This window comes from Embleya sp. NPDC050493, from assembly GCF_044458105.1.
Classification (GTDB): Bacteria; Actinomycetota; Actinomycetes; order Streptomycetales; family Streptomycetaceae; genus Embleya.
Map to the genome: position 1 here is coordinate 106,029 of NZ_JBITHP010000003.1, position 115,343 is coordinate 221,371.

93 protein-coding genes (1 of these 93 only partly in view) are annotated in these 115,343 nt (G+C 71.2%); 37 read left to right on the forward strand and 56 right to left on the reverse strand.

The window, feature by feature from the left end; translation table 11 throughout:
- Positions 1–717 precede the first annotated feature (717 nt).
- The 3 genes from ACIBM5_RS07285 to ACIBM5_RS07295 all read right to left on the reverse strand — a co-directional run bounded on the left by ACIBM5_RS07285 (position 718) and on the right by ACIBM5_RS07295 (position 3,756).
- Entirely contained in the window at positions 718–2,745 is a 2,028-nt protein-coding gene (locus ACIBM5_RS07285; protein ID WP_396005853.1) for a hypothetical protein, read from the reverse strand.
- A 387-nt stretch (positions 2,746–3,132) separates the two neighbouring features.
- Positions 3,133–3,600, reverse strand: a complete 468-nt coding sequence (locus tag ACIBM5_RS07290; protein ID WP_020554288.1) for a hypothetical protein — start codon at positions 3,598–3,600, stop codon at positions 3,133–3,135.
- A gap of 15 nt (positions 3,601–3,615) precedes the next feature.
- Positions 3,616–3,756 carry a hypothetical protein gene (locus ACIBM5_RS07295; RefSeq protein ID WP_391584304.1) on the reverse strand — a complete coding sequence of 47 codons (141 nt, stop codon included), beginning with the start codon at positions 3,754–3,756 and terminating at the stop codon, positions 3,616–3,618.
- Positions 3,757–4,679: 923 nt separating this feature from the next.
- Between ACIBM5_RS07295 and ACIBM5_RS07300 the strand changes: the two genes are divergently transcribed.
- Positions 4,680–5,396: an HAD family hydrolase gene (locus tag ACIBM5_RS07300; protein WP_396005854.1), complete on the forward strand. Its 717-nt coding sequence runs from the start codon at positions 4,680–4,682 to the stop codon at positions 5,394–5,396.
- A gap of 76 nt (positions 5,397–5,472) precedes the next feature.
- Here ACIBM5_RS07300 and dnaN read toward each other — a convergent pair whose 3' ends face one another.
- Both dnaN and ACIBM5_RS07310 read right to left on the reverse strand, forming a co-directional pair.
- Entirely contained in the window at positions 5,473–6,642 is a 1,170-nt protein-coding gene (gene dnaN / locus ACIBM5_RS07305) for a DNA polymerase III subunit beta (protein ID WP_396005855.1), read from the reverse strand.
- 2,535 nt (positions 6,643–9,177) lie between these two features.
- On the reverse strand, positions 9,178–10,500 hold the full coding sequence (locus tag ACIBM5_RS07310) for an amidohydrolase family protein (protein WP_396005856.1): 1,323 nt from the start codon (positions 10,498–10,500) through the stop codon (positions 9,178–9,180).
- A 244-nt stretch (positions 10,501–10,744) separates the two neighbouring features.
- Here ACIBM5_RS07310 and ACIBM5_RS07315 point away from each other — a divergent pair, with 244 nt between their 5' ends.
- On the forward strand, positions 10,745–11,278 hold the full coding sequence (locus tag ACIBM5_RS07315; RefSeq protein WP_396005857.1) for a MarR family winged helix-turn-helix transcriptional regulator: 534 nt from the start codon (positions 10,745–10,747) through the stop codon (positions 11,276–11,278).
- A 15-nt stretch (positions 11,279–11,293) separates the two neighbouring features.
- Here ACIBM5_RS07315 and ACIBM5_RS07320 read toward each other — a convergent pair whose 3' ends face one another.
- From ACIBM5_RS07320 to ACIBM5_RS07340, 5 genes are all read right to left on the reverse strand, one after another.
- Positions 11,294–12,445 carry a DUF4328 domain-containing protein gene (locus tag ACIBM5_RS07320; protein WP_396005858.1) on the reverse strand — a complete coding sequence of 384 codons (1,152 nt, stop codon included), beginning with the start codon at positions 12,443–12,445 and terminating at the stop codon, positions 11,294–11,296.
- 288 nt (positions 12,446–12,733) lie between these two features.
- Entirely contained in the window at positions 12,734–13,651 is a 918-nt protein-coding gene (locus ACIBM5_RS07325; RefSeq protein ID WP_396005859.1) for an SMI1/KNR4 family protein, read from the reverse strand.
- Between the two features lie 89 nt (positions 13,652–13,740).
- The gene (locus tag ACIBM5_RS07330) at positions 13,741–14,475 is read right to left on the reverse strand and encodes a formylglycine-generating enzyme family protein (protein ID WP_396005860.1); all 735 of its coding nucleotides are present in this window, start codon (positions 14,473–14,475) and stop codon (positions 13,741–13,743) included.
- Between the two features lie 140 nt (positions 14,476–14,615).
- A complete protein-coding gene (locus ACIBM5_RS07335; protein ID WP_396005861.1) occupies positions 14,616–15,140 on the reverse strand; it encodes a hypothetical protein in 525 nt (174 codons plus the stop codon).
- A 160-nt stretch (positions 15,141–15,300) separates the two neighbouring features.
- The gene (locus ACIBM5_RS07340; RefSeq protein ID WP_396005862.1) at positions 15,301–16,074 is read right to left on the reverse strand and encodes an MBL fold metallo-hydrolase; all 774 of its coding nucleotides are present in this window, start codon (positions 16,072–16,074) and stop codon (positions 15,301–15,303) included.
- A gap of 104 nt (positions 16,075–16,178) precedes the next feature.
- Between ACIBM5_RS07340 and ACIBM5_RS07345 the strand changes: the two genes are divergently transcribed.
- Positions 16,179–16,805, forward strand: a complete 627-nt coding sequence (locus tag ACIBM5_RS07345; protein WP_396005863.1) for a CGNR zinc finger domain-containing protein — start codon at positions 16,179–16,181, stop codon at positions 16,803–16,805.
- Positions 16,806–16,989: 184 nt separating this feature from the next.
- Here ACIBM5_RS07345 and ACIBM5_RS07350 read toward each other — a convergent pair whose 3' ends face one another.
- The 4 genes from ACIBM5_RS07350 to ACIBM5_RS07365 form a co-directional block, all read right to left on the reverse strand.
- Positions 16,990–17,988, reverse strand: a complete 999-nt coding sequence (locus ACIBM5_RS07350) for an ADP-ribosylglycohydrolase family protein (protein WP_396005864.1) — start codon at positions 17,986–17,988, stop codon at positions 16,990–16,992.
- A gap of 236 nt (positions 17,989–18,224) precedes the next feature.
- Positions 18,225–18,899, reverse strand: coding sequence for a haloacid dehalogenase-like hydrolase (locus tag ACIBM5_RS07355; protein WP_396005865.1), 675 nt, complete (start codon positions 18,897–18,899; stop codon positions 18,225–18,227).
- 142 nt (positions 18,900–19,041) lie between these two features.
- Positions 19,042–20,205: an acyl-CoA dehydrogenase family protein gene (locus ACIBM5_RS07360; protein WP_396005866.1), complete on the reverse strand. Its 1,164-nt coding sequence runs from the start codon at positions 20,203–20,205 to the stop codon at positions 19,042–19,044.
- A gap of 214 nt (positions 20,206–20,419) precedes the next feature.
- Positions 20,420–21,271 carry an alpha/beta fold hydrolase gene (locus tag ACIBM5_RS07365; RefSeq protein ID WP_396005867.1) on the reverse strand — a complete coding sequence of 284 codons (852 nt, stop codon included), beginning with the start codon at positions 21,269–21,271 and terminating at the stop codon, positions 20,420–20,422.
- 307 nt (positions 21,272–21,578) lie between these two features.
- On the opposite strand from ACIBM5_RS07365, the gene ACIBM5_RS07370 reads away from it, so the two are divergent.
- A complete protein-coding gene (locus ACIBM5_RS07370) occupies positions 21,579–22,493 on the forward strand; it encodes a MerR family transcriptional regulator (RefSeq protein WP_396005868.1) in 915 nt (304 codons plus the stop codon).
- A 132-nt stretch (positions 22,494–22,625) separates the two neighbouring features.
- Here ACIBM5_RS07370 and ACIBM5_RS07375 read toward each other — a convergent pair whose 3' ends face one another.
- On the reverse strand, positions 22,626–23,267 hold the full coding sequence (locus ACIBM5_RS07375) for an NAD(P)-dependent oxidoreductase (RefSeq protein ID WP_396005869.1): 642 nt from the start codon (positions 23,265–23,267) through the stop codon (positions 22,626–22,628).
- Positions 23,268–23,526: 259 nt separating this feature from the next.
- Here ACIBM5_RS07375 and ACIBM5_RS07380 point away from each other — a divergent pair, with 259 nt between their 5' ends.
- From ACIBM5_RS07380 to ACIBM5_RS07415, 8 genes are all read left to right on the forward strand, one after another.
- Entirely contained in the window at positions 23,527–24,024 is a 498-nt protein-coding gene (locus ACIBM5_RS07380) for a MarR family winged helix-turn-helix transcriptional regulator (protein WP_396005870.1), read from the forward strand.
- A 104-nt stretch (positions 24,025–24,128) separates the two neighbouring features.
- Positions 24,129–24,653: an SRPBCC family protein gene (locus ACIBM5_RS07385; protein WP_396005871.1), complete on the forward strand. Its 525-nt coding sequence runs from the start codon at positions 24,129–24,131 to the stop codon at positions 24,651–24,653.
- Between the two features lie 119 nt (positions 24,654–24,772).
- Positions 24,773–25,273: a GNAT family N-acetyltransferase gene (locus ACIBM5_RS07390; protein ID WP_396005872.1), complete on the forward strand. Its 501-nt coding sequence runs from the start codon at positions 24,773–24,775 to the stop codon at positions 25,271–25,273.
- A gap of 770 nt (positions 25,274–26,043) precedes the next feature.
- Positions 26,044–27,231, forward strand: coding sequence for an ROK family transcriptional regulator (locus ACIBM5_RS07395; RefSeq protein WP_396005873.1), 1,188 nt, complete (start codon positions 26,044–26,046; stop codon positions 27,229–27,231).
- A gap of 329 nt (positions 27,232–27,560) precedes the next feature.
- Entirely contained in the window at positions 27,561–29,042 is a 1,482-nt protein-coding gene (locus tag ACIBM5_RS07400; RefSeq protein ID WP_396005874.1) for an APC family permease, read from the forward strand.
- Between the two features lie 126 nt (positions 29,043–29,168).
- Positions 29,169–30,380 (forward strand): alanine racemase, encoded by a 1,212-nt coding sequence (locus ACIBM5_RS07405; protein WP_396005875.1) that lies wholly within the window; start codon positions 29,169–29,171, stop codon positions 30,378–30,380.
- A gap of 75 nt (positions 30,381–30,455) precedes the next feature.
- Positions 30,456–31,439, forward strand: coding sequence for an ROK family protein (locus tag ACIBM5_RS07410; protein WP_396005876.1), 984 nt, complete (start codon positions 30,456–30,458; stop codon positions 31,437–31,439).
- 93 nt (positions 31,440–31,532) lie between these two features.
- Positions 31,533–32,576 (forward strand): SIS domain-containing protein, encoded by a 1,044-nt coding sequence (locus ACIBM5_RS07415; protein ID WP_396005877.1) that lies wholly within the window; start codon positions 31,533–31,535, stop codon positions 32,574–32,576.
- A 314-nt stretch (positions 32,577–32,890) separates the two neighbouring features.
- Here ACIBM5_RS07415 and ACIBM5_RS07420 read toward each other — a convergent pair whose 3' ends face one another.
- Positions 32,891–33,289 (reverse strand): hypothetical protein, encoded by a 399-nt coding sequence (locus tag ACIBM5_RS07420; RefSeq protein ID WP_396005878.1) that lies wholly within the window; start codon positions 33,287–33,289, stop codon positions 32,891–32,893.
- 447 nt (positions 33,290–33,736) lie between these two features.
- Here ACIBM5_RS07420 and ACIBM5_RS07425 point away from each other — a divergent pair, with 447 nt between their 5' ends.
- The 3 genes from ACIBM5_RS07425 (at position 33,737) to ACIBM5_RS07435 (ending at position 36,363) form a co-directional block, all read left to right on the forward strand.
- A complete protein-coding gene (locus ACIBM5_RS07425; RefSeq protein ID WP_396005879.1) occupies positions 33,737–34,231 on the forward strand; it encodes a metallophosphoesterase family protein in 495 nt (164 codons plus the stop codon).
- 73 nt (positions 34,232–34,304) lie between these two features.
- Positions 34,305–35,543, forward strand: a complete 1,239-nt coding sequence (locus ACIBM5_RS07430; protein WP_396005880.1) for a helix-turn-helix domain-containing protein — start codon at positions 34,305–34,307, stop codon at positions 35,541–35,543.
- Positions 35,544–35,673: 130 nt separating this feature from the next.
- Positions 35,674–36,363 carry an ATP-binding protein gene (locus tag ACIBM5_RS07435; RefSeq protein WP_396005881.1) on the forward strand — a complete coding sequence of 230 codons (690 nt, stop codon included), beginning with the start codon at positions 35,674–35,676 and terminating at the stop codon, positions 36,361–36,363.
- A 22-nt stretch (positions 36,364–36,385) separates the two neighbouring features.
- Here ACIBM5_RS07435 and ACIBM5_RS07440 read toward each other — a convergent pair whose 3' ends face one another.
- The gene (locus ACIBM5_RS07440) at positions 36,386–36,754 is read right to left on the reverse strand and encodes a winged helix-turn-helix transcriptional regulator (protein ID WP_396005882.1); all 369 of its coding nucleotides are present in this window, start codon (positions 36,752–36,754) and stop codon (positions 36,386–36,388) included.
- A 142-nt stretch (positions 36,755–36,896) separates the two neighbouring features.
- Between ACIBM5_RS07440 and ACIBM5_RS07445 the strand changes: the two genes are divergently transcribed.
- Positions 36,897–37,448: a carboxymuconolactone decarboxylase family protein gene (locus ACIBM5_RS07445; RefSeq protein ID WP_396005883.1), complete on the forward strand. Its 552-nt coding sequence runs from the start codon at positions 36,897–36,899 to the stop codon at positions 37,446–37,448.
- A 97-nt stretch (positions 37,449–37,545) separates the two neighbouring features.
- On the opposite strand, the gene ACIBM5_RS07450 is transcribed toward ACIBM5_RS07445, so the two are convergent.
- The gene (locus tag ACIBM5_RS07450) at positions 37,546–38,346 is read right to left on the reverse strand and encodes an alpha/beta fold hydrolase (protein ID WP_396005884.1); all 801 of its coding nucleotides are present in this window, start codon (positions 38,344–38,346) and stop codon (positions 37,546–37,548) included.
- 102 nt (positions 38,347–38,448) lie between these two features.
- Between ACIBM5_RS07450 and ACIBM5_RS07455 the strand changes: the two genes are divergently transcribed.
- Positions 38,449–39,060, forward strand: coding sequence for a TetR/AcrR family transcriptional regulator (locus ACIBM5_RS07455; RefSeq protein ID WP_396005885.1), 612 nt, complete (start codon positions 38,449–38,451; stop codon positions 39,058–39,060).
- 102 nt (positions 39,061–39,162) lie between these two features.
- Here ACIBM5_RS07455 and ACIBM5_RS07460 read toward each other — a convergent pair whose 3' ends face one another.
- Complete coding sequence (locus ACIBM5_RS07460) at positions 39,163–39,591, reverse strand: DUF3291 domain-containing protein (RefSeq protein WP_396005886.1); 429 nt, start codon at positions 39,589–39,591, stop codon at positions 39,163–39,165.
- Between the two features lie 78 nt (positions 39,592–39,669).
- Positions 39,670–40,641 (reverse strand): DUF5937 family protein, encoded by a 972-nt coding sequence (locus ACIBM5_RS07465; RefSeq protein ID WP_396005887.1) that lies wholly within the window; start codon positions 40,639–40,641, stop codon positions 39,670–39,672.
- Between the two features lie 154 nt (positions 40,642–40,795).
- Between ACIBM5_RS07465 and ACIBM5_RS07470 the strand changes: the two genes are divergently transcribed.
- A complete protein-coding gene (locus tag ACIBM5_RS07470) occupies positions 40,796–42,085 on the forward strand; it encodes an MFS transporter (RefSeq protein ID WP_396005888.1) in 1,290 nt (429 codons plus the stop codon).
- 69 nt (positions 42,086–42,154) lie between these two features.
- On the opposite strand, the gene ACIBM5_RS07475 is transcribed toward ACIBM5_RS07470, so the two are convergent.
- Genes ACIBM5_RS07475 through ACIBM5_RS07485 form a run of 3 tightly spaced genes read right to left on the reverse strand, consistent with a single transcriptional unit; the run spans position 42,155 to position 48,091 of the window.
- The gene (locus tag ACIBM5_RS07475; protein WP_396005889.1) at positions 42,155–44,209 is read right to left on the reverse strand and encodes a hypothetical protein; all 2,055 of its coding nucleotides are present in this window, start codon (positions 44,207–44,209) and stop codon (positions 42,155–42,157) included.
- Positions 44,206–45,579 (reverse strand): hypothetical protein, encoded by a 1,374-nt coding sequence (locus tag ACIBM5_RS07480; RefSeq protein WP_396005890.1) that lies wholly within the window; start codon positions 45,577–45,579, stop codon positions 44,206–44,208. The genes ACIBM5_RS07475 and ACIBM5_RS07480 overlap by 4 nt, the downstream gene beginning before the upstream one ends.
- Positions 45,580–45,607: 28 nt before the next feature.
- Entirely contained in the window at positions 45,608–48,091 is a 2,484-nt protein-coding gene (locus ACIBM5_RS07485) for a WD40 repeat domain-containing protein (protein ID WP_396005891.1), read from the reverse strand.
- 331 nt (positions 48,092–48,422) lie between these two features.
- Here ACIBM5_RS07485 and ACIBM5_RS07490 point away from each other — a divergent pair, with 331 nt between their 5' ends.
- Complete coding sequence (locus tag ACIBM5_RS07490; RefSeq protein WP_396006364.1) at positions 48,423–48,902, forward strand: methylglyoxal synthase; 480 nt, start codon at positions 48,423–48,425, stop codon at positions 48,900–48,902.
- A 185-nt stretch (positions 48,903–49,087) separates the two neighbouring features.
- On the opposite strand, the gene ACIBM5_RS07495 is transcribed toward ACIBM5_RS07490, so the two are convergent.
- Both ACIBM5_RS07495 and ACIBM5_RS07500 read right to left on the reverse strand, forming a co-directional pair.
- Positions 49,088–49,348, reverse strand: a complete 261-nt coding sequence (locus tag ACIBM5_RS07495; protein WP_396005892.1) for a response regulator transcription factor — start codon at positions 49,346–49,348, stop codon at positions 49,088–49,090.
- A 205-nt stretch (positions 49,349–49,553) separates the two neighbouring features.
- The gene (locus tag ACIBM5_RS07500; protein ID WP_396005893.1) at positions 49,554–50,639 is read right to left on the reverse strand and encodes a polyprenyl synthetase family protein; all 1,086 of its coding nucleotides are present in this window, start codon (positions 50,637–50,639) and stop codon (positions 49,554–49,556) included.
- Between the two features lie 703 nt (positions 50,640–51,342).
- On the opposite strand from ACIBM5_RS07500, the gene ACIBM5_RS07505 reads away from it, so the two are divergent.
- Together ACIBM5_RS07505 and ACIBM5_RS07510 are read left to right on the forward strand one after the other, a co-directional pair.
- Positions 51,343–52,326 carry a hypothetical protein gene (locus tag ACIBM5_RS07505; protein ID WP_396005894.1) on the forward strand — a complete coding sequence of 328 codons (984 nt, stop codon included), beginning with the start codon at positions 51,343–51,345 and terminating at the stop codon, positions 52,324–52,326.
- Between the two features lie 189 nt (positions 52,327–52,515).
- Entirely contained in the window at positions 52,516–54,099 is a 1,584-nt protein-coding gene (locus tag ACIBM5_RS07510; RefSeq protein ID WP_396005895.1) for a hypothetical protein, read from the forward strand.
- A 105-nt stretch (positions 54,100–54,204) separates the two neighbouring features.
- Here the strand turns inward: ACIBM5_RS07510 and ACIBM5_RS07515 are convergent, their stop codons facing one another.
- Positions 54,205–55,533 carry a hypothetical protein gene (locus ACIBM5_RS07515; protein ID WP_396005896.1) on the reverse strand — a complete coding sequence of 443 codons (1,329 nt, stop codon included), beginning with the start codon at positions 55,531–55,533 and terminating at the stop codon, positions 54,205–54,207.
- 98 nt (positions 55,534–55,631) lie between these two features.
- Between ACIBM5_RS07515 and ACIBM5_RS07520 the strand changes: the two genes are divergently transcribed.
- Together ACIBM5_RS07520 and ACIBM5_RS07525 are read left to right on the forward strand one after the other, a co-directional pair.
- Complete coding sequence (locus ACIBM5_RS07520; RefSeq protein ID WP_396005897.1) at positions 55,632–57,227, forward strand: protein kinase; 1,596 nt, start codon at positions 55,632–55,634, stop codon at positions 57,225–57,227.
- A 101-nt stretch (positions 57,228–57,328) separates the two neighbouring features.
- Positions 57,329–57,892: a helix-turn-helix domain-containing protein gene (locus ACIBM5_RS07525; protein WP_391584262.1), complete on the forward strand. Its 564-nt coding sequence runs from the start codon at positions 57,329–57,331 to the stop codon at positions 57,890–57,892.
- Positions 57,893–57,943: 51 nt separating this feature from the next.
- On the opposite strand, the gene ACIBM5_RS07530 is transcribed toward ACIBM5_RS07525, so the two are convergent.
- Complete coding sequence (locus ACIBM5_RS07530) at positions 57,944–59,020, reverse strand: AraC family transcriptional regulator (protein ID WP_396005898.1); 1,077 nt, start codon at positions 59,018–59,020, stop codon at positions 57,944–57,946.
- A 283-nt stretch (positions 59,021–59,303) separates the two neighbouring features.
- On the opposite strand from ACIBM5_RS07530, the gene ACIBM5_RS07535 reads away from it, so the two are divergent.
- Positions 59,304–60,272, forward strand: a complete 969-nt coding sequence (locus tag ACIBM5_RS07535; RefSeq protein ID WP_391584260.1) for a helix-turn-helix domain-containing protein — start codon at positions 59,304–59,306, stop codon at positions 60,270–60,272.
- On the forward strand, positions 60,259–61,452 hold the full coding sequence (locus ACIBM5_RS07540; protein ID WP_396005899.1) for a hypothetical protein: 1,194 nt from the start codon (positions 60,259–60,261) through the stop codon (positions 61,450–61,452). Before ACIBM5_RS07535 ends, ACIBM5_RS07540 begins: the two co-directional genes overlap by 14 nt.
- Before the next feature lie 59 nt (positions 61,453–61,511).
- Here the strand turns inward: ACIBM5_RS07540 and ACIBM5_RS07545 are convergent, their stop codons facing one another.
- The gene (locus ACIBM5_RS07545) at positions 61,512–62,411 is read right to left on the reverse strand and encodes a hypothetical protein (protein ID WP_396005900.1); all 900 of its coding nucleotides are present in this window, start codon (positions 62,409–62,411) and stop codon (positions 61,512–61,514) included.
- 385 nt (positions 62,412–62,796) lie between these two features.
- Between ACIBM5_RS07545 and ACIBM5_RS07550 the strand changes: the two genes are divergently transcribed.
- A complete protein-coding gene (locus ACIBM5_RS07550; RefSeq protein WP_396005901.1) occupies positions 62,797–63,792 on the forward strand; it encodes a hypothetical protein in 996 nt (331 codons plus the stop codon).
- A gap of 100 nt (positions 63,793–63,892) precedes the next feature.
- Here the strand turns inward: ACIBM5_RS07550 and ACIBM5_RS07555 are convergent, their stop codons facing one another.
- Positions 63,893–65,038 (reverse strand): Glu/Leu/Phe/Val dehydrogenase, encoded by a 1,146-nt coding sequence (locus ACIBM5_RS07555; protein ID WP_396005902.1) that lies wholly within the window; start codon positions 65,036–65,038, stop codon positions 63,893–63,895.
- 126 nt (positions 65,039–65,164) lie between these two features.
- Here ACIBM5_RS07555 and ACIBM5_RS07560 point away from each other — a divergent pair, with 126 nt between their 5' ends.
- Positions 65,165–66,148 carry a LysR family transcriptional regulator gene (locus ACIBM5_RS07560; RefSeq protein ID WP_396005903.1) on the forward strand — a complete coding sequence of 328 codons (984 nt, stop codon included), beginning with the start codon at positions 65,165–65,167 and terminating at the stop codon, positions 66,146–66,148.
- 795 nt (positions 66,149–66,943) lie between these two features.
- Here the strand turns inward: ACIBM5_RS07560 and ACIBM5_RS07565 are convergent.
- Entirely contained in the window at positions 66,944–67,807 is an 864-nt protein-coding gene (locus ACIBM5_RS07565; protein ID WP_396005904.1) for a hypothetical protein, read from the reverse strand.
- A gap of 724 nt (positions 67,808–68,531) precedes the next feature.
- On the opposite strand from ACIBM5_RS07565, the gene ACIBM5_RS07570 reads away from it, so the two are divergent.
- Positions 68,532–70,238, forward strand: coding sequence for a helix-turn-helix domain-containing protein (locus ACIBM5_RS07570; protein ID WP_396005905.1), 1,707 nt, complete (start codon positions 68,532–68,534; stop codon positions 70,236–70,238).
- A 22-nt stretch (positions 70,239–70,260) separates the two neighbouring features.
- Here the strand turns inward: ACIBM5_RS07570 and ACIBM5_RS07575 are convergent, their stop codons facing one another.
- The 19 genes from ACIBM5_RS07575 to ACIBM5_RS07665 all read right to left on the reverse strand — a co-directional run bounded on the left by ACIBM5_RS07575 (position 70,261) and on the right by ACIBM5_RS07665 (position 93,720).
- The gene (locus tag ACIBM5_RS07575) at positions 70,261–71,214 is read right to left on the reverse strand and encodes a hypothetical protein (protein ID WP_396005906.1); all 954 of its coding nucleotides are present in this window, start codon (positions 71,212–71,214) and stop codon (positions 70,261–70,263) included.
- Positions 71,207–72,472, reverse strand: a complete 1,266-nt coding sequence (locus tag ACIBM5_RS07580) for a hypothetical protein (RefSeq protein WP_396005907.1) — start codon at positions 72,470–72,472, stop codon at positions 71,207–71,209. The genes ACIBM5_RS07575 and ACIBM5_RS07580 overlap by 8 nt, the downstream gene beginning before the upstream one ends.
- Positions 72,469–74,745, reverse strand: coding sequence for a transglutaminaseTgpA domain-containing protein (locus ACIBM5_RS07585; RefSeq protein WP_396005908.1), 2,277 nt, complete (start codon positions 74,743–74,745; stop codon positions 72,469–72,471). Before ACIBM5_RS07585 ends, ACIBM5_RS07580 begins: the two co-directional genes overlap by 4 nt.
- Complete coding sequence (locus ACIBM5_RS07590) at positions 74,742–75,923, reverse strand: DUF58 domain-containing protein (protein ID WP_391584359.1); 1,182 nt, start codon at positions 75,921–75,923, stop codon at positions 74,742–74,744. The genes ACIBM5_RS07585 and ACIBM5_RS07590 overlap by 4 nt, the downstream gene beginning before the upstream one ends.
- The gene (locus tag ACIBM5_RS07595) at positions 75,923–76,960 is read right to left on the reverse strand and encodes an AAA family ATPase (RefSeq protein WP_391584249.1); all 1,038 of its coding nucleotides are present in this window, start codon (positions 76,958–76,960) and stop codon (positions 75,923–75,925) included. The genes ACIBM5_RS07590 and ACIBM5_RS07595 overlap by 1 nt, the downstream gene beginning before the upstream one ends.
- Positions 76,961–77,046: 86 nt before the next feature.
- Positions 77,047–79,689: a fibronectin type III domain-containing protein gene (locus ACIBM5_RS07600; RefSeq protein WP_396005909.1), complete on the reverse strand. Its 2,643-nt coding sequence runs from the start codon at positions 79,687–79,689 to the stop codon at positions 77,047–77,049.
- A 166-nt stretch (positions 79,690–79,855) separates the two neighbouring features.
- The gene (locus tag ACIBM5_RS07605; protein ID WP_396005910.1) at positions 79,856–81,367 is read right to left on the reverse strand and encodes a hypothetical protein; all 1,512 of its coding nucleotides are present in this window, start codon (positions 81,365–81,367) and stop codon (positions 79,856–79,858) included.
- A gap of 236 nt (positions 81,368–81,603) precedes the next feature.
- Complete coding sequence (locus ACIBM5_RS07610; RefSeq protein WP_396005911.1) at positions 81,604–82,263, reverse strand: hypothetical protein; 660 nt, start codon at positions 82,261–82,263, stop codon at positions 81,604–81,606.
- 1 nt (position 82,264) lies between these two features.
- Positions 82,265–83,428 (reverse strand): NlpC/P60 family protein, encoded by a 1,164-nt coding sequence (locus ACIBM5_RS07615; protein WP_396005912.1) that lies wholly within the window; start codon positions 83,426–83,428, stop codon positions 82,265–82,267.
- A 48-nt stretch (positions 83,429–83,476) separates the two neighbouring features.
- Positions 83,477–83,656 (reverse strand): hypothetical protein, encoded by a 180-nt coding sequence (locus ACIBM5_RS07620; protein WP_391584244.1) that lies wholly within the window; start codon positions 83,654–83,656, stop codon positions 83,477–83,479.
- A 22-nt stretch (positions 83,657–83,678) separates the two neighbouring features.
- The gene (locus tag ACIBM5_RS07625; protein WP_396005913.1) at positions 83,679–84,257 is read right to left on the reverse strand and encodes a DUF4913 domain-containing protein; all 579 of its coding nucleotides are present in this window, start codon (positions 84,255–84,257) and stop codon (positions 83,679–83,681) included.
- Positions 84,254–86,005, reverse strand: coding sequence for a type IV secretory system conjugative DNA transfer family protein (locus ACIBM5_RS07630; protein WP_396005914.1), 1,752 nt, complete (start codon positions 86,003–86,005; stop codon positions 84,254–84,256). Before ACIBM5_RS07630 ends, ACIBM5_RS07625 begins: the two co-directional genes overlap by 4 nt.
- Before the next feature lie 52 nt (positions 86,006–86,057).
- Complete coding sequence (locus ACIBM5_RS07635) at positions 86,058–86,903, reverse strand: hypothetical protein (RefSeq protein ID WP_396005915.1); 846 nt, start codon at positions 86,901–86,903, stop codon at positions 86,058–86,060.
- Between the two features lies 1 nt (position 86,904).
- Entirely contained in the window at positions 86,905–88,482 is a 1,578-nt protein-coding gene (locus ACIBM5_RS07640) for an ATP/GTP-binding protein (RefSeq protein WP_396005916.1), read from the reverse strand.
- Positions 88,483–88,530: 48 nt separating this feature from the next.
- The gene (locus ACIBM5_RS07645; protein ID WP_396005917.1) at positions 88,531–90,030 is read right to left on the reverse strand and encodes an SCO6880 family protein; all 1,500 of its coding nucleotides are present in this window, start codon (positions 90,028–90,030) and stop codon (positions 88,531–88,533) included.
- Entirely contained in the window at positions 90,030–91,664 is a 1,635-nt protein-coding gene (locus ACIBM5_RS07650) for a hypothetical protein (RefSeq protein ID WP_396005918.1), read from the reverse strand. The genes ACIBM5_RS07645 and ACIBM5_RS07650 overlap by 1 nt, the downstream gene beginning before the upstream one ends.
- A gap of 72 nt (positions 91,665–91,736) precedes the next feature.
- Positions 91,737–92,531, reverse strand: a complete 795-nt coding sequence (locus tag ACIBM5_RS07655; RefSeq protein WP_396005919.1) for a hypothetical protein — start codon at positions 92,529–92,531, stop codon at positions 91,737–91,739.
- Positions 92,532–92,587: 56 nt separating this feature from the next.
- Positions 92,588–92,827, reverse strand: coding sequence for a hypothetical protein (locus ACIBM5_RS07660; RefSeq protein WP_391584236.1), 240 nt, complete (start codon positions 92,825–92,827; stop codon positions 92,588–92,590).
- 89 nt (positions 92,828–92,916) lie between these two features.
- Positions 92,917–93,720 (reverse strand): DUF6668 family protein, encoded by an 804-nt coding sequence (locus ACIBM5_RS07665; protein ID WP_396006365.1) that lies wholly within the window; start codon positions 93,718–93,720, stop codon positions 92,917–92,919.
- Positions 93,721–94,082: 362 nt separating this feature from the next.
- Here ACIBM5_RS07665 and ACIBM5_RS07670 point away from each other — a divergent pair, with 362 nt between their 5' ends.
- On the forward strand, positions 94,083–95,918 hold the full coding sequence (locus tag ACIBM5_RS07670; protein ID WP_396005920.1) for a VWA domain-containing protein: 1,836 nt from the start codon (positions 94,083–94,085) through the stop codon (positions 95,916–95,918).
- Between the two features lie 443 nt (positions 95,919–96,361).
- Here the strand turns inward: ACIBM5_RS07670 and ACIBM5_RS07675 are convergent, their stop codons facing one another.
- From ACIBM5_RS07675 to ACIBM5_RS07690, 4 genes are all read right to left on the reverse strand, one after another.
- On the reverse strand, positions 96,362–96,991 hold the full coding sequence (locus ACIBM5_RS07675) for a hypothetical protein (RefSeq protein ID WP_396005921.1): 630 nt from the start codon (positions 96,989–96,991) through the stop codon (positions 96,362–96,364).
- Positions 96,992–97,679: 688 nt separating this feature from the next.
- Complete coding sequence (locus ACIBM5_RS07680) at positions 97,680–98,543, reverse strand: SAM-dependent methyltransferase (RefSeq protein WP_396006367.1); 864 nt, start codon at positions 98,541–98,543, stop codon at positions 97,680–97,682.
- A 537-nt stretch (positions 98,544–99,080) separates the two neighbouring features.
- Positions 99,081–100,268: a hypothetical protein gene (locus ACIBM5_RS07685; protein ID WP_396005922.1), complete on the reverse strand. Its 1,188-nt coding sequence runs from the start codon at positions 100,266–100,268 to the stop codon at positions 99,081–99,083.
- Positions 100,265–101,665 (reverse strand): VWA domain-containing protein, encoded by a 1,401-nt coding sequence (locus ACIBM5_RS07690; protein WP_396005923.1) that lies wholly within the window; start codon positions 101,663–101,665, stop codon positions 100,265–100,267. Before ACIBM5_RS07690 ends, ACIBM5_RS07685 begins: the two co-directional genes overlap by 4 nt.
- A gap of 863 nt (positions 101,666–102,528) precedes the next feature.
- Here ACIBM5_RS07690 and ACIBM5_RS07695 point away from each other — a divergent pair.
- Positions 102,529–103,713, forward strand: coding sequence for a glutamate--cysteine ligase (locus ACIBM5_RS07695; protein ID WP_396005924.1), 1,185 nt, complete (start codon positions 102,529–102,531; stop codon positions 103,711–103,713).
- Positions 103,714–103,932: 219 nt separating this feature from the next.
- On the opposite strand, the gene ACIBM5_RS07700 is transcribed toward ACIBM5_RS07695, so the two are convergent.
- Together ACIBM5_RS07700 and ACIBM5_RS07705 are read right to left on the reverse strand one after the other, a co-directional pair.
- Positions 103,933–104,727 (reverse strand): hypothetical protein, encoded by a 795-nt coding sequence (locus ACIBM5_RS07700; RefSeq protein ID WP_396005925.1) that lies wholly within the window; start codon positions 104,725–104,727, stop codon positions 103,933–103,935.
- A 645-nt stretch (positions 104,728–105,372) separates the two neighbouring features.
- On the reverse strand, positions 105,373–106,746 hold the full coding sequence (locus ACIBM5_RS07705; protein WP_396005926.1) for a helix-turn-helix domain-containing protein: 1,374 nt from the start codon (positions 106,744–106,746) through the stop codon (positions 105,373–105,375).
- Between the two features lie 102 nt (positions 106,747–106,848).
- On the opposite strand from ACIBM5_RS07705, the gene ACIBM5_RS07710 reads away from it, so the two are divergent.
- The 4 genes from ACIBM5_RS07710 (at position 106,849) to ACIBM5_RS07725 (ending at position 110,240) form a co-directional block, all read left to right on the forward strand.
- The gene (locus ACIBM5_RS07710) at positions 106,849–106,992 is read left to right on the forward strand and encodes an albusnodin family lasso peptide (RefSeq protein WP_396005927.1); all 144 of its coding nucleotides are present in this window, start codon (positions 106,849–106,851) and stop codon (positions 106,990–106,992) included.
- A gap of 91 nt (positions 106,993–107,083) precedes the next feature.
- A complete protein-coding gene (locus ACIBM5_RS07715) occupies positions 107,084–108,910 on the forward strand; it encodes an albusnodin/ikarugamycin family macrolactam cyclase (RefSeq protein ID WP_396005928.1) in 1,827 nt (608 codons plus the stop codon).
- Between the two features lie 35 nt (positions 108,911–108,945).
- On the forward strand, positions 108,946–109,701 hold the full coding sequence (locus ACIBM5_RS07720) for a lasso peptide biosynthesis B2 protein (protein ID WP_396005929.1): 756 nt from the start codon (positions 108,946–108,948) through the stop codon (positions 109,699–109,701).
- Positions 109,702–109,748: 47 nt separating this feature from the next.
- Positions 109,749–110,240 (forward strand): GNAT family N-acetyltransferase, encoded by a 492-nt coding sequence (locus ACIBM5_RS07725; protein WP_396006368.1) that lies wholly within the window; start codon positions 109,749–109,751, stop codon positions 110,238–110,240.
- Between the two features lie 607 nt (positions 110,241–110,847).
- Here ACIBM5_RS07725 and ACIBM5_RS07730 read toward each other — a convergent pair.
- Entirely contained in the window at positions 110,848–111,450 is a 603-nt protein-coding gene (locus ACIBM5_RS07730; RefSeq protein WP_396005930.1) for a hypothetical protein, read from the reverse strand.
- 838 nt (positions 111,451–112,288) lie between these two features.
- On the opposite strand from ACIBM5_RS07730, the gene ACIBM5_RS07735 reads away from it, so the two are divergent.
- The 3 genes from ACIBM5_RS07735 to ACIBM5_RS07745 all read left to right on the forward strand — a co-directional run.
- Positions 112,289–112,756 (forward strand): Lrp/AsnC family transcriptional regulator, encoded by a 468-nt coding sequence (locus ACIBM5_RS07735; protein ID WP_391584227.1) that lies wholly within the window; start codon positions 112,289–112,291, stop codon positions 112,754–112,756.
- A gap of 199 nt (positions 112,757–112,955) precedes the next feature.
- Positions 112,956–114,311 (forward strand): pyridoxal phosphate-dependent decarboxylase family protein, encoded by a 1,356-nt coding sequence (locus ACIBM5_RS07740; RefSeq protein ID WP_396005931.1) that lies wholly within the window; start codon positions 112,956–112,958, stop codon positions 114,309–114,311.
- 113 nt (positions 114,312–114,424) lie between these two features.
- Positions 114,425–115,343, forward strand: the 5' portion of a protein-coding gene (locus tag ACIBM5_RS07745; RefSeq protein WP_391584225.1) for a SpoIIE family protein phosphatase. The gene runs 884 nt beyond the window's last position; 919 of the gene's 1,803 nt are visible here — the first part of the coding sequence; the start codon lies at positions 114,425–114,427; its stop codon lies beyond the right edge, outside the window.

The following is a 115,343-nucleotide window of genomic DNA, read 5'->3' on the forward strand; positions in this document are numbered from 1 at the left end:
ATAACTCCCCCCCCACCATTAAACCCCCGGGGGGGGGCCCGGGGGCCCACCCAGCCCCCCGGGCCCGCCCACGGCGCTCTCATGTCGGCCGCCGGGACGTCTCCTGTCGGGCAATCGCCGGCGCAACTGCCGCAGCGGACCGCCGAGAACGCCGAGCGGGATTGCCGGATTCCGGGTATCGCAGCAGCGGCAGAACGATGTCGAAAGTTACCTTTCAGCCGTGGCCACGGTCCACGAGCCTCCGGACCACGCGGCAGCCCCGCGCCCTTGCCCGAGCCCCCGGACCGACCGCAACCGGCTTCATCCGCAGGCGCCAGGTACGAGGTGCCCAGTGCACGGCGCCCCGGGCCGCCGTACGGGCCGCGCCTACACGCGTGAACCCGCGCCGCGTGAACCCGCACGAACCGCACACGAGACCCACACAAACTCGCGCGAACTCACACTAATTCGCGCGAATCAACGCGACTCGTGCGGAAATGCCCCGCAGCCCGTGCACTCCACTCGACACTCCGAACCGGCAGCCCGAATAGGCTCGTTCATCAACAAAAGATATGAAACACGGCAAATCATCCCGCTTGCCGCCCACTTCGCAACGGCCCGCTCACGCATCGATCCTTCGCCCGACCCCGGCACCGGACCTCGAAGCCGCCCAGCGGCCCCCTGACGGCACGTTGATCGGCCGGCCACCTCGCCGGCCATCCACCACCGCCAAGACGCTCAGAACGCCGCCTGGAGGGTTCGGAGCGCCCCTTCCGCGGCTCCGGCGGCCGACTCCCGGTCCTCGCGGCAGTCCGCGCAGACCCCGTCCTCACGCAGGCCACGAACCGCCCGGTCGCAGTCGTCGCAGGTCCCGATCGGCGCCGGAGCCGTCGGCCGGGCCTCCGCCACCCTCGCGACCGCAGCAACCGCCGCCGCCTGCCGAGCCCGGTGCGCGGCCCGCCGTTCGGCGCCGAAGCGCTCGTCCGCCTCGGCCCGCCGATCCTGGTCCTGCCGAGCGCAATTACGGCACGCGAACGGGTCCCCGTCCACGCCCGCCCCGGGACCGGCCGTGGGCAGCCACAGGCGGCCGTCCTCGCAGTTCGGGTCCTCGCACCCACGCCGGGCCAGTCCGCGGCCTCCCAGCCAGCCCACAGGGCTCCTGACGGCCCCTTCCTGGGTCCGCCAGCGGTCCGCCAGCCGGGCGAACACCCGATCCGCGTCGCCGACTTCGGCCACGGCCCGATCGACCAGACCTGCGGCCACGACTCGCTGCCCGGTGCTCATCCTGGCCACCAACGGCTCGATCCCGGCGAACGCCTTCGCCGCCGTGGCGGAGATGGTGGTCCGGTGGTTCGGCGTCGGTGCGGGGCGAGTTCGACGGGGTTCCGCCGCAGGCGTCCCGGACGCAGGTGTCGCCGGCAAGGCCGTTTGCGGGCTCTTCGCGGGCTCGTGCCCGTTTACCACGGAAGACGCCCTTCGGGCGGAACCCCCCTGGGAGTCCGCGTTCATCTGTAGGTCAATCGGAGTGTCTTCCTTATACGTGACGGAGGTCCCAACCCCCTGCGGACCCGACGTCCATTGACCCTCCGCACCTAGGCTCCGACCTGCCGAAATGCCGTTCCCGGCGGGCTCGGAGGAGCCCTCGGCGCCCACTCCCGAGGGGACGTTTCCGGGTGTCGCGGAAGTCACCCGCATCTCCCCCGCGGTCACCGCGCGAGTCGTCTCCGCAACCTCGTTCCCGGTCTCGTTCCGGACCTCGACGCCGGCCTCGATCTCGATCTCGATTTCCTCGCCACCATGCGCAGACGCACGACCACACGTGACGACACGCGCTCCGTCGGTAGTCCAGTCGGCATTCCGGTCGGTCGTCTCCGCACGTGTCGCGTGCTGCGCCCCGACGGCGTCGACCTCGATTCCGCCCGCCGCTGCGTACTCGGTTGCGTACTCGGCGTACTCCTCGGTCACCACTGGGCCCACCAAGCCGGGATGCCCGGTTGCTCCCGCTTCGCCGATCCCCCCGGCCCCACCAGTCCCACCGGGAAATTCCGCAGCGAAGATGTCGACCGGCTCGACCGCCTCGGCCTCCACACCGGCGTCCACGCCGGCGGCGGTCGGCTCGTGGTCGCTCGGGTGCTCGAAGGGTCGAAGCGGTACGAGCATGTTGCGGCCCTGCCATCCCTCGCGGCGGCCCACCTCCACCCAGCCCCAGCGCTCCAGGTCGGCGACCACGCCGCGGGCGGCGCGCACGCTCACCGGCTCGCCGATCCGGCGGCCGGACTGGTGCCGCAGCACGTCGGCGAGCTCGGCGTAGGTCAGGTGGTGGCCGCGGGCGCGGGCGTAGCAGATGACCGCATACGCCCGGGCATGCCGGTGCGGGACCGCGCCCAGGAGGGCGACCGGCACCATCACCCACGGCTCGCCCTTTTCTGGTGTGCGCAGTCGGCGGACCGCCGAAGTTCCGGTGCCGGAGGGCTTGGTGCGGCGTACGACGGTGAGTTCCTCGCCTGCGGTGAGCTGCTTCTGCGCGGCGTACAGGGACGACGGGGCCTTGAGGGCGATCCGGCCGTCGGGCTGGGTCACCGAACGGACGGTCAGGCCCAGGTAGCGGGCGATCGTGGTCAGGTCGGCGATGCAGCCGGGCTGGTTGGGGCCGGCCGCCAGGTGGCCGACCTTGGCGGCGAAGACGAAGGCCAGGTCGCTGTACGCCTCGCCGGTCACCACCCGCAGCGGGACCTTGACCGAGGCCCGGCGGACCGAGTCCGGCATGGTCGGATCGACGCCTCGGGCGCCGCCGACGCGAACTCGCGCAGCGCGCAAGGCGGCACGGACCCGAGCCTGCATCGTGAATCCAGAGGATTCGGGCACACTTGAAGAGGGCAAGGACCTGGCTGAAGACAGCACTGGGCCTGCCTCGGGGATCGCAGGTATGATCTGCTCCTGAAGCTGGTGAAGAGAAAGAGGTAGGGGTGACCCGACCGTTCGGCGCGTGGAAGTACCGGAACGGCTGGGTCTCACTGTTCGGTTGTGTAAGCGGCTGACAGGCCTCCTTTCTCCGACGGCGCCCCTAGGGGCGCTGAGCTGCGAGCGAGTGGACTAGGGCTGGACTCCTAGGCCACTCGCTCTGCTTTTGGGGCAGAACTTCCCGAGCGGTGGTCAGGCGGCACCGTGGCGTCGTCCGACCTGCTCCTGTTCGGCGGCGAGGGCCCGCAGAGCCTGCTGGGCCCACGCGCCGAGCGTGAGGTACTGGTAAGGCGTGTTCTCTTCGACGAACCGCAGCGCGAGAGCGGCGTGTTCGCTCGGTCGAACGGCCAGGTCGGCTCCCGAGGGATGCACGTAAAGGCCGGTCATCGGGTCGACATCGGCGAGATCGCCCACTCGTGAGTGCTCGATGGCCAGGTGTTCCCACAGGCGCAGACGTTGTGGCGTGTTGCGCGCATAGTTCTCGCCCGGCCAGCTGATCCTTCGCAATGCCTCGAAGGTGAGCAGGGGCAATACGTCGCTGGGCGAGAGCACCGTCGGGTGCAGCACGTTTCGGTCCCGTGCCTCGTAGCCCACCTTGCTGGGCAGACCCGCGATGGCCGCGAGCCTCGCCACGGTCCAACGCTCCCGGGAAGTGGCCATGACCGTCCTTTCGTGTCAACGACCGAACCCTATCGCGATCTCCGGCAAATAACTTCCTGTCAGGAGAGTCGGCGTGTCGCGCATCGCGATGTGGCCGTCACGAGAACCGCGCAAAAGCCCAGAAAATAAGGCATTGCCGTTGTGTTCGATCTGCATGTTGGAAGATCCGCCCCGCACATCCATCCCCTGTCACGCATGAATACCCAGGCGCCGAGTGTGTGCTCCGTTGCGTGATCCAGTGCTTGAGCGAGCGCCTGATCCACCGTTCGGACCATCGTTCGACCGGCCGTTCCAGTGCGCCGACGCGCCGTCGTGAGACCCGCCGCGAGATCTACCGGCGGGTCCACCGCGCGGGCCGCCGTTTCGCCCGTCGCTCCGACCGGCCGCCCACGTCTCCGTGCATCCGTCGCCCGCTCCGCACAGCCGCCCACACACCCGCACATACAGCCATGCGTCTTGACGAACGCGTTGGGACTCAGAAAGCCATGCATGTACATGGACATCACGACGCACACATCAACGGACACTCTCCCGTGCGGATTACCGCACAGCTCGCCATGCAAGTTGCAGGTCAATAGCTGTTTGAGAGGGATTGAGGGACGGCCGTGCATACACAGGAGCGCGAGCCGGCACGGCGCCGGAACGTGGTCCTGGTCGGTTGTTCCTTGCGCCGATTGGCGACGGATTGTCGGTATCGGGTGGGCTCCGGTGCGATGCGAGCAGTGCGAGAAATGGGAGGGGATCGTCTGGAAAGGCATGTGGATTCGCCTTCACGCCGGATGTGCCGGTGGCGCGGAAAGGATGCGAAAGAGCACGGGAAGGGCGCGGCGATGGTGCGGTGGCCGTGCGGTGGTCGTGCGGTGGCCGTGCGGTGATTGTGCGGAAGGGGCGCGGGGGGACCGGGCGGCGCGGGGATCGGAATGCGGAGGGGGCGAGCAGCAGTGGCGGCACGGGCCGATGATCGCGCTCTGTGATCTTCGGAACACGTTCGGTGGACCCCGGCGTCGGTGCGAAAAGAGCCCAATGCGATGCTTCGAGGCAGCCGCCGTGCGGGGCGGTTGTCGATGATCGGAGTGTTCATGACGACTGATGGAGCCGGTTCCCGGCTGGTGTTGTGGGACATCGACCACACGCTGATCGACGGCGGGACGGTGGCCCGACGGGCGTACGCGGCGGCATTTCGTCAGGTGGCCGGGCGTTCGCTGGACCATCCCTGGCAGTTCGACGGACGTACCGAGTTGGCCATGGCGAGTGATGTGCTGCGTACGCACGGGCTGCCGCCGGAGGGCGCCATGCTCGACGCCTTCCTGGACCTGATCATCGCCGAACTGCGGGATCGTGAAGCCGAGTTGGTCGCCGAGGGCCGGGTCCTCGCCGGAGCGTCCGAGGCGCTCACCGCTCTGGGGGCGATACCGGGGGTGTGCCAGTCGGTGCTGACCGGCAACACGTACGCGCTCGCGGTGTTGAAGATGCGGGTCTTCGGCCTTGCCGACCACGTGGACTTCCGGGTGGGCGCGTACGGCGACGACGCCTACGAGCGGGTCGACCTGCCGGCCCGGGCCTTCGCGCGTACCGAGGAGCACCTCGGCCGGCGGCACGTCGGCGCGGACACCGTGATCGTCGGCGACACCCCGCGCGACGTCGCCACCGCCCGGGCCGTGGGCGCGTGGTCCGTCGCGGTGGCGACCGGGACGACGAGCGCGGCGGACCTGGCGGCGGCGGGTGCCGATGTCGTCCTGGCGGACCTGGCCGATACGGACGCGGTGCTCGGCGCGCTGCTGGGTCCGGTGCGGTGAGGGCACGTGCGGGCGGGGTCGGCCGATGCCGACCACCCGGCCACTCGGCGTTCGCCGCTGCGCTCGGTCCGACCGGTCAGGCGGCGCGCATCGGCATCAGCAGGTAGCGGTAGTCCGGGTCGTCGGCGTCGCTCCGCCCGGGGGTGTCGTGGGGGAGGGGCCCGTCGGGTGCGTCGGGTGCGCAGTCCGTCAGGATGGTCGGCTTCGTCGGCGTGCTGAACGACAGGCGTGCGGTCGGCGTGCGGAGCGCGGCCAGGCCGTCCAGGAGGTGGGCCGGATTGAAGGCGACCCTGGTCGGCTCGCCGGTCAGGGCAATCGGCAGCGTCGCGCCCGCCTCGGCCTCGTCGGTACTGCCGGCCTCGACCCGGAGCGACTCCGGCCCGAACGACAACCGGACCGGGGCGTTGGGGGTGACCACGGGCGACACCCGACGCAGGGCCTCGATCAGTGCCGCGGCCTCGATGGTTGCGACGGCGGTCGTCTCGTTGTCGAACAGCCAGTCGTAGCGCGGGAATTCGTGGTCGAGCAGGCGCGTCGTTGCGTGCCGCCCGTTCCCGGCCAGGCCGAGCAGGCCGCGACGACCCGACTCCGGTCCGAGGGCGAGGTGGAGGTCCGCGTCGATTCCGGAGTGTTTCGTCAACTCGGCCAGCATCCTGGCCGGTACCAGGGCCGTCCTGGCCGGATCCTCGGTGACCGGCTGCCAGGGCAGGCGTCGGACCGCCAACCGGTAACGGTCGGTGGCGGCCAGGACCAGTGCGTCGTGTGTCAGGTGCAGTCGGATGGCGGTGAGTACCGGCAGGCTCTCGTCCCGGGCCGCGGCGATCGCGACCTGCGCGACGGCTTCGGCGAAGGCGGCCGCCCGCACGGTGCCCGCGGTCTCCGGGAGCAGCGGCGTGGCCGGGTAGTCGGCGAGGGCCGGCAGCGGCAGCGCGAAGTAGGCGCCTGCGCAGGTCACCCGGGCCCGGGCCGGGTCCACGGTGAGGTCGACCGGTTGATCGCGGGGGAGCGCGCGGGCGATGTCGGCGAGCAGTCGGCCCGGGACCAGGATCTCGCCGACCCTGGCGACCTCGGCGGCGACCTCGATGCCGGCCGATACCTCGTAGTTGTACGCGGAGATGGCCAGGGTGCCGTCGGCCGCCTTGAGCCGAAAGGCGGCGAGAGCGGGGACGACCGGCCGCGCGGGCAGCGCGCGAACGGCCCAGCCGATGGCCTCGACGAGGCGGTCGCGGGTTATCCGTACCTTCACAGTGGCCCTTTCCGGAACTCGACGAGGGGAGGGAGGGGGTGGTGTGGGCGGTGTGCTGGGTGGTGTGCTCGCCTGGTGATCGAATCCTTGTTCGAATGTCGGGGGAGTGAGACTAACGGGGCGCTCGGACAGCCGGCGTCGGGTGAGGACGACCCACGTGCCGTTACAGCCGACGACGGGGGTTGGATCGGGTGCGGATCGAGCCCCGCCGGGCTCGACCGGGTGCGGATGGACGGATGCCGTTCGGCAGGAGGGAGGTTCGACCGGGCGCGGTTCGGCCCGGGGAGGTTTCACCGGACGAGGCTTTGAGGAGACGGCTCGACGGGCGAAGCTCGACTGGCGGGGGCGGGGGCGGGGGCGGGGGCGACGAGCGGCGGGTTCGCGTCATCGACGTTGAGCGGCATGGAGAGGCAGCGAGGGCAGGCTCTCCCTGCGCTACTCGCTGCGGGAGCGTCGCTCTCGGTGGGACGGGAGTGCGCCGCTCGCCATGGAGAGCGCCGCTCTGGGTGGGTTGTGCTGCTCGCGTGTGGGAGCAGTGCTCTCTGTTCGGTGCGCCGTTCGCGGCGGAAACGCATGTCTTGAGTGGTGCGCTGCTCGCTGTGGAGAGCACTGCTCTGGGTGGGATGGGAGGGCACCGCTCGCTACGAAGTGCACTGCTCTCGGTGGGATGCACTGCTGTTGGTGGGTTGCGCTGCTCGCGTGTGGGAGCAGTGCTCTCTGTTCGGTGCACCGTTCGCGGCGGAAACGCAAGTCTTGAGTGGTCCGCTGATCGCCGCGGAGAGCACTGCTCTTGATGTCATGCGCTGCTTGTATGTGAGAGCAGCGCTCTTTGTTCGGTGCACTGCTCGCGGCGGGAGCGCACAGTCTTGAGTGAGCGCTGATCGCTGCGGGGAGCACTGCTCTCGTGGGGATGGGAGGGCACCGCTCGCTGAGAAGTGCACTGCTCTCGGTGGGTTGCGCCGCCCGCGGGTGGGAGCAGTGCTCTCTTTTGGGTGCACTGCTCGCGGCGGGAGCGCACAGTCTTGAGTGAGCGCTGATCGCTGTGGAGAGCACTGCTCTCGTGGGGATGGGAGGGCACCGCTCGCTGAGAAGTGCACTGCTCTCGGTGGGTTGCGCCGCCCGCGGGTGGGAGCAGCGCTCTCTTTTGGGTGCACTGCTCGCGGTGGAAGCGCGCAGTCTTGAGTGAGCGCTGATCGCTGTGGAGAGCACTGCTCTCGTGGGGATGGGAGGGCACCGCTCGCTGAGAAGTGCACTGCTCTCGGTGTGCGCTGCTCGCTGCGGAGAGCGCTGCTCTCGGTAGAGTGCGCCGCTCGTGTTCGGGTGCACCGCTCGTTATCTGGTGCGCTGTTCGTGGTGCGGAGCACCACTCGCTGTGGGACAACATGGGCGCACGACGAAGGGCGGTGGTACGTCGCCGCCCTCCACCGCGCATCACGTGTTCGGCCCCGGTCCCAGCCCAGCGCCAGCCCCAGCCCCGGCCTCAGCGCGCCGCTGGTCCCGCCCCGCTCCCGACCCCGGTCTCGACGTCCACGTCGACGTCGAAACCGGGGCCGGCCGGGGTCACCTCGTTGTGTGGTAGACGTACGCTGCCAGGACGCCGAAGGCCACGAGGGAGAGCAGTCGGGCCTTCACGCGCTGGCCGCGGGTGAGCGGGGCGCTCGGAGGTGCGTACATCGGGCCTCCGCCGCCATCTCCCTGACCGCCGTTCCCTCCGCAGGTCGGGCACGGCACCATCGCCTGCATCCTGCCGGATCCGCCGCATCCCGAACAGGACCAATTGCTGTCCTGGCCCATGCCATTCTGGCCGGATCCGCCGCATCCGTTGCAGATCTGGTCCATTGGGACCCAGCCCTGTCCGAAACAACCCCCGCAGTGCCCCACCCTGTACCTCCTGTGGCGATCCCCCGCTCCCTGGGTCCAGAGCCTGCATGACGGCCTCGCGCAGGTCAACGGACGCACAGGCGGGGACCGGTGAACCGTGCGGGCACACGAGGTGCCGCGGTCGCAACGCGATGTTCTCCCAACGGTGTTCCCTTGGCGGTGACCCTTGGCGGTGACCCTTGGCGTTGACCCTTGGCGGTGACCCTTGGCGGTGACCCCTGGCGGTGACCCCTGGCGCTGATCCTTGGCGGTGGCCCCTTGGCGGCGGTTTCCTGGCCGTGGTCCCGTGTCGGCGCTCCTTCGTCGGCGGCCCCTCGTCCGCTCGGGACCGCCGGTGTTCGCCGGGCGGATGCGTCAGCTCGTGCCGGGCGTCGCGCGTCAGCCCATACCGCCCCAGGTGTGTCGACCCGTACTGTCCCGGCGGGTCAGCCTGTATCGGCCCGGCGGGTCAACTCGTACCGGCCGGGCGGGTCAACTCGTACCGGCCGGGCGGGTCAGCCCGTATCGACCGGGCGGGTCAACTCGTACCGGCCCGGCGGGTCAACTCGTACCGGCCGGGCGGGTCAGCCCATACCGGCCCGGCGGGTCAACTCGTACCGACCGGGCGGGTCAACCGGTACCGGCCCGGCGGGTCAGCCCGTACCGCCCGGCGGGTCAGCCCGTAGTTGCCAGGTGTTCGGCGGACTTTCGGGCGTTGGTGATGGCGTCGGCCAGGTGTGGGTAGGTGAGTCGGCCTGCCTGCTTGACGGTTCGGCCGGCGATCAGGACGGTGTCGACGTTGCCGGCGTGGGCGGATGCCACCACGGCTCCGGCGATGTCGTGGGACGCGCCGACCAGGTTGATCGCGTCCGCGCGCAGCAGGATCAGGTCGGCCTGCTTGCCCACCGCCAGGGATCCGATGCGATCGGCCAGGCCCAGCGCGGCGGCTCCCCCGATGGTCGCCATGCGCAGCATGTCGGTCGCGAACAACCTTGGCCCGTCCGCGAGTTGGCTGGTGAGCAGGGCGGCGCGGAGCAGCGAGAACATGTCGCCCGGACCGCTGGTGACCACGTCGACGCCGAGCCCCGTGACCAGCCCCGTGGCGTGGGCGCGGTTGATCATCGGTGCGCCGTGTCCCATCTGGGCCTCGATGTGCGGCGCGATCGAGAGGGTGCCGCCGGAGTCGGCGATCATCGCGAGTTCGTCGTCGGGGAGCGAGTTGCCGTGGATGTAGAGGGTGCGTGCGTTCAACAGGCCGTGCTCGCGCAGGGCTTCGATGGGACGTTGGGCGACCGGGCCGCTGCCGACGTGTACGGCCAGTGGGATGTCGAGGTCGGCGGCCAGGCGCCAGTCCTGTTCGACCAGGTCGATCGGGGTGTACGACGGGCCGCCGGGGGCGAGCGCGAGGGTGACCAGGTCGTCGTCGCCGGCGAACAGGCGTTTGCGCAGGTCGCGGACGATGTGGGGGTCGCGGGCGGCGGGGTCGAACGGCGGGTGGCCGTAGCCGAACACCGCCCGGATGCCGGCAGCGCGCAGTCCGTGTACCGCCGCGTCGCCGTGTTCGGCGCGGTGCTGGACGTGGGAGAAGTCGTGCACGGTGGTGATGCCCGAGTCCAGGCATTCCAGTGCGCCGACGAGGTTGCCGGCGTACACGTCCTCGGGGCGCATCGCGGGGGAGAGCCGGCCGAGCACCCGGCCGAGGTAGTCGCCGAGGTCGCTGTCGACGGCCACCGCGCGCAGCACGGACTGCCATACGTGGCGGTGGGTGTCGACGAATCCGGGCAACACGATCCGGTCGCGGGCGTCGACGACTTCGGCCCCTTCGGCGGACAGGTCCGGACCGACGGCGGCGATTGCGCCGTGCTCGATCAGGACGTCGGTGTCGGGCCGGGCGGTGACGTGCGGGTCGGTGTCGACGACGGTGCCGCCGCGCAGGAGCAGTCGGGTGGGGGAGGGCGCGGCGGAAGGGGCCGCGGCGGGGATGGGGTGGGCGGACATCAGGGCCTCCGAGAAGGGTCGGGCAGGTGTGGTCGTGTTGGCGATTGGCGGTGCTGCCGGCACCGGTGCCCGCACCGACCCCGGCAGCGACCCCCGCACCGGTGCCGATGCCGGTGCGGGGGCGGTGTCGGGGCTGGGGTTGGGGGCGGTGTCGGCCCGGCGCCGCGCGGTGTCGCATGGGCAGCATCGAGTTCACTTGAAAGCTTTTTAGAAAGCTATCAGGTGTGTGTAATACGCTGTCAAGATGACCGCACCACAGGACCGCGCGAGCGCCCTCGTCAACGCGTGGCAGGCCGAACTGCCCGACGTGCTGGACGCGACGACGGAACTGAGCAAGCGGATCATGTTGCTCGCCGCCGACTTGGACGAGGCCACCCGTCGCGAGCTGCCCGAATTCGGGCTCACCCCGGCCCAGTTCGGCGTATTGGTCGCGCTGCGACGGGCCGGCGCGCCCTATCGGCTCAAGCCCACCGAACTCAGCCGCGCGTTGCTGCTGTCCTCGGGCGGTACCAGCAACGTCACCAATCACCTGGTCGCCGAGGGCCTCGCCGAACGCCTCCCGGACCAGGGCGACGGTCGGGGCACGCTGATCAGTCTGACCCCGCGCGGTGTACAGGTCGCGGAGGACGCGGTCCGCGCCAACGCCGCCGCACACGCCGAGGTCTGGCGCGGCGCGCCGGCGGCTGCGATCGAGGCGGCGACCCTCGCGCTGCGCGAGATCGCCGCGGCGACCGAGATACCCCGATCGACGCGGCGGGCGGTACGCGGGAGCGGGTGAGGGCGGGTCTGCCGGTCAGAAAGGCGCCGGTGGTCGCTGCGGCCGGGGCGGTGGTTGGCGGGGGACCGGGGGTGGGGGCGGCGAGTGCCCCTCGACCGGGCGGCCGTGGTCGGGCTGCGCCGGGTCGACCCGTTGCGCCGGATATGCAGCGGCTGTGGGCGTGGGCATGGGCGCAGGCGGCGTCGAGGGGGCGGCGTACATGGGGTACGAGTGGTGCATCGGCGCCGTCGCGTGCATCGGTCCCATCCCATGCATCGGCGCCGTCGGGTGCATCGAGTGCACCGGTCCCATCCCATGCATCGCCATCGGGTGCACGCCGTGGGCCATGTGGAAGCCGCGTTCGTGCTCGGACTGGAAGGTGGTGATCCGGGCCACGACCGCGATGGCCAGGCCGGCGGCGGGGATCAGTAGCAGGAAGGCCCAGCCCGCCGCGGTGTCGGCGGTGCGGTACGACTCGTGGTAGGCGGTCCAGGCGTCGCTGCCGATCGGGTCGTCGCCGCCGTCCGTCTTGCGACCGATCACGCCGAAGACGATCACGATGTTCGCGGCGACGTAGGCTGCCCACCAGCTCCACAGCAGCGGATGTCGGCCCGGGGTGAGGCCGCCGCGCAGCGGTGCCCGGGGGTCACTGGCCTTCCAGATGTCGTGCGCGATCAGCGGCGGGAACCACAGGTTGACCACCGGGCAGAACCAGCCGCCGATCGCCCAGCCCCTGGAGAGGTGTTGCGCGGACGGCGGGAACACCTCGACGTTGCACCGGGCCCGGTGGAACCAGATGACGAACACGACCATGACCGCGACGATGGCCAGACTCGCCAGCCCCCACCACACGCCGATGGATCGGTTCGCCGCGTCGGGGTCGGCGGACAGCCATCCGCCGTGCAGGGTCTGGTCGACCAGGTTGGCCCGATGGAACAGTGCGATCGCCGCGAGCAGGGACAGTACGGCGGTGACGCCGAGCAGGACGTACAGCGCGGTGGCCAGTCCGCCCAGGGGTCGGAAGACCGGCGCGTACCAGCCCGGCGGCGGCGTCGCGGCGGGGCCGAACCGGGCGAAGCGCAGGTCCAGGGACGATGTCGCGTCCGCGGGCGGGGCGTATTCCTGGTGACCGCAGTTGGTGCAGCGGTCCGGCAGCGTGGATCGGGCGCCGCAGCTTGGGCACAACACGAGTTCGGATCATCCCCCGTCGATGGTCGGTACCGGCCATGCGGGTGGATGGGGCGGCGAGGTCACGGTGGGCGGCCGGCCTCACGTACCCCACATGGCGTAACCGGCATCATGCCGTGCGTATCCCCGCACGTCACGGGTGAGGCCGACGCGAATACGTGCGGTGATCGCAAGCCCGCGTCCCGATGCCCGATTCGGGGCTTGACGGGTGATGTGGCGGGTCTCGATGGTGACGACCGCGACGCAGACCGCGTCGAAGGGAGCGACGGTGGTTACGAGTCGGGCGGGTCAACGGTGTTCGGATACATGCGGGGCCGCGGGGGCTGCGGGCTGTTCGTGCATGGCGGTGTCCGGGTCCGGCAGGGGGATTCCGGCCGCGGTGGTGATCTGTAGGACCTCGCAGCCCATGTGGCGGACGGCGGCGAGGAGGCGGGGGAGGATCAGGTCCGCGTCCTCGGGCGGGAAGTCGACGCGGATCGTGTGTGGGCGGGGCGCCTCGTAGGTGAGCAGCCAGTCGTGGTCCACGGTCGCGAGGTGGTGCTGCCACTCGTCCTCGGCGTCCGACTCCCACCGGCCCCGGTCCACGGTCGGGGCCAGTGCCTCGCGGAGGAGGCGCAGGCGAACGGGGTGGGCGAACCGGCTCTCGGACAGGCGGAGGCATCTGTGGGTGCGTGGGCGGAAGGTGTTGAACCACGGTGCCAGGTCCGGCTCCATGCTCGCGAGCAGGCGGGAGACCAGGCGTCCGTCGGTCCACCTTTCGACGAACTCGGCTGCGCCCATGGGGTGGGTCTCGTACCAGCCCTCGCTGCTCCACACCACGACCGGCCAGTCCTCGGGCGCACCGGCGGTGAGCAGGCACAGCCGGTCGGCGTCGATCGTGGCGCCCCAGACGAGCAACGCGCCCGGCGCCGGGTGCAGGGGGTGGGGGTAGCGCTCCCGATCCCGCGCCGCCGAGTCGGTGGGATGTGCCTTCTGCCACTCGATGCCGTTGTGTTCGTTGTATCCGTTGCGTCCGTTCGTTCCGAACGGCGTGCGGAGATAGAGGACGTCACCGAACTCGCCCCATCCGTACGCCTCGACCAACCACTTGTAGTCATCGGGAAGTCGGACGCCGAGCGCGGTTTCCACCACGGCCCAGTCACCACGGGCATCGACGGGATCGTTCGGCGGCGGCACGAGGTGCACCAGGCGGGGGCGGGCGGTCATGGCACGGGACACGCTATGGCGCACGGCGTCGCCACCGCGGCTCACGAGGGCATGTTGTTCGGGTCGCCATGTCCACGCGCGGCTCCCGGTCAGGGGGTGGCGGAGCGGGCGACGCGGAATCCGACGTCGTCGACGCGGTAGGTCGGGTGGCTGCGGCGACGGGCGGAGGCTCGGCAACTCCAGTCTTCGTCGAACCAACCACCACCACGCAGAACACGGTAGCTGCCGTAGATCTCGGCGTCATAGACGTCCCAGCACCAGTCCCACACGTTGCCGAGCATGTCGTACAGGCCCCACGCGTTGGGTTGCTTGCCGCCCACCTCGTGGATGCGCTCGTCCGAGTTCGCGCGATACCAGGCGATGTCGTCGAGGGGTCCGTAGTGGGGTCCCGTCGTACCGGCTCGGCACGCGTGTTCCCACTCGGCTTCGGTCGGCAGGCGGTATCCGTCGGCGAATGTGTCCCACTCGATACGCTCGTTGCCGTTGTCGCTGTCTTCGTTGTTGCCGTTGCCGTTGCCGTTGCCGTTGCCGTTGCCGCTGTCGGCTTCGATGCGATATGCCGGAGTGAAGCCGTCGCGTTCGGACAGGGCGTTGCAGAACCGCACCGCGTCCCACCAGGAAACGCCCTCGACCGGCAGTTGCTCGCCGTGCGGGCCGCTCGGTCGTAGGCCGGTGACCTCCGCGTACAGCGCCTGGGTGACGGGGAACGCCGCCAGCCGGTAAGGGGCGAGTTCGACCGACCAGCTGCGCCGGGTTCGCCGGTCGGACAGCGTCACGTGTCCGGCCGGGAGGGCGAGCAATGCGAGTCCCGCGCTCGTGTCCATGGTCACGCGATCCTATGGCATCGGGTTCGCGCGAAGGTTCGGCGGCGGGCCGAGCTCGGGCTGCGCCCGGGAGTTGCGCCGAGGCCGTGGCCCGTGGCCCGCGGCTGTAACCGGGCCGTGGGCCCATCCGGCGGATCGGCTCAGGTGGAGGGCTGGGACGAGGTGGGCCAGGGGTAGGCCGGGTCCTCGGTGATCGTCACCTGCTGGGGGGCGCTGCGCGGGAAGGTCCAGATCCGACCCAGGGTGGAGGTGGCGATCAACTGCGTTTCGTTCAGAGTGACTTCGGTGAACGGATTGGACCAGCAGGAGACCGCGAGCCACTCCAGCGAGTCGTCCGCACGGGTCAGTGCGACCCAGCCGATACTGCCGTGGTTCGACGACTCGCCGGCGAGTGCGCGGCTTCCTTCGTGGCTGCACGAGGCGGACGTGCTGTCGACGTCCATCCAGTCGGTGGGTGTCCAGGCGGTGGCCCGGAGTGCCTCCCCCCAATACCACTGCTCGGCGCGCCTGTCGTGGGGTCGGTCGGCGGGGGATACGCGGAGCAGGTCCATCACCGACAACGATCCGTCGGCGAACACGATGAACTCCCCGTACGGCGCCTGTCGCAACTGCCAATGCTCGTGCACCAGCGCGGCGTTGGGTGTGGTGGCATCCGGTGAATTCACGTTCGCCATGATGGCATCGCGGGCGGGCCGGGCGCAGCGGGCCGTCCCGCACCCGCATGCCCCCGTGCCCGCATGCCCCCGCACCCGCACCCGCAAGCCTCCGCATGCCTTCGCGACTTCTACGCCCATGCGCTCCGCGTTGCCCCCGCCGCCGCTCTCGTCAGCTCAGTTCCAGGCGGTCGATCAGACCCGCCGCGGTGAATGCGTCGATCAGGGCGCTGCGGCCCTCGGTGAAGTGGCCCCAGCTGTCGAAGTGGACCGGGACGACCCGACGCGCGCCGAGGATTGTGGTGGCTTCGGCGGCCTGGGCGCTGTCGAGGGTGAGGAGCGCGCCGTCGAAGAGCGGGGTGCGGGCCGCGCCGGCGAACAGGACGGCGGTGTCGACCGGGCCGACGCGTGCGGCGATCTTCTCGACCACCGCCAGGGAGGCGTTGTCGCCGCTGACGTAGACGGTCGGCAGGTCGGATGCGGTCAGTACGAAGCCGACGACCTCGCCCGTGACCGGCTCGCAGCCGTCGGGGCCGTGCTGGGCGGGCGTGGCCGTCACGGTGACGGTGCCGCCGTCCGGACGGGGGAGCTCCACCGTCTCCCAGGGGGCCAGACCCCGGGCCGTGCCGCCGAGCCGGCCCGCGCCGCCGGAGGTGGTCAGGACCAGTGGAACGTCGGCGAGGAGCGCCCGACCGGAATGGTCGAGGTTGTCCGGGTGTTCGTCGTGCGAGAGCAGGACCACGTCGATGGGGCCGAGGTCGGCCGGGTCGATGGCGGCGGGGGCGGTCTTGGTCAGGAAGCGCTCGGTGCCGATGGGGTACTCGCCGGGCTCGTCGAAGGCGGGGTCGGTGAGGAACCTGAGGCCGCCGAACTCGATCAGGGCGGAGGGGCCGCCGAAGACACGGATGTCGATCTGCTCGTTGGTCGCACTGCTGCTGCCGGTCACTGCACACCTCACGGATAATCGCGTCGTTTGCCGTGAGAAACCTAGCCGATTCTCACGGAGAACGGCAAGGCTTGACATGAGAGTCATGACTTAACATGAGAGCCATGAAGGAGAACGTGGCGGGCGCATCCGGTCACCCCGCGTCCGTCGGTCCGCCGCCGGCGCCCGGGGCGGATCGATACCTCGCGCTCGATCTGGCCAACAGCGACCTCGTGTTCCCCGGCGGCCAGGAGCTCGACCTGTTGGGTTCGCCCGCGTCCGCAAAGGAATGGCTGGTCGCGCGGGAACTCGCGCCGCCGGACAGCAGGCTGTACAACGTGTGCGCGGGTCGGCTGCGCGCCCTCCGCGACGTGGTGCGAACACTGCTCTCGTCCCGGATCGCCGATCTCCCGGCGCCGGCCGCATCGGTACAGGCCATCAACGACGCGCTCACCAGCGCCCCGTCGGCCGCACTCCTCTACTGGGACGAGGACCGAGGCCCGTATCGCGCCCAGGCGCACCCCATCGACCAGATCGTCAACCACGCCATCGCGATCCTCGCCGCGGACGCCGCCGACCTGATCACCGGCCCGGACGCCGAACGCTTGGCCCCCTGCGGCGCGACCCCCTGCCGACGCCTGCTCATCCGCACCCACGCCTCCCGCCAATGGTGCTCGACCCGCTGCGGCGACCGCGTCCGCGCGGCCCGCGCCTACGCACGCCGAACCCAGGCGAAGGTGCGAACGGACTGAGCCTGCAGGCCGTTCGGGGTGTGTGGCGGGTGGGGGGCGCGGGGGGCGGGTGAGCGGCGGGACGAATCCGCGGCCCGCCCCGGGTGGGCGCCGATGGTCGATCCACGCACGCCGGGCAATTGCGGTCGATCGAGCCGTGGATGGCGCTCAGGGCTCGGCAGGGGTCGCGGTTGGGGTCGGTTGATCAGGCTTCGTCGAGGGCAGGCGGGGCCTCCGGGTGCGTTGTGCGGCTGAGGAGGCGGTCGGTCAGGTCCGCGAGGTCCGACGGGCGCAGGACCTCGCCGTTCGAACCGGGGAGCGGGACGTGGAGGCGGTCGGTCCAGCGGGTGGGGATGGCGGCCCGGCCGTATCGGGCGCCGGCCAGGGCACCGGTCACCGCCGCGACGGTGTCGGTGTCGCCACCGAGGTCGATCGCGGCGCGGACGGCGTACTCGTACGAGGTGGTGGTGCGCAGAGCCCAGACCGCCGAGCCGAGGCAGGGCCAGACGGCGCCGTTGAACTCGGTCGCGTCGGTGGGGTGCCAGGCCGGGTCCAGGACGGTGGCGTAGCGGTCGTGGTGGTCGGGGTGAATCTCGGCGAGCGTCTCCGCAATCGCGGCCGAGGGGTCGTCGCCGATCAGGGTCACCCGGAGCAACTCGTGGAAGATCGCGGTGCCTTCCCACGCGGCCCGGTCGCCGTGGGTGAGCGCGGCGATCCGACGGGCGGCGGCCATGGTGGCCGTGCGACCGTCGGGCGCGAAGTACACGGCGGGGGTGGTGGCCCGCATCAGCGAGCCGTTCCCGGCCGCGCGCCCGGTGGTCTGGAAGTGCACGCCGGCCGCGAGGTCCCAGGGCATGCCGTTCGTGAGTACGTCCTCGGTCTGGAGGCCGATGTCCTTGGGGTCGGACCGGGCCCAGCGCTGGAAGCGGGCGAACATGTCGGGCAGGTCCAACCCCTCGCGCTCCAGCAGCGAATAGGCCACGTGCACGGCCATCTGGGTATCGTCCGTCGCCTCGCCGGCGCCCCACCCACCACCGCCGCACATCTCGTTCGCGTAGTGCCCCTCGGCGCGCGAACTCCCGGCCGGCGCCTCGGGAAAGCGGGTACCGAAGGCCCCGGCCGACCCGAACTCGAACGGCGCGCCCAACGCATCCCCGACGGCCGACCCGACGACGGCACCGACGGCCCGCTCCCTGATGTCCATGGGGGCAGCGTAGGGGCGCGAGGCGACTATGCCGCGGGCACTGTCCTGTGGGCACGACACGACGGCACGGATCCTGTGCACGGCACGGCCTGTGTACGGCGGCGTCGCACGGCAAGGTGCGGAACCGCGCTCCCGCCCCACGGAACCGCGCCGCACGGCGTCCGGAACGCTGCTTCGGCGCGCGACTCGGGCCGGTACGGTCGTCGATCACTTGCGCACCGACGGCAGGCGGTCGGCTACCGGGAGCGCAGGACCTGGTAGTTCGGGCCCAGGCGGGTGTGGATTCGGGTGAGGTGGGGCGGGGCCGGGTCGATCAGGTAACGGTGGGTGGCCTCGGCGAGGAGCGGGAGGTCGACGGAACTGTCGGTGTAGGCGTGGGTGATGGGATCGGTGATGCCGGCTGCGCGGATGCGGGCGACCTTGCGGGGGCCTCGGCAGGCGGGGAGCGGTCGCATGCCGGCGCGGCTCGGGGTGAGGCGGGAGGCGATCACGTCCACCGAAGTGAGGCCGAGTGCCCGGCAGATGGCGGCGGCCAGGGGATCGGCGCACGAGGTCGCGACCACGACGCGGTCGCCGGCGGCGAGATGGGCGCGGGCCCGGGCGAGGGTGATCGCGACCCGATTGCTCTCGATCGTGCGTTCGGCCGCGAAGTCGGCGGCCAGGGCCTCGAATCGGGCTGCGGGCAGGCCGATGGTGGCGAGCCGGAGAACGAGGGCGAAGGCGTGCCGGCGGGTCGCGTGGAGGGTATACAGCGGGCCGATGATCGGTAGGCACAGCGCCGCGGCGACCATGCGCCACCGGGCGCGGCGCAGCAGTACGCGGGTGAAGTGGCCGAAGGAATCGCCTCTGACGAGGGTGCCGTCGAGATCGAAGACGGCGAGTGGGCGTGGGCCGGGTGGGGCGTGGGTCAAGGGTGGCCTCCTTGCGTGTGACAGCGGCAGCGGTTCCGGCAACATGGCAGTGGCAGTGGCAGTGGCAGTGGTTGCGATTGCGATCCCGCGATCGTGAATCGCATTCGAGATCGGGAACGGTGCCGATGCCCGAGTCCTTCGATTACCCGATCCGCCCCTTACCCGCCACCAGTTGCTTGGCGACGACCGTGCGCAGGATGTCGTTCGTACCTTCGCCGATGCTCATCAGGACGGCGTCGCGGTACAGGCGTTCGACCACGAACTCCTCGGAGTAGCCGTAGCCGCCGTGGATGCGCATGGCTTCGAGGGAGTTCTTGATCGCGACCTCGGAGGCGAACATCTTGGCCATCCCGGTCTCCAGGTCGACCCGTTCGCCGCTGTCGGCCCGTACCGCCGCCCAGTACACGAGGAGGCGGGCCGCCTGGAGGTCGGTGGCCATGTCGGCGAGTTTGAGCTGGATCGCCTGGAAGTCGGCGATCGGCTGTCCGAAGGCGTGCCGTTGGCGGCTGTACGCCAGGGCGGCGTCGTATGCGGCCTGCGCGATGCCGACCGAGCGCGCGGCGATGTTGATCCGGCCGGTTTCCAGAGCGCCGAGCGCCTGTTGCAGGCCGCGACCCTCGACGCCGCCGAGGAGCCGGTCGGCGGGTACGCGGACCGCGTCCAGGCGCAGTTCGCAGCTCTCGGTGCCCTTGTAGCCGAGCTTGGGCAGATCCCGAACCACCTCGAAGCCGGGGTGATCGGTGTCCACGAGCAGGATGCTCATGCCCCGGTGGCGCGGCTCGGCGGTGGGGTCGGTCTTGACCAGGACGGGCAGCATCGCGGCGTGCCGGGCGTTGGTGATCCAGGTCTTGGCGCCGGTGACCACGTACGCGTCGCCGTTGCGCCGGGCCGTGGTCCGGATGCCCTGGAGGTCGCTGCCGGCGTCCGGTTCGGTGAGCGCGATGCCGCTGCGGCAGTCGCCGGTGGCCATCCCGGGGAGGTAGCGGGCGCGCTGTGCGGGGGTACCGTCGCGGGCGATCAGCGCGCACGCGAGCGAGTGGGTGCCCAGGGTGCCGGCCACGCCCATCCAGCCGCGTGAGATCTCCTCGAAGACCAGCGCGTAGGAGACCTTGTCCAGGGCGAGGCCGCCGTACTCCTCGGGGACGCTGATCCCGAACAGCCCGAGTCCGCGCAGGCCGGCGATGATCTCGGTCGGATGGCGATCGGTGTGCTCCCATTCGATCGCGACGGGGATGATCTCGCGGTCGACGAAGTCGCGCAGCGTCCTGCGGAAGAGTTCCTGGTCGTCGTCGAACGCGAAATCCATGGCTGTGCTCCCGGTCCGTGGGACGGCGTACGCTCACGCCGAGCGGGGGCGACGGCGCCACCGACCACCGACGCGGCCACCGGTGGCGGCTGACCGAGTCCTACCCAGCGGGGGACGTGCGCCTTCTCGTCCCGACACCGGAATCCGTCCGGTCGCCCCCGTAACCGTGGATACCGGATCCGCCAACTCGGCAGGCGGGTGTCGAAGCCGTGGGTCAGGCGGTCGGGGCCTCCTGGGCGGTGAGGAACTCGCCTGCCGGTGTTGCCAGAAGCCGTACGTTCGGGTTGTGGCTGAGCTTGGCGATCTCGATGTGGCGGGCGTCGGGCAGTGCCGCCGTCGCGGCGCCGGCGGCGGTGCGCAGCAGTGCGTCGCTGCGGCCACCGGACAGCACCAGCACCGGCATCCGGGCGCCGGCCCAGTCCGCCGGGTCGAGCGGCTCCCCGCGCATGTGCTCGGCCATCACCGCCCAGTCGTGCGCGGTGGAGTCGGCCACCGCGGTGAGCTTGGACCACATCGGGGTGATCCGCATCAGGCCCACGAACGGGGCCGGGATACCCATCGCCTGGGTCATGAAGTACCGCACGGTCTTCGCGGGTTGGTCGGCGGCGATCAATCCGTGCAGGGTCTCGGTCAGGTCCGCCGGCGGTACGTGGCGCGTGCGGTCGACGACGAAGGGCGGCTCGAAGGCCACCACGCGGCTGATCCCGGGGATGTGTCCGGAGGCGGCGGCCCGCAGCGCCAACACCGCGCCGGACGACCAGCCGAACAGCGCCGCGGACCCGCCCTCGGCGGCGACCAGCGCGGCCAGGTCGTCGATCTCGCGCGCCGCGTCGTAGCGGCCGGGGGTGTCACCGCTGTCGCCGCGGCCACGCCGGTCGTAGTTCACGGTGGTCAGCCCGTATTCCTCGGTCAGCAGCTCGGCCGACCGCATCATCTTCGGGAACTTCCGGTAGCTGAAGGCGCCGCCGACGAGGATCACCGTCCCCCGGCTGTCGCCCGCCGGCTCGTGCCGGTCGTAGACGATCGTGGTGCCGTCGGCGGATGCCACGGTGTGCGTTGTGCTCATGAATGCTGCTCCCATGAATGCCGATCCCATGTCCTGCGCCGCTGGTGCTCGCCGTTGTCGTGTCCACTGCGAGCGGCTGTGCTGGGTATGACCGGGCCCGACCCGCAAAGTCATCGCTCCGTCGGGGACGGTTTTCGGGCGCGTGGTGCCGCGCGGGCGAAGGCGGGGGTTTCGGGAGGGGAGGCGGCGCGCCGGGACGCCGGAAGGCCTGGCATGGATGCCGAGCGGAGTGCCCGGAGTTGCACCTTCCGTAGCGGCATGTGGTCCGGTGGACTCACGTCCCGCCCCACTGAGGAAGGCCCTGTTCATGTATTCGTCCTTCATCCCGCCGCGCCGGGTCAGGATCGGTGACGCGGCGGCCTTCGTCGGCACCACACCGCGGGCGATCCGTCACTACCACGAGATCGGCCTGCTCCCCGAGCCCGAGCGGGGCAGTGACGACCGCCGCCGCTACGGCTACGAAGACATGATCCGGCTACTGTGGATCCGCAAGATGGCCGACGCCGGGATCGCCCTGGACGACATCCGTGCCGCCTTCGCCGCCGACACCCATACCGCTTCCGCCGACGCCGACGGCGATCACGGCATCGCGAGCATCCTGGAACGGCTGGAGGAATCCCTCGTCGCGCGGGAAGCAGAACTGCGGCGGCACCGGACTGCCGTGCAGCGCATGCGCACCGAAGGCAGCAGGATGGGCCTGCTCTCCGACTTCGTCACCAGCCGCCTGGAGAGCCTGCCCGAGGGCTCCCTGCGCCGGGCGGACCTGGACAGCCTGCTGGTCACCGAGCGGATCTTCGGCCCACTCGGTGCGGCCGTCCAAGCCACCCGTTTCATCGCCCTGGCCACCCACCCGGATCTGCGGGAGGACTCCGACCGCATTGATGCCGCCGAGGATGCGCTCGATGACACGATCGCGGTCGACGACCCCCGCGTGGCCCAGGTGGCTGCCGAACGGCACGCCTTCGAAAAGGTGCTGCAAGCCGTCATCGAGGACTCCGGCCTGGCGCAGGGCGACGATGCGCTCTTCGACGCCTGGGACGCTTTGCACCCCGCTACCGCCGACGAGGATGAGGACGAGGCCGGCCAAAGCTCCGGCAGGGGGCAAGACACCACGAGTGCGGTCGAGGCCATCGGCAAGATGCCCTACGACTTCTCCCCGGCCCGCCTGCGCTGCATGGAATTGGCCGAAGAACTCGCCGCCCACGAGTCACCCGCTTCCTGAAACACGGCCTGGTCCCGGGCGGCCCGCCGGTATGCGCAGACGTGGACTCCGCTGCTGCCGACCACGGTCGAGACAGCCGGGGCACGGGGCCGGATCGGGCGGGGCCCCTCGGGTTCGGCCGGCATGCGACGGTCAGTATGCGACGGTGAAGCGGGCGCGGCGGTGGCGCGGTTGCTCCGCCTCGTCGATGAGGGCGACCGCGAGGTCCTCGACGGAGATGGCCGAGACGCCGTCGTTGTCGACGAGGAGTTCGTCGGTGCCCAGTCGGAAGGTACCGGTGCGGATGCCGGGCTCCAGGTTGGCCGGCGGGCTCAGGTAGGTCCAGTCGACCTCGGTGTCGGTTCGGAAGACGTCGAGCTGGGCGTTGCAGGCCAGGGCGATGCCGCGCCACGCGGTGGGCACGAATCGCGGGTCGTCGACCGCCAGGGTGTCGCCGTCGCCCGGCACGGTCAGGCTGCCCGCGCCGCCGACGGTCAGCAGGCGTACCCCCGTGCCGGCCAGCCCGGACAGCAGCGCCTCGGCGGTGTCGGCCAGCGCCTGTTCGTTGCCGGGTGCCGGGCGGGTGGCGCTGATCACCACGTCCCTGCCGGCACCGAGCGTGGCCACGTCCTCGATTCGGGTGGCGTCGCCGACCCGGGCCTCGGCTTCGGGGTGCAGCTCCGGGAAGCGGGCGGCGTCCCGGACCACGGCGGTGACCTCGTGGCCTCGGGACAGGGCCTCGGAGACGACTCGGCTGCCGACGCTTCCGGCTGCTCCGAACACGGTGATGCGCATGATGGTGTGCCCCTTCGGGATGGTCGATCGATGGGTCGGTCGACGGGTCGGTCGAGGTCGGTCGACGGGTTGGGTGACGGGTTGGGCGATGGGTCGATCGGAGGGTGGCGGGTGGGCCGGCGGTTTCGGGCGTGGTTCGGTCGACAGCTCAACCGTATGGTTGATTCCTTAGTGCTAAGGAAAAGATACCTCAACGCTAAGATAATTGGGAAGGGGCAGTCGACCCGGATCCGTGGATCGGCTCGGTTAACCTGACGCCGTGGCAGATCACGTCGACCTTGTGCTGGAGCAATGGGGTACGCAGCGCCCCGACCTGGACGCGTCGCCCATGGCGGTACTCGCCCGGCTGTCCCGCGCCGCGCGTCTGGCCGGCGCCGAACTTGCCCGGACGTTCGGCGAACACGGGCTCGACGCCTCGTCGTTCGACGTACTCGCCACGCTGCGCCGGCACCCGCCACCGCATCGGCTGAGCCCCACCGAACTGATGCGGGCCTCCATGGTCACCTCGGGCGCCATCACCCAGCGCCTGGATCGACTGGAGGCGCGCGGCCTGGTGTCCCGCACCACCAGCGCGTCGGACGGCCGCGGTGTCCTGGTCGCCCTCACCGACGAGGGTCGCGAACTGATCGACCGGGTGTTGCCGGCGCACCTGGCCACCGAACGCCGCGTGCTCGCCGCGCTCGGCGTCAAGCAGCGGGCCGCCCTCGCCGACGGGCTCCGCACGCTCCTGGAATCCCTGGGCGACGGCACGGACTGACGACCCGGTACGCCGGGCCCGGCGTGCGACCCGCGCGGCCGTCCCGGGCGGGGGCGTATACGGATCGCGAATGGAACGGTCCTCGAACGGATAGCAGTACGCGCATGGTTCTTCACACGCGTTCCGTGCAGGTCGCAGCGTCCACCGACCGGGTGTACATGCTCTTGTCCGACACGGACAAGCTTCCCGAATACTTCCCTCCGGTGACCGCCGTCCGGGCCACCGCGGGCCGCGCGGTGGTGGTGACCGCCGGCGAGACGGCGCATTCCGTCGCGGCCGAGGTCGACCTGGATCGGGACGGCCCCGGCACCCGGATCGAATGGATCGTGCGCGGTACGCCATACACCGGCATCGTGATCGTCCAGGACGGCCCGAGCGACGTGGACAGCATCGTGACCGTCATGGTCGACGACGGCCAGGAACCGCTCGACCTCGGCGCGGTCGAACGCGAGCGCCTCCACGACGCGCGCCAGTTCGGCGGCAAGAAGGGCCACGAGGCACTACCCGTGGACGCGCTCACCCGCCATCGCCAGGCCGGCACGGACGCCGACCTGGCCATCGGCGACATCCTCGAACGCGGCCTCGACCACCTCCGCGCCTACGTCGAAACCGGCCGACGACAGGTCTGAAGCCGACCCACGCGCACCCCGACCGACCCGGCTCGCGCCGGTCGTCGCTCGGGGTGCGTTCGTGTTCGGCCCGTCGGCGGCCGGCCCGGCCGGATCCGTCCGGCGGCGGCCCGGGTGCGGTGCCGAACTCCTGTAGCGCGCGGGGCGGTTGGCCGCCGGCGCGAAAGGCGGCTCGTGCCACGCTGCCCGCCTCGCCCCCGCCCCGTGCCCCCGCTGCATTGCGCAACTGCGACTGTTGGATCCCGGCCCTTTCGCTGGTGGCCGAGGCCGAGGGCGGCGACATCATCGGACACGAGCTGTCCTCCTGGGGTCGTATCGGCCCCGTGCGCGTGCCGAACCTCAGCCTGCTCGGCGTTCACCCCGGCCATCGGCGCCGTGGGGTGGGATCGGCCCTGGTCCATGCGTCGCTTGCCGCAGCGGATGCCCTTGAGGCCCCGATGGTCGTCGTACTCGGTGACCCGGACTACTACGGCCGGTTCGGCTTTCGGCGAAGCACGGATTTCGGGGTCGTCGGTCAGGAACTCGCCTGGGAGCACATGTTCCGGATCCGAACTCTGGCTGCCTACGATCCGGTTGTGCAAGGTGAGTTCATCCACCCCGATCCTTTCGACCACGTCTGAGGTCGATGCGGAGCTCCGGTCCGGCCATGGGGCTGCTCGGCGTGGTCGGGGTTCGGATCATCCCGCCGACCGGATGAAGACCGCGGCGCGGTGGACGCCGGCAATGCGGATGGCGGTGGTCTTGTCGTTTCGCGTGGCCGGGCGGCGCCACTGCCTGGGGTTGTTGAGGCGGCAGCGTTCGATCGTGTTGCGGAGCTTGTGGCCTCGGGTCGAAGGCCGGAGCGCGACCGCCGCGTTCGCCGAATCGCTTACGGTCCGCGACTCGGTCGGCGGGCTGGGGGATCACCGCCCGGAGCCCGCGCCGAGGCGGATGGGAACGGCTCGGGCGGGATGGCGTGTCCGCCAAGACCACGTCCGGGGTCGTTCCGGGCCGCTCGATCCGCCGCACACGTAAGTGGGCCATGTCTGGGCGAAGGCTGGAGCGTCGCCTGCGCGGCCCGGCGTGCTGACCAACGCGAGGGGCGGCAGCAGGCGTCGACGGCGAGATGGAGTGGTCGGTCCTGCGCGGGACCGGCCGGTGGGAACGGGCGGCGGGACCTGCCGAGGGCATGGCCGTGCGGCCCGTCGGTGGGGGCCGCTTTGCGACCGGTCCCGGCGGCCGGTGGGCACGGACGATCGTGGAGTCGACGGTGACGACCCGGTCGAGGTCACCTTGGGTGTCGACCTGTCCGAAAGAAACGGCCTGGGGGGTTTTGACGGAGTCTTGACACCACTTCTCGAGGGGCTTAATTTTCTCTCACTCTGAAATATTTTCACTCTGAGAGGTGAACATGGCGGAGACGGCCGATGCCCGGTGGGCCAACCGCTCCAGCCTGCTTGCGGTGTTGTTGGCCGGTGGGCAGCACAGTCGGGCGGGGCTCACCCAGCAGACCGGGCTCAGTGCGGCCACCGTTTCGCGGGTGGTGGAGGGGCTGCTCGACGAGGGCCTGGTTCGGGAGGGCGCCGCGTTGCAGACCGGGCGGCGGGGGCGGCAGGGCGTGGTGATCGAGGTGGCCGCCGAGCGCGGGGTCGCGGTCGGCGTCGACCTGGGCGGCACCACCTGCCGGTTCCTGGCCACCGACCTGCTGGGCCACGCGCCGCGCTACCGCGAGGAGCCCACGCCCCGACACCTGGCGGCGGACGACCTCGCGGACTGGCTCGCCGAGCGGGTCCGCGCGCTGTACGCCGACTCGGCCGCGCCCGATGTGTTGCGTGCAGGCGTGATAGGTCTGCCCGGCGCGGTCGCGGCCGACGGGTTGGGCGTGCGTGGCGCGACCAACCTTCCGCAGATCGAGGGCGACCTGTTCACCCGCCGGGTGCGCCGCGCGCTGGAGGGCACCGTCGCCTTCGGCAACGACGCCGATCTGGCCCTGGAGGGCGAGTTGCGGCACGGCGCCGCCCGTACCGTCGACACCGCCGTGATGTTCACCGTCGGCGCGGGCTTCGGCGCCGGCGTGGCCGTGGATCGACACATGCGGGGCGGACCGACCGGTCTGGTCGGCGAGTTCGGCTTCCTGCCGGTGGACTCCGAAGACCGGACCGTGGAGGAACTGGTGGGCGCCGAGGGCCTGATGCGGGCCGCCCGGGAGGCCGGCCTGGACGTGGCCACCGCCGCCGATCTGTTCGTCGACTCCTCGCCCGCGGCCCGCGCCGTGATCGACCGGTTCGAGCGTGCGCTCGGCGTGGCGTTGATCGCGGTCACGATCGCCTACGAACCCGAACTGGTCGTCCTCGGCGGTCGGGTCTCGGCCTCGATCGACGCCGCGATGACCACCCGCCTGCGCGAACGGGTACGCCGACGATTGCCCGCGTGCCCCGAGCTCGTGCACTCCGAACTGGCCGATCTCGCGGGCGCGTTGGGTGCGGTCTCGCGCGGACTGACCGCATTGCGGGTCCGCTTCGACGTCGCGGCGGACGCGGCGGCAGCGGTCCGGGCCGACCTGGAACTGTCCGCGCTGCTCACACCGAGCACCCGCTGACGGCGCATCCCCGCCGACCACCCATCCCGCTGACAGCTCACCCCCGCTGACGGCTACCCGCCACCACCGGGCAACGGAACGAACCGCGGCGACCGACCCCACGAGACGACCCGCGACGACCCGCGAAGCGCACGCGACTACCCCGCGAAGCGCACCGCGACGACCCGCGAAGCGCCCCGCGGCCGTCCAAGCCCACCCCCGACCCCGGCCGGCTACGCGTACCGACGCAGCCGACCGGCCCCGACGCAGATCGCGCCGCCGTGCCGAGCGGCGGCCCGCGCACCCTCAGGGGTCCGTCCCACCCCACCGAACCGCCTGGAGTACCACCGATGTCCACCCCACTGCCGTCGAAGGGCGGGTCCCTCCGCCGGAACACGTTGTCCGTGTTCGGTGCCGTCGCCATGTGCATGGCCTTCATGGGCCCCGCCACCAGCGTCGCGTTCAACACGCCGCCCGCCGCGGCGGGAGCCGGGTACGCGCTGCCCCTGGCCATCGTGCTCGCCATGGTGGCCAGCCTCCTGGTCGCCAACACGATCGCCGCGTTCGCCCGCAAGCTGCCGGCCGCCGGCTTCGCCTACACCTACAACAGCCACGGCTTCGGCAAGTCCGGCGGCTTCCTCTCCGGGTGGCTGCTGCTGCTCACCTACGGCATGGTCGGCCCGATGTTGTTCGCCGCGCTCGGCGGATACAGCCACGACTTCCTGGACAGCCAGTTCGACGTCCGGGTGCCGTGGCAGGTGATGTCGTTGGCGTTCGCCGCCGTGGTGTGGGGCGTCAACTCGCTCGGCGTGTCCAGTTCGGCCAAGACCGCGTTGATCTTCCTGGTCCTGGAGGTCGGCGTACTGCTCGGCCTGGCCGGGGTGATCCTCGGCGACGGGGGCGACTCCGGCCTGTCGGTGGCGCCGTTCGACCCGGCCCATTCGATCGACGGCTTCAGCGGCCTGGGCACCGGCATGTTGTGGGGCATCCTGATGTTCATCGGCTTCGAGTCGGTGGCCACCCTGGGTGAGGAGGCGCGCGGCGCCAAGCGCAGCATCCCGCTCGCGCTGTTCACCGCGGTCGCGGTGATCGGCACGTTCTATGTGTTGATGGCCTACTCGACCTCGATCGGCTTCGGCTCCGCGCACGGCTCCCGACTGGCCGAGGACGCCGCGCCGTTGACCACCCTGGTGGACCGCTACTGGGGCGTCACCTGGATCCTCGCGCTGACCGTGATCGTCAGCCAATTCGCCAACGTCGTCTCCGGCTCGAACGCCGCCGTGCGGGTGCTGTTCTCGATGGGCCGCGAGGGAGTGCTTCCGCGCTTCCTGGGCCGGACCAACGAACGGCACGTGCCGCAGTCGGCGATCAGCGCCTACCTGGGCTTCTCGCTCGTCTTCGCGCTGGTGCTGGGCAGCGGCTTCGGCGGCGACCTGGGCCCGCTGGGCGTGTACGGGTTCGCGGGCACCATCCTCGGGCTGGGCATGGTGATCATCTACATCCTGATGAGCATCGCGGTGATCCGCTTCTACCTGCGCGAGCACCGCGGCGAGTTCTCCATGCTGCGGCACGGGATCCTGCCCGGCGCGACCGTGCTGCTGATGCTGCTGCCGATATACGGCCAGCTGTGGCCGGTGCCCGATCACCCGAACAACCTCGTGCCGTACGTGATCGTCGGCTGGATGGTGCTCGGCACCGCGTACCTGGTCTGGGCGCACCGCTCGCGTCCGCAGGTGCTGGCCGCGATGGGCCGCGTGTTCGAGGACGAACCGGACGCGGCGGCTGCGGAATCGGGGGAGGGGGCGATACCCGTGCCGCTCGGCCGGACCTGACCCACGCCGGGCAACGCCACCCGGCGTCCCGCCTCCGCCGACCTCCCGGCATTCGCCCATCCGCTCGACCGGCGCTTCCATCCCCGTTCCCCCGCCTCGTCCGCTCGTCTCAAGGAGAGCCTCGCGATGTTCCTCGACCGACTCCTCGCCCACAATCGCCCGTTGATCGAGGCCGTCGTGACGGCACATCAGGAGGGCCGCCTGCTTGCCAACACGTACGTGGCGGACCTGGACACGGTCGCCCGCAACGCCGCCACGATCGCCGAGGCCGCGTCCTCGCGGGGGTTGTCCACGTACGTCATGGCCAAGCAGTACGGGCGCAATCCCGACGTCACCCGCACCGCGATCGAGGCCGGGCTCGGTCCGGTGGTCGCGGTGGACACCGCCTGCGTGTCGGCCGCGGTCCGGCACGGCCTGCCGGTCGGGCACGTCGGGCACCTGGTGCAGCCGCATCGGGGCAGCGAGGACTTCGTGGTCGCCGCCGACCCCGAGGTGGTCACCGTCTTCTCGGTGGACGCGGCGCGGCGGATCGGCGCGGCGGCGGTACGGCGCGGCGGCGCGCCCGTGTCGGTGTTGCTGCGCGTGCACGATGCCGGGGACCGGTTCTACTTCGGCCACGGCGGCGGCTTCCCGGCCGCCGACGTGGTGGCCGCGGCGCGCGAGGTCGCCGCGGTGGAGGGCGTCGCGGTACACGGCGTGACCACGTTTCCGTGCCTGCTCGCGGATCCGGAGCAGCGGCGGATCGTGGCGACGCCCAACCTGGCCACGATCGTCGCGGCGGCGGAGCGGTTGCGTGCGGCCGGGTTCGACATCCGTCAGGTGAACGCGCCCGGGACCACGTCCGCGCGTTCGCTGACGATCGCCGCCGACGCGGGTGCCACGCATGTCGAGCCGGGCAACGCGATCCACGGGACGACTCCGCTGCACGTGTTCTCCGAGGAAGCGCCGGAGCAGCCCGCGATCGTGTACGTGACCGAGGTGTCGCACGTGGACGGGGACGACGCGTACGCGTTCGCCGCCGGGCACTACGTCGACAAGGTCCTGGGCGACTTCGAACTCACCGCGCTGGTGGGCCGGGACGCGGCGACCGCGGTCGAGCGGCAGGTGCGGGTGGATACCGCTCCGGACGGGGCGATCCACTACTACACGGTGCTTCGGGATGCGCGCCGGCTGGGGATTCGGCCGGGCGACACGGTGGTGATGTGCTTCCGGCCGCAGGCGTTCGTGACGCGCGGACGCACGCAGTCGGTGGCCGGGCTGCACGGGGCCGACGCGGGTGCGGTGGTGTGGGGCGAACGCTACGACGCGGAGGCGCGGGTGGTGGGTGATCCGTCCTGACCGGGCCGATCCGACGGCCGCCGTCTCCCTTGCCCATGCCATTCGTGCTTGACCGACCCGAGGATTGTGACGATCGTGTTCGACTCCGCCGACCTGGTCGACCCGCCGCTGCCGCGCGACTCCCTCGGGATAGTCGCGCTCGACATCGGCGGGACCAAGACGGCCATGGCCGCCATCGATGCGACCGGTACGGTGCTCGCGCAACGACGGGTCGCCACCCGCGAGCCGGGCGAGGACATGACGCATGCGCTGGATCGACTGCTGCGATTGGCCCGGGAGCAGGTTGCGGCGGCGACCGGGGACGGGCGGCGCGAGATCGTGGCGGTGGGCCTGGTCTGTCCCGGCACGGTGACCTCGGCCGGGGTGGAGTTGTCGCCGAACCTGCCCGGGATCGAGAACGTGGACGTCCTCGGCCTGGCGCGGGAGGCGTTCGGGGCGCTTCCGGTGGTGGTGGCCAACGACGTCAAGGCGGCGGGGCTGGCCGAGTTGCGCTCGGGCGTGCTGGTGGCGGCCGATCCGGGGCTGTTTGTCAACCTGGGTACGGGAGTTGCCGCCGCGCTCACGGTCGGCGGCCGGGTCGTGGGCGGCGCGCGGGGCGTGGCCGGCGAGATCGGGTATTCGCTGGTGCCGGGTCGGCCGGACGAACCGGACCTGGAATCGTTGATCGGCGGCGGCCCTCTCGTGGCCCGGACGCAGTCCCTGTACGCACTCGCCGGCAACGGCCTGCCGCCGGATGCGGCGGCGATCCTGACCTCCGCCGACCCGCGCCTGCGGGCGGTCGCCGAGCATGCCCTCGAGGTGCTGGCGGCCCATGTCCTGAACCTGTATCTGGCGCTGGATCCGATGCGGATCGCCTTGGGCGGTGGGCTGATGGCCGTGTCCGAGCGGGTGCTCGACGTGCTGCGGGGTTTTCTGGCGAAGCACGCTCCGGGCCCGGTCGATCCGGGGGAGGTGATCGTGGCGGCCCGCTACATCCACGACGGGGCGCTGCGGGGCGCCGCCGCGCTTGCGTGGGACGTGGCCGGGGGTGAGCGGCCCGGGTGGGCTCTGGTGACGTGACGGTGGTCGTTCCGCTCCGCGGCCGGGTGTGGCGGGCGCGGGTTTCACGGTTTGGTTTTCGGTCCTGGTTCGAAATCGATCGATGGGATGAACATGACGAACACGGCTTCTCCTGCCCTTCCCGCCCCCGGTGCCGTGATGGCCGCCGAGATGGCCGAACAGCCGGATGTGCTGCGGCGGTTGGTGGGCCGGTTGCCGGAACTGGCCACGGCGATTCGGGGTGCGCTGCCGGTGCCGTTGCACGGGTCGGTGCTGATTGCGCGTGGGTCCTCGGACAACGCGGCGATGTTCGGGCGCTACCTGTACGAGTTGGCCTCCGGTCGGCCGGCCGGTCTGGCCGCGCCCAGCCTGGTGACCAGGTACGACGCGCACACCGACTACACCGGCTACCTGGTCACCGCGTTGAGCCAGTCGGGTCGTACGCCCGAGATCGTCACGGCGGTGCGGGCCGCGCGGGAGCGGGGTGCTCGGGTGGTGGCGGTCACCAACGAGTCGGACAGCGTGCTTGCGGCGGAGGCGCATGTGCTTGCCGCGACCGACGCGGGTACGGAGATCGCGGTGCCGGCCACGAAGACGGTCACCGCGCAGCTTGTGGCCATGGTCGGCATCGCGCTCGCGCTCGGCCCGTTGCCGCCGACGGTCGCGGATGCGGCGGACCTGGCCGGGCTGCCGGATGCGGTGGGCCGGGTGTTGGCCGGTGCCGATGCGTGCGAGGCGTTGGCCGCGGACTGGGCGCACCACGATCGCCTGGTGGTGGCCGGGCGTGGGCTCGGGGGTGCGGTGGCGTTGGAGGGTGCGCTCAAGATCCGGGAGACGTCGGGGGTGTTCGCCGAGGGCATCTCGGTCGCCGATCTGTTGCACGGGCCGATCGCCGCGCTGGGCGATCGGGTCCCGGTGCTGCTGATCGACCTGGGCGGTCCGACCGCACCGGACATCGCCGCCCTGCGCGAGCGGCTGGTCGCCGACGGCATACCGCATGCGATGGTGGCGCCCGAACTGGGCGACCTGCGTACGGAATCCGCCCGCGCGATCGCCACCACCGTGCATCTGCAAGCCCTCGCCCGCGCCTTCGCCCTGCACCGCGGCGCGAACCCGGACGCCCCGATCGGCCTGGCCAAGGTCACCCCGACCACCTGATCGTTAGAGCGCCCCGCCCGGGGGGGGGGGGGGGGGGGGGGGGGGGGGGGGGGGGGCGGGCGCGGGGGGGGGGGGGCGGGGGGGGGGGGGGGGGTGGGTGGGGGGGGGGGGGGGGGCCGGGGCCCCCCCCCCCCCGCGCGCCGGCGCGCGCGCCCCCCCCCCCCCCCCCCCCCCCCCCCCCCCCCACGACCGGGGTCCGCCGACTGTCACCGGGTGTTCCGGTGGGCGGATGAGCGGTTCGGCGGGCGGAGCCGAGCGCGGCGCGACCGCCGAGCGTGCGACTCCGGTCGGGTGGTCCTGTCCGCCCGCAGCCATCAAGCGGCGTCGAGGGCCGCGGTGATCTTGCGGATCATGTCGGCGACGGCGGGGGCGGGTTCGCCCTTGTGGGTCCGGGCGGCCGCCTCGATGGCGACGACGACGGTGCTGCGGAAGTTGTCGGCCTCGGCCGGGTCCTGCTTCGTCAGCAGGCCCATGGCGGCCGTCAGGGCGGGCAGCACCCGGTCGGCGAGCGCGGCCGTGGACTTGGCGTCCAGCTTCATGCCCTTCGGCTTCTCCGCGAGGACGTGACCGACCGCGCCGGTCGCGGAGAACAAGGCCTTGGAGCCGTCGACGGCGGCGCGGTGGGCCGGCCCGACGGTGGCCATCAGCCAGACGGCGCCGTGCGCGGCGGTCTGGAGGGTGATCTTGTCCTGGTCGGTGAGGGAGATGGCCATGATCGTGTGCTCCTTCGAGTTGGTTTCGGGTGCCCGATTGTCGCGGTGACGGTCGATCGGCCCCGTTTCCGTGTGACTTCATCTTGGCACACTTGTGGCGCCATGACGACCCATTGATGGCGCCACAAGTGCCGCCTGGGGTGCGCTGATATGGCCAGAATCAAGAAAAGCGCAGCTCAGAGGCTATCTCTGCCCGGCGCCAGTTGGGCCAAATTCTTGTGCGTCCGGGGATGCGCGCGTGCTTCTCCCCGGGCGGTGGTCGGTGGTTCCCGCGCCCCTTGCGCCACGTTCGGCGCCGGCGTGGTGGTCGATGCGGTCGGCTGCCGGGTGCCTCGGGGGTGCAATGGCAGCAGACGCAGGCCGACCCCGAGTTCCCGCCGGCCGACGCGTCCGGTCACACCGGCCCGCTCTTGCCCCGAGGGGCGATTCGGCTCGTACGGTGGACGGATGCGCATTCTGCTGACGTCCGACACGCATCTGCCCCGGCGGGCCAAGGTGCTTCCCGAGCGGTTGCTCGCCGAGTTGTCGGCGGTCGACGTGGTGATCCACGCGGGCGATTGGGTCGACGCCGCCGCGCTGGACCTGTTCGAGGCCCGGTCGCGGCGGTTGGTCGGCGTGTACGGCAACAACGACGGGCCCGATCTACGGAGCCGGTTGCCGGAGGTGGCCCGAGTCGAATTGGGCGGGGTGCGGTTCGCCGTCGTGCACGAGACGGGTCCGGCGCAAGGCCGCGAACGACGGTGCGCGGCGCGGTATCCCGATGCGGACGTGCTGGTGTTCGGGCACAGCCACATCCCGTGGGACACCGTCGCCGACTCCGGCCTGCGCCTGCTCAACCCCGGCTCCCCGACCGATCGACGCAGCCAACCGCACCACACGTACATGACCCTGACCGCCGACGCGGGCGAGATCACCGACGTGGCCCTGCACGACCTGGATTGATGCTCTGCGGCCGACGCCTTGCCCGCGCTAGCGTGGATGCAGTTCGCGAGTGGACCAACAGATGGTGGGGACCATGACGGCAACACTCGGCGAGAACGTCAGGAGTTACCGGCGCCGCGCCGGGTACAGCCAGGAGCAACTGGCCGAGGCGGCCGGGTTGTCGCTCGGGACGATTCGCAAGGTCGAGCAGGGTGGCACGCTGCGGATGGAGTCGCTGCACACGATCGCCCGCGCCTTGGGCCTGCAAACGTCGACGCTACTGGCAGCCGACGCGCCGGAACCCGTGCGTTCGGACGATCCCAACCGGCTTCATCTGATCGAGCTTCGGAAGGCGCTGACGCCTCCGGTGGGTCTGAGTGCGCGTTCGCCCGAGCCGGGGGAGGAGCCGAGTATCCCTGCACTTCGTCGGGCCGTGTTGGACGGGGCGAAGTTGTATCACGCCGACCGCTACCAAAGCGTCGCGTTGCTCCTGCCCGGTCTGCTGCGGGACACCGATCGAGCCGTCGAGTACCACTCCGATGGCGAGGATCACGCGAGTGCGCTGATCACGCGTTCGGAGGCATACCAGGTCGCCGGGCGCTTCCTGACCCAGACGCGGCACTACGACCTGGCCTATCAGGCTCTGGCGAGTGCGATTGCGGATGCGCGCGCCGCCGGGGACACACTGAGCGCGGCTTCCGGTGTGGTCGGGTTGTGCTGGCTGCTGCTTCGTCAGGGGCGGCTCGACGACACGGAGACGCTGGCGATGACGACGGCCGAGGCGATCGAACCGAGGATGTCCACGGCCACGCGGGAACAACTGGCCGCGTGGGGATGGTTGGCACTTCGCGGAGCAGCAGGCGCGGTGCGCAACAACCGTCCGGAGGATGCCCGGGACCACCTGCGGATGGCGACCACGGCGGCTGCTGCGGTGGGTGTCGAACGCACCGATTACTACCGCCACGGGGTCACCTTCGGACCGGTCACCGTAGCCATGAAGTCGGTGGAGGACGCGGTGATCACCGGCGACTCCCGAACAGCGCTGCGACTCGCGGAAGAGGGTCCGCTCAGTGCCAAGGGTCGGCGGAACGCCGGTCAGCCCAGCGGAGACAACTGGAACCGGCATCGGCTCGATCTCGGCCAGGCGCACGTGCTCCTGGGTGATCACCAGAACGGCATGGACGAACTGAAGCAGGTCCGCGCGGTCTCCCCCGAGTGGCTGCGGCACCAGGCGATGGCCCGAGACGTCATGCGCGGCATCCTGCGCAAGCGCAAGCGGACCCTGACCGCCGACATGCGCGAAATGGCGGCGTACCTGGACGTGGCCGGCTGAGTACTACGCGTCGTGGTAGGTAGCGGCGATCCGTGCGGGGAGTACCACGAGATGTGCGTGGTAGCCCCTTTCGTCCGTTTCTAGAGTCCGGGAAAGTGCCTTTCGCTACGCACAGTCCTGGAGGCGTCACGTGTCCACCGCCAAGCCGGCCCGCCTGCTCACCGCCCAATCGCGCCGGGCCTATTCCGCCACCGAACGCAACGTGGGCGTGGCCCGTCGCGCCGTCGGGCGGATGTTGGAGCACGCCGGAGTGTCGGAGGTCGTCTCCGACGACATCCGCCTGATCGTCACCGAACTCGCGACCAATGCCGTGCGGCATTCGGGCTCGGCCGAGTTCGCCGTCGAGGCGTTCGTGGTCGAGAGCGTTCCCGACCTGGTGCGGCCGAGCGTGATTTTGGTGCGGGTGTCGGATCTCGGCGACATCGGGCGGGAGTACGACTACATCAACCATCCGGCCGGTGAGCGGACCGCGTTGTGTCCTCGCTCGCCGGGAGCCGAGGCCGATTCGGAGCGTGGGCTGTTGCTGGTCGACCGGATCGGGTCGGCCTGGGAAGTGGCCTTCTGCTCACGGGAGAAGCGGGCGCGATTCCGGTGTGAGGGCTGGATGAACCGGGTGTGCTCCGAGCACGGGTTCTCGGTGGACCACACGACGGTGACCGTCCTGGTGTACATCGAACGCACGGCATCCGGTGACTGGGTGCGTCGATCCGGTGGATGGGCGCGACGGTCGGAGGGATCCGCCGCCGAGCCGACGCAAACGGCCCGAGCGGCCCGAACGGTCCCCGCGGCCCCGGTGGTTCGCCGATTCGCACGGAGCTGACTCGGGTCGGTGGTGGGTGGGTTCAGTCCCGCTCCAGTTCCTTCGCCCATGTGGTCGACCAGGCCAGGAGCGGGTCCAGGGCCTCGACGAGGTGGGTGCCGAGCGGCGTGAGTTCGTAGTCGCCGCTCTGGTCCCGGGTGGCGATTCGGGCGTCGACCAGGTCGCGCAGGCGGTTGTCGAGGACGCTGGAGGACATGTCGTCGCAGCGGCGTTGCAGGGCGCGGAAGCCGGCCGGCTCGCGGCCGAGTTCCCAGATCAGGCGCAGGATCCAGCGTCGGCCGAGCAGGTCGAGTGCGGCCATCGACGCGCGTCCGGTGGTCGAGCCCCGGACCGGGCCGCCCGGCAGGGGAGTGCCGTGCTCGTCGCCGGTGTCGTTGTCGTTGTCGCCCATGGATGCGCCGCCTTCCTCGGGTGCCGCGCTCGTGCGCTCCGTTGCCGCGCCCGCTCTTGTGCTTCGGTTTCGGAAGCAGGATAGTGCTTCTGAAAGCGAAGCAGATTTGAGGGGCCGTGTCGGCCAGTGCAGGAGTGCGTCCATGTCGCGGATCAGACCGTTGTCGCCGCCCTATGCCGCCGAGACCGAGGCGGCGTTGGCCCGTTGGATGGGTCCGGCCCGCGAACGCGAGCCGCTCGCGTTGTTCCGGGTGTTGGAGCATCACCCCGAACTCGCGTCGCGCATGCGCGTGGTCGGCTCCGGGCTGCTGGCGCACGGCACGCTGCCGGCCGTCGAACGGGAGACGGTGGTGCAGCGGGTGTGCGCCCGGGCCGGTTGCTCGTACGAATGGGGCGTGCACGCCGAGGTGTTCGGCGAGCGGGTCGGCCTGACCCCGCGTCAGCTCCGGGCCACCGTGCACGACGACGCGGGCGCGTGGAGCGAGCGGCAGGCGATCCTGGTGCGGGTGGTCGACGAACTGCACGACGGCGCCGACCTCGCCGACGCGACGTGGGCCGAGCTGCGGGCACGGTTCGCCGACGCCGAGATCGTGGAGATCCTGGTCCTGGCGGGGTGGTACCGCACGATCGCCTACGTGGCCAACGCGTTGCGCCTGCCGGCGGAGGAGTGGGCCGCGCCGTATCCGGACGCATGAGCCCCCCGCGATCGGCGACGTACTGCCGTGTGCCGTGACGCCTTCGGCGCCGGCCGTCGGGACGGCCGCCCGCTGGTCGGCCGTCCCGCGGCGACCCTCAGTGCCCGGACTCGACCTCGGCCAGGAAGCCGGTGATCGCGGCCTCCCATTCGACCGGGCGTTCGGCGAACGGCAAGTGGCCCGCGTCCAGTTCGTGCACGCGCGCGGTGCGCAGGCCGGCTGCGAGGGCGTGGTGGTGGTTCGGCTCGACCAGGCGGTCGCCCGTGGTGGACACGACCAGGACCGGGACGTCGATGGCGGCCAGGTCGGCGCGGACGTCCACGCGCTCGATCAGTTCGGTGTGCTCGGGTGTACCGGGCGGCGGGGTGTCCGCGCTCGTCCGGAGCGCATCGGCCAGGTCGTCGGCGGAGAGGGCGGCCAGGGCGGTCGGGCTCAGGGCGAGCGGGGTCACGAACGCGGCGAACGTCGCGCGGTCGCCGGACTCGTACAGCCCGCGCCACACCCGCGCGACCAGCCGCAGCCGGTGGTCGGCGTGGGCGAACGGCGCGGTGAGGACCAGTGCGGTCACCCGCTCCGGATGCCGGGTCGCGGCGCGGACGGCGACCGCGCCGCCCAGCGAATAGCCGGAGACCGCGAACGTCTCCAGGCCCTCGGCGACGCCGGCCGCGACCAATTGGTCGGCGAGTTCGTCCAGTTCCAGTGCCGCGGTGGCGCGCGGGGTGTCGCCGGCACCGGGGAGGTCGACGCCGACCACGGTGTGGCCGGCTGCCAGGCCGGTGAGGATCGGGCCATAGTTGGCGGATATGCCGCCGCCGGCGCCGTGGGCGAGAAGCAGCCCGGGACCCGAGCCGAGGACGGTGCGGGCGTAGGTGGGCGTGGGCAGGGTGGCGGTGGACATGTGGGCTCCCCGGGGCGTGCTCGATGGTTGTATAGCGCTCGCTACAGATCTCACCGTAACAGAGTTCGGCGGATTTCATAGCGAGCGCTATACAATGGCTTCATGTCCGGTACCCCAGGCCGCCCGCGCGGCTTCGACCGCGAGGCCGCGCTGGACCGCGCGGTCCTCGAGTTCTGGCAACACGGCTACGAGGCGACCTCGGTGGCCTCGCTGACCGCCGCGATGGGGATCAAGCCGCCCAGCCTGTACGCGGCCTTCGGCGACAAGCGAAAACTCTTCAGCGAGGCCGTCCGGCGCTACGGTGTCACCTACGGCGCGGTCGCCGGCGACGTGATCGCCGCCGCGCCGGACGCGCGACAGGCGATGGAGCGCGTGCTGCACGCGCTGGCCGAGGCGTACACCGAGCCCGGTCACCCGCCGGGCTGCATGGTGATCACCGCGGCGGTCAACTGCACGTCGGCGGCCGAGGAGGTCAAGGCCGAACTGCGCGCGATCCGCGAGGCGTCCAAGGCGGTGATGCGCGCGCGGATCGCCGCCGACACGGCCGCCGGCCGGTTGCCCGCGGACACCGACGCCGACGGCCTCGCCACCTACTACGCGGCGGTGGTGCAGGGCATGTCCACCCAGGCCGTCGACGGCGTCGACCGCGCGACTTTGGAACGAGTCGCCGCGCTCGCGATGCGTTGCTGGCCGGACGGCGCGGCGGCGGTGTAGCCGGCCCCGGCTGCCCGTCCGCCGAGATCGTGGTGGGCGCCGGGGTCGGCCGAGGCGCGGGCGGCGTCGAGTATGGACGCCCCGGACCGGGAGGCGCGGTGCTCAGGAGGCTGTGTCGCCGTCCCTCTCGGTCGCGTTCCGGCGCTCCTGGTCGGCCAGGTGCTCCCGGGCGTCCGGCCAGGTGATCGGCAGGTTCTCGGCCGGGACCTCCCAGAAGGTGAAGGTCGACGTGCGCATGGTCGGGCGCAGGCTCCCCATGATGCCGCGGTGTGGTTCGGTCCGCACGAAGGTGTCCAGCGCCTCGCGGCTCTCCCACGCGGACAGCGTGTGGAAGACCCGCTTCATCGGCTGGGCGATCAGCGAGGCGCCCACGGCTCCCGGCGCGGACTTCACCTGCCGCCAGGCGGCGAGCGACTTGAGGAAGAACTTCGGTACGTCCTTGGCGGATCGAACCTCGAACCGGGAGGCCATCACGAGCACCCGAGTGCCGGGGGTGACCGGATTCGGGGTGGTCCAGGGGAGCGTGGGCATGCCGAGACTCGCTTTCGGAAGTCGATCATGGGGGACGACGGGCAGGGGCGAGAGCGTACGCGCTGCTTCGTGTCCCGGCTAGGCCGAATGCGCTGCCGTCAGAAGGGTTTCCGCGGCGCGGGTGCGGGCGTACAGCACCTCGCGGCCGACGCGGTGGGCGGCGACCAGGCCCGCCGAGCGCAGTGCGGACAGGTGTTGGGAGACGCCGCCGGGGGTGAGGCCGGCGCGGCGAGCCAGGTCCGTGGTCGAGGCGGGTGTGGCGAGTTCGGCCAGGAGGGTCGCTCGGGAGCGGCCCAGGACGCCGGCGAGCGCGTCGGGTGCGGCGGTTCGGGCCGGCGCCCACAGGGTGCCGATGCCGCGTGGGGGATAGCGCAGGGTGGGTTGCCAGCGCCCGTCCAACACCGAGAACACCCGTGGCCACACGAACGCCGAGGGCACCAGCAGCAGTCCGCGGCCGTCCAGGGTGCGTCGACCGCAGGCGAAACGGTTGCGTACTTGGAGCGTGCCCGCGTCCCACGCCACCTGCGGATCCAGGTCGTTGAACAGGCTGCGGGCGCCACCCTCGACCAACCGCCGGGCGCGGAAGAGGATGTCGCCCTCCAGGAAGGTCAGGATCCGCGGCCAGTACGGCGCGAGCGCCAACTCCCAGTACACCTCGATCGTTTCGGCCAGCCGGCCCAACTCGCGCTCGGGGTCGGCGCGCAGCGCGGCGATCCGCTCCGGCGCGACCTCCGAACTGGTGCGCAGCAGTTCGAGTGGCGTGGCGCGCAGCGTGGCCAACTCGACGTCCAGCGAGGTCAGCGGGGTGGTCGGCGGTGGGCACAGGAAGCCCGCGAGGGCCCGGGTCGGCACCGGGATCAGCTCGGTGAGCGGCGTCAGGTCCACCTTCGCGGCGGCCAGGCGCGAGCGGACCCGGTCCGTCCAGGTGTGGTGGATGCCCTGTTCGTCGGCGCCCTTGAGGATCCGCACGCTCGCGATCACCTCCCACAGCGGGGAGATCACGAAGCGGGTGCGGGCCACGTCCTCCGGGGTGAATTCGATCTCGATCATCACACCTGCGCCGATCCGACCTTCGAGTTCGCTACGACCGACAGGCCGGGGGCGGCCACGAGTCCGGAACGATTGTCGAGTTCCGGGCGAACTCGATCATTCAGTCCAGGCTAAATCATTGGGTGCCGCTCGGGGCGACCGGCAGGCTGCCGGGATGAGCCGACCGCACTCACCCTGGCGTATCGCCGACTTCCGCACGTTGTTCACCGCCGCGGCGCTCAGCGAACTGGGCACCAACATCGGCTATGTCGCCGTCCCGCTGATCGCCGTCGCGGCCCTGGACGCGAGCCCCGGCCAGGTCGGCGCGCTCGCCGCGCTCGGCACCGTCGCGTTCCTGCTGATCGGCCTGCCCGCCGGCGCCTGGGTGGACCGGATGCGCCGCCGCCGCGTGATGATGGTCGCCGACTTGGTCCGCGCCGCGCTGATCGGCTCGATCCCGGTGGCCTGGTGGCTGGACGTGCTGACCCTGCCCCAGCTGTACGCCGTGGTCCTGCTCAACGGCTGCGCCACCGTGTTCTTCGACGTCGGCTCGCAGAGCTTCCTGCCGCACCTGGTCGGTCGCGAGGCGCTGGTCTCGGCCAACGCCGCGATGGTCAGCCTGATGGCAGGCGCCAACATCGCCGGCCGCAGCGCGGGCGGCTTCCTGATCCAACTGGTCGCGGCCCCGGTCGCGCTGGTGTGCACCGTCGTCGGCTACCTCGCCTCCGGCCTCGGACTGGCCCGGATCCGCGCGGATGGCGCACCGGCCGCGAACGACGGTACCGGGCGCCGGTTGCGGGCCGAGATCGCCGAGGGACTGCGCCATGTGGGACGGCGCCGCGAGTTGCGCGCCCTCGCCGGCACGGCGGCGTTGACCAACTTCGGTTCGCAGTTGGTCAACGTGCTGCTGCCGGTGGTGTTCGTTCGGGAACTGGACCTGCCCGCAGGTGCGTTGGGGCTCTACCTGGCGCTCGGCGGGTTCGGGGTCCTGGTCGGCGCACGCTGCGCCGGGCCGATCGCCGGCCGGCTCGGCTTCGGCCGCACGTTGGGCGTGGCCGGACTGTGCCTGGCGCCCGCCGGGCTGCTGGTCCCGCTGATCGATCGTGGTCCCTGGCTGGTGGTCGCCGGCCTCGGTTGGTTCCTGGCCACCGCCAAGATGGGCATGGACAACGTGCTCGGGGTCAGCCTGCGGCAACGCCTGACGCCCGACGCGCTGCTCGGCCGGATGAACGCGACCTTCCGCTGCCTGCTCACCGGCGCCTCCGCGATCGGCGCGGTGGCCGCGGCGCTGATCGGGCAGTTCGCCGGCGTGCACACCGCGATGTGGGCGGGCGGTGTGTGCCTGTCGCTGGGCTTCGTCCCGGTCTTCTGCTCGCCGGTGCGCAGGTTGCGCGTGCTCCCGGAGGGGCCGACGGTGGCGGTGGCCGCCACAGCACGCCCGGAGACGCCGGCCGCGAAGGCGTAGTCGCCGTCCGACAGGCACTGGGCGCGACCGCCGTCCGAGGCGCATGCACCCAGGGCGCAGCGGGCCGCCTCAGCCGGGTGGGCCGGTCAGGAAGTGTTCGGCGAAGGTGCGGTGGGCCAGCCGGTAGACGCTCTGCGCGTGTTCGGTGTCCAGCATGATGTACGGCGACGCGGCCACCAGGAGATCGTCGATGTCCGCCTCGTGCACCGGGCGGTCGTCGTCGAGCGCGGTCGCCACGAGCGCCCAGATGCGGTCCGCGCGCGGCAACCCTCGGCCGCGGGCCACGGCGAGTGCCTCCAGCAGGGGATGCGCGGTCCGGGCCCGCGCACTCAGCCGGGCCACCGCGGTCGCGAACAGCGCCCGGTGGTCGCGGGAGAGCAGGTCGCGCAGCGCCTCGGCCCGGTCCGGGGCGAGCAGGTCCGGCTGCGCGAGCAGTTCGTACACGGCCAGACGTGCGTACAGGAACTCGCGGTCCTGGTCCCGGACCAGCCGGGCGACCGCGGTGATCGTGGCGTCGTCCACCGCGAGCCGGCCCCGGGCGCGGGCGGCGATCAGCCGCTGCTCCACATATGCGCCGACGGAGCGCCGATCGCTCGCGACCACCACGCGCTCGCCGGCCGCGTCCAGCGCCGTGAGCAGGTCGGTGTCGTCGGTGTGCGCGTCGACCGCCTCGCGCGTGGAGGCCCGGGTCCCGACCACGATCCGTACCCCGGGCAGCGCCGCCATTCGACGCAGCACCGACCCGGCGATCGTGATCGGCTCCTGCGCCTCGTCGAGCGCATCCACCAGGATCGTGCACACGCCGCCGCGCCGGGCCAGCGCACTCAGCAGCCACTCCACATCCGATCCGGCCGAGATTCCGGTCGCCGGCAGGCCCAGGCCCAGCGCGTCGGCCAGTCGGCGCACCAGGTGGGCCACGGTGGTCCCGGTCAGGTGGAGCACCGCGTCGAAGCGGACCTCGTGCCCCGGCGCGCCGAACTCCCCCTCGGGCGCGGGCCGCAGATCGCCGCTGCGCAGCAGTAGCTCGCGCAGTCGGGGCGTGGTGTGCACCAGGATGTGGCCGAGCAGCGCCGACTTGCCCGAGCCGGCGCGGCCGGTGACCGCGAGCAGCCCGTGCTCGCTCGACCGCAACCAGGACGCGACGGCGGCGCGTTCGGTCTCGCGGCCGACGAAGTGCCACGCGGGCTCTCCCTGTTCGAGGCCGTCGGCGCCCTGCGCCTTGGGTAGGAAGTGCCCGCGCTCGTCCGGCGCCAACTCGGCGACGTAGCGCAGCAGTTCGGCGTACACGTCCAGGGGCGCCACCACCGGAGCCAGCGGGCGGGGCGGGCGGGGGATGGGCGGCGCCAGGTGTGGTTTGAGGGACAACACGGTGCCGTGGTCGCCGAGTCGATCCTCCAGCGCGGAGACGAAGTCCTTGAGGCTGAGCACCGGGTCGTTGACGGTGTACGCGTCGATCGTGGCGGCCAGCACGGTTGCGAAACGGCCCAGAAAGCTTGTTCCGGCTCCTTCGCTGACGCCGATGATCGCGCAGCGTTCGGGGGTGAACTCGTGCCCGAGGAGGCGGGACGCGACCAGGTTCGCGAAACGTTCCGCGCCGCATGCCTCGATCACCACGAGCATCCACGCCGCGGGGTCGGGCGCCCGGCGTCGCCATTCCAGGAGTACGTGGTCCGCGAAGGTCTCCGGGCCGATGCCGCCCGAGCGCATGTGCCGATCCGTGTTGTACACCGCGAGCCACGCACCGCCGTCCAGCGCCTCGCCGTGACCGCTCCAGTACAGCACCGAGCAGCGCGGGGCGTGCGGCGCGGACCACTCGTGCAATCGTCGCAATACGGCCGTGGTGTCGCGGATCGGGTCGGCCGGCACCCAGGGGCAGTGCCGACCGCCCAGGCGCGCGAGCAGGTCGGCGACCTCGGTCGCGGCCTCGACCGCGGGCACCGCGGGGTGGTGCGCATACCGGCCGATCGGCACCGGCAGGACATCGAAGGCCGGGCCCGGTCCGCCGCCCTGCTCGTTCATGCTTCCGGGGTCGTCCCGTTCGCCCACGCGAGAGCCGCGCTGTTCGCTCGGGCCTCTCGGCGCGTCCCGCTCGCCGATCCGTCCGGGCTCGTCGCGCTCGCTCACGCGTCCTCGGCCGGGTCGAACCGCGCGCTGGGATCGCTCGCCAGGACCAGCTGGGTGACCGCGGATTGCCCGTCCACCTTCGCCAGCACCCGGAACAGGCCCTCCACGGGCAGGATCTGACGGACGGTGAGTCGACCGTCCCGAGACACCGGCAGCGCCCGCGGCAACACCGCGCCGGTGGCCACGTCGACCACGCGCACGTCCAGGGCGGCCGGGTCCGGCACTCCGCCGATCACGATGTCCAGCGCGGTGCCGGCCGGCACCGAGTCGGCCGTGTCCAGCGACAACGGCGTCGCATCGGCGCCGAGTTCGGGGCCCAGGTCCCGATGGTCGAGGACCGCACAGACCTGGGCGATCGCCTCGCGGGTGCCGGGCAGTGCGCCGTGCGTCTGGACGAAGGCGAACGGCTTGGCGGCGGCCGGGCACGCGGCCTCGCGGTACACGGTCTCGTCGCCGCCGCGGTCGATCCGCTCGATCCGGCCGGTCGGGTCGGTCCGGCAGGTCACGAAGCGGGGCTCGGCCACACCGTCGCGGAGCACCAGGGACTGCATGGTCGGTTGCGCCACCCCGATCGAGGGCCACAACGTCTCCCACGAACCCGTGCCGAGCAGCCGCTCGCGGCGCGCGAACGCCTCGTCGGCCAGGTGCGCGTCGCCGCCCAGTCCCGCGACGTCGGCGGCGGTCAATCGGCGGACCGAGGAGCCCTCGTCCACGCAGTGGTAGGACGGCAACAGGTCGTGCAGCCCGGGCAGCGTCGTGGCCAGTCGGCGCAGCCGGGCGTGCGGGAGCGGCAACGGCGCTCCGGTGCCGGTGCCGAGCAGGTGGACCGCCTTGACCGAGCCGAAGAAGGGCGTGCCCATGGTAACCAGTGCGCGCAGTTCGGCCGATCCGCCGAGCACTTCGGTGAAGTAGCGGGCGATCAGGCCGCCCATCGAGTGCGTCACGAGCACCAGGCGCGCATCCGGTCCGCCCATCGGATGGCGTCGCCAACGGCGCAGGTGTTCGTAGGCGGCGATCGCCAGGAGTCCCGCGTTGTACTCGACGGACAGCCGCCAGTCGTAGGGGAATTCGAGCACGGCACTCGGGTCGGCGGCACTTCGCCGAACCGCCTGGACCAGCCCCGTGTACGGCTCGAAGCCGCGCAACATCGGTGCCCAGGCCGGGGCGTGCAGCAGCCGGGTGGCCCGGATGCGTCCCGCTCGCCCGGACCGTTCCTCGGCGGTCACCGCCAGCGCGCGCAACGAGGCGCCGGTGGTCCAGGCCCGGGCGTACCAGCCCGCGTCCGCCATTCCCCACAGCGTGCGCCCCGTGGACACCTCCACCAATTCGCTGCCCATGATTCCCGGCAGCACGATCACCGCGTCGTTCATCTTCCCCCCGGATTCCCGGCCGAAGCCGTCAAGCGCGCGACGCGACCACTCCCGTCCGTCGCGCGAACCACAGTCCCGCCGGCCCACCGATCGCGAGACTCGAACCCACCGCGGCGAGCGCGCGCACCTCCACGCCGACCGCCAGCACGTGTACCACCTCCCCGGTCGTCGGGTCCCAGAGCCGCACCCGGCCGGCGCTGTCGCCCACCGCGAGCAGGGTGTTGCCGTCGGGGGCGGGCAACACTTCGACGGCGGCCACCGCGGTTCGCGCGTGGGCATCGAGTCGCCGCGGGATCGTGCGGCCGTCGGCCGGGTTCCACAGTCGAACCACGTGGTCGATTCCGGTGACGGCGACCCACGTTCGTCCGCCGGGTATGGGGACGGCGGTGAGGTTCGTCGCGGGTAGGCCGTCGGGGAGCGAGTGGGTCCAGGCCGAGTCGCTATGGGGGTCCCACAGGGTCAGATCCGCGGTTTCCCGACCGGCGATCACCAGTCGAGCCGGTCCGCCGGGGTATGGAACCGGAAGCAGGCCGTGGATGTGGCGGCGGCCGCTGTCGAAGGACACGTCCGGAACGCCGGGTGGATCGAGGTCCCACAAGCTCACCATGCCCGAGACTTCGGCGATGGCCAGGACACTGCGCTCGGCGTCCCACGGGAGTGTCGCCGCACACGCGAAGGTGTCGCGGCTCCACTCGTCGTCCCAGGGAAGCGCATCGCGCGTGAAGGGGTGCCGGTGATCGGGGCTCCGATCCGACAGGCCCACGCGTGGGTCCTGCAGGCACACCGCCAGGTTCGGGGTGATTCCGGACAACAACCGACGTCGGGCGGATCGCGGGATCAGCGTGGGGATCAGGTCCGACCTGCGCCACATGGGTCTGTCCCCACGCAATGGTTCCGGGTCCCGACGCAATGGTTCCGGGTCCCGACCGGTCTCGGGTTCAAATATGCGTATCTCACCGCTGCTGTCGGTGGTGACCAGTTGCGTGTTGCCGTCCCTGTCGATCGCGGCGGTCATTGCCGTGGTCGGATACGAGATCGCCGGTGCTCTCAGGGGCAGCGGTTCCGAGGCGGACGAGCGTCGCAACTCGGGATACCACAGCCGAACGGTGCCGTCGTCGGCGGCGGTGGCGATCAGGGCCGGCCGGCCGGGTGGTTGTGGGATCGCGGCCATCGCCGTCACTGCTTCGGTGTGGCCCGTCATCCGGCGCAGGAAGGAGCCGTCGACGATCGGGTCGAGCAGGCGCACGGCTCCGTTGCGATGTCCGGTGGCGAGCAGCGGAGGGCGGCCGGCGATCGGCAGGGTGGTCAGTACGCTCACCCCGTCCCTGGCGGGCCGGTAGAGCGTGCCGCCGAGTCCTCGGAACGGGTTGTGCAGTCGGACCACGCCGCGCAGACCGGCCGTCGCGACGGTGCACTGTCCGTTCGGGAGCGGCAGGACCGCCGTGGTGACGGCCGGGTCGATGGATCTCTCGGTGCGGGCGTCGGGTATCGGGCGGCGCACCTGCCCGTCGGGCGTCACGACCACGAGGCACGTGACGATCTGGGTCAACGGCACGGTGACGAGGGTGCCGGCCGGAGGCAGACGGCTCGTGACCTCGATGTCCAGCAGGTCGCCGGTGCCGGGGTGCCACAGGCGGACCCGCTCCCGGTGGTCGGTGACCGCGAGCAGGGTCGTGCCGTCCGGCAACGGGACGGACGCCAGGTGACGTACGTCGCTCTCCCGATCGAGACCGGGTGCGGCGAGCCGGCCGGCCGATCGCGGATCCCACAGGCACACCCGGCCGTCGCCGCCGACGAGGGCGAGGACGACCGGACCATCGGGCAGCGATAACGCGGCCAGGGCGTGTGCGAGTCCGTTCCCGCCCGGGGCCTGGCCGATGATCCGACCGCTGTTCGTGTCCCACAACAGCACCGTGCCGCTCGCGTTCATCCCGGCCAGGGTCGGGCTGCCGTCTCGCAAGGTAAAGGCGGTGAGGGCGCTGATCGACCCGGAGAGTTCGGTCAGGGTTCGATGTACCGTCGCGGGCCGCACTCGGCTCCAGCCCACTTCCCAACCACCTCCCGCGCCTATCGGATCCGGGCGTCGAGCGTGGGTGGGGGTATCCCCATCGAACCGGCGGCGCATTGCCTGCCGTGCGAACGCGCGATCCCTCACCGGTACTTCGTCGAGATAGTTGGCGGCGGCGAGCACCGCGACCACGTCCGCGGGCAGCCCGCCGTCCGGGTCGAGTGCCGAGCCGAGCGCGGCGGTGGCCAGCGAAGTGGGATCGAGCCGGTCGAGCAGCTCGGGCATTGCGCCGAGTTCGTCCCATGTCCCGGCGTCCGCGAGGTGATCGGGCAGGTGGAAGACGAGATACGGGTTCGGCGCGGCCGGGAGGGCCGCCGCGGCGGCGCGCAGCAACGCGTCGGCGACGCGCCGCGGGTGCCGATCGTGCGCGTCCTGTGCGTCGCGCGCGTCGTCCGCGTCCTGCGCACCCTGCGCGTTGTGCCGGAAGTTCGGGTCTTCCCCCACCCGCCCATCCTGGCCGGCTCGACACCGGCCGCGCAGCCGATTGGGCAAGACCGGGTGCTCGACGCCGGGGCGGGTCGGCCCGCCCGGGGTGGGCGTGGCGCCGGCCGTGACCGCCGTCGCGGGAACGGCGTCCAACGGCGTCGAAGGGTGGGACAGGTACGGGCGTGGACTGTTCGGCACATACGGGAGTGCGGGCCCTCGGATGCGCGGGCTGCCCGGCGCGGGCCGGTTGCATGATCGATTCGTCTTCTTGTGGGTGTCATGTCCCGGCCACACCGGCGCAACACGCGGCGGCAAGAGTGGGGGCATGTCAAAGCCCAGCACACCGGAGATGCCTGTGACCCGAACGAACGACCTGCTCGACCCGAACCACCGGCACGACCGCGAGCGCGGCATCGCGCTCGTGGCGCACGACCGATGCAAGCCGGAGATGCTCGCCTGGGCCCGGACCCACCGCGCGACCCTGGCCCGGCACCGCCTGTACGCGACCGGGACCACCGGCGGCATCCTCGCCGACGAACTCGACCTGGAGATCATCCGATTCCGCAGCGGCCCGCTCGGCGGCGACCAGCAGATCGGATCGCGGATCGCCGAGGGCGCCGTGGACCTGCTGGTGTTCTTCTGGGACCCGCTGAGCCCGCAGCCGCACGAGCCCGACGTACGCGCGTTGTTGCGCCTCGCGGTGCTGGCGGACATCCCGGTGGCCTGCAATCGGGCCACCGCCGACTTCGTGATCACCTCGCCGCTGCTGGCGATGGCGGACGAACCGGATCGCACCGGCTCCCCGATGTTCGCCCCGCTGGCGGCGTAGCGCCCTCGCACCCGCCGGCGCGCTCGGCAGGGGAGCCGGCCCGCGGACGGAGGTCGGGCGGATCCGGAGGGTGGGCGAACCCGAGCTGGGCGGAGCCGGAACCGGGAACACCCGGCGCCGGGACTGCCGCGGCGCGAGCGGCCGACGGCCGACGGCTGACCGCCCGCTGCACGGGCCGATTTCGCTCAGGGCCCGGACAGACCCGTGCGGTAGGCGTAGCGCACCGCGTCGGCCCGGTTGCGGGCGTTGATCTTGGCGAAGGCGTTGTTGATGTGTGTCTTCACCGTCGCCTCGCCGATGGCCAGCGCGGCGGCGATGTCGGCGTTCTTCAGCCCGTCCGCGATCAGCGTCAGCACCTCCACCTCACGATCGGTGAGCCGATCGGGATGTGCGGTACCGGTCGGGGCCGCCTTCGGGAGCACTCTCGATTCGGGCCGGTCCGTCACGTCGGTCAACCTTTCGAGCCCCACCGCAGCCATCGCGGTGATTCCGGCCGTGTTCGGTGAGTTCTGTGCTTTCGGGACGGTGCGTACCCGCTCGCGCCGGACAACCTACCGGGAGCGGGACGGCCGCGATCCCGATTCGACGACGCCGGGATGTGCGGGCCTCCGCCGGCGCGTCGGTCGACGGAGGCGTGCGCGTGGGGTGCGGTCAGCCGGCCGCGGGCGGGGTCGGCTCCCGGCGGGACCAGTGGGTGAGCACCTCGGTGTACGGGTTGACGGGAAGCCAGGAGATCGCGTCCCGGGCACTGCGTTCGTAACCGTCGGCGAGGGCCCGGGCCTCGGTGCCCGCGCCGGTGGTTTCGACCAGCGCGCGCATCCGGGCGAGCGCGGTCTCCGGGTTGGCCTCGTGCAGCAGGGCGTGCCGGATCGCGGCGCGCTGCTCGATGGTGCCGCGCTCGTGGGCGAGCAGCACCGGCAGGGTCGGGCGGTGGTTGCTCACGTCGCTGTCGGCGGGCTTGCCCATCGTGGCGGCGGACGCGTCGTCGTACGGGAGCAGGTCGTCGCGGATCTGGAAGGCCAGGCCGACGTGCCGCCCGAACGCGCCGAGGGCCTCGACCGCCGCGTCGGTCCCGCCGCCGAGGATCGCGCCCACCCGGCAGGACGCGGACAGCAGTGCGCCGGTCTTGTGGCCGGCCATCGAGAGGTAGTCCTCGACCGGGCAGTCCAGGTCGCCGGCGAAGCCGAGTTCGTCGAACACGCCCTGGCACATCGCGGTTCCGCCCTCGGCCTGGGCCGCCATCGCGCGGGCGATGCGCTCGCCGGGCACGCCGTGGCGCGCACACTCGGCGAGTGCGCCGAACCAGGCGAAGTACAGGCTGCTGCCCGCGATGATGGCCCGTTCGGGGCCGTAGGCGACGTGCACCGCGGGCCGGCCGCGCCGCTCCTCGTCGGCGTCGACGATGTCGTCGTGCACCAGGCTGCCGGTGTGCACGCACTCCATGCCGACGGCGGCGGGCAGCGCGTGCTCGACCTCGCCGCCGACCGCGAGTGCCGCGTACATCACCAGCGCGGGCCGCAGCAGCTTGCCGGTCGGCAGCAGCGCGTACCGATGCACCGCGTCCATGCCGTCGGCGTCCTGCGGCCAGCGGCGGGCGAACTCGGCGGCCAGGACGGTCGGTACGTCCACGATCGGCCGATCGCACAACTCGTACGGGGTGGGCGCGACGCTCGTGTGCGCTCGTCCGGTCGATCGACGTTTGTGTGCCGTCGAGGAAACCTGCGGTGTTTCGGTCACAGCTTGCGAACCCCCTGTATTGCCCCCGGAGCGCGGCCCCCGGTGCGCCGAAGCGGTGGGGGCGACGCATGATGCGGACGCTCGCCGGCGCCCGGATCAACCCAACAGACCCGGGCGGGTCGCCGACAGCCGGGTACGGAAGCATCGCTCCGGCGTGCGCTCACCCGAACGGGAATCCGTGCCTCCACACCCCACCATCGCGTGGTTTCGCGCCGGGGGCGCACGGCTCGCGGGCTGCGAGGACGGGCCGTGTGCACGCGGTGCCGGCGGTCGGCGGTAGCCGGACACCGTCCGGCGGTCGCCGTCCGGGCGCGTGGCCCGCGCCCGTCGCGGCGCGAACAGGCCGCGGCGCGCGACGACGCGGACCCGTGGATTGGCCGATTCGCGCTTCTGCTTCCGCGTATTCGGTCCTATCGGTCACGTGGGCCGGTTCCTAGACTCCGCATGGGTTCCGTTGTTCGGTTCGCCGTGACCATGAGACGACGCCGATGCCGACCCCACCCGCCGCCCGCGCGTCGTGGCCGTCCGCGACCCGACGCGATCGGGCCGTCCGGCCCCGGACACCGACGACCGCGACGATGCGCCGCCGCGGTCGAGGCGCATCCCGCCGACGGGCGGCTTGTGGTCGCTCCCGAGGCGGACCGGATCCGGTGGTGATGGGCATCGCGTGAGGCAGGATCGATGGGGGACGAGGTCGAAGGCGATGAGCGCAGGTCACATGCGGTGGGACGACGCGGGGGACGCGGGTGGTGGCGACGCCGACCCGCGACCGGCGTTGGCCCGACCACGCTGGTGGCCGGCCGATGCCGAGCTCGACGCGTGGGCCGCGCCGGCGTACGCACCGACCGATGCGCGGTTCGCGGGCCCATCGGCCATGACCGCGGGGGCGTTTGCCCAGCCGGAGGGACCATCGCCGATTCCGCTCGCGCCGGGTTTCCAGGCGGGCGGACCGCCGCCGACGGACCTTCCGGCGGATGGGTCGGGCGAGGCCGCCGGACGACCCCCGTGGTTCTGGTCGGCATCGGGACTCCCCGAGACGGGGACGGAACCCGATCCGGCGTTCGGTGCGGACCGGGCGGGGACCACGGGTGAACCGCACGCCTACGACTGGAAGTCCGAGCAGCCGGAGCCGCAGTCCCGGGTGCGTCTCGTGGTCGCCGGGGTGCTCCTGGTCACCGGCATCACCGTCGCCGCGGTCCTGCTCACCGGTGGGGGCGAGGAGGACACCGCTGCCGACGCGCCACCGTCCTCGGCGCCCCCGGCGACCGCGAGCGTGATCGCTCCCGATCAATTGGCCGCGTATCAACCCCGGCAGGTGACCAGGCGTTCCGCCGACGGACGCATCCAGGTGTCGTGGCAGGCGCCGACCCGGACCGACGGGATCGCCGGATACATGGCGATCGCGCAGAGCCCGGCCGGCGCCTACCAGAAGACCGAGTTGCCCGGCGCGGGTGAGACGAGTGTCGTGTTCACCGGCCCGCCGGTGAGCGCCGATTCGTGTGTGGTCGTGGTGACCCTGATCACCGGAGAACCCTCGATGAAGTTGGCTCCCGGCGCACCCGTGTGCGGACCGCCGGTGACCGGAACACCCGCCTCCGGAACATCCGCCTCCGGAACGCCCGCCTCCGGAACGCCCGGCTCCGGAACGCCCGGAGCCGGTACGCGGCCGTCCGCTTCGGGCCGTTAGCGCGCGGGCCCGACACGGCGCGGGCCGGACACCGCGCGGCCCGGTCCCGATCCGATCCATCCCGAACAGGTTCCACCCTCGAAGCGGTTCCACCCCTCGTTCCCTCCCGGAACCGGGAACCGGTTCACCCTCCTCCGAACCGATTCCGGCCCGAGGACCAACGCACTCAGCTCGACCGAAGGAGCGTACGTGCCCGACGATTTCGTGGTGCCGGCGTGGCCCGTCGTCTCGATCGAGTTGTCGATCGACGACACGGTTCACGTCGACGGGGAGTGGATCCCGGTGCCGCCGGGCGCGTACCCGCGTGCGGTCGCGCTGGAGAAGGCGGCGGCGACGGCGCGTTCGCTGGGCCGTCCGGTGCGCGCCGAGGCGAGGGAGCCGGACGGCGTGATCTTCCCGCTCATCGTCGCGCCGGACGGCACGGTCAGTGCGTCGGACAGCCCGCTTCCGCCGCCCTCGAAGCGACGCTTGCTCACGGGCCGACGCAAGCGCACGCCGCGCCCGGATGTCGCGCCGAGCCCGGATGCCCGGGAACGGCCGCCGGCCGCCGACGTGTCGACGGGCGCGCGGAGTGGAATTCCCACCGGTGCGGTGGATCCGAGGACGCGAGCGACGCCCGACGGGCCGCACGTCGAGGCGCCCTCCGGGCCGGTGGGCGAGTCGTCCGAACGGCAACCGTCGAACCCGCCGAGCGAAGGCGCCTTCGTCCAGCCGCCGTTCGACCCTGGGGAGCAGGTCCAGCGGGCAGCGACGCGGCAGGCAGCGGCCGGTCCGGACGCCGAACCGGCCGGGCAGGCGCCCTCGTTCGAACCGACGCCACCCGCCCCCGACCGTGCCGAACCGGCCCCCATCCGCCATTCGTGGCAACCGCCGGCCGAGCGGGTGCCCGTCGAGGAGGAACCCCCGGCCTTTCCCGAACTGACCGCGCGCACGGTGCCCGAGCCGCCGGAGCCGCCGGCCGCCACCCACCGGCCGTCTCCGCCCCCGGCCGGACCGACCGCCCCACCGGAGCCCACGCCGCCCCCGGCCAAGCCGACCGCCCCGCCGGAACCCACGTCGTCCCCGGCCCCGGCCAAGCCGACAACCCCGCCCGATCCCACGCCGCCCCTGACCCCGGCCCCGGTCGAGCCGACCGCTCTGCCGGAGCCCACGTCGTCCCCGTCCCCGGCCAAGCCGACCGCCCCGCCGGAGCCGACTCCGTCCCCGGCCAAGCCGACCACCCCGCCCGATCCCACGCCGCCCCTGACCCCGCCCCCGGTCGAGCCGACCGCCTCGCCCGAGCCCACCCCGCCCCCGCCCCCGGTCGAGCCCACCGCCCCGCCCGAGCCCACCCCGCCGCCGGCCCTGGTCGAGCCCACCGAGGAACAGAAGCGGATCATCCTGGAGATCGCCCGGGCGGTCCGTTCGGGTGCGGACGACCAGGCCCTGGCCATGGCCGCGTCCCTGGACGCGTCGGTCGACCACGGCGGAGACGAGTACGCGCTGCCGCCCGTGCGCGAGGTGCATGCCTATGTGGCCCTGCTGACCGGTCGACCGGCCCTCGCGGTGGAGTTGTACGCCGACGCGGCCCTGGCCCGGGGCGCACACCCCCACGATGCGGCCCGGATGATCGAGAACGCGCACCACTGCTGGTTGCGCGTCGAGGAGGTGGAGGCCGCGTACGACCTGGGCCCGGTCGTCCTGCGCGCCTACTCGACGATGCCCACCGACCCCGGACGCGACGCCGCACAGGACCGCATGCGATTCCTGCGCGCCCGGTTGGCCGAGTCCTAGCGGAGCAGCGGAAGCACCCGGCAGCGGTGGCCCGCGGGACACGCGGGCCACCGGCGTTTGGGGCCATCCGGTCCGAACCGGAAGTCGGATCAGGCGGGCCCGAGTTCAGTCGCGGGGGGCTTCCGGGCCACGCCGACGAATCACCCAGGTCGCCAGTCCGGCGCCGAGCAACAGGGCGAGCGGAAGCCCCAGCCAGACGGCGGGACCACCGAAGGCCGCACTCGCACCGGCCGAGTCCCGGTTGTCGCCGGTCGGTTGCGCCGCGGAGCCCGGCGCCGGGCTCCCGCCCGTCGCGACCCCACCCGGCGAAGCGGTCGACCGGGAGGTCGCCACCGACATCGACGGGTCGGGTACGTACGCGGGTCCGGGTTCCTTGCTGCCGCCGACGGACACGTCGACCGCGAGCGAGCGCTGTTCGCCCTCGCCCTGTACCGCGACCGCGAGGTAGTACCACCCCGGCAGCATGTCGGCGACCTCCTGCTGCCGGTCGCTGCGGTTGAGGTAGCGCACGGGCCGCGTGGCGAACGGGTCCGGACGGCCGGCGAAGATGTGCTCGGTGTCGGACACGGATCCGAACTCGCGGGCCAGTTCCTCGCGCACGGGGTTGTACAGCCGGACCTCCGTCGGGGCGTACCCGCGCCCGCCGCCCACCCGCGCCTGGACGGCCAGGCTCTGACCCCAGTCCAGGCGGACGCGGTAGAAGACCCATTCCCCGAACGCGATGTCGTCGGTGAAGTGGCCGGAGCCGGGCAGCGTGCCGGCGTCGGTGAACGAGCCGCCGCCGAGCACCGGTACGGGGGAACCGCCCGGCTCGGTGTAGCGCGCGATCACGGATTCGGCCGGGCCCGTGTCCGAGACGGCCGGTTCCAGGAAGATGCGCAGTTCCAGCGGGACCGGCGGCCCGGTGCCCCGACGGGTCACCGAGAACACCTGTCGACCCGGCTTGGCGCAACTGTTGTTGCGGCCGGTCGCGGTCGCTCCCCAATTCAGCGACGCCGTGACGACCTTGATCACCGACTGGGACAACCCGGTGTCGGTCCGGCACGAGGTGCTGCGCTCGTCGATCTGTTTCAGGTCGAGCGCCTCCAGGCCCTTCACCGTGCTGACGGTCGTCCCGGACACGTACACCGTGTACCCCAAGGGCACGTCCACGGCGTAGTACTTGACCTCCTTGTCGGCCATCCGGTCCACGTAGTCGCCCGGAGCGAGGGACACCGCGCGGGCGCCGTCGGGCGCGCCGGAGACGGGAGTTCCGGTCGGGTTGTACGTGCGAGGCGCGCGCTGGGCCGGCCACCGGGGTGCCGATTCCGCCGTCGGCCGGTCCCGGGCGAGGCCGTTCGCATCGGCGGCGTATGCGTGCGGGGCCATGCCGAGCAGCGAGACCGCGCCCAGGATGAGTGCCGCCGCACAGGCCGGGAAGGCTCGCTGTTCCATGCCCGGGAATGTAGATCAGGGTTGCACTTGCAAACAATGGATTACCGGCGAGTAATAGCCCCTGCGGGGCGTCCGAACCCCTGCGCTAGGGTGACGACGTGCCCACCCCGCTAGCCGGTCGTTTCACCCTCGTCGATCCCGTCGGAACCGGAATGTCCGGCACCGTATGGCGGGCTTTCGACCATCGGTTGGGTGGCTATTGCGCCGCCAAACTGGTGCGTCCGGCCGACGCGGGGCTGCTGCTGCGGGTGGTGCGCGAGCAGGGGTTCAGGCTGGAGCACCCGCACGTTTCGTCGCCCTACACGTGGGTCGCCGACGGCGACGTGCTGATCGCGATGGAGTTGTTCGAGGGCGGGTCGCTGGCCTCGTTGATCCGTGATCACGGCGCCCTGCCGCAGGCGTATGCCGGGGCGATTCTCGGCCAACTCCTGGACGCCCTGGAGCATGTGCACGCGGTCGGCCTCGTGCACCGCGACGTCAAGCCGGCGAACGTCCTGCTGGAGGTGACCGGACAGGATCGACCCCGTTGTCTGCTCGGCGACTTCGGCCTGGCCCTGCCGCGCGAAGGCCCCAGGCTCACCGAAGCCGGTCACGTGGTGGGTACTTGGGGCTACCTGCCGCCGGAGGCGTCCACCGGAGCACCGCCGGACGTGCGTCGGGATCTGTACGCGTCGGGCATCCTGGCATGGCAACTGCTCACCGGCAGCGAGGATCCGCCCGACGGGCCGCCGGACTTCCCCGTCGACGGCGGCCCGTTGTGGGACCTGGTGCGCACGCTGACCGAGCCCGAGCCCGAGGCGCGACCGGCGGACGCCGCGACGGTGTCGGCCCGGCTCCGGGAGATCGTTCCCGGCCTGGGACCGGTGACGCCGGCGACGACCGAGGACGGCGAGCCGATCGAGGTCTTCGACGTGCTGGGTCCGCTGCCGGAGGGTGCCCCGGAGGGCCCGGTGCTGCGCGACGTGGAGCGCACCTCGGACACGTGGCAGGAGGGTCGCAGGCCGAGCCCGCGCGGAGCCTCGTCCGCCGCCCGGGTCGGCGCGCCCGCGCCGGAGTCGGCCGTCGAGCCCCCGGCCGTACCGCCGACCTCACCGGACTCGGCCGTCGAGCCCCCGGCCGTACCGCCGATCCCACCGGAGCCGGCCGCCGAGCCCCCGCCCGTACCGCCGACCCCACCGGAGCCGGCCGTCGAGCCGTCGACTCCGGTCGCCGCGCCCGAAGCCGAGGCGCCGTCGATCTCGCTGTGGTTGCGCGCGGCGGAGCGAAACGCGGCCGACCCGATCCCCGTTTCGGCCACCCCCTTCGGGGCGGCCGAAAATCGCGGCGCGTCCCGGCGGGTGGGACGTCGGGGCACGTGGGTGATCGTCGGCGCCGTGCTGGCCGTCGCCGCGGCGACGGCCGCCGTGCTCACCTCCGGCGGTGGTGGTGCGGAGGATCCGGTCGGCCCCGGCCCGACCTCCCCGCCGAGCGCGCCGGTTCCCTCGGCGGCGCATGGTGGCGGGTCCAGCGGCAAGGGGACGGTCGACCCGCCCGCGACCCGGGTGTCCACGGCGGTACCGGAGGAGGTCGTGCCCGGCGGTGCGTGCAATTGGTACGAGGTGTCGGCGGAAGCGCCCGTACCGGGCGGCGGACGCGTGCGTTGCACCTATCGGGAGGACGGGGCGTATCGATGGATACCGATCCCGGCGTCGTGAGTCCGCCGGTGGGTCGGTGTCGGGCCACACCCGTCCGGCGACCTTCGATTCACCGGGGGATTGCAATTGCAAACGCGCGACTCGCGGTGCATGATTCCACGGTGGCCAAGTCGCAGGAGGACCAGGAAGCCATCGCGCGCAATCAGGCGCGGCAGATGGAGTGGTACGGCGAGCCGCTGCACGACCGTTTCCGGCGCCTGCTGAAACGGCTGGGCGCCTCGCAGATGGAACTGGCGGCGATGCTGGGCCTGTCCGCGCCGATGCTCTCGCAGCTGATGTCCGGGCAGCGGGCCAAGATCGGTAACCCGGCGGTGCTGGCCCGACTCCAGGAGGTGGAGGCGCTCGTCGCCTCGACCGACTTCGACCGCCTGACGGTCGCCGACCGCGAGGCCGCGCTGGAGCGCATCCGCGCACACCAGCCCAGCACCCGCACGGCCCTGCGCCTGAACGGACCCGAGGTGCTGTCCGGGCCGCGCGCGGACCCGGCCGCGGCGGTGCACGCGGTGCTGCGGGCGGTGGCCTCGGCCGCCGAGATCGAGTCCGCGGCCGAACTGCTCGCGAACCGCTACCCGGGCCTGGCCGAGGTGTTGCGGGTGTACGGCAACGGACGCACGTCGGACGCCCGCGAGCACTTCCAGGCCACGGTGGGTCCGCCGACGCTGTAGCCGAGCCGAGCCGAGCCGAGCCGAGCCGCACGCGCACGCCGGGTACGCCGGTCAGACCGCGGCGCGGGAGACCGCCCCCGGTGCCGCCGCGCCGTGGCGCAGGGTGTGCGAGGGCAACTGCCCATACGTCTCGCGGTACATCGACCCGAAACGGCCCAGGTGACCGAAGCCCCACCGGAGCGCGATGTCGGTGACGGTGTCCTTGGATCGCCCCTCGGCCACGTTCAGCAGATCGGCGTGCGCGCCCGCCAGTCGCACTCGACGCAGATGACCCACGGGGGTGACACCCAGGTGGATGCGGAACTTCTCCTGAAGCGTGCGCACACTCATCCCGGCCGCCGCCGCGATGGCGCCGACCGAGATCGGTTCGCCGGCATGCTCGGCGCAGTACGCCAGTGCCCGGCGCAGACCGTTCGGTTCGCTCGACCCGGTCTCGGGTCGTGGGCCGGCGCCGTGGGCCGGCGCGCAGGAGAGCAAACCGTGCACGAGGACCTGCTCGAAGTGCCGTGCGGCCGACCGCGAGCCGGCCAGGTGTCCGGTCGCGTCGACCATCGCGCTGAAGTCGCGGGCCAGCGAGAGCCATTGCCGGACACCGAGGTCGGTGTTGTCCAGGTACGGACCGAGCGTCGGGGCCTTTCGGTGACCCCCGACGGCTTCCCGGCCGATCGCCCGGTCCAGGACCTCGCCGGGAATGCGGACGATCACCACGGAGGTGTCGGGTTCCCAACTCAGTCGGGCCGGCCGGCCGGGGCTCAGCACACAGGGGGAGAGCGCACTTTCCACGTCGTCGATGACGACCCGACCCCAGCCGCGGTGCCGGATGGGGATCAGGTGGTCCGCGGAGCTGCCGTCGAAGTACATGTCGGCGCGGACGCCGTAGGCGAGTTCGAGGATGGAGATCTCGCCCTCGTGCAGTATCCGGAAGTTCGCGTCGATCCGCCCACCGGGCACGTGCAGTCGATGCGGACCCAGTCGCGAGGCCACCGCCGCGTGCCCGGCGGCCGGGTCGGTCCCCCGGTAGAGCACGCGTCGATGCGCGGCGGCCTCGACCGAGGGAGCGCGCTCGACCGCGGGGCCGGCGGGCCGCCGCGCGACCAGGACGGGGCGGAAGGGGATGGCTGCGGACATGATCTCCCGACTCTTCGCATCGATGGAGGGATTCACCAGGCTTGCGGGCGGATTGTGCGGTCGGCCGATATGCGCCCGGTCATCCCTTTTGCCCACACCGTATAAACGCCTGCTCGATCGCCTCGACATCGGATGTCACGGACCGCGTTCGATTGAACGCTCTTTTGTAGAGTGTCGGTGGATAGGACGTGCGCCATAAGGTCGAGGACGTTACCCGTCGCTGATAAATTCGCGGGTAACTACGCGGGCCGCGCCGGGTCGGCCCCGTGACGGGGAGCTCGATATGCCGAAGATCGATGACCGCAAGCCCTTTCCCACCGAATTGTTGGCCACGCCGGCCATGATTCGAGCCTGCGCCGACCGCGACTTGGGGGCCATATTCCGGCTCGCCCAGGACGACCTCGGATTTACACTGAGTAAATTGGCCCGGCTGTGCGAGATGACGCCCAGCAGGGTGGGCGATTACGTCAAGGGAAGGGCTCAGGTGCGGCAGCAGCACGTCATCGAGCGTGTTTCCGAGGGGTTGCGGATTCCCGGCGAAATGTTGGGCCTGGCCCCCCAGCCGTGGGAGGAGGACCGCGCCGCGGAGGCCGGCGGTCCGGCGGCGGAGCCGGTCCGCGCCGTCGCGGACGATCACCCCGAGTCGATGCCGTGGGACGAGCCGGGAGATACCGCACATCCGTTCGGGGACGCGGTCGAACTCTCCCTGAAGGTGGACATCGAGGTCGGTCGCGCGGGAGACGTGCGGTTGACCTACCGCCAGGTGGTGCTCAACCTCACCGGCCGGCCGCTCACCCGCATGGTCCGGGAGATGTGGTTCGAGCACACCCGGGGTCGCTTGACCATCACGCCCACCGACGCGTGCGATCGGCAGATCGCCATCCAGCGCCTGTACGACACCACCGGCCTGAGCAAGTTCGCCTGCCAGATCTCGCCACCGGTGCCGCCGGGGGAGACTACCGTCATCGAATACGTGTGTGAGGGAGGGATGTTCGTGGACTCGACGTACTGGCGTCAGGCCATTGCGCGGCCTACGCGAGACTTCTCCCTGAGCGTGACCCAGCACGGGGTCACCGAGTTCCGCGGGTGCGGCGCGATCGAGCAACATCCGGACGGCTCGGAGAATTCGGTGACCCAGCACACCCGGTGGAGTCTCGACGAGGATCGACTGCACGTGACGTTGTCCAGGCAAGACCTGCACGCCAATCAGTACGTGACCCTGCGTTGGGATGTGGTCCATGACAGTGCGTGACGAGATCGAGGCGGCGATTCGCGCCTGGCACCATCTGGAGATCGATCGAGGTGGTGCCCCGATCATCGACTTCGACTTCTTTCCCGAGGCCGAGCCGGTGGCCGCCGCCTGCGATCGGCTGGCGGTGCACGCTCGGCTGAGCGACCTCGCGGCGACGCCCGCGGTGGCCGACGCACCGTGTCTGGCCACCCGGGTGAACGCCGATCTGGCGTACCTGGGCGCCCAGTTGGGGGAGCGGCGGGATCTCGACGAGTACGTCCGAGCGACCCAGGGCTGCGCCGCCGTGGGCTGGTCGGGGGACTACGTCGGCGAGCGCGCGGCCATCGCCCGGGAACTGCTCGGGGAGCTGGGGATCGGTTGGCACGACGCCACCGATCGGGAGCTGCGGATCGCCGAGGAGCCGTTGCCCGCCGACTCGGCGCCGGCCGAGATACGCGCGGCGACCGCCGACTTCGAACCGGCCGTGCGCAAGGTGACCGAGTCCGAGGCGTCCTACGAGCTGACCATCGAATGCGTCGACGTCGACGCCTACTGGGCCTATTGGCTCGACGGCGCGGGACGCCACGTCCGGCTGCGGCTCAACCCGCGCAACGCGCGCTTCACCCGGGTCGGCGCCCGACAGTTCGCGTTGCACGAGGTGCTGGGTCACGGGCTCCAGGCGGCGAGTTTCGCCCATCGATGCACCAGCGAGGACGTGCCCTGGGTGCGCGTCCTGTCCGTACACGGACCCACGCAGGTGGTCCTGGAGGGGCTCGCCCAGGCACTCCCGTTGTTCGTGGCCCCCGACGACGCGGTGTTGATCGCGCGGGTGCGGCTGGACCACTACCTGCAACTGGTGCGCAGCGAACTGCATCTGGCGATCAACCGGGGCGTGGGCGTGGCCACGTGCGCGGCCCATGCCCGGGCCCGGGTGCCGTTCTGGACCGACGAGCAGATCGCCGATCTGATCTGCGACCGGGGCGCCAACCCGCTGCTGCGCTCGTACCTGTGGGCGTATCCGGCCGGCTTCGACTGGTTCGTTCGGTTGGCCGAGGAGGCGGGACCGGTGGCCGCCGACGTGCTGCGCGCGGCATACCGGGCGCCGCTGCTCCCCGACGACCTGTACGACCTGTGGGGGGACGGGCCACAGGTGGGCGGGAGCGGGACCCCGCTCGCGCCGCCCGCGCTCACGCGGCGCTGACCGGCCCGGCGCGGCCCCGCCGGGGCGGGGCCGCGGAATCGGGTCGAGTCGCCGTGCGATCAGGCGCAGGCCCGCACCTGCGCCATGCGCCTGCGGGCCGCCCGCGCACCGGGGGAATTCGTGATCCCACCGGCCGCGTAGGCGTCCACCACCAATGCGCCCACCGCGTCCGCCACGGCCGAGTCGGGGACCCGCAACCAGGAGAAGTGCGCATTCGCGGCCATCCGCGCCGGCCATTCGCCGGGCTCGGCCAATGCGTCACCGAACGCGACCGCCTCGGCGTACAACCGCACCGCCAACTCGGGCCGTCCCATGACCAGCGCGACGTATCCGTGCACTTCACGCATGGCCAGTCGCTCCGCCGGATCGCTTGTCGTGGCCGCGCCCGCGTCCAGATCGGCGGCCATCGCCAACGCTCGGGCGCCGTCCCCCGCCTGCACCGCGCCGCGAATCAGGTCGAGCACCAGCCGCTGCTCCGGCCGGGGCGCGGGCAGCCCGTCGGGCAGCCGGTCGGGCTCGCCGACGGCACCCGGCGGGGCCCAGGTCGGCCGAGGCGCCATCGACGCGGATCCGGCCGTGGAGGGCTGCGCGACCGGGACGGGCGGCGTCGGCGACCGAAGGGGTACGGGAGCGGGCGCCGGCGCCGCGGCCTCCGGCGTGTGGTGACGCCGGCCGAACAGGCCACGCCGTTGCGGCGCCGCCGGTATCGGCGCGCCCGCCTCGGCGATGGACCGGTCCGCGTACACGTTCAACGGAAAGATCGTGCCGTCCGCCTCCACCGCGTGCACCCGCACCGGATGCCCGAGCAGGCGCGCCTGCTCCGCGACGACCGCGAGTGCGGTTCCGCGCGGATCGCCCCCCGGCGGAACCGGAACGGTTTCACCGGCCACGCGTACGGATTGGTCCGCCGAGATCTCGACGGTGATGACGGGCCGGTCGGGTACGAGGCCAGTTGTCATGGGGGGCTCCTCAATATCAGGAATCGACGCACAAGCGACACGGCGGTGACACGCAGTTGGAAAGCGCTTACGGAATCGACCGGGATCACGACCGAATGCCACCGCCCCATCGCTCGATCCGGGCGCCTACCGGAAAGGGGGATGCGGAACGATTTGCAGCATACATTCGGGGGCCTGGCACGAACAGCGGCAGTTGTCGACGGGCGCAACATTTCGAGGATAAAATAATCGTCGCGGTGACTTTCGATTCGATGCGGTCGGTGGCATGCCGGTTACTTTCGGGTTTACCGAGTTCGGGTAACCGCAACGACCTTTGCGCGCGCGCCCGAGGGCCGCATGCTGGCGGCAGGTAAGGCACGATCTCGCATCGGCGGAGAGAAAACGCATGAAACTCCCGAACAAGGTCGACGCCCTCGACGAGCTCACGGACGCGATCGAGTTCCTGTCCCCGGCGCGGACGGCGGCGGCCGTCCGACGGCTGGCGGCGGTGTATCCGCACACCGCCCTCCCGGATCTCTACGAGAGACTGGTCGCCGTACGCCGATGTGCCACGGCCGAGCCTCGGAGCGCGGATCCGGACGATTCGCCGGTCGACCCGTTGACGAAGGCACTCGCGCTCGGCATCCACGGGTGGTCCCGGCACGACCTGGGGGATACCCGCGAGGCGTTGGCGACGACCCAGGCGGGAGTGTTGAGCGCGGTCGTGGACGCGCGCGACCCCAGTGCCGAAGTGTGGCTGCGCGGAGTCCAGTCACTGATCGCCTATCGCGCCGGATGGGTGCACGAGGCGCTGCGCTACGCCCGACTGGGCGCCTCCGTGCACGACCCGGCAGTGGGCACGGCATCGGTGTGGGTGCATTCCCTCGTCGCGCTGACCCAGGCCACGTTGGGCGACGCGCTCGCCGCGTCGGCCGCACTGCGCGCCGCCGCAGATGCCCGGGAGTTGTCCCGGCGGGACGAACTGGACGAGGTCGGTGGCCTGTTGCACTTCGATCCGGCCAGGCAGAGTACCTATGAGGCGCTGACCCGGGCCTTCATCCCCGGCGCGGAACGTCGGGCGATCGAAGCCGCGGAGAGCGCCCTGAGCGAGTACGAGGCGGCCGCTCCCACCGGCTACTCGCGTTCGGACGAGATGCTCGCCCGGGTCGCCATCGCCCTGGCCTACGCGAGCCTGGACGAGATCGAGGCGACCACCGAGGCGCTGCGTCCGGTGCTTCGACTGGACTCGGCCTGGCGTGTCCACGGACTTCTCTCCCTGTTGATGGTGGTGCACGTACGGCTGCGCCGTCCGATGCGGGCGCGCGAGACGCGGGTGCGCGAACTCCAGGAGGAGATCGAGACCTTCTGCCAGATGCCGCTGTCCCTGGACCTGTACACCTGAGCCCGATCGAGCGTCCGAGTCCACCGCGGTGCAGCCATGCGAAGGGGGTCGCGGGTCGATGATCGCCTGCGATCACGACGTCCGCGCGGCGACACCGCGGTCAGCGCGGCACCCGTCCCTTGAGCCGCATTGCCGCGTGCACCCGATCCTGGGCCAACGAGAGCGCGGCCTCGTGCGAGGTGATCCCTCGACGCGCGGCCGCCTCGTGCACGAGCACGGCGTTCTCCCGCAGCTTGGTCGACACCGTCGCGCGGATCGACTCCGGATCGGGGCGAAACGCCGAGTAGCGCGCGTCCATGGCGAACCCGGCGGCCACCACGCCGCCCGCGTTCGCGATGAAGTCGGGCACCACCACGATGCCCCGATCGGCGAGCACGCGCTGGGCGGCCGCGGAGGTGGGCAGATTGGCGCCTTCCACGATCAGTCGGGGAGTGATCGTGCCGGCCGTCGCCTCGTCGATCACGTCCTGGATCGCCGCCGGCACCAACACCTCGGTCGGTACCGACAGTTCGAACCCCAGGGGGTGCACGGTCCCACCCGAGTACTCCTTGATCGCGAGATCGCCGCTGTCCGCGTGCAGGTTCAGCAGCCGGGTCACGTCCAGGCCGTGCGGGTCGTACAACGCGCCGTGCACGGAGGAGACCGCGACCACCGTCGCACCGAGTTCGGCGAAGCGGCGGATCGCGGCCGAGCCGACCGCGCCCAGCCCCTGGACCGCGACCCGCGCGCCCCGGAGCGGCAGGCCGACATGGGTGAGCAACGCGTCGGCGACCTCGGCCACCCCGAACCCGGTGACCCCGAGCCGGTCGTAGGGGACTCCGCCCAGTACCGCATCGGTGCCGACGGCCGTTCCGCGATCGCCCAGTTCGTCCTGGACGATCGCGGCGTCGTCCTCGGTCAACCCCATGTCCAGGCCGAACACGTACTCGCTGGGCACCTCGTTCGAAAGTGCTCGGGCGAACGCCCGCAGCACCGCCTCCTTGTCCGGCCCGGCCGGATCGTAGACGATCCCGGCCTTGGCACCGCCATAGAAGAGGTCGACCGCCGCCCACTTCCACGTCATCACCCGGGCCAGTCGGGCCACTTCGGTGGTACTCACGGTCGGGGACATCCGGGTACCGCCCTTGCCCATGCCACGGGCGGTGTTGTCGATCACCAGCACGCCCTTCATCCCGGTTCGGGTGTGTGACACGGAGACGACCTTCTCCGGCCCCCACTGATCCATCAGCGACAGGACATCCGACATGTCGAAGCGCTCCTTCAATCCCGACGATCGATACGGCCACCGTGCTCCAACAGCGTCGTGGCACGCACCGCCGGTTCCTAGAGGCGACAGCCCGAGACCTCGTTCGAGCGAGGCCAAGGGATCCTGATGCTCAACCCCTTGCACTTGCGCACGCTCGTCGAAGTGGTACGCACCGGATCGTTCGCGCGCGCCGCGCGCCGCACCGGATACACCGCCTCGGCGGTCTCCCAGCAGATCGCCGCATTGGAACGCGCCGTGGGCACCCCGCTGTTCGAACGGGAGGCGCACGGCATCCGGCCGACCGGGACCGCCTTCACGATCGCCGATCGAGCACGCGACGCGATCGCGGTGTTGGACAGCCTGGAGCGCGACATTCGCGACGTGGTGCAAGGCCGCAGCGGCCGACTGAGTCTGGGTACGTTCCCCACCGCGGGTGAACGCATGGTGCCCTACGCCGTGGCCGAGTTGACCCGGCTGCATCCCACCGCCGAGATCCTGTTGGACGAGGCCGAACCGGACGACCTGCTGCCGCAGGTGCAAAGCGGCGACCTGGACCTGGCCCTGGTCTTCGCCTACGACCTGGTGCCGCGGGTGTGGCCGAAGGAGCTGACGGTCCTCCCGCTCGTGGAGGAGACCCTCGCCCTGTTGCTGCCGAAGGGACACCCCGCGCTGCGCGAGGACGGGGTCGACGTCGGCGAACTGGCCGAGGAGCGCTGGGTGGCCACTCGGGCGGGGACGGCCGGCGCCACGAGCCTGTTCCGGGTGTGTGCCGCGCATCGGTTCGCGCCCCGGGTCGCCTTCCGCAGCAACGACTACGACGTCGTCCAGGGTCTGGTCGCCGCCGGAGCCGGCGTCGCCATCGTCCCGGGCCTGGCCTATCAGGCCCGGGAGGGCGTGGTCGGCGTGCCGCTGGCGCACACGCCCTCGCATCGCCGGGTGTCCGCGCTGTATCGCACCGCCAACCGCAACCCGCTGCTGACCGCGGCGATGGACGCGTTCGTGTCCGCCGGCCGGGGACTCCAGGACCGCTTCGTACGAGCGGATGAATCGATTCGCCATGCCCCGGACTCGAACCCCGAACCGTCCCGGCGCCACGAGGAGGCGAGCTGACCTCGGGCGGTCACGGTCAAGCGCCAGATCGGCTTGGCCTTCACGTCAGATTCCCGCGTCCTGTGCGGACTTGGCCGAGACCCGCACATGGCGCACGCTTGTCGCACCGAGGGGCCCGACCGTCTTCGGCGGCGCCGGCCTCGCGGATCGCGACACGGATTCCTCCTGGAACGATTCTCGCCGTCATTCAGGAATGGAAGGGAATTGAGATGACTTGCTCCACTTCGTCGCCCGGCCGAGGCCGCGGCGGCGGTACCAGAGACGGTTATCGCCACGCCGGGACGCGAACCACGCGGGGCGCGCACTGCCTGCCCCGACTGCTGACCGAGCCGTCCGACCACCCGACGTCCGCCCCCGCGGGCCGAGGGAACTGAGCGCTGCGGATCGGTCGGCGGCCGGGCCTTCCCCCTCAATGGCGCGGGGGACGCGCACCCTCCCGGCCAGCGCCGATCGATCCGCCGCGCCGGTACCGGTACGGAACCGGGGTTCCATCCCCGCCCGGATCCGTACCCACCATGGCGGCCCGGGTGGATGAGTCGCGCCGTGTCCACCCGGGCCGCCTTGACGGAGCCGAGCCATTTTCGAACGCACCGGACGCCACACGTCCGGATCCGACGACGACCGAGCGCCGACCCGCAACCGGGTCGGCGCTCGGTCGTCGTGCCGTCGCGCCCTGCCTCGCCGTTCGTTCCGCCGCGGCAGCCCCCAGACCGACGCGGCGGGGCCGGGTCCGGGTCGGACCCGGCCCCGCCGGCGGAACCCGACGCTGCCGCGACGGGACGAAAGGGCTCTGGATCAGCGGGAGTTGTTCGGTCGACGGCGCAGGAGCAGCAGGGCGCACACGCCGGTGACCAGGATGGCCGCGGAGGCGCCGGCGATTCGGCCCAGGCCGCTGCTCGCGCCGGTCCGGGCCAGGCCGGGTACGTTCGCGGCGGGGGCGGGCGGCCGTTGCTCGTCCGACGGCGTGGCCTCGGGCGTGGTCGTCGGCGGCGCGGTGGTCGGCGCTGCCGTGGTCGGCGGTGCGGTGGTGGGAGCGGCGCTCGTGGGCGGCGCCGTCGTGGGAGCGCCGCTCGTCGGGGGTGCGCTGGTGGGTGGCGGCGTGGTGGGCGGCGCGGTCGTGGGCGGCTTGGTCGTCGGTGGGGCGCATGCCTTGCCGCCGTTCCAACCGGCGATCAGGTCGAGCGGATACTTGGCGTCGGGATAGTGCGGCAGCGGATTGGCCTTGCCGTCGAAGACCTTGTCGTTGCCGTACAGGTCGATCTGGCCGAAGCAGGGCGGCGCGTGCTTGGAGATGTCGAGTACGGCGCTCTTGTGGTCACGACCGAGGGTCACGGTCTTGGAGCCGAGATAGCGCTGGGTGCCCGAGGTCTTCCAGGTGGGCCCGTCCGCGCTGTAGGCGGCGAGCGAGACCTTGTACGAGCACGACTTGGGTACCTCGCCCACGATGCGCACGCTCACCTTGGTGGCGAGCGCGCCCAGCAGACCTGCCGAGGACCACTTCTTTCCGCCGTCGATCGACCATTCGACGCGGGCCGACCCGCAGGTGTTCCCGGCGTCGTCGGCCGCGTGCGCGGATCCGGCGACCAGGATCGGCCCGACGAGTGCCAGGGCGCTCACCCCCAGGCCGGCGGCGAGCGAACCGATAGGGCTTCGTTGCACTGAAAGGCTCCCCGAACTGGGTGGGATGCGGCGACCCGTCCGATGACGGAGTCCGGGGGGTAGATTCTCGCCGCGTATCGGTGTGCGGCAAGGTCGAGTCGCTGAACCGTCTCGGGTATACGCGCCGGTAGCCCGCGTCCTCGGCGGCGGCGCCCGCGCGGAATCATCGATATCGACCGCAGCCGGCCGACTATTTCCGCGGCGCATTCGCGACGGCACGGTGTGTGAGTGGAATTGCATATCCGAGAGCATGCCGAGAGCGTGCGTGGGTGACGTGATATGCGCGGTCCGTGACCGGCGGAGGGCGGCGCCCGCCGCACCGCGTCCGGGGAGGTGGGCGCGGGCGGACGACCGGTCGCCCGGCCTGGTGCTTCCCCGGACGATACCCGGGATGCCGTCGCGCGAGGAGCCTCCTCCGGGCCGGGCCGGGCGGCATGCCGGCGCAGCCCTTCGGCGCCCGGTGGACATTACGAAACAGTCTCGACGGAATTTGCTCACAGTGAATTCAACGCGATTGTGCAGGTGGAAATAGCCATGCCTATGTTACCCGCAGGTATACCCGAGCTGGATAACGCACTCGACCTTATCCGAGTTCCGCGGGCGGTTGAAAATCCGAGCAATGTGCCTTATCCGGCGCGGGTCATGCTTCGGGCGACACCTCGGTCCCGGACGGTCCACCCGACGCATGCCCGCTCCGTGATCGGCCGGACGAACGGGGGCGGTAATGAGCGCGACGTATGTGGAGAAGGGCCAGGTCCTCCACCGGAGCCGGACGAGTCGTCCCGGCCTCGCCGAGGGGCGTCCCGAGCGGGCCACCCCGCTCGTCGACGCCCGCCAGGATCCGTACGGCGACCCGTTTCACCCGGATGCCGACGGCGAGCACGCGGCGGAGCGACGCGTTCGCGACCTGCTCACCGCACAACGGCTGGCGGCCGGCCCGAACGGGACCCGCGATCTGCTGCGCTGGCTCGCCCATCGCACCGGCGCGCACATGCGCATCGTGGACCGTGAAGGGGCCGTGCAGCACGAGGCGTTCGGACCCACCGGCCGGCCCGCGACGCGCGAGGTGGGCGAACGCGGCGAGACCGGCCACACCATTGCCCTGGGACCGATGGGCGAGCGGGACGCACCCGAGGGGACACTGCACATCGTCGGCCGCGTCACCGCCCTCGACCGCACCGAAGGCCTGCTCGCCGATGCGGTGCCCGTTCTCGGTTGGGCCTGGAACGCGGAGCGAACGGCCGCCGAGCGCGCCCGGATCGCCGAGGCGGGCGCGCGCAGCCGGCAGGCGGTGCTGCGACTGCTGAGTGCCGGTCATACCGCGACGGCCAGGGACGTCGCGCTGGCCATGGGCTCCCCGCTTCCCGACGTGGTGAGCGTGCTCGTGGTCCGGTTCCCCGAAGAGCGACGCCGGGGCATCGAGCGCGCGGTGCAAGGGCTGGCCGGCGCCGGCATCCGATGGGCGCCGGACCTGACCTGGTCCGATTGCCTGGTGTTGCTCATCCCCGTGGAGGGGAGGGCGCCCACGACGTCGGAGTGTCGCGACGCCCGGGAGCAGCGACCCGAGGCGGCTCATCGGGTGGCCGATCGACTGGCCCGGGAGTTCGTCGACGTCCTCGTCGGAGTCGGCGACGCGTTCGCACTCGAATGCACCTCGGTGGCGTACGAGCAGGCCGCGCAGGCGCTGTCGCGAGCTCCGGTCGGTACCGATCGGGTGGTCGCCTTCGGCGAACACGCGACACCGGAGGAGTTGATCGGCCGCGCCGGCGCGGCCTGGGCGCGGCGGCGGCTCGCGCCGTTGCGCATGTATCGGCCGACCCGGCGCGCCGATCCGGGGGCCGACGAGTTGACCACCACCCTGGAGACCTGGCTGCGTCTGGGGGGACGGGCCTCCCGCAGGCTGCACGTGCACCGCAACACCTTGATCGCGCGTTTGAAGACCGTGGCCGCGCTCCTGGACGTGGATCTGGATGCGCTGGCCGTGCGCGCCGAACTGTCCCTGGCGCTGCGCATCCTGGCGCTGCACCCCGGGTCGGGGCAGGACGCCGCCGGCACGCCCGGCGCGGCGCAGGCCGGTGCGGCCGACGAGGCCGACCATGCCGACGGGGCGGTGACCGTCGAGGAGCTGCTGGCCATGCCCCGGGTTCGGGTCTGGGCCCGGGAACGGGTCGGCCCGCTCGGGTCGCGGTCCCACGACGTGGAGACCCTGCGCACCTGGCTGGACTGCGACGCGCGCATCGAGCCGACCGCCGCGGCCCTGGCGATCTCCGCGCCGGGAGTGCGCAAGCGCCTGGTCCGGATCGAGGAGCGCCTGGGCACGGGGCTGATCGGTTGCCCCGCCACCCAGGTCGACCTGTGGCTCGCCCTGAAGACGGGCGCACTGGGCGCGATCGACACGCCGACCGAGCGGCACACCGCGACACGATCCTGAGCCGACGCGGGGCGCGGGGCTCTCACGCCCGTGCCCCGCGATCGAGATCCGCGTGCGCCCTACACCGGTCGGCGTTCTCGGCCAACCGGTCCCGCCAGCCGTCTCGATCCACCGGGTGCGAGTCGCACAGGGCGAGTGCGTCGGCGTAGAGCCGGGCCGCCAGTTCCGGTCGGTCGGCCAACACGGCGACGTAGGCGTAGATCTCCTGTGTGGCCACGACGGTGCCGATGTCACCCGACCGCGAGGCTGCCCTCGCCATGGTCTTGGCGACGATCAGTGCCCGGTCCGGCTCGCCCCGGTCCAGCGCGCGCGCCATCACCGCCAGAGCGTGTGCCTGCGCGGTCGTCGGCGAGGGCGCGGCCGGCCGCTCGTCGTCGGCCGGCGGATCGGGCGGCGTCCGCGGTTCGTCCGCCGGTTGTGCGGACGTCGGCGACGGCGCGGGTTGTTCGCACGTCGGTGAAGGTGTCGGCGGTTCGTAGGCGGGCGAGGGTCCCGGATGTTCGTACGCCGGCGAGTGCGCCGGCTGCTCGTACGTCGCCGAGTGCGGAGGTTGTTCGTAGGTCGGCGAGTGCGCCGGTTGTTCGTACGTCGGCGAGTGCGCCGGGCGGCCCCGGACCTCGCCGGGCCGCTGCGAGCCCGGGTGCGGACGGTCCGGCCTCGGCGATGCGTCGGATCGTCCGCGGCGCAGGCCCCGGCCGCGTCGAGCGGGCTTGGCGGGCACCGGATCCCCGGCCTGGGCGACGTGGCCCTGCGGGTCGACGATCAGCGGGAAGGTCGTGCCGTCCGGCTCGACGGCCTGTACACGTACCGCGCGGCCGAGGCTGCGCGCGGTTTCCGCGGCGACCGCCAGGGCCACGTCCCTGGGGTCGCGGCCGGGATCGACCGGGACGGACACCCCGTCGATCTCCAGGGTTCGGTCCGCGCTCAACGTGATCTGGACGACGGGCCAGGCGGGGACGGCGGCGTTGTCACTCACCAGAGGCTCCCGGTTCGCTCGGGTCGGCGGAATCGGCGGTCGCCGGCGGCTCGGATCGGGTCGCCGAGGCTCGCGGGCACACCGGGTCGGAGCGGGACATCATCATGCTCGGCGTACCGCTGACGAGTGTCGTGACCACCACGCACGAGTTCGGGCCGACCGGCGCGCCGGCCAACACCGCGGTCAATTCGCCGGCCCGCGGCACCTCGGTCTTTTGCACCGCACCGTCCCGGCTCTGCGCGACGACGAGATACCCGACGATCAGGTCGGTGCGTTGCGGAGGCTTCCAGAAGACCAACAGCCGCCCCTCGAACGACTTCACCGAGACCCCCTGGGGGCGGTACGGCGCGGCCGCGTCCGGTGGCATCACGGTCGCCGGCACCGGGGCCGCGGTGGTGGGTTGCGCCACGGGCTGCTCCTCGCGGCCGGCGAGGACCAGGATGCAGGCCGAGGCGATCACCATCACGACCAGGCCGGCGATCACGAACACGACCCAGCGCGGACGGCGTTTGGGCGCGGGGAACCAGTCCGCCGACTCGGTCGAGACCTGGCGGAAGTCCCAACCGAACTCCTCGGCCGGTTCCGGCTTCGCCGGCGCCTCGACAGGGGCGCGGGATTCCGCCCCGGTGCCGCCGTCCGGTTCGGTGGTGGCCTCCGGTTCGGTGGCGGCGGCGGGTTCCGTCGCGGCGGTCGGCGACGCCTCGGCGGCGGGCATCGGGTGGTGCTGCTCGGCCTTGGGGTCCATCGCCCGCGCCAGCGGCGCGTACGTCGTCTCCTCCTCGCGCGTGGAGGGTTCTTCCGCCGGTGACGAGGGCTCCTCGCGTTCGGGCTCCGGCTCGCGCGCCGGAGCCGGATTGCGAACCGGCGCGGGAGGAGTGGGTGGGGCCGGGGGAGGGGCCGGGATCGACGCGGCGTTCTCCGCGTCGGGCACCGACTGCCGCTGCGCGCCGGCGATCGCCTCGACCGCGGGCAGGAACTGCGTATGGCTCGCGTCCACTTCCCCGGTCGTGACGCCACCCGCGGGCGCGAGTCCCGCCGACCCCGACTCCGCCTCTGCTTCCGCAGCCGTGACGCCACCTGCGGTCGCGAGCCCCGCCGACCCCGCCCCCGCGTCCGCCGGCGGTGTCGGCGCGATGTCGCGGACGTACGGCCACCACCTCGGTTCGTGCAACGCGGGTCCGCTGCCGGACAGGTCGTCCCGGGGCGGGTCCGCCGGGTTCGAGGTGCCGCGTCGGTCGATGGTCACGTCTGAGCTCACTCTCGTCCCCTGTCGGGCGATCGGAATACCAGCGCCACCGAACTCGGGCGCATCCTGTGACCGGCCCTGACATGGGCGCGGGGCCGCCCGTCGAGCCGCCGGACGGCGCCGGCCACGATCGCCCGATCCCGCCACGCGGCATCCGCGTCCGCCTGGTCGATCGTGCGATCGCCATAGGCGATGTCGTTGACCAGGGCGGCGAGTTCGGGCAGCCGATCGGCCGCCTCGCTCGGCAGTCGGGTCGCCCCGTATTCGGCGATATCGCCGACCGTCAGCGATGCACTCGTGCGCATCCCGGCGCCCACCAGGTCGTCGCCGATCTGTCGCCAGGCACCGATGACCTGTTCACGCGGTCCTCCCCGGCGACGGCGCCGCCGGGCCAGGACCGGGCCGAGCCAGGCCGACACCAGGTATCCCACGACGCCCACGCCCACGCCCGCCGCGGCGTACAACTCCCAGCGGGTGCGCGCCCGGTGCGCGGATCGCGGAGTCTCCGGCTCGGGCGCGGGCCCGGACCGGGACTGACCGGCGATCTCGCGATCCTTCTCCGCTCGGGTGATCGGCTTGGCCGGCGTGCTGTTCGCGGGCGCCTTCTGTTCCGGCGCCTGCTTGCGCGCACCGGTGTCCGTGGCCTGCCCCGGGGTGGGGAAGAAGGGCACCCAGCCGACGCCCTCGAACTCGACCTCCGGCCATGCGAGTACGTCACCGCTGCGCACCTCGCGGACCCCGTTCGCGCCCTCGCGTCCGGCCGAGAAGCCGACGACCACTCGGGCGGGCAGGTTGAGCGTGCGCGCCATCACCGCGAAGGCGGTGGCGAATTGCTCCGACGTGCCCTCCTTGGAGGTCTCCAGGAAGAACTGGAGGTTGCGGTACGAGTGTCCGGGGACCGCCGAGATGTCGTAACGGTGGTTGGCGCGCAACCACTGGGCCAGGCGCAGTGCCTGCTGATACGGAAACGTGCTGCCCGAGGTGGCCACGGCGGCCTTCGCCCGGAGCGCCTCCAGGGCCGGGATCGGTCGTCCCACCGCGTCGCTTTCGGGCAGGACCGTGTTCGCCGGATCGTGTGCCACCGGCAGGTACTGCAGGCGGTCCGGATCCAGCGCGGGAAGGCGCGCGTCGATCCGATACCGCGTGCCCGGGCGCAGGCCCGAACCACTCGCGATCACGCCGCTGTCCGGATCGACCCGCAACCGCAGATTCGGCGCGTCCACCCCGGTGGGACGATCGCTCGTGGGCAGCCAGATGTCACCCAGGTCGCGCAGGGTCACGTGGTCGACCACCGAGGTCAGGACGGCCGGCCGGCCGTCGGGCGAGTCCGGTACCCGGCCGGCGGTGGCCCGCAGGTCCCGCACCGGATACCAGCTCGACCCGTCGTAGCGATCGAGCACCGTCAGACGCCAGTAGCGGTCGGGCGCGCTGGGACCGTCCACGCTGAACATCGGCTGGTCGGGGGACATCAGCCACGCGGAGATGCGATCCAGCGGACTGATGCCGGTCAACCGTTGCGGAGGCGGCGGCTCGACCAGGTCGCGCAGATCGGGAGGACGCCGGTCGCGGGTACCGGGCAGATCGGGACCGAGCAGGCCGGCCACGCACGCCAGCGCGACCACGATCGGCGCACCCACCAGCGCCGTACCCGTCGCGGGTCGCCATTGGGGCGCCCGGATCAGCAGCAACAATCCGATGGCACCGATCAGGGCGACCATCACCGCGACATTGGAACCGGGCCCGCCGACGCCCAGCACGACCGGGACCACGACGGCGAGCAGTGCGGGCAGGGCGGGCAGGGACACGGTGGCGGTGCGCAGCGCGAGTTCGGCCGACGCGAAGGCCGCGACCCACACGCACACCGACACCAGGACGAGCAGTTCGCCGTCGGGGGGAGCGGGCAGCACGGTGGTCAGGATCGACTTGGGCGCGTTGACGACGGCGGCGCCGATGTCGCGCACCCCGCCGGGGGTGGGCACCACGTATCCCACCGCACGATCGCGGAAGAGCGTCCCGGACACGACGAGCAGCCAGGCCAGCGCGGACAGGACCACCGAGGGCCACAACGGCCTGGTCGCGCGGGCCCGTTCCGCATCCGTCACGAAACGCTTCGGGCCCCCGGAGCAGGCGGCCACCACGAGGGTGGGCACGATCGCGGACAGGCCCGTGACGAGCAACACCTCGCGGGTTTCGAAGACCCGCCGGAACGCCAGGCCCACGCACAGTGCGGCCAGGGTGGTGGCGACCAACGACCACCCGCGACGGTGAATGCCGGGGCCGCTCATCGCATCGCCTCGCGGTGCCAGGCGCGGGCCAGTTCCTCCAGGTCGGTGACCAGCAGCCTGGTCACCTGGGTGGGCAAGGGCAGGGCGGGCGGCGGCGGGCCACCGGGTGCGGCGACCCGAACCAGGATCACCCGGTCGAAGCGGCGGGTGACCCGTCCCAGCGCCTCCAGCGCGGAGGCCGACTCGACGCCGGTGACCACCACGAGCGTGTCACTGTCGCGACCTCGCTCCAGGATGTCGAACGTATCCCGCAACGAGTGCGACGCGTCGGCCTCGACCACCGCGAACAGATCGAGCAGCCGGCCCGAACCGGGTTCGCGATCACGCTCGTTGGTCAGTGGCCCGGCGCCGGTGAAGACCCGCAGCGGGAAGTTCTTCCCGGCCACGGCGGCGGCCACCGACGCGGCCACCTCGACCGCCGTCTCGAACGTCTCGGTCGCCGTCGACCACGGCGGCCTGCCGGTGTACGAGCCGGGCGCGGTGTCCAGCACGATCGTGGTCGAGGGCAGGCTCACGTCGATCATCCGCCGGACCATCATCACCCCGGTACGCGCGGTGGAGCGCCAATGCACGCGCCGCAGATCGTCGCCGAGGGTGTACTCGCGCAGCGAGTGGAAGGTCAGCGTGCCGTCCTCGGCCGTGTCCGAAGTGGGCCCTTCCAGATGGTGGGTGCGGCCGGCGGGCAGCACCGGCAACGGGACCGTGCGCGGGCGGACCAACAGGGTCTCGACCGAGCCGTGTTCGCGCGTTCGCCGGCTCAGGCCGAACGGGTCGCTGCGCACCAACGACATGGGACCGACCGCGACCGGGCCGCGGACGTGGGTGGGCAACGGATAGCGGGCACTGACCTCCGCCCCCGGGGGCACCACCGGCAGCGTGGCCGGATAGACCGCCTCGCCGGCGACGTGGTCCTGGGCACGCAGGCCGCGCAGTGGCCGGGTCCCGGTGTTGACGAGCACCACGACCGCGTGCGCGGCATCGCCGCGCGCGACCTTGACGGGTACGACCGTACGCCGGGCCCGGACCGAGGGCCGGGGCGCCGTCCAGGCCAGGGCGAGCGCCACGGCGGCCAGCGCGGCGATCCCGAGCACCCGGGCCTCGCCGTAGCCCAGTCCCCAGCCCACTCCACACAGGGCCGCACCCACCGCGAGCATTCCGCGACCGCCGGTGGAGAGCATCAAGCGTGGCCCTTCGTGGCGGTCGGCTGCGGAGCCGGCACCCGATCCAGGATCTCGTCGAGCACGTCGGCGGCCGTGACACCGCCGAGTTCGGCGTCCGGGGCGAGGAGCAGACGGTGCGTCAGGATCGGGCGGGCCAGCACCTTGACGTCCTCGGGCAGGATGTGGCCGCGCTCCTGCGAGGCCGCGCGGACGCGCGCCGCCCGGACCAGGGCGACACTGCCGCGCGGGCCGGCGCCCAGCCTGGTGTGCGCGCTCTCGCGGGTGGCGCGGGCAAGGCGCACGGCGTAGTCGACGACCGGCCCGGCCGCACTCACGTGGTGGCGGGCGACCTGGACGAACTCCTCGATGTGCCGCGCCGTGGCGATCACCGGAAGACCCTCGACCGTCGCCCCGCCGCCCGCGCCCGAGGCGACCGCGACCTCGGAGGCGAGGTCGGGATAGCCGAGGGTGACGCGCATCAGGAAGCGGTCCAACTGTGCCTCGGGCAACGGGTAGGTCCCGGACATGTCCACCGGGTTCTGCGTCGCGATGACGATGAACGGACGCGGGACCTCGTGGGTGATCCCGTCGACGGTGATCCGGCCCTCCTCCATCACTTCGAGCATCGCCGACTGGGTCTTGGGCGAGGCACGGTTGATCTCGTCGCCGATCACCACGTGGGCGAAGACCGGACCGGGCAGGAATTCGAAGGTGTTCGTCGTCTGGCGGAACATCGACACACCGGTGATGTCGGACGGCAACAGGTCCGGGGTGAACTGGATGCGATGCCACGACGCGTCGATGGAGGCGGAAATGGCCCGGGCCAGGGTGGTCTTCCCGGTGCCGGGCACGTCCTCGACGAGCAGGTGGCCCTCGGCGAACAGGGCGGTCAGTGCGAGGTCCACGACGTCGCGCTTGCCGACGACGACCCGTTCGATGTTGTCCCCGAGCGCGCGGAAGCACTCGCGGAACAACCGCAGGGCGTCGCCGGTGTGGAAGCGGGTGGCCTCGGCCGGCGGGTTGCCGTTCACCGAGGTGGCGAGCTGCTGGGTCACGGTGCTCCAGACGGGTGGAACGGCGGGTGGCGGGAGGATGAGGCCCGCCACCCGCGAGTGAACACACGATGGGTGAGGCCGCGGGACTACTCGCACTCCCAGAGCGGAGGCGAGAACGTGCCCTGGTCGGCCCGGGGGGTTCGGATGTACAGGTCGCTGACGTAACCCGTGGCGTCCTTGCCCGGTCCGGTGTAGACGACCCGGTCCCAGATGGCGCTGCGCACGTTGGTGGCGGTGCGAGTCACGTTCTCGCCCTTCACCTGGCACTGCACGGTGATGTTGCCGGTGTAGTTGGCGCCGATCTCACCCCTGCGGGTGGCGGCGTCGATCCGCGGACCGGCGTGGATGCCGATGCCGATCGAGTTGCTGCGGTTGGGGCCGACCTTGTACGTGCGCGGCGGCGGGGTCAGGTCGATGGTCGTGGTGGCGGAGCCGCTGCCGGCGGCGTTCTTCGCGGTGATGGTGACCGGATACTTGTTGCTGTTCTTGAGGTCCTTGACGACATACGTGGTCGTGGAGACCGTCACCGGAGCCCGGGTGCCGACCTTGACCTGATAGGTCGTCTTGGCGTCGGTGCCCTTGGGCACGGTCCACTTCAACGTCGCCCCGTGGCCCCCGGTCGCCAGGGCGACCGAGACGCCGGCCGGCTGCGGCGGCTTGACGCACGGTTGGATGGGCTGGGACCAACCCGAGTTCATCGTCTTTCGGCCGGCGTATTCGGCGCTGACGTAGAACTTGTACTCCTTGCCGCACTCACCACCGGAGACGGTGAACTTCATGGTGCCACCGGGACCGATCGAATCGGGGGTGACGGAGAGTCCGGCCGTCACATTGCCCAGCGTGTAGCGGGTGGGCTTGGCGCCGTCCGAGGGCGTGAAGGTCAGCGTGATCTTGCCCTGGCTCGACGTGGCCTTGGGCGTGCCCGGAGCCTTCATCTCGGGCGGGGTGGTGGACGGCGGTGTGGACGCCGGTGTGGACGGCGTCGTGGTGGCGGGGGGTTTGCCGGTGTCGGTCGGGCTCGCGGTACCGGTCGGCCCGCTCGTGGCCGGCGCGCTCCCGGTCGCCGACGCGGTGGGCGTGCCCGTGCCCGGTGTGGTCGGCCGCGAGGACGGCGGCTTGGGCACCTCGATCGGATCGTTCGGCGCGGTGTCCGTGGGCAGCGGCACGGGTGCCTGCGGGTCGCCGGTCGCCGACGGTCGGGGAACGGGCTTCGGCGCGTCGTCACCCGGGAACGGCGGGACCGGATCGTCGTCCGGCACGTCCTGCGGGGGCGCCTCGCCGCCGCCCGGCAACTGCTGGTCCTCGGAGGGCGGTTGCGTGGGGGGAGCGGTGGTCGGTGGGGCAGTGGTCGCACCGGTTCCCGGTGCCTTGCTCGGGGTCGGGGTCGACTGATCGCCCGGCACCCCGTCCGCACCCGGTTCGCCGTCCTTGCCGATCCGGTGGATGCGACCCTGCACGTCGACGACGGCCGCCTCCGCGTTGTTCTGGTCGTTGACCCAGAGGAGGCCGTTGTTGACGTACGTCTCCAGCTTCCCCTTGACGCCGGTGACCTTGATCGGCTCCTCGAATTTGGCCTGGACCGTGTTGTAGACGAGCAGCGCGCCCGTGTCGTGGTCCGGCACGTAGACCTTCGCGCCCAGTACCGACGGGCTTCCGTAGGTGTGCTTCCCGGTCTGGATCGGCGTCGCCTGGACGGAGCCGCTGTTGATGTCCACGAGGATCAACGAACCGGTGTCCGAGGCCAGGAAGGGCACGATCGCCCCCTCGTTGACACCCGGCACCAGGAATTTGTCCGGTGCGCCCTTGGTCGCGTCCGTCGGCAGCTTGAAGGTGCTCGCGACGGCGGTCTGGGACAGGGTCATGGCCTTGCCGGCGCTCACGTCGGTGACCAACACCCGGTCCGCGCCGGACTTCTGCCCGCCCTCGTTCGACGGAGGCGCGGCCTTGACCAGGGTCAACAAGAGCTGATGCCCGGGCTCGGCGACCTTGATCGGCGCCCCCCGGTCGGAGCCGCGCACCGGTACCACCTCGCCGGTGGCCGACAGGGGCACCCACAGCGTGCCGTCGGAGTCCGCCTGGGTCCGACCCAGCGGGATCGGCGCCCCCTGGGCGTCCTGGAACACGATCGGCGGGCCGATCGTGGCGAACGAGCCGAGCGCGTTGGCCGCGTCGGTGGTGGGCCGCGGGTCGATGCGCTGCACCTCCCCCTTGCCGGGGGTGATGCGCCACGCGTTCCCGCCGCCGGTGGCGATGTCCTGGTTGGGAGTTCCGTCGGGTGAGCTCTGGGCAACGGTGAGTTGGCGGGGGTCGATCTGGTTGAGCTGCCCGGTCCGCTGATTGAGGACCAGGACGGTCTTGCCGTCCGTGCTCACCTGCAAGGTGGTGGGGTCCTGGCCGCCCGGCAGGGTGATCCGGGCATCCACGCGCCCGGTCAGGCCGTTGACGTGGACGACCAGATTCTTTCCGCCGCTGGGCAGCCACGCGCCGACGTCCGAGAGGTCGGAGTCGGCCCCCGCCGCGCCGATGCCGACGACCACCGAGGCGGCGACGACGGAGACGGCCGCGCCGATCGCGACGATCGCGGTCGGACGGTTGCGGTTCAGGCGCAGGCGGGACAGGCCGGGTATGCGGGACAGCCGGCCTCCGTGCGGCACGGCGGAGCGCCGCTCGGGATCGGGTTCCTCGGCCGACGACGGGGTCGGCGAGTCGGGCGCGGAGCGCTGGGACATGGGGCTTCTCCCTGGAACACGGACCGGTCCACGATCCTTGGGTGGCGAGTACGCGGCCGAAGCCGGCCGGCGTGAACGTCGACGCGTTCTTCGGATGTTGCGAAAGACGTGCCGACCGGTTCCCGGTGGGACGACCGGCCACGGGTGCGGTGGATGGGGAAGGGGTTCACCTCGATGGCGCGGCGCTCGCGGGCGAACCCGGTGCGGCCGGATACATCGCGATCTCCGCCGCCGCGGTGGTGTCCTCCTCGCTTGGGACGGACAGCGTGAACAACCCCGCGCCCGAGGCGGTGAGCCGGTCCGGGATCGCGGTTCCGGCGGGAAGCGGATCGATCCTGCGCGTGGCCACCCGCACGAGGGCGGGCTCCCTGGCGGGCGTCTCCTCCTCACCTTCCCGAGGGACCCGGCCGTCGGCGAGCAACGAGCCGAAGGCGACGCCGTCGTCACCCACCGCGCCGAGTTCGACGCCACGATGGTCGTGGTCGCCGGCCAGGCAGGCCAGGGTGCGTGCGGACAGGTCGAGCGCCAAGGAACCCGCCACGACGTAGCGCCCGCCGGGAGAGGCGTCGAAGAGCGAACGCAGCCCCTGCGGGTCGAAGTCCCCACCGCCGGGGGCGGGACATCGTCCGGAGAACTGGACCGCGCCCGACGCGGGATCGTGCACGGCGTACAGCGTGGGTTGGCCGTCCGGACCGGCCCAGGCGACGAGCATCGCCCCCGGCAGGGTGCCCAACAGCGTGCCGCGGGTGCGCCCGTCGGGACCGATCCGGGAACTGCTCCAACCGCCGACGAGCGTGAACCGGCCCCAGGGGCGGGCCGGTGTCTCGGCGGTCAGTACCCCGGCCGCGATGGTGGAGACGGGCACGTCCCGCACGGTGCAACCGTCGACGGCGTCCTGCTCGCACTCCTGCGAACGCCGGCGCTCTCCCGCCGGCACGGTGCTGCTCGCACCGGTCGTCGGATTCCAAAGCGTCGCCGGTCCGACCTCGATGTAGTCCTCCGCGGCGTTTTCCACCCGATCACCCAGGAAGAGCACTCCGCCGTCGTCGATCGAGATGCCCGAGCCGCCGAACTCGCCGGGGGTCTCGCGCTCCAGATGTTGCGTCGGCGGCACGGTGTTGCCCGAGGAGGCGACCGGGAACGTGTCCACCACGGTGAGCCGCCGAGAGCGAACGAGGCCGCTTCCGGGGACCACGCCGAAGCGCACCAGGACCGCGAACTCGCCCTGGTCGGTGTTGATCACCCGCAACTGCGGAGCCCGTTCGATCGACAACTTCCGCAGCGGGGCGGACGACCAGACCACGGTGCCCTTGTCCGCGCCGCGGGCGATCAGGACTGTTCCGTTCGGCTTCTGCTTCGCGGCCGTGGGGTCCGCCGCGGACGCCGGGGCCGGCGCGTTCTCGGCGCCGCCGGGCGCTCCACTCGCCGGGGACTCCGGCTGTGCCCCGAACTCGTCGCTTCCGGCGTACACATCGAGCAGGAAGCCCGCGCGCGGCGCGAGCGCGTAGGCGCGGTTGGTCACCTCGTTGCGCCAACCCCGCTTGCCGTCGAAGGTCGGCGGCACCGACAGCGCGGAGGCGGCGACCGGCGGCGCCGCCAGGGGATTGCGTTCCCCGGCCGGGGATTGCCCACCGCCCATCGCCGTGCAGCCGGTTGCCGCGCCGAGGGTCACAAGCATCGAGGCGAGCGTCGACAGCGCCCGGCGGCGTCTCAGGAAACGCCGAGAGGCCAAGGTGTACTCCTGCGCTGTGCTTGATGTCCGAGATCGGCGCCGGAGCGCCGTCGAATTCCCTGCCGACGCTAGGCGGTCGATTTCGGGCCGACAACCTTCGCGGGCCTCGACTGGGCAAGCCGATACCGACGGTGCGCGACCGCTGTGCACGGGCGCACCGCGGGCGGGCATTCCACCCGGTTTCAGTCGATGGCCCGGACCGAGGACACCCGCCACGGTTGAGCGGCCGAAGCGCGCTCCAAGGAGACGAACACGGTGGTGGTCACGGCCGGTCCGCGCCAGCCGTCCCGACCCGTGGGCGTGACGGTCAGGCTGAACGCGTGGAAGGCCGAGGTCTCCGTGTCCGCCGGCTTGCCCAGGTCGTCGGCGGGTGCGGCGACCACGGCGGTGACGGATTTGTGCTCGGCCCAGGTCGACCAGGTTTCTCCCGGCGCGGCTACCTGCGGACTCAACCGCAGATTCTCCGCGTACCGCGGCGTCAGGAACGGCGCGGCGCGCTGGGCGGCGTCCCACCGGGTCGCGTCGATGGCGGTGTCCACCGTCCACATCGTCGTCACCACGGCTCGGGCGACGGCGGTCGCGTCGCGCCCGTCGACCTGGCCGGGCGCCGGCAGCGAGGCGGCGGGGGTTCCCGTCCGCCCGACGAGCGCCGGCAACGGCGAGGTGGGCGTGGAGGGTTGCGGGTAGGTCGGGGTCGCCTCGGCCGTCGTGACGGGTCCTCGGGTGGGGGCCGGCTGTCCCGTGGGTCGAGCGTTCTCCCGGCCCCCGCCGTCGCCCAGGCCGCATCCGGCGAGTGTGGCGGCGATCGTCAGCGACGCGAGCACCGCGAGGGGTCCGCGCATCTCAGGCCTGAGCGGTCGTGGCGACGGCATAGCGCTGGACCGTCCACACGTCCCGCCGGGAAAACTGGGAGAAGGGGTCCTCCCTGATGACGGTGCCGGTCTTGAGCGCATTGATGGTCATCCCGTTTCCGACGTACAGAGCGGTGTGGTGGGTGGCTCCGGTGCCGATGGTGCCGCCCGGGCTGGTGAAGAAGATGACGTCGCCCGGCTGCATCCTGGCCTCCTCGGCCTTGCTCGGCGGGCCGGCCGAGGAGAGGATCCGTTGGCCCACGCGGACCTGTTCGCCGGCGGTGCGCGGCAGCTTCAACGCTCCGCCGGAGGCCTGGTGGAAGAGATAGCGCACGAAGCCGGAGCAGTCGAAGCCCACGATTCCGGCGCCTTGGGCGAAGCCCTCGCTCGGTCCGGTGAAGGTCCCGCCGCCCCAGGAGTAGGGATACTTGCCGATGGACCCTCTGGCGAGGTTGATGGCACGTCCACCGAGAGTCTTGTCGTTGCCCGTGTAGACGGCGCTCACGGCCTGCGGCGCCGAGTACGTGCTCATGAGGTTCTTGATCCCGGGGACGTATCCCTGGGTTTCCTCCCATGGCGGAATACCCCGGTAGTAACAGACCGCGCCAGGGCCCGCGTTGTACGACGCGAGCATCAGGTCGAAGACCTCGCCGCGCATCTCTCCGGCCTTCGGCCCGGGCTTGGTGTAGATCTTCCCGTGCATCTCCATCACGCACATGCCGTACTTGCCCGCCTGCATCTTCCGGACCTCGCCGGCGAGATGGCAGTCGTAGCGCTCCTGGGCCAGGATGTTGGCTCTCGGATCGGACTGCGGGGCTCCTCCGCCCCACGTCTTCCACGTCCCGGGTATGAACTGACTCAGACCGTACGCGCCCTTCGGACTCCCGGCGTCCGGCCTCCAGCCGCTCTCCTGATGGATCTGCGCGGCGACGACCGTGGGGGTCACCTCGGGGCACAGTTTTCCGGTCTCCGCCACGAACGACCTGTATTGGGCGGGAACGGCGTTCACGTTGAAGGCGACGTTGGTCAGTCCATTCTTCAGCAGGTTGAGCGGATTGGTGGCGGCGATGAGAGCCGTCATCGCGACGACGAAGATCAGGGAACCGCCGAAAGGCACGAGCAGCAGCAGCCCGAGCCTCGATTTCTTTTTCCGCATCGCCTTTCCCCGCCCCTGTGCCTAGACGCCGACCTACCGACCCACCGACTACCGCCCCGTCGCCACTCCCTTGGCCACCTTGGCGGCAATGTCCAGGCCCGGCAGGAAATCGCCGAGCTGCACCTGGGCACCGATCACGTCGAGCGTCTGCTCCGCCCTTTGCATCGTCTCCCCGATGAGCTTGTAGAACGCTCCCGCGATGTCGTCGACACCGGTTTCGTCGGCCATGTCCGCCGCCTCTCCTCCTGGATCAGAAACCCATGTTCTTGTTCAGAACCTTGTCCTTGGGATAACCGGTCGGCCGTTCCCGCTCGCCGGCGTCGGCCGCGGTATCCCGCATGTTCTCGAAGATCGATTCCTCGACCCGGAATCCGGGGTGGTCCAACAGCCCCGGCGGAACGGGCGTCAGCGGCAGTGCCGGCAACGGGCTGCTCGAGTGACCGTCCCTGGGGTCGCATACCGCGAAGGGCCCGACATCGGGATCCATCAGGGCGCGCAGGTGCGGATCGGCATGGTGGGTCCACCAGATCGAAACGCCCAGAGCCGGGTCCCGGCGCAGGTATTCGAAGGCCCGCCACAGGCTGGTCAACCGGGCGACGGCCTCCGGGTGAGCCCACCAACTCGGGCACCACACGGCCAACGACCGGTTGAGCCGACGCCGCAACAACGGTGCGAGGTACTCGGCGACGAACACGTCCACCGACGGGAAGAACAGCTTCTCAGGCTCCGGCTCGGGAGCCGGCTCGGTCCGGGGCGCGGGCGCGGTCCGCGCCGGTTCGCCCACATCGCCACGGTGGACGAGCGGTTCGTGTTCGCGAGGATCGCTCATGAGACCTTCTTGAGTGCCATCGGCGCCTGGGCGCTCGGGTCGTACGTGGCGATCGACTGCCGAATCTCCTCGGCGTACTCGGTTTCCCACCAGGGAATCGTGCGGATCAGCGCCGGTTTCGTCCCGCTGAATTGCACGAAGGCACGACCGCGCGGCATCGACGTCAGGTCCGCCACGTCGAGCACGGCCTCGGTGCGCGACGCCTTGTTCACGTTGCTCTCGAAGAAGTCGGTCGACTTGCGGGTGTAACTGGTGGTGCCCGGCTCGAAGATGCCGGAGGCGGCCGAGAGGTCGCCGAGGAATTTGGTGTCCAGGACGCCGCCTCCGTAGACGCGCACGTTGGCCGCGCCCCACAGTTTCGCCATCCCTCCGTCACCCCAGGCCGCGGCCCCCTGGGCCCAGGACTGGAGCATGGTCATCATCACGATGCCGCGTGAACCGAAGTGCGAGTACTTGTCCGGCAGTGCCTTCCACGGGCAGACGTTCGCCGCCTCGTCCAGCACGAAGAGCATCGGGATCGGCAACCGGCCGCCCGGACAGTCCCGTCCGGTGTTCTCGGCCTCCTCGGCGATCGCCGCGGTGAAGGCCGTCACCAGGGGCGCGGCCATCTTGTTCGTCTCCTCGGACAGCATGTAGAGCGTGTCGCCACCGCGGACGAACGCCTTGTAGTCGAAGGCCGGGCGGTTCGGCTCGTTCCCCGGTTCGATCCACGCGGTCACCGTCGGCGCGACGAGGAAGGAGACGATCTGCGCGGCCGTGCCGTAGACACCGGCCCGTTGCCGATCCGGCGCGGTGATCACCGAGTCCACCGCGTCCGCCGAGGGGATGTGGCCGTGCTCGCGCAGAATGCGCTCGGGGGTGTCGTCGGTGGGGCGGGTGAGCCAGGTGAAGATCTGCGAGATGGGCTTCCCGCTGATGGAAGCGGCCAGCAACAGATGCGCGATCAGGTCTTCCGCGGCCGGTTCGAAGTACGCGTCGCTGCGCGAGTGGGCGGGTCGGTTGATGGACGAGAACCGGCCCGCCATCTTGACCGCCAGCGTGATGCTGCTGCCCACGTAGGACAGCGGATCCCAGTACCACGTGGGCTTGGCGCCGGCCTGGTTCTGCGGGTCGAACACCCACACCTTGCCGCGCCGGGCCCGCGAGCCGCGGGTCGCGTCGACGATGTCGCGCTTGTTGGAGGTGACGACCACCGCACCGGGCGCCGCGACGATGTTGGGAATCGCCCTCGAAGTCGTCTTCCCGGTACGCGGCCCCCAGATGTCGACGTGCATGTCCTCCCACGAGCCCCACACGTCGACGCCGTGGCGCACGGTCTTGCCGATGTACAGTCCGGGCACTTCGTTCGGATCCAGACCGAACTCGTCCGCCTTCGCCCGCACGCCCTTGGTGGTGGAGGCACGGAGATCACGGGGCTTGGCCAGGTACGGAATCGCCCGATCGATGTCGAGCAGGCCGCGTTGGTAGACGATCACGAGGTAGGTCGCGCCGCCGGCCGCCGCGGCCATGACCACGCACAGCGCGACGGCGATGACCGTGGCGCCGGTTCCCGGCCAGGTGTACTTGTCCAGCACCAGGCCGAGCAGGATGACGGGTGGTGGCGGTGGCTTGAGGTCGGTCTCGCTGCTGGTGGCCGTGGCGCCGACCCACATCGCCCCGGTGACGGCCATGAGCACGCCCACGACGGCGAGGATCATGTACATGTCGCCGTACGGGCTGGGGCCACGCTTTTTATTGGTGGAACTCACGTGGAGAACCTCCTTTCTGGCATTCGTGGGGCCTGCCGGCGCCGGAACATCCCTAGACGAGGACGAACTGAGTGATGCTGGATGCGCTGCCGACGATCAGGGTGCCGATGAACACATAGACCACCCCGTGCGCCATCTCCCCGCCGCTGCGGCGCGCGCCGACGAATTGGAAAAGACACCAGAACGCGCTGAAGAAGCAGCCCACCAGGCAGGCCCAGGCCACCCAGCCGGCGCCCTCCATGAGCGGGTCCATCACCTCGGACGGGCCCGAGTAGTCCTGGGTGTTGTACGAATTCTTGTCACCACGGGGTGGTGATTTGATTCCGTTCTGGAACCACGAGTTGTCGCCCAGACACTTGCTCTGCTGTTCGGGCTCCAGGTAATCGGACCCCGATGCGTTCTTCAGCATGCACGGGTGGGTGGACAGGTCCTGGAACTTGGACTTGCGGATGTCCGGGCAGCCGGTTTTGTATTTCTCGGGGAGGGCATCGCACGGGTTGTCCCGAATGTTGCTCGGATCCACGTGTCCGGCGGTCTTGTTCTTGTCGTTGAGCAGCCAGTCCTTCAGTTCTTTGCGAACATTGTATTTACAGAAATTCGTCAGGTCCGGAACGCCGTCCCGATTGACATACGAAGGACTGCTGGGGCCTCCTGAGCAGCCGCTCACGTCGTTGGAATATTCGTACGCTGCCTTGCCCGGACAATAGACCTTGAAGACGACGCCCTGGAGATCGCGAGGTATCTGGAGGCAGTCGGCCGGTGGATAATCCGATTCGTCCGCTCCCGCGGGAGTTCCGCCCGTCAGGAGAAGGAGAATCACGGCCGCGACGACCAGCAGAATCCGACCCGGGACCGCGCCCGCCCGCGTTCGACCGAAGCCCTTGTCTCGCCTCGTCATGTCACGTCGTCCACTTGCGGTTCGTGTCGTTGATGCGCAGCTCGGACGGCGTGAGCTCGACCTGCACGGGTATACCCGGGCGCCCGCCCACCTTGACCATGAACTTCCCACGCCCGGGAGGAGCCGAGTCGGTGCCCATCTCGCTGTCCCAGGAGGGGGGAGTGGACCAGTCGGTGATGATCTGCTGCTCGGACTCCGTCATGCTCACGACCTCGGTCAGCTGCGGCATCTCCGCGGCCGGCAGACCGCCGCAGATGACCATGCCGGCCCGCTCGACGAAGCCCTTGGCCTTCATCCGGTCCTCTTCGGCGGGCAGCGCCAGCAGGTCCGACATGGTGTGCGTGATCATCGCCATGCCGACGCCGCGTTGGCGGTTGAGTCGGGTCAACGCGTCGACCCGGTCCACCAGGCCGCGTCCGGCGCGCAGGACGCGCCACAGCTCGTCCAGGATCACGAAGTAGTGCCGCTGCGGCTCCAGTCCGGCGTCGGCCAGGGCCTGGGCGACCGAGATGGCGCCGAACCCGTAGCTCCAGCAGGCCAGCAGGGCCGCGGCCTGAAGTTGGCCCTCGGAGTCGTCGATGCTGCTGACGTCGAAGCACACCGGGCGGTCGTGGTGCATGGCCTCGGTGGTGGGGTGCGCGAAGAGTTCGCCCAGCCGCCCGCCGCCGAGCAGACCGACCAGGGACGCCTCCAGGCCCTCGGTGATGTCCCGGTAGCGGGCGAGATCACCGCGATCCAGTGCCACCGCACGGACCGGGTCGGGGGCGTCCCGCAACAACCGCACCAGATCCGCCATGACCGGGACACCGTCGTGTCGGTCGTGCAGGACCGTCAACGCGGCGTTGAGGATGCTCTCCTCACGGTCCGTCGGCGGCTGCCCGCGCAGGACGGTGATCAGCGAGGCCACCGCGTTCAACCGCCTGCCGTGCGCCTCCGCCAGCAGGGCCTGCCGTGCTTTGAGCGGGAGCCGTGCGGCTGCCTCGGTCACCTCTCCGGGGTCGAGCACGTTGAGATAGCCGCGCCCGCGCCCCAGCGTGATGACCTGACCGTCGAGGGCTTCGATCAGATCCACGTAGTCGGGCTTGAGGTCACCGAAGACGACCGGATTGACGCCGTACCCGGCGAGCCCCAGAGCCTGCCTGCGCACGATCGTGGACTTGCCCAACCCCGGCTTTCCGAGCACGAATTCACTGGGGTTCAGCAACAGATTGGCACGCGTGAACCAACTGATCGGGTCGCAGCACACCGTGGCGCCACCCGCCAGGGACCGGCCCAGCGGTACGCCGACGCCGGGCGTGCCCGAGCCCGCGCCGAACGGCCAGAGGCCGCAGACCTGCACCGTCGTGCCCCGCCATTCCGGCGGGGTCTCGACGTACGCGGGTGCGCCCTGACCCCAACCGCGGAAACCCCTGGGCCCCGGCCGTCGAATCTGCGGCCGAGGTTGCTTGCCGGCGGCGTCGGCGGACTGCTTCGCCTTGCGTCCCCAACGTTTGCGCGGCTTTTCGGGCGCGGGCGATGCCGCGAAGGGCGCCGACGCGCCGAAGGTGGTGTTGTGATCGACCGAAGTGTTGTGCGTCAACGGGCTCGACTCCCTTGTCCGAAGCGCGTGTTCCGGGGACCCGACGGGTTACGCCGCTTCACGCAGAGCCTGTGGGAGCTTGAGGTGGTTGGGCAGGACCAGCCCCAACGGGAGCGCCGCCGCGAACGCGGAGGCCTGTGAGCCGTAGACGCGACGCACGAGAATCCGGGACGAGGCGGTGAGGTTGTCCACCGCGGATGCCGCGAGTTTGATGTCGGCGACGTCGTTGACGGTGGCGGTGATCAGCATGGCGAACCGCACGAGTCCTGCGCCGGTGGCCTCTTCGCGGGCGGCCTGCTCGGCGGCCTGGACCGCGATCGAGTCACGGGCGTTGGCGACCTTGGACTGCTTCGCCTTGAACATGGCGTCCTTGCGGTCGCGTTCCACCAGTCGAGCCGACGTCGCGGGATCGTGCGGCCGATACAGCAGGGTCACCCGCTTGCGCATGATGTCCGGGTGCGGGGACACCAGTCGGGTCAGCACACTCGAGTACACCTCGCCGCGGGGCGCCTCCGACATCGCCCACGTGACCGAGAAGGCACTGTCGTGCCGGTAGTGGCCCCACGATTCCTCGGTGGCCGTCGGGCCGGCGTCGTCCCAGCGCAGATCGCTCGTACGCTCGGAACGAGCCTGATCGATGAAGGTGGCCACGCTCGGGTCGTAGGCGACCCGGACCAGTTCGGTCAGCTCCCGACCCGTCATCGGCCGGGCCGGGCCGGCCCCGGTCATCTGCAGGCTGCTGCACAGCCCGGGGAGCCGCATGCCCAGATCGACCGCCATCTCCTCGGCGTTGCGACGCGCCCGTGCTCCGCGCGCGGCCCCCGAGTAGGTGAGTGCCACCCGCGTCGACATCTGGGCCGATCCCTGTCCGTACGCCTCGCTCACTTCCTCCAGCACCTGCTTGGCGAGCGAAGGCGCCCCGGCGACCACGTTGCCGTCGATTTCGCCGCGCAGTCGCTCACCCGTGTCGGGTGCGGCCTCGATCGTGACCGAGGCTGCCACCAGACCCGGCTCGTGGCCGATCTGGGACAACCACAGGCCCCAGTAGGCGACCCACGTGTCCACCTGGTCGGGGTCGACGAGGGAGGCGCCGTCGGCGCTGCAGGTGAGGACGACGGTGTGGTGGTTGGTCGCGGGAATGGTGACGAGGGCGAACGGTCGGCCGTACGCGTCGTGCGCCTCGAAGAGCTTGGAGGCGGCGGCGAGGCCGGGCAACTTGCAGGTGCCGAGCAGGAGCCGACCGAGCGGGCCCGATCGGTACAGGTGGGCTCCCTGGGCCTTGCCCGCGCTCCACGAGACCCGGGCGGCGGCCCATTGGAAACCGTTGCGACCGTGCTTGTCGCGCATGACCATCGGCAGCAGGGCGAAGGCGATGAGCACGCCCACGACGAGGGCGGCGACGAACGAGATCATCATCACCAGGATGACCAGCAGCAGGCCGCCGATGCCGGCCACGGTGCCGATGAAGCCGAGGCGGCCCAGGCCGGGCGAGATCGGCTTCTGCCAGTTTCCATACGTGCGAACGTCGTGGCTGGTGACGTTACTCATCAGTTGTTGCCCCCTTGGTTCCGGTGTCGCACCAGGTTCGATGCGGCTCCGACGCTCCTCGCGCCGACTGTCAGGACGGCGCCCGCCGCACCGATGTTCGCCGCGTTGGATCCGGCCGCCGGGCCGGTCATGGCGAAGACGACCCGGACGGTCGCGGGACCGACCAAGGTGACCAGTGCGAGCACGAACAAGCCGCGGAACTGATCGCTGTAGTCCAGGCCCTGATATCCCGGCGGTGCCCAGAGTCGGGCTCCCGCGACGAAGATGATCATCGATGCGGGCTTCACGAAGATGAACGCGATCAGATACGAGATGTGCCGCTGGAACAGGTTTCTGCCGGCCGCGGTCGAAGTGGCCGCGGCGGTCAGTGGGAGTGTCCCGGTCAGCACGATCACGAAGAACAGGCGGGCCGTCATGTAGAAGTACTGGACCATGTTGGACGAGATGATGATCAACGCGGCCAGCAGGAAGAGCACGATGGAATCGAACCCCTCCAGACTCTGCGCGAATCTGTCCGCGGCCTCCTGGAGTGCGCGGTCCGTGTTGGCCGCGCCGTTGGTCTCCGGACTGAGTCCTCGGACGACGATCCAATCGGTGAATCCCTGACAGGCCCGGACGGCGACATTGACCAGGAAGATCGCACTGCCGGTGACCAGGACGAGAGTGATCGTGCCCTTGATGACGTCCTTCACCGAGCTTGCGTCGCGCGTGTAGGCGAGCTTGAAGCCGGCGAATATGACGCAGGCCAGCGCGAGGAAGTAGGTGAACGGGTTCGTGTGCCGGGTGAGGAAGTCGGTGGTGTTCCTGCTGCACGGATACGGTTTCGTGCGGTCCGTGTACTTGCCGGTGCCGTCGTCGCAGTCCGTCTTGTCGGTTTCGCTGATCAAGGGGTCCGGTGCCTTGATCCACCACAACAACGTCGTGCGCACCGCGTTCTTGCTCTGATCCCGAATGAACGTGATGGGTTCGTTCAGGAACTTGCTGTCCTCACTTTTCGCGTTCTGCGCGACCACGTTGTTGTCGGGGCAGACCGAGATCTTCGAGGTGGTGTCGCACGACGGCAGGTCACCGGGGGCCGGCTTCGCGTAGTCGGACCAGGACAGGTGTTGCTGGATGCACAGCGAGCGCGATTGGGGCGGTGCCATTGTGCACGGGTGCTGCTTCTTCTCCAGCATTTCCCGTACCTCGACGCACTTGACCTCGCGCTTCTCGTTGGCGCCGCCGTGCTTTCCGTCCATCAGGACGCACGGACTCTGGGCTTTCTCGGCACCGTCCAGCATGAAGGATCGGTTCTGGGGCTCCTCCAGCGTTTTGGGCTCGTTGCCGAGACCGCCGGCCGCCTCCAACGCCTTACCGGTGAGGTTGAGTTCGTTCTTGCGCCATTTATCCAGGTCTTCCTTCGCCTTGGCCGAGTCGCCGCCGATGAGCTGGAAACCGTTCCACGAGCCGGTTTCGTCCTTGGCGGAGGAATCCTCGCCCGGGCAGTAGAAGGTCCACTTCGATCCTGCGGCATTGTCCGGAAACCAGACGCAAGATTTGTCATATTTGTCCACGGCCATGCTGGGGTGACCGCTTTGCAGGACGAGGAAGGACAGCACGAAGCCGACGAGCACGGCTGCCCGCGCCGCGATCAAGAAGGCCCTGCGACCGGTCGGGCGGTGGGCGGCCCGAGGCCGCGTGACCCGCCATGTTTTCCGCTGCACGTTTTACGAGCCCCCCCAGGGAACGAACCCCTCCAGCGAGATCAGACTTCTTCCTATCGGCGCGTCGGCGCCGTCCGGCTGGAGCTCCAACTTCCAGTCGCCGTGCGTCCAGACGACCGTGTGCACGAACGCCTGCAACTTGCCGTCCGGCGTGCGGCGCGCGATTTCCAGGGAAGCGGATTGGAAGCTGTAGGTGACGAACTTGAAACCGGCGATCTGCGACATGCTCCCGGGCTCCGGTGGTCGCGGGGCGCCACGGGTCAACTCCCGTTCGATGCGCGGAAGCGAATAGGCGTCCGCACTCGGCCCGGGCAGAACCTGCTCGGCGACCACTCGGAGCCAGTTCTCCGCCAAGGCGTACCGGGTGGTGATCTGTGCGGTCGCCAACAGGGCGCCGGTGGGGGTCTGTTGGTAGCAGCGGGCCACGTCGCCCTGGGTGACCATGGGCCCGGCCGTCGAAGAGGCCGGCAGCAATACCGTGCGGAACGACTGCCAGGCGACGTCCCGAGGCGGTTGCGTCGGGCGGGTCACATCCGTCACCGGCGTGAAGGGACACTCGTTCGTTTCCGCGGACACGGAGTCCGGGACGGGAGCCAGGGTCACCGGGGCGATGTTGGGCGCCGTGGACGGCGGGGCGGATCGGGTCTTTCCGTCGTTGCCCGCCACGGCGAGATAGACGGCACTGAGGACGACGAACAGGATGACAAGTGCGGATGCGATGAAGCCGGGCTGTGTGAAACGGCTGCCCTCATCGTCGTATCCGCTCGACGCCGACTGTTCCTTTCTGAACCAGGCCATGCGCTCTACTCCGGGTGGGGCCGCGAATCACGTGAAAAGGGAGGCGGGTTCGCGGTTCAGGTCACCCAGTTGAAGATGGTGGCCAGGCTGCCGGAAACAATCACCGTGAGCATGGCCATGCCGAGTCCGACGAAGGACGCCTGCCCGCCGTCCTTGTGCGCCTTCCAGATCATGCCCGTGCATACCAGGGCGACCAGGAACGAGAAGGCGAGGATTCCGTAGGACACCACACCGGCGACCTTTGCGATGCCGTCGGTGAGACCGTTGTCCGGCGTGAAAGTCTTCGGCTTCGGCATGGAGGGGCCGGGCGGTGGCGATGGAGACTTGGAATCTCCGTCGGTTGCCCAACCCTGTATTCCGTGAATCGCAGTGAACACAGTAGCTATCACCAGGGGCCTCGGTTTCTCGCAACAACGTGGCTTAGATCTCCGGCCAGTCGGGCCAGCGGTTTCGGGAGTTCGGCGACCGGAGGGGTCTCGCCGAATCTCCACGGTTCGATCCAGGGGACGGCCCAGGTGCGGGGAAACGCCCCGGCCACCAGCTTCACCAGATCGCGCAATGGTTTGGGCAGGGTGCCGGGCGCGTCGGCGACCGCCACCAGGCCAAGCAACCGGACCTGTGGCACGCCACCCGAGGCCCACTGCCGGGCGGCCGTCTGGGCCGCCCGCAGACCCGGGACGTTGGTGCGGGCGACGAGCAGGACGCTCGCCGAGGTGCCGTCACCGGGGACCGGCCAGTGCCGATCCGCGTCCCGACCGTCGGGGAACGTGGCGCTCAACATGCCGACTCCGGCACCGCCGTGACAGCCCAACCACCACCACGGCGCCTGTTCGTTCGGGTGAAGGTGCCGAATCGGCAGACCACCGTCGTGCGGAGGCAGTACCGCCCCGGGCCGAGGCCGAGTCGGCAACATCGTGGGCGGCGGGGCCGGTTGCGGGGCCAAGACCTCGGGCGATTCGGTGACGGTGGCGGTAATCCACGGATTGGTAACCGTCGGCTTGCTCATCGCACCTCCAGCCTCAACTCTTGGATCGGCTTTTTTATCGCATGCGGATTTCACGCGACTCGAACGTGCCCGCCGTCCGGGCGGCCGCACGCAGGTGGACGCCACTGCACCGTGGGTGGGTGATATCTCGAACGCGCCGATTATTCGCCCTTGTTCCGGCTCCGGAGACCGGTCCGGTCGCATCGGATTCCTGCGGCAAGAGTACAAGAGCGCAAGCGGCCACCGATTCGGTTTTCCGGTTACACATTGCACTGGCAAAGGGCCGGACAGGCGAATACGAGTTTCGATGTGCACAGTGAATGTGCGCGATGCCGTGACCGGAACGCGCCGGCGCGGCACCCGACCGGATGTTTGCAACTGCAACGATGGTGCGATCGCCCGGCGGTGGACCTGCACGGGGTGGGCGGGGGTTGTAGGGGCACAAGTGGGCCGGTCATACGTGCTGTTAGTGCACAATCAGAGCAAACAGGGCATCGACAGACGCGCGAAGATTTCTACTAGCGAATCTCTTGTTTGCTACTGCAACTCGATCTACATTCCCGGACATGAGATCCAGAGCACTTCCGGCTTGCGCGGCCGCGGTCCTCACGGTCGCGCTCGGTGCCGCGTCGGCACTGTCCGCCGGGCCGGCCGCCCGCGCGACCGAACTCGAAGGACTGGCACCGGTGATGCTGGTGCTGGACGCCTCCGGTTCGATGAACGAGCGGGCCGCCACGGAGACCAGGATCGATGTCGCCAGGAAGGCGATCACGACACTGGTCGACACCGCGCCGGAGGGCTCCCGACTGGGACTGACGGTGTACGGCACCGGGCAGAGCGGATCCACCACCGACCGGGCCGACGGCTGCCGTGACGTCACGGTGGTACAACCCGTCGGCAGCGCCCGCGGACCGGACCTCAAGGCCGCGGTGCAGGAGATCCGACCGATGGGCTGGACACCGATGGGGCCGGCCCTGCGCAAGGCCGCCGCGGCGCTGCCGACGGAAGGCCCGCGCTCGATCGTGCTGGTCTCCGACGGCGAGGACACGTGCGCGCCGCCCGAACCCTGCCAGGTGGCGCGGGAACTCGCCGCCCAGGGCGTGGACATGCGGGTGCACACCGTCGGCTTCGCGGCCGACCCCAAGACCCGCGCCCAGCTCACCTGCATCGCTCGCGCCTCCGGCGGCACCTACGCCGACGCCCCGGACGCGGCCTCGTTGGAGCGTGAACTCACCCGGGTGACACAGCGCGCGCTGCGCGGCTACGAACCGACGGGGACCGCGGTCGACGGCGGCCCGGATCCGGCCCGCGCCGCGGCGCTGGCTCCCGGGAGCTACCTGGACGAGTTGGCCGACAAGGAGGTGAAGTACTACGGCGTGGACGTGCCCGCGGGCTACACCGCCTACGTCTCGGGCACCACGATCAGCAGGATCAAGGGCCTCGAAGCGCTCGACGTCAAGCAGATCGGCGAGCGCGGTTCCGGCTTCTGCACCTCGGACACCGGCCTCGACCAAAACCTGTCCAAGGTCGTCACGGCTTCCGTGCGCTGGACGGCCTCCGGTACCGGGGCCAACGGATGTGGTCGACCGGGAAGGCAGGTGTTCTCGGTGACCCGCCGCGGTACGGGGCCGCCGGCGCCGCTCGAACTCCAGGTGCTGCTCGAACCGCAGGCCCTGGACCCGGGTCCCGCCGAAGCCGACATCGCGCGATACACCGAGCCGGGTGGCGCGGCGCGACCGGTGGTCGGCGGTGGCTCGTTCGCCTCGGCCACCACCCTCCCCGGTTCCGGCCACTACACCGACACCCTCGCCCCGGGGGAGTGGGCCTTCTACCGGGTCCGCCTCGACTGGGGCCAGAGCCTCGCCTTCCAGACCCGGGTCGGCGGTGGGAAGGAGATCATCGGAGTACAGACCCACTTCTACAATCCCATCCGCGAGCAGCTGGCCCAGGACTCGTGGGGCGTGCACGACACCGAGCACATCTTCGCCAAGGGGCTGGATCCCTTCGCCACCCGCCCAGTGCGCTTCCGCAACCGCAGCGACCGGCAACAAGAGGTCGCCGACATGCTGCCCGGCTGGTACTACATCGCGGTATCCGCCCAGGGCGAAGGGGAGTTGCGCTCGCTGGCCGTCGACGTGTCGGTGACCGGCAGCAAGGAACCCGGCCCGGTGTACGCGCACGCTTCCGGATCCGCCGGATCCTCGACCCCGCCGGCGAACGAGTCACCGACCACGCGCAACCCGATCCGGACCGAACCCGGGCTCACCGACTCGTCCGGGCGGGACGAGAAATCCGCAGCCTACGGCGGCCCGCTGGTCTGGGCCGGACTGCCCGCGGCGATCGTGCTCGGCGCCGGTCTCGCCGCGCTGTTGCTGCGGCGACGATCCTCCCGGAACGCGTGAACCTGTGAACGCGCACCCGAATCGCACCACGAACGCGAAGGACGAGGAGGCGACTTCCTCTCTCGACATCAGTGCTGCACCGACGCTCGACCCGAGTCCCGCGAACCCGAGTCCCACGAACCCGAGTCCCGCGAACCCGAACCCCGCGAACCCGAACCCCGCGAACCCGAACCCCACCAACCCGAATCCCATCACGAACGCAAAGGACGAGCAGATGACTTCCTCCCCCATGCCGCACAGCCGAGGCCGAGGCGGCGGTACCCTCCGAGGCGGCTTCCGGGCCGTCGGTCCCTGGGCGCCGCGTGGCTCGTACGGTTCGCACCCCGGCCTTGCTTCGGCGTACGACGACGCGACGTGCTGCGCACGGCCTGCCCGAGGCAACTGAGACGCGAAACCGGACGCCGACCCCCCACGGGGGTCGGCGTCTTTCGTCGTCCCCCGGCTCAGGCCGACCGCGAGACCATCTCCTCCGGCAGCATCCGGATCAACCAGTCGCGCACCGCCTCGGCCATCTGCGTCTCCTCGATCCCGCGCCGGTCGAAGATCCGGAACCGCTCCGGGTCGTCCGCCGCGAGCAGCCGGAACAGCGCCACCTTCTCCAGGAGTTGGCCAGGTTCGGGGGTCTGCTCTCGGTCCTGGTGGCGCAACCGCTCGACGACCGCCTCCGGTTCGTCCATGCTGAGCAGCACCACGTCGGGCAGCGGACGCCACTCGGCGACGGTGGACAGGAAGCGTCGGGCCGCCCAGTGCGCGCGGTCCGAGTCGCCGGGATGACGGGTGACGGCGTCCTCGATCGCCGCGCTGTACACGCCGCGCTGCTCGACGACGGTGCGGCCGGCGGCCAGGAACAGCCGAGTCGATTCGTAGCGATGAGTCTGCATCGCGACCAGCGTCAGGGTCTCGGAAGCGGACCGTCCCCCGCGGATGTACGGCTCGCCCCCGACCGCATCGGCCAGCGCCATCAAGGTGGCGAAGTCCGGTCGGGCATTCGGCTCGCGCGCCGACCCGACGAAGATCCGCGGAGGAGAGGAGATCGAACGCAACAGCGCGGAACCGATGTCGTGCGCTTCCAATCCCTCCACTCCCAAAAGCAGGCCGGGGCGACGGGTTCGAGGACCCGCCGGTGTCGTGGATTCGCGTTTGCGTGTTGCCTCTTGAGCATTCTGCGGCATGCCCATATCCTCGCGAACCGCGACGGTGCGACAAAGGTCGCGACGGGCACCGGGGACCGGTAAACACCCGAGTAATAAAGGGAGTTCGCACCCTCGGCGACACCTGGGCGGCAGACTCCCGCCGGCATCGCGCCGAAGACCACCGTGACCGCGGGACGAGTCACCGCGGCCACGGGGTCGATCGGATCGCGGCCGCCGACCACTTCGCACCACGCGCCGGGTGGTCCGGCCCACGGCAGGAGGTCCCCGAGGCATCCGGGGCCTGCTCGCACAGCGTCTCCTGAACCGGGCCGGCGGGACCCCGACTGGGCCGGGTACCCGCGGGCTCCCGCCGCACCACCTTGTCGCTCCGGACCATCCGACGGCGTCCGGGCAACGGTGTTCATCGTTGCGAACCGCCGGCCAGGTGGGAAAGGACGGCGTGGGTACCACGGTCCGGTAAATGCGCCGGTAGCATCCGCGCTCCGGCCATGCTCCGTCGACGCGCTACCGATGCTGCGCCGATCTCCGCCGACGCCGCCGCCGACGCTCTACCGCGTCCGTTCCGAACACCGGCCGTACGTCGACCGCGACCCGGCCCGAGCCCCCTCTACAGACACGAACGCCGGGAGGTGGGCATGCCGCGCCCTCCGCTCGAACACTGCCACCTACCCGCCGGTGGCGGCTTGACGGCGACCCCCGCGTACATCCACTGCCGGTCGGCGTGGACGCGCGGCAGTCGGTCCGTGCGCCAGGACGCGACCGGAACCACGCCGGGTTCGATCAGGGTCAGCCCGGCGAACAGCGCGCCCACCTCTCGAGCGCTGCGCGGGAACAGCGGGGTCGCCGACTGCCGGTACGTCGCCGCGGTCGCGCGGGCCGCCTCCGGGCGCAGATCGGCGGCGGCGTGCGAGAGCAGCAGCACGCTGCCCGGCTTGGTCGCGGCCATCACCTCGGCGACCGCGGACCAGGGATCGTCGGCGTCCGACAGGTAGTGCAGGACCGCGGTCAGGACCACCGCCACCGGCCGGTCGAAGTCCAACCCGTCTCGCCCGGCGGCCTGTTCCAACAGGGCACCGGGATCGCGCAGGTCCCCGTCGACCACGGACACCCGACCGGGGCGGGCGGACAGCGCCCGGGCGTGCGCGAGGACCATCGGATCCCTGTCGACGTACACCGCCCGCGCGTGCTTCGTCCCGAGCAGCGCGCACTCGTAGGTGTCACCGGCCGTCGGGAGACCCACCCCGATGTCCAGGAACTGCCGGATCCCGACCCCGGTCGCGAACGACACCGCACGGCGCAGGAAGGCGCGATTGGCGAGGGCCATCGCGCGGACTTCCGGCGCCAGGGCGAGTACGGTCTCGGCGGTGCCGCGATCGACCGCGAGGTTGTTCTTGCCGCCGAGGTAGTAGTCGTACATGCGGGCGGCATGCGGGAAATCGGAGCGTATTCGCGGCGGTCGTGCCGAGGGCACCTGAACCGGCAAGTGCTCCTCGGGCAGGCACCCGACGGAGGAGCGGCAGTCCGTGGTCCGCTGGGACATCACCATCATCGACCTTCCCGATTCTCGGGTCGCGGTTCGGCCCGACCATCGGCGCGGACGGCGCGGCACAACTCCTCGCCGCCGAACCGCCGTACGCAGGGCAGGGCACGTGTCTCCTTCGGCATCGGCCATGGGGTTGCCGACCTGCGTTCCGGCAGTGTGCGCGAGCGGACGCCCTTCCACCAGTCGCCGGAGGGGGGTTGCAGCAACGTTGCAACCACGGCCGCGTACCGGCTCCTTGCCCGTCGCGTGGAAGGGCCGGCACGGAACGCGTGATGCCCCGGTGGATCGGCCACCGGGGCATCACGTGGGCGCGCGGGCCCGGAATGCTCTGTCGTTGTGGGGCGTAGGTCGTAGGAGGTAGCCGAAGCCGGTGGTTCGCAGCGGGTGGTTCGTAACCGGTGGTTCCGGTTCGCAGCTCCCGGCCCGGGATTCGCGGTTCCCGGCTCGTGGTTCGCAGTTCGTGGTTCAGTGCGAGTGCGGCGGGGTGCCGGGCGGGTGCTCCGGGCGGCGGGGGGTTTCGAACGCCTGGGTCACCTCGTGCGATTCGGGTGCCGTGCCCGGGGCGTACGTGGCTTGGTCGGGTCGCCACGTCGTCGAGGGTGGCGCCGGGTCGGGGTGTTCGGGCCGAGGCTGCGCCACCGGGCGGGTGGGTGGCGGCGTGTCGGGGTGTGCGGGGCGCGGTTGCGCGACCGGGCGGGTGGGTGGCGGCGCGGGAGCGGACACCGTGGGTCCGGTGGACGGCGACGGGGATGCCGCGGTGGGTGGGTGCGTCGGAGCGGTCGGCGACATGTGCGCGGTCCACGGCGAGGCCGATGGTGCGGGCGCGGTGCCGGCGAACCGACGGCGCAGCAGGTAACCGAGGCCCGCCGCGAGCAGGAGGGCGATCACCGCGCCGCCCGCCGGCGTACTCCAATCGGAGGCCACCGACGACGAGTTGCCGCCCGTACCCGCCACCGGCGGCGCGGTACCGCTCGCGAGTGTTCGCGTCGTCCCCGAGGGAGGTGCCTCGGGGACCGTGCCGCCCGTCGGGCGAGGGTCCTCCTCGGGGCCGGCCGGCTGATCGGGACGTTGGACCACGGTGCCCTCGACCGACACCTCCAGCTTCACCGGCACCACGATGCCGCGCTGGGGCCCCTGGGCGCCCGAGATGGACATCTGGATGTAATAGGAGCCGCGCAGCGCGTACTTGTCGTCCTTGAACTCCTTGAACGAGCCTTTGGTGCCGTCGAAGTTCTCGTACTTCTTGCCGTCCCCCACCGTCCACGCACCCGAGGTGGCCTCGAAGTGGGTGGTTCCGGGCAGGATTTGGTTCGTCGGGTTGTCCAGGAGCGGAATGGCCTCGCGCAGCGGGTTGTAGAGGTTGAGGACGAACCGGGGACCCTGCTTGTGTGGGAAGTCGGCCGGAATGTCGACGGACCCCTTGATCGAGAGCTTCTGTCCGGGCTGCACGAACACCCGCCAGAAGAGAAAGTCACCCACGACCATGCTCTCGCGGTGGACCCCCGGTCCGATTTCGCCGGCGCTGTTGAAGGAGAATCCGCTCGGGCCGTCGGCAGCCGCCGCGGGAGTGGCGGCCACCACGCCGACGACCGGCACGGCCAGGACCGCGGCGACCGCAGCCAGTGCCCTGCGTACGCGCATGACGCCGTTCACGCCTGCCCCCTCTGCCCACGCCGGGAACCGGCCAGGAACGACCCGAGCCCGCCGCCCAGCAACACGGCGCCGGCGATCAGGCCGACGGTCACCGCGGTACCGGGTCCGCCGTCGTCGTCCGAGGACGCGGTGACCCGGGCGCGGGTGTCGGTGCCGGGTGCCCCGGAGGGCGCGCCGCTCGCAACGGGTGCCGAGCGCTCGGGTGCGGGATTGTTCGCGGCGTTCACCGCACCGGGACGCTTGGGATGGCTGATCAGGAGTTCGAGCAGGATCCGGCGCTGCGGATCGACCTCGGCGTTGTGCGAGATGCGCAGGCAGCCGATTCCGTCCGGGGCCCGGGCAGTGCTGTTCGACCCGCCGTTCGCGCCGGTGGTGACGATGTTGTTCGCCTCCAAGGCGACGCCCTCCTTCAGGATCCAGCTCTGGGGTAGGTCCGCGGGACCCGAACGGATGAACAGGTGGGTCAGAAAGGCCGAGTTCTCCCGGTCGTCGCCCGCGCGCATGCGTTCGGAGAAGATCGCGGTGGCGCCGATGGCAAGGTCCTCGTCCGGGTTCTTGCGAATGCGGTACCACAGGTCCCGACTGGTGACGAAGGCGTCGAGGTACTGACCGTCCTCGACCATCGGCGCGTTCGCACAGCCGGTCGTCGCCCCCCGGATGGGTCGGCCGGACGCGTCGTAGGGGGTCCAGGCCCGTCGAAAGAGACTGGACATGTTGGAGACCAGCGAGTCGGTGTCGTTCGCGTCGGCGTAGACCCCACCGCCGGCGGTGGAGATGCACTTGAGTTGCTCCCGGGCGGCCCCGGAGACGTTGAAGCCGACCGTGTCGACCGTCAACTTCGTGCCGCGCGCGTTCAACTCCCGAGCCACCTCGCAGGGTTGCGGAGGTGCGCAGGTGTCCTCGCCGTCGGAGACCAGGATGACGTGTCGCTCGCCCTGGGTGCCGAGGTCGTCGGAGGCGGCGCGCAGGGCGTTGCCGATCGGAGTGAAGCCCACGGCGTTCAGGGCGGCGACCCGCTGCCTGGCCGCGGTCTTGGCGCCCTCGCCCATCACCGCGACCGGTACCAGGAGTTGGGTGTCGGCGCAGCCGGCGGCCTTGTCCGCGCCGGGATACGTGGCGCCGTAGACGCGGATGCCCACCTGGGCGTTGGCCGGAGCCGCGTCGATGATGCGGTTCACCGCCTGCTTGGCGGCCTCCAGGCGGGTCTGCCCGCCGGCGTCGTTCTGCTTCATCGAACCGGACAGGTCGAGTACCAACTCCACCTTGGCCGGCACCGCCTCGGCCGGTGGAGCGGGGTCGGCCGCCGCGGCGGACACCGGCCCGTACAGCGCCAGGGTCACCGCGCCCAAGGCGACGGCCGAGCGGGTGCGTAGGTATCGGATCACGAAGTCGATCATGGGATCCAATGCCTCGGATGCCAAGGGGGAGGGCCCATCACGGTTCCCTCACAGCACCATGAGGGATCGGATGGTGCCGAGCCCTGGACGGCGGTCGCCGTTCCGTGCTTCGCTGTCGGCGGTCGACCACCGCCACCTGGCGGCGACTTGCGGGGAGAGGAGCGCCGGGTGGTCTCGTAGGACACGCAAGGGGAACGTCGCCGGGCGGACGCGTAGGACACGTACGGGGAGCGCCGCCGGGCGGACGGGTAGGGCTCGTAAGCGGAGCGCCGAGCCGGCCGAGGGGAAGGGGCGCCGGGGCGGTCACGTGCCTTTCCGCTCGCGCCTCCCGCGTGCCCGGCGGGGTCCTTGCGACGCCCGTGCCGCCTGCGGACCCGCGCCGGACGACGGGGGACACGACGAGCAGGCTCGCACGGTCGGTCTCGGTCACGGCAGCGTGAACCAAGCCCGAGCCTGTTCGCGGGTCGGCCTCATCCTCGACGTCGCCGTCCGCGATCGATAGCCATATCGCGCACCGATCGGCCCCACAGTGTGTACGGGCCCGTGCGCGGGGTGACGAACGGGATGCGTCGCCCCTTTTCGTGACCGTGCGCGATCGAGGCCCAGAACCCGGCGCGCTGAGCGCAAGACTTCCTGGACCCAATGGGACTTGGCAGCGCGGTCACGGGGTCGCAGTCTTGTCCAACGGCCTTGTAGGTCAATGGGTTTCGGGCACCTCGGACCGTCGGCACAGACTTGCGCGAGCCGTCGGCGCCGGTTGCCGCACCGAATTCGAGCAGTCCCGTTCCACGGGTATGGATCCGGCGCCGCCATCGGACGCGCCGCGCACGACAACCGACGCGATACACATCTCAGGGGGACATATGTCGATTCGGACTGTGGGTGTCGAAGAAGAGTTCCACATCGTCGACCGACGGACGGGGCGGTTGACCCCGGCCGGTACGGAACTGCTCGCCGAGCTTCCGGCGGTTGGTTTCACCGGCGAAGCCAAGGAAGCCTCCATCGAGACCAACAGCGAACCCCATCTCGAACTGGCGGATCTGCGCGCCAACTTGATCCGCTCCCGCACGCTCTTGGCCGAGGCCGCGGAGAAGATCGGGGTCGCGGTGATCGCCTCGGGGACCGCGCCGTCGATGGAACTGACGGACTCGCCACAGGCCGCGGGGGATCGTTATGCCGCGATCAAGCGCGACTACGCGTTGGTGGCGGACGAGCAGGTGGTGTGCGGTCTGCATGTGCACGTCGGCGTGGAGGATCGGGACGTGGCCGCACGGGCGATGTCCTGGATCTCCCCGCATCTGCCCACCCTCCTGGCGCTGTCGGCGAGTTCCCCCTACTGGCTCGGCGTCGACACCGGGTACGCGAGTTGGCGCAACATGCTCTGGCAGCGGTGGCCCTCGGCGGGCCCGGCGGACGACTTCGCCTCGGCCCGAGAGTACGACGACATGTTGGAGGGCATGGTCCGCTCGGGGGTGATCCTCGACCTCGGCATGCACTACCAGGACCTGCGCCTGTCCTCGCACGTACCGACGATCGAGATGCGCATCTGCGACGCCTGTCCCGACGTGGACACCTCCGTCCTGATCGCCCTCCTCTTCCGCGCCCTCGTGCAACGCGGCGTTCGGGCGGCCGAGAACGGCGAACGACCCCGACGGCATTCCCAGGCATGGTTGCGCGCCGCGACCTGGCGGGCCGCCCGCTCGGGACTGGAAGGCCTTTTGATCGACCCGACGACGATGGCCACCGATTCGGCGCGCGTGGTCGTGTGGCAACTGATCGAGGAACTGATGCCGGACCTGGTCGCCTCCGGCGACCTCGCCTTCGTCCGGACCGTCGCGCGACGGCTGTTGGAAGAGGGCAGCAGCGCAGCCCGACAACTGCGCCTCAAGGACCCGTCGCCGCGCGCCGCCGTGGAGCTGCTGCGCGCCCAGACCCTCACCTTCCCCGACTTCCCGGGCGCCTTTGCGAAACCCCAAGGCGGCGCAACGCCGAATCCCACGACCGCGGTCCCGACCCGGACCGCCGACTCGTCGACGCTGGTCGCCTAGGCTCGACGCCTTTTTTGTAGTCGACGCGGTCGGCGGAACGGCGCGAGCGCGTGACCCCTCGGCGATCGTCACGACCCACGTGATCCTTCGGCGACCACCACGACCCCACGAAAGCAGCGCGCTGGAACCGGTGCCTACCGCCCCCCGCACCGTTTCCGGCGGCTTTTGCTCGGGCCTGTCGTCGGGCAGCCTGCCGACCGGCCGGGGACGACCGCGGGTCTACGACCCCGCCGCGGCCGAGCGGCGGTCCAGGGAGTCGCCCACGAGGTGGTAGACGGCGTTCTGCGCCGCGACGTGCTTGTCGACCTCGGCCGGCGTGCGATCCGTACCGTCCACACGACCGGTGATCTCGTAGATGAAGTAGCGGTACAACGATTCGCTGACCCAGCTGTACGCGGCGCCGTCCTCGAACGTCCTGGTGATCGGATCGGTCGGCTGTACGACCTGGTTGTACCAGCCCGCTTTGCTCTCGGCGAGCGTTGCCGCGGCGGTCGCGGTGGGCATCTCCAGCACGCCGACGGTGGTCTGGACGTTGTTGGCCTTGTCCACGTACAGCGCCGCGACCGCGCGGGTGCACCCCAACTTCCGGATCAGTTCGGCGGCTTCGTCGGTGGCGATCGGGGCGCAGGTGTCGAGGATCTTCACGCACGTCCGGGTCAGCGTGCCGCCCGGATATTTGTACGGGAGTTCGGGGAGGCCGAAGACCTCGTCGCCGGTCAGCGGCACGGAGTCGGTCGAGGCCGAGCGCAGGTCGTCCTTGGTGAGCGTGCCCCGGGTCGGCTTCGCGGTCGCGGTGACGGTCGCGCACGGCCGCGGCGCCGGGCCCGTGGAGCCCGTCGGGGCGGCGCCGGGTGAGGCGAGGGTGGAGGCCGACGCCGCGGGCGTGCCGGGCGCGACGGGAGGTGCCGACGACCCGGGCGGGCGGGTGTCCGCAGCCGGGGAAAGGGCCCTTTCCCCGTTGCCACCCCCACAGGCGCCGGTCGCGGCCAGGACGACCAATACACAGGCGACCACCGCGATACCCCGGACCTGCCTCCGTCGGGTTGCGGCGACCGAGGACGCGGTCGCGGCCGCAGGGCGCCGGTGGTGCCATGGCCGCTTCGGGCGCGCCGGGGATGTGGCGACCGTCGTGCGGCGGGCGTCGTGCGCATGTTGCGTACCGTGCTCGGACATCGGGACTCGTTTCGCATCACGGCCGCCGCCCGGCAGACCCGATGAGGCGGCCGGATCCGGTCGCACCGGCTGACAATCGCGGAAAACCTACCATCAGGTCACCCAACAAGATCCACTTCCCGGACCGATACCCCGAACCCCGCGCGAATTGGACGACGCGCAACCCCCACGGCCACCAACGACGGACCGGACGGAACCGTGTGGTCGGTCGGCGAGCGAGTGAACGCAGGGGCGTCGGGACGTACGGTGGGCACCGCTATCGGCGGACCCGCAGCGAGGGCTCGACACCGGCCGAGCGCGCCGCGTTCGGGTCGTGGGTGGGGTTGGGAAGAGCGGAAGGGTCGGCTCGTCCTCGGACGGCACCATTGCCGTGCTCTGTACCGTCTGGACCAGACCGTCGGGGATCACCCCGGCCCGCTGCTCGCACTCCGACAACGCAAGCGGTTCCGCAACCGTTCCGGTATGTCGTGCGGCTGCTTGGGGCGATCAGATGCCGACTGCTCGGACGAGGTCCTTGACGCCGACGGCCCTGGGGCGGCGTCGTGCGAGATCGCGGGTCAGCGCTCGCATCGACGGACGATTGCGAACCTCCGCAGGTGCCTCACGCAACGCGTTCATGAGGGCCACGATGGTCTGGTCGGGCTTGTCCCACAACCACCAGGCACGCGCCATGTCGGTGTGGAAACGACCCCTGCGCTCGGAGGTGTCGAAATGCCGCGACGCGAGGTCGCGGCCGGCGTGGACAGCGGCGCCGGCGTCCCCGAGCGCCCAGTGCACACCCACCTCGTACAGGGCCACCGATGCCGGGGTGACCTTGAATGCCCTGGTATCCGTGCGGCTTGTCGGGATTCGTGCTGCGGCGCTTCGGGCGCTTCGCATGAGTTCGATCGCCGTCCCGCGATCTTCCACCCCGGCAGCCGTGTATGCGCAGGTGCACAACATCTGCGCATACGTGGCGGCCTGTTCCGATGTCCGCAGGCCCGTCTGCTCGACGCGTCCGGCCGCCTCCAGTGTGATGCGCTGCGCGATGCTTCCTTGGCCCTGGTGCCGCAGCACGATGCCGAGCATGCGCGCCGACGCGGCCTGCGCGAGCGGAGATCCGGATTGATGGGCGTAGACCGTCGCGCGGTCCGCGGCACTGCGCGCCGCGCCGTATTTACCGAGCTTGGACAGGGTCTGGGTGCACAGGTCGTAGCAGGCGGCGAGGCGGGTCAACACCGCTTCGTCGGTGGCCTGTTGGACTGCGGTGTGCGCGGTGGCAAGCAGATTCGGCATCGCGGCCGCGAGTCGTGCGTGATCCCCGACGTCGTAGAGCGTGCGGGCGCGACCCAGGAGTCGGACAACATCCGCGGAGGTCGCCGGGCCGGCGGTGGTGGGAATGGACGCCAACGCGTCGTCGACGCCGACCAGGAGCGCCGTCGGGACGGCGGCAAGCGAGGCGGTCAGCAGCGAACGTCGGCGCACGGGGTCCTCCTCGTCCCGCCGGTCGGCGGTCCCAGCCACCCTAGCGGGTAGCGACTCCGTCACGCCGAGTACTGCCGCAAGGACGCGCGAAGGCATCCCCACGGCGACGGCCGCGGCCCGCATCTTTGCGAAATCGTCCTTGCACCGACCCGATTCGAGCCTGGACACGGCCGACGCCGAGTATCCGATCAGGAGCCCGAGATCCGCCTGTCGCATACCTCGCGCGGTGCGCCCGGCCCGCAGCAGGGGGCCGATGCGACGCTCGCGGACGAGCGCGCTCACATGCGGCGAATCCCACAGAGCGTCTGCCATCCATGCCCCCGAGAGACGCAGGGATATTCGTCTCACCGTAGCCGGATGATCACGCTCCGTCGAGACGATGTGCAGGATCCGCATATGGCATGCGCGTTCTGCACATCCCGGACGCAACCGCGCGAACCGGTGTTGTCCTGATGTGGGGACGGCACCACCGTCTTCCTCAACTCCAGGAGGCACACGATGAAGCAGCCCGCCACCCGCAACACCCGTCCCGCGCGCGTGATCCTGCCGGTTGCCCTCGGCACCGCCGGCGTCCTCACTCGGGGCGGCGACACGAGCGGCAGCGAGAACAAGCGCAAGATCTACAGCTCGACCACGCGCTGACCCCGAAACCGTCGGCCGCCCCCGCACGGCGAGGGCGGCCGAGGTCGTTCACGCTCACTTCCCGCACAGCGATGCCCAAGGAGCTACGAGCATGATGATCGGTGGGTTCGTTTCCAGGACGTCCCGTGCCACCACGCCCGTGCCCGTGTCCGCGCTCGCCCACGACCGGCTCCCCCTGTGGTCACTCGGCGACGGGCCATGGTCGAGGATTCGCACCGGGTACTCCACCCATCGGGCGGTCTGCGTGCTCGGCACCTGCGGAGCCGACTACAACGACCTGACCGCGCTCGCCGCGCGCGGGGTCCGGCCGGCGGACCTGTGGCGATGGCCGGGCGCCTACTCACTGATCGAGATCACCGACAGCGGCACCGCCCTATACGCGGATCTGGCATCGGCGGTGCCCGTGTACTGGACACAGGCGGCATCCGGCTTGGCATGGTCGACATCGGCCCGAGCGCTCGCGGGTCTGGTCGGTGCCGACGTGGACACCACGTGGCCGGCGGTACGGATGCTGACCCCCTCGTGTGTGACGGCCATCCCCACCCGAACGGCGTTCTCAGGCGTTCACCGCGTTCCCGCCGGACACCGCGTAGACCTGTCGGCCACGCGGGCGTCCGAGCCCGTCCCACTGTGGTCCGCCGAGCCGACGACGGGTCCGACCGAGGCGGCCGTCCGGCTCGGCGTGGCGCTGACCGCGTCCGTCGAGCTGCGCGCGCTGACGTGCGAACGCCCCACCGCCGACTTGAGTGGCGGTTTCGACTCCACCGCCGTGACCCGCCTGGCCGCCGCCGCCCTCGCCCCGCAGGGAAGAACCATCGGCGCCGTCACCCTGCACCACGAACACGCCACGACCGGCGGCGATCCGGAGTACGTTCCCGCCGCTGCGGCGCACTCGGCGATCGACCACCGCATGCTCGCGCTCGACGACCGCCACCAGCCCTACACCGATCTCGACGCCATCCTCCCCGCCACCGACGAGCCCGCCCCTGCGATGCTCGGCCACGCCTTCTTCGCCCACCAACTCCGCTTCGTGCGCGACGTCTTCGGCAGCGACGGACACCTGACCGGAGACGGCGGCGACACCCTGCTGTGCCCACCCCTGCTCTACCTCGCCGACCTCCTCCGCGCCCGCCGGCCACAGACCGCCATCACGCACGCCCTGGGCTGGGCACAGGTCCGCCGCACCCGACCGCTCCCACTCCTGCGCCAAGCCCGCACCGCGGCGCACACCTCGCGCTCCGCAGCGCTCCGCCGAACCGCCCAGGTGCTGACCGGAACGGCGCCCGGCCCCGGCGGCCTCGCGCTCCTCCCCGTCGAACCACCGGCGACCTGGGCGACCGACCACGCGCGACGCCTCGCGGCGTACACCTACGACCAGGCAGCGGATCTCGCCGAGCACACTGCGATCGGCGACCTGGCGAACGCGGTCAGCTGGGACCAGATCGGCGAGATCGGTCGCACGGCCGCCGCCGACGCCCACCTCGCTCACGCCCTCACCGGGGTATCCCTGCACAACCCGTTCACGGACTCGCACGTCGTTGCGGCGGTGCTGTCCTGCCCCTCTCCCAGCCGCACCAGTCCCGACGCCTACAAACCTCTCCTGACCCGGGCCCTGCCGCACGTCCTCCCCGCCTCGATCGCCGCGCGCGTCACCAAGGGGACCTCGACCAGCGATCACATCCGTGGTTTGCGCACCCACCTCGACCGTGTACTCGCCCTGGCCGACGGACACCTGGCGGCACTTCAGCTCGTTGACGTCGAGGCCCTGCGGATGGCCGCCCGGCACACCGCCGCCGGCATCGGCCGCGGGGACCTCGACGCCGTCCTTGCCCTGGAAATGTGGCTGCGCGCCCACCGGGAAACTCCGGCCGTCGCCTGGCATCAACGACCGGACATCCATCCCTGGGAAGCCGCGTGAACACCCACATCATGGCCGGCCGGCACACCCACGCCGTGGAATTCGCCGGGCCCGGCATGCCCGGCATCGTCGTGCTCATGGACACCCGTGACGGCATGGTCCAAACCCTGATGGAACCCGCCGCCACCTGGTGGCGCACCCTCGCATCGACCGGAGATCCCGCCGCGGCCGCACGCGCCGCGAACCTCTCCGCCACCGAGGCGACAGGGCTCACCCGAGCGCTGACCGCCGCAGGTTTTCTCACCACCACCACCACCACCCGCCCCGCGCCCTGGCCGGCGCTCATCGTGGGGCTGGACCCCGGCCCGAGTTGGGGCAGCCAAACCGCTCCGGTCGCGCTACCCAAGCACCCACCGAGCCGACGGGCACTCCGCGCCACGGCCTTCCTCGTGATGGCTGCCGTGCTGACCATCACCCGATGCGGCTCACACCACCGATACTTTGACCGGCACCTGAAAGCCGTGCGTGCCGTGGCCCATTGGAACGCGCTTCGGCATGCGCCCTTTGCGGATCCGGCGACCGCCGCCGAATCCGTCGACGCCGTCCGGCGCGCCGCCAGATGGTGCCCCGCCCGAGCGGTGTGCCTGGAACAGGCGACCGCCGCGATGGTATTGCTCGCGCTCCGGGGACACTCGGCAACCTGGTGCCAGGGCATCGCACCCGATCCAGTCCGCCTGCACGCGTGGATCGAGCACACTGACTCCGGGGAGCCCGTCGACGAACCGGCGGACACCGCTGCCTACACCACCGTCCTGCGTATCCCCGGGAGGCGATCACCATCGCGCACCTGACCGGCCCCGACCTACTCCGCTCCACGGACACCATCGCCATCGGCCCACTGCGCCGCGATCTCTTGGACGTGTACCTGCGTTGGACCAACGATCCCGTGTCCATGAGGGGCAACGGCCGCGTTGATCCCGAGACGCGCGAAAGGCTGCGCGCGGGCCTCGACGTCATGATCGCGGGGGACAACGCGCACTTCACGATCTACGACCCGGCTCGCCAGGATCGCACCGGCGGCCCTTTGCCGGTTGGCACAGCGACTCTGTCGATCGACCGTCCTGTCGCGGCGGCGGAGTACCTCGTCACCCTGGGCGAGGAAGGTCGAGGGCGGGGGCTCGCCGCTCCCGCGACGCGCCTTGTTCTCGACTTCGCCTTCGAGGACGCGGGCTTGGAGAACGTGTACCTGACCGTTCTGGAGCCCAACGTCGCCGGCATCCGCGCCTACACCCGAGCCGGATTCCAGCTCATCGGCCACCGTCGCCGCAGTGCTGTGTGGGCGGGCAAGCGCGTGGACGAAATCCTCATGGACGCGATCCCCCCGTCGTAACGAACGGACATCTGACGTCCGTTCCGGGGGCAGCCGACGTCGGGTCCCCTCCAACACCGGTTGCCCGAGCTGTAGCGTCGCGCGGCGAGTGTGTGGGTTCGCTGGGCCCGAGCCGTCGCCTCGTCGTACGGTGCAACGGTTTCGAGGCAGCCGTACAGGATGCCGTCGAGTCGGTTGGCGGGTCGACGCGGGCGGGTCGAGCCTCGGTAGATCGTGTCAGGGAACACGCCTGGTCCGTGTTGACCTTCGAGCCGGTTGACGTCCGACGATGGCGGGGTGCCGAACTCCGAACTGATGCCGATCGGGGTCTTCGCCCAACGCAGCGGTCCGACCCCGAGCGCGTTGCGGTTCTACGCCGACTACGGGGATCCCACTGCATGAAGCACGACATCGCGCTTCTCACCGTGGGGGACGAGGTCGACTCGTCGCCCGCGTGCGGCAGCCCCTGTTCTGCCGCTCGACCAACGCCCCTCCCGTCGCCCCTCGACCTGCCTCGACTCGACGTGCGGCAGCCCCTGTTCTGTCGCTCGACTCACGTACGCTGCCTCCCGCCTCGCCTCGACCGGCCCCCACGCGCGGCAACCCCCGCCCTGGCGCTTCGGCATGCTCAGACCGTCAGGGTCCGTTCGGCGCGGAGCGTCGCTGCGATCTCGACGCAGCGGCGGGTCTGGGTCCGGGCCAGGTCGAAGGAGAGCATCGTCGGGTCCTCCGTGCCGCCGGCGGGTGGGGATGCGGGGGTGGGTGCGGCGACCGAGTGCTTCGGTCGGCTGGTCGAATCGCCGGTTACGGGCCGGTAGACGATGCCGAAGCTGCGCATCAGGCCGCCGTGCAACGTACCGGGGGCGGGCGCGGTGACGAACACGCCGAACACCTTTTGCTCGGTGCGGCGTTCCCATTCGTCCCGCATCTCGTGCGCGGCCGGCGCGGTCGCCGGCGCGGTGGCGGAGTCGGCGAGCCGGCGCAACAGCGCGACGACGTCGCCGTCCCGGGCCGGGGCGCCGAGCACCACGACGTCGGCCCAGGTCAGATCCCGCGTCGTCGCCGGTGGATCGGCCTTCGCGTCGGTCGGTGGCCGGTCCGGCGTCGGCTCGGGCAGTCTGCGCAACCGCACCTCGGCGCCGGTGTTCCAGGCGACCGCCGCCACCGCGTCGGCCAACGCCCGAACGCACTCGGCGGTGTCGTGATAGATCACTGCGACCTTGATACTCATTCTTCTCGTCTCCTCTGTCGGTACTCCGACGCCGGCCCGCGTTCGCGGGCCCGGGCCGGGCTCACCTCACGCTATGCGCGGGCGGACCGTGCGGAGCTGCCCGTACACGCCACGAAGAGGACCCCTCGCGCCAGACGGTTCGTCGCCACACGCCACCACCCGTTCCGGGTCGATCGAGCCGGGCCGATCGCGCCGGGCCGATCGACTCGGCCGTCCGCCCTCACCCCACCGTCCGTCACCTGAATCACCGTCAGCCGACTCTGCCGAGGCAACTCGCCCCGCTCGCAGGCAATTCGCCCCGTCCGAATGCGGAACCTCCGGCCGGTTGCAGTCCCTCGCCCGCCGCCCCGCCCGGCCCACCGGAGCGCGCGGCAGCTTCGAACGATCAGTTCGCCGTCCACCAGATTCTGCGGGGACGTCCACAATCCGCGCTCGCCCTTTTTTGCCTCGGCCCGCCGGCGAGGCAAGCCCGCACACACCCCGCCCGCGTCGCCGCCGACGACATCGCCCGGATCCGGCCGCGCAACGACCACGGCCGCGCAACGACCACGGCCGCGCAACGATCACCGCCGCGCAACGACCACCGCACCAACGGCCGCAACCCGGAGCCCGCGTCTCGGCCCCAAGCGTCCCTCAGCGACTCCCCGCGACTCCCCGCGACTCCCCGTGACTCCCGACAACCCGAGCCGGCCACGCAGCAGCCCCACAACAGCCCCGCACCCAAGCCCCGGTGGGCTACCGTCACTGTGCCCCGTCCGCCCGCCCCCGCCGCCCCGAACCCCGCCAGACCCGCCCGACCCGTTCGACCCGTTCGACCCGCACCCAGGAGACCCGATCGATGGCGCTGGACCCGTTGGACAGCCGAATCATCACCGCGCTCATCGACGACGCGCGCTCGACCTACGCCGAGATCGGCACGCGGGTCGGCCTGTCCGCGTCCGCGGTCAAGCGGCGGGTGGATCGGCTGCTCGCCGCCGGCGTGATCACCGGCTTCTCCGCGTCGGTCGAGCCCGCCGCGCTCGGCTGGACCACCGAGGCGTTCGTCGAGCTGTACTGCGTCGGGCGCACCTCGCCGAGCGAGATCGGCAAGGCGCTGGCGAAGTTCCCCGAGGTGGTCTCGGCCAGCACCGTCACCGGCGATGCGGACGCGGTGGTCCACCTGCTCGCGGCCGACGTGCAGCACTTCGAGCGGGTCCTGGAGCGGATCGCCGCAGAGCCCTTCGTGGTGCGTTCGAAGAGCTGTGTCGTGCTTTCCAGGCTGGTCAGGCGCAACGGAACAGCCTGGCAGGGAGTGGAGACGCAATAGATCGGCGTCGGCGCGCAAGATCGACCTCTTGGCCCGATCGCACGCATGTACGTAGGGTTTGAACTGCCGGTGCAGACCGACCCGGCATCCTCATCCGGCTTTCGTGAGAACGCCACCCGCGGGGGAAACGCCCTCCCCGCGGGCACCCAACCCTGCGCGGGTGCCTCGCCCGAACGCGCCGAGAGATTGCCGAGCCCACATGCGCATGCACCGGTACGATCCCGCTCTCGCCGACCTGGTCTTCGACTACATGCGGGAGCGGCTCGCCCTGGACCCGGTGCCGCTGGACCACCCCGGGCGCAAGGACAAGCTCGACCGCGCGCTGGACGGCCTGATCGGCGCGCACGGCAACGACCCGAGCGAGGTGATGTCGGTCTACGCCGACCAACTCGCGCCCGCGGTCATCTCCTGCGACAGCCCGCGCTTCCTGTCCTTCATCCCGGCCGCGCCGACCAAGGCCGCGCTGCTGTTCGACATGGTCGTCTCGTGCGCGTCCCTCCAGGGCATCTCCTGGCTGGAGGCGGCCGGCGCGGTGGCCGCCGAGAACCAGGTGCTGCGCCTGATCGCGGACCTGGCCGGACTGCCCGCGGGCGCCGGCGGGTGCTTCGTCAGCGGCGGTTCGGCGGGCAACCTGTCCGCACTCGTGGTCGCCCGGGACATGGGCCGGCGGCGTACCGGCGCCACCGCCCGGGATCGTCTGCGGATCGCGGTCAGCGACCAGGCGCACTCCTCGATCGGCAACACGCTGCACATCATCGGCATGGAACCGCTCGTGGTGAAGACCACCGACCACCGCCTCACCGGCGAGGCGCTGCGCGCCGCCCTGGCCGCCGATCCGGACGCGGACGACGTGGTGGGCGTGGTCGCCACCGCCGGCACCACCAACGCGGGCATCATCGACGACCTGGCCGGGATCGGCGCGGTCGCCCGCGAGCGCGACCTGTGGTTCCACGTGGACGGTGCCTACGGCGGCGCGGGCCTGCTCGCGCCCAGCGTGCGCGCCCGCTACGACGGGATCGAACTGGCCGACTCCTTCGTGGTCGACCCGCACAAGTGGCTGTTCGCGCCGTTCGACTGCGCGGCGCTGGTGTACCGCAACCCGGCCCCGGCCCGCGGCGTGCACACCCAGGACGCGTCCTACCTCGACGTCCTGCACACCGACGCGCCCGAGGAGTGGAACCCGACCGACTACGCCTACCACCTCACCCGGCGGGCCCGCGGCCTGCCGTTGTGGTTCTCGCTCGCGGTGCACGGCACCGACGCGTACACCGAGGCGATCGAAGTCGCGCTCACCCTGGCCCGGGACACCGCGGAGCTGATCCGCGCCACCCCGCACCTGGAACTGATCCGCGACCCGGAGCTGTCCGCCGTGCTGTTCCGCCGCACCGGGTGGAGCGCCGACGACTACCTGGAGTGGTCGCACCGGCTGCTCGCCGGCCAGGTCGGCTTCGTCACGCCCACCGGTTGGGAGGGCGAGACGGTGGCCCGCTTTGCCTTCCTGCATCCGGGTACCACCATGGCTATGGTCGAGGAGATCCTGGCCACGATGGTGTAACGCACTGCGGCCTGCCGCTCGCGCGTTCGGGTTGCCGTGGCCCAGACTGGAACCCGAAGGTCGGCTTCCGGGGGCCGGGCGCCTCACGGGACCCGGGGCTGGAGAGGACAGGCGTGGCGCTGGACGAGTATGCGGACCCGCCGATGACGGTGCCGGAGGTCGACGCCGTGACCGGTGCGGTGGCACGCCTGGTCGGGGCGAACGGCAGCGACCCGCGCGAGGCCGGCGCGTACGCGGTGCTGCAGGGTCTCCTGGACGGCACCCGCGCCGCGGTCGCGGTGATGAGCCCGGGCCTTCGCTACCTCTACGTCAACCCGGCCCTGGCCCGGATGAACGGCATCTCCGCCGAGGAGCACCTGGGCCGGACCATCGGCCAGGTGCTCCCGGACGTGGACGCCCAGGAGGAGATCCTGCGCGCGGTGCTCCGCGACGGCGTGGCCCGCGAGGCCACCTCCACCGGGATCACCCACGCGGGCCCGCGCGACCGCCGCTGGTGGCACGGCGCCTACCACCGCCTGGAGCACGAGGGCGAGGTGGTCGGCCTGGCCGGCGTCATCCTCGAAGTCTCCGAGTCCCGCCGCACCCAGATGGAACTGGACGCGGCCCGCCGCCGGCTGGCCTTCCTGGACGCGGCCGCGACCCGGGTCGGCACCACCCTCGACCTGGTGGAGACCTGCGAGGAACTGGCCGAACTCTTCGTCGCCGAGCTCGGCGACGTGGCCGCGGTGGACGTGTTCGCGGTCGAGGGCGCCAACGGCACCCCGCACGCGCCGCAGGACATGGTGCGGATGTGGCGTGCCGCGCTGTCGCATCGGCCGGGGATGGCCGAGCAGGCCGCGATCCTGCGTCGGCCCGGCGAGAACGTGGACTACCAGCAGGGCTCGATGGTGCCGCGCGCGCTGAGCGAGCGCAGCCCGGTGGTGGTCAACCGGGTCAGCGACGAGGAACTGGCCCGCGAGGTGTCCAGCCCCGACCGGGTCGACATCTTCCGCTCGGTCGGCCTGCACTCGATCGTGGCGCTGCCGCTGGTGG

Coding starts and splice junctions, on each gene's coding strand:
- ACIBM5_RS07310 (WP_396005856.1), bottom strand. CDS start 10,500: ATGTCCGCCCACCCCATCCCCGCCGCGGCCCCTTCCGCCGCGCCCTCC.
- ACIBM5_RS07600 (WP_396005909.1), bottom strand. CDS start 79,689: ATGTCCCAGCGCTCCGCGCCCGACTCGCCGACCCCGTCGTCGGCCGAG.
- ACIBM5_RS07670 (WP_396005920.1), top strand. CDS start 94,083: ATGAGATCCAGAGCACTTCCGGCTTGCGCGGCCGCGGTCCTCACGGTC.
- ACIBM5_RS07585 (WP_396005908.1), bottom strand. CDS start 74,745: ATGAGCGGCCCCGGCATTCACCGTCGCGGGTGGTCGTTGGTCGCCACC.
- ACIBM5_RS07610 (WP_396005911.1), bottom strand. CDS start 82,263: ATGCGCGGACCCCTCGCGGTGCTCGCGTCGCTGACGATCGCCGCCACA.
- ACIBM5_RS07400 (WP_396005874.1), top strand. CDS start 27,561: ATGTCCACCCCACTGCCGTCGAAGGGCGGGTCCCTCCGCCGGAACACG.
- ACIBM5_RS07480 (WP_396005890.1), bottom strand. CDS start 45,579: ATGAACGACGCGGTGATCGTGCTGCCGGGAATCATGGGCAGCGAATTG.
- ACIBM5_RS07375 (WP_396005869.1), bottom strand. CDS start 23,267: ATGCGCATCACCGTGTTCGGAGCAGCCGGAAGCGTCGGCAGCCGAGTC.
- ACIBM5_RS07645 (WP_396005917.1), bottom strand. CDS start 90,030: ATGAGTAACGTCACCAGCCACGACGTTCGCACGTATGGAAACTGGCAG.
- ACIBM5_RS07365 (WP_396005867.1), bottom strand. CDS start 21,271: ATGAGCACAACGCACACCGTGGCATCCGCCGACGGCACCACGATCGTC.
- ACIBM5_RS07490 (WP_396006364.1), top strand. CDS start 48,423: ATGCCTGTGACCCGAACGAACGACCTGCTCGACCCGAACCACCGGCAC.
- ACIBM5_RS07395 (WP_396005873.1), top strand. CDS start 26,044: ATGGCGGAGACGGCCGATGCCCGGTGGGCCAACCGCTCCAGCCTGCTT.
- ACIBM5_RS07295 (WP_391584304.1), bottom strand. CDS start 3,756: ATGCAGATCGAACACAACGGCAATGCCTTATTTTCTGGGCTTTTGCGC.
- ACIBM5_RS07315 (WP_396005857.1), top strand. CDS start 10,745: ATGACCGCACCACAGGACCGCGCGAGCGCCCTCGTCAACGCGTGGCAG.
- ACIBM5_RS07735 (WP_391584227.1), top strand. CDS start 112,289: ATGGCGCTGGACCCGTTGGACAGCCGAATCATCACCGCGCTCATCGAC.
- ACIBM5_RS07450 (WP_396005884.1), bottom strand. CDS start 38,346: ATGTCCACCGCCACCCTGCCCACGCCCACCTACGCCCGCACCGTCCTC.
- ACIBM5_RS07330 (WP_396005860.1), bottom strand. CDS start 14,475: ATGGACACGAGCGCGGGACTCGCATTGCTCGCCCTCCCGGCCGGACAC.
- ACIBM5_RS07545 (WP_396005900.1), bottom strand. CDS start 62,411: ATGACAACTGGCCTCGTACCCGACCGGCCCGTCATCACCGTCGAGATC.
- ACIBM5_RS07420 (WP_396005878.1), bottom strand. CDS start 33,289: ATGGCCATCTCCCTCACCGACCAGGACAAGATCACCCTCCAGACCGCC.
- ACIBM5_RS07465 (WP_396005887.1), bottom strand. CDS start 40,641: ATGATCGAGATCGAATTCACCCCGGAGGACGTGGCCCGCACCCGCTTC.
- ACIBM5_RS07715 (WP_396005928.1), top strand. CDS start 107,084: ATGATGATCGGTGGGTTCGTTTCCAGGACGTCCCGTGCCACCACGCCC.
- ACIBM5_RS07290 (WP_020554288.1), bottom strand. CDS start 3,600: ATGGCCACTTCCCGGGAGCGTTGGACCGTGGCGAGGCTCGCGGCCATC.
- ACIBM5_RS07690 (WP_396005923.1), bottom strand. CDS start 101,665: ATGATCGACTTCGTGATCCGATACCTACGCACCCGCTCGGCCGTCGCC.
- ACIBM5_RS07445 (WP_396005883.1), top strand. CDS start 36,897: ATGTCGCGGATCAGACCGTTGTCGCCGCCCTATGCCGCCGAGACCGAG.
- ACIBM5_RS07405 (WP_396005875.1), top strand. CDS start 29,169: ATGTTCCTCGACCGACTCCTCGCCCACAATCGCCCGTTGATCGAGGCC.
- ACIBM5_RS07570 (WP_396005905.1), top strand. CDS start 68,532: ATGAGCGCGACGTATGTGGAGAAGGGCCAGGTCCTCCACCGGAGCCGG.
- ACIBM5_RS07705 (WP_396005926.1), bottom strand. CDS start 106,746: ATGCGGATCCTGCACATCGTCTCGACGGAGCGTGATCATCCGGCTACG.
- ACIBM5_RS07360 (WP_396005866.1), bottom strand. CDS start 20,205: ATGGATTTCGCGTTCGACGACGACCAGGAACTCTTCCGCAGGACGCTG.
- ACIBM5_RS07535 (WP_391584260.1), top strand. CDS start 59,304: ATGCCGAAGATCGATGACCGCAAGCCCTTTCCCACCGAATTGTTGGCC.
- ACIBM5_RS07615 (WP_396005912.1), bottom strand. CDS start 83,428: ATGCGGAAAAAGAAATCGAGGCTCGGGCTGCTGCTGCTCGTGCCTTTC.
- ACIBM5_RS07425 (WP_396005879.1), top strand. CDS start 33,737: ATGCGCATTCTGCTGACGTCCGACACGCATCTGCCCCGGCGGGCCAAG.
- ACIBM5_RS07530 (WP_396005898.1), bottom strand. CDS start 59,020: ATGTCCGCAGCCATCCCCTTCCGCCCCGTCCTGGTCGCGCGGCGGCCC.
- ACIBM5_RS07740 (WP_396005931.1), top strand. CDS start 112,956: ATGCGCATGCACCGGTACGATCCCGCTCTCGCCGACCTGGTCTTCGAC.
- ACIBM5_RS07515 (WP_396005896.1), bottom strand. CDS start 55,533: ATGGAACAGCGAGCCTTCCCGGCCTGTGCGGCGGCACTCATCCTGGGC.
- ACIBM5_RS07635 (WP_396005915.1), bottom strand. CDS start 86,903: ATGACGAGGCGAGACAAGGGCTTCGGTCGAACGCGGGCGGGCGCGGTC.
- ACIBM5_RS07460 (WP_396005886.1), bottom strand. CDS start 39,591: ATGCCCACGCTCCCCTGGACCACCCCGAATCCGGTCACCCCCGGCACT.
- ACIBM5_RS07660 (WP_391584236.1), bottom strand. CDS start 92,827: ATGCCGAAGCCGAAGACTTTCACGCCGGACAACGGTCTCACCGACGGC.
- ACIBM5_RS07345 (WP_396005863.1), top strand. CDS start 16,179: ATGAAGGAGAACGTGGCGGGCGCATCCGGTCACCCCGCGTCCGTCGGT.
- ACIBM5_RS07560 (WP_396005903.1), top strand. CDS start 65,165: ATGCTCAACCCCTTGCACTTGCGCACGCTCGTCGAAGTGGTACGCACC.
- ACIBM5_RS07470 (WP_396005888.1), top strand. CDS start 40,796: ATGAGCCGACCGCACTCACCCTGGCGTATCGCCGACTTCCGCACGTTG.
- ACIBM5_RS07370 (WP_396005868.1), top strand. CDS start 21,579: ATGTATTCGTCCTTCATCCCGCCGCGCCGGGTCAGGATCGGTGACGCG.
- ACIBM5_RS07665 (WP_396006365.1), bottom strand. CDS start 93,720: ATGCGACCGGACCGGTCTCCGGAGCCGGAACAAGGGCGAATAATCGGC.
- ACIBM5_RS07430 (WP_396005880.1), top strand. CDS start 34,305: ATGACGGCAACACTCGGCGAGAACGTCAGGAGTTACCGGCGCCGCGCC.
- ACIBM5_RS07350 (WP_396005864.1), bottom strand. CDS start 17,988: ATGGACATCAGGGAGCGGGCCGTCGGTGCCGTCGTCGGGTCGGCCGTC.
- ACIBM5_RS07385 (WP_396005871.1), top strand. CDS start 24,129: ATGGTTCTTCACACGCGTTCCGTGCAGGTCGCAGCGTCCACCGACCGG.
- ACIBM5_RS07540 (WP_396005899.1), top strand. CDS start 60,259: ATGACAGTGCGTGACGAGATCGAGGCGGCGATTCGCGCCTGGCACCAT.
- ACIBM5_RS07550 (WP_396005901.1), top strand. CDS start 62,797: ATGAAACTCCCGAACAAGGTCGACGCCCTCGACGAGCTCACGGACGCG.
- ACIBM5_RS07730 (WP_396005930.1), bottom strand. CDS start 111,450: ATGAGTATCAAGGTCGCAGTGATCTATCACGACACCGCCGAGTGCGTT.
- ACIBM5_RS07695 (WP_396005924.1), top strand. CDS start 102,529: ATGTCGATTCGGACTGTGGGTGTCGAAGAAGAGTTCCACATCGTCGAC.
- ACIBM5_RS07655 (WP_396005919.1), bottom strand. CDS start 92,531: ATGGCCTGGTTCAGAAAGGAACAGTCGGCGTCGAGCGGATACGACGAT.
- ACIBM5_RS07325 (WP_396005859.1), bottom strand. CDS start 13,651: ATGACCGCCCGCCCCCGCCTGGTGCACCTCGTGCCGCCGCCGAACGAT.
- ACIBM5_RS07555 (WP_396005902.1), bottom strand. CDS start 65,038: ATGTCGGATGTCCTGTCGCTGATGGATCAGTGGGGGCCGGAGAAGGTC.
- ACIBM5_RS07625 (WP_396005913.1), bottom strand. CDS start 84,257: ATGAGCGATCCTCGCGAACACGAACCGCTCGTCCACCGTGGCGATGTG.
- ACIBM5_RS07605 (WP_396005910.1), bottom strand. CDS start 81,367: ATGCTTGTGACCCTCGGCGCGGCAACCGGCTGCACGGCGATGGGCGGT.
- ACIBM5_RS07455 (WP_396005885.1), top strand. CDS start 38,449: ATGTCCGGTACCCCAGGCCGCCCGCGCGGCTTCGACCGCGAGGCCGCG.
- ACIBM5_RS07590 (WP_391584359.1), bottom strand. CDS start 75,923: ATGCTCTCCACCGGCGGTCGCGGAATGCTCGCGGTGGGTGCGGCCCTG.
- ACIBM5_RS07300 (WP_396005854.1), top strand. CDS start 4,680: ATGACGACTGATGGAGCCGGTTCCCGGCTGGTGTTGTGGGACATCGAC.
- ACIBM5_RS07285 (WP_396005853.1), bottom strand. CDS start 2,745: ATGCCGGACTCGGTCCGCCGGGCCTCGGTCAAGGTCCCGCTGCGGGTG.
- ACIBM5_RS07620 (WP_391584244.1), bottom strand. CDS start 83,656: ATGGCCGACGAAACCGGTGTCGACGACATCGCGGGAGCGTTCTACAAG.
- ACIBM5_RS07505 (WP_396005894.1), top strand. CDS start 51,343: ATGAGCGCAGGTCACATGCGGTGGGACGACGCGGGGGACGCGGGTGGT.
- ACIBM5_RS07710 (WP_396005927.1), top strand. CDS start 106,849: ATGAAGCAGCCCGCCACCCGCAACACCCGTCCCGCGCGCGTGATCCTG.
- ACIBM5_RS07440 (WP_396005882.1), bottom strand. CDS start 36,754: ATGGGCGACAACGACAACGACACCGGCGACGAGCACGGCACTCCCCTG.
- ACIBM5_RS07415 (WP_396005877.1), top strand. CDS start 31,533: ATGACGAACACGGCTTCTCCTGCCCTTCCCGCCCCCGGTGCCGTGATG.